97 protein-coding genes, 1 pseudogene and 1 riboswitch (1 of these 99 running past the window's edge) are annotated in these 115,055 nt (G+C 71.4%); of the genes and pseudogenes, 45 read left to right on the top strand and 53 right to left on the bottom strand.

Features of this window, described 5'->3' with window-relative positions:
* Both ACGFIQ_RS31530 and ACGFIQ_RS31525 read right to left on the bottom strand, forming a co-directional pair.
* Positions 1–75 (bottom strand): annotated as a pseudogene (locus tag ACGFIQ_RS31530) (DNA gyrase subunit A) (its annotated part extends 180 nt beyond the left edge of the window); the annotation flags it as partial.
* A 62-nt stretch (positions 76–137) separates the two neighbouring features.
* Complete coding sequence (locus ACGFIQ_RS31525; protein WP_393249177.1) at positions 138–2,195, bottom strand: type IIA DNA topoisomerase subunit B; 2,058 nt, start codon at positions 2,193–2,195, stop codon at positions 138–140.
* Between the two features lie 351 nt (positions 2,196–2,546).
* Here ACGFIQ_RS31525 and ACGFIQ_RS31520 point away from each other — a divergent pair, with 351 nt between their 5' ends.
* On the top strand, positions 2,547–3,803 hold the full coding sequence (locus ACGFIQ_RS31520) for a hypothetical protein (RefSeq protein WP_393249175.1): 1,257 nt from the start codon (positions 2,547–2,549) through the stop codon (positions 3,801–3,803).
* Between the two features lie 100 nt (positions 3,804–3,903).
* Positions 3,904–4,767 (top strand): alpha/beta fold hydrolase, encoded by an 864-nt coding sequence (locus ACGFIQ_RS31515; protein ID WP_393249173.1) that lies wholly within the window; start codon positions 3,904–3,906, stop codon positions 4,765–4,767.
* A 15-nt stretch (positions 4,768–4,782) separates the two neighbouring features.
* On the opposite strand, the gene ACGFIQ_RS31510 is transcribed toward ACGFIQ_RS31515, so the two are convergent.
* Positions 4,783–4,953, bottom strand: a complete 171-nt coding sequence (locus tag ACGFIQ_RS31510) for a hypothetical protein (protein ID WP_393249171.1) — start codon at positions 4,951–4,953, stop codon at positions 4,783–4,785.
* Positions 4,954–5,149: 196 nt separating this feature from the next.
* On the opposite strand from ACGFIQ_RS31510, the gene ACGFIQ_RS31505 reads away from it, so the two are divergent.
* Both ACGFIQ_RS31505 and ACGFIQ_RS31500 read left to right on the top strand, forming a co-directional pair.
* On the top strand, positions 5,150–5,779 hold the full coding sequence (locus ACGFIQ_RS31505; protein ID WP_357554046.1) for a hypothetical protein: 630 nt from the start codon (positions 5,150–5,152) through the stop codon (positions 5,777–5,779).
* A gap of 170 nt (positions 5,780–5,949) precedes the next feature.
* Positions 5,950–6,321 carry a hypothetical protein gene (locus tag ACGFIQ_RS31500; RefSeq protein WP_393249169.1) on the top strand — a complete coding sequence of 124 codons (372 nt, stop codon included), beginning with the start codon at positions 5,950–5,952 and terminating at the stop codon, positions 6,319–6,321.
* 15 nt (positions 6,322–6,336) lie between these two features.
* On the opposite strand, the gene ACGFIQ_RS31495 is transcribed toward ACGFIQ_RS31500, so the two are convergent.
* A complete protein-coding gene (locus ACGFIQ_RS31495; protein WP_393249167.1) occupies positions 6,337–7,248 on the bottom strand; it encodes a DUF72 domain-containing protein in 912 nt (303 codons plus the stop codon).
* Between the two features lie 126 nt (positions 7,249–7,374).
* Between ACGFIQ_RS31495 and ACGFIQ_RS31490 the strand changes: the two genes are divergently transcribed.
* A complete protein-coding gene (locus ACGFIQ_RS31490; protein ID WP_393249165.1) occupies positions 7,375–7,878 on the top strand; it encodes a DinB family protein in 504 nt (167 codons plus the stop codon).
* A 10-nt stretch (positions 7,879–7,888) separates the two neighbouring features.
* Here ACGFIQ_RS31490 and ACGFIQ_RS31485 read toward each other — a convergent pair whose 3' ends face one another.
* Positions 7,889–8,419: a DUF664 domain-containing protein gene (locus ACGFIQ_RS31485; protein ID WP_393249163.1), complete on the bottom strand. Its 531-nt coding sequence runs from the start codon at positions 8,417–8,419 to the stop codon at positions 7,889–7,891.
* A gap of 78 nt (positions 8,420–8,497) precedes the next feature.
* Between ACGFIQ_RS31485 and ACGFIQ_RS31480 the strand changes: the two genes are divergently transcribed.
* Positions 8,498–9,013 carry a 2'-5' RNA ligase family protein gene (locus tag ACGFIQ_RS31480; RefSeq protein ID WP_393249161.1) on the top strand — a complete coding sequence of 172 codons (516 nt, stop codon included), beginning with the start codon at positions 8,498–8,500 and terminating at the stop codon, positions 9,011–9,013.
* A gap of 251 nt (positions 9,014–9,264) precedes the next feature.
* Here the strand turns inward: ACGFIQ_RS31480 and ACGFIQ_RS31475 are convergent, their stop codons facing one another.
* Positions 9,265–9,471: a hypothetical protein gene (locus ACGFIQ_RS31475; protein WP_393249159.1), complete on the bottom strand. Its 207-nt coding sequence runs from the start codon at positions 9,469–9,471 to the stop codon at positions 9,265–9,267.
* Here ACGFIQ_RS31475 and ACGFIQ_RS31470 point away from each other — a divergent pair.
* Positions 9,470–9,655, top strand: a complete 186-nt coding sequence (locus ACGFIQ_RS31470; RefSeq protein ID WP_393249157.1) for a hypothetical protein — start codon at positions 9,470–9,472, stop codon at positions 9,653–9,655. The genes ACGFIQ_RS31475 and ACGFIQ_RS31470 overlap by 2 nt on opposite strands.
* A 16-nt stretch (positions 9,656–9,671) precedes the next feature.
* On the opposite strand, the gene corA is transcribed toward ACGFIQ_RS31470, so the two are convergent.
* Positions 9,672–10,802: a magnesium/cobalt transporter CorA gene (gene corA / locus ACGFIQ_RS31465; RefSeq protein WP_393249155.1), complete on the bottom strand. Its 1,131-nt coding sequence runs from the start codon at positions 10,800–10,802 to the stop codon at positions 9,672–9,674.
* A 168-nt stretch (positions 10,803–10,970) separates the two neighbouring features.
* Between corA and ACGFIQ_RS31460 the strand changes: the two genes are divergently transcribed.
* The 5 genes from ACGFIQ_RS31460 to ACGFIQ_RS31440 all read left to right on the top strand — a co-directional run bounded on the left by ACGFIQ_RS31460 (position 10,971) and on the right by ACGFIQ_RS31440 (position 15,854).
* Positions 10,971–12,929, top strand: a complete 1,959-nt coding sequence (locus ACGFIQ_RS31460; protein WP_393249153.1) for an amino acid transporter — start codon at positions 10,971–10,973, stop codon at positions 12,927–12,929.
* Between the two features lie 86 nt (positions 12,930–13,015).
* Positions 13,016–13,127, top strand: a riboswitch (SAM riboswitch).
* A gap of 33 nt (positions 13,128–13,160) precedes the next feature.
* The gene (locus tag ACGFIQ_RS31455; RefSeq protein ID WP_393249151.1) at positions 13,161–13,298 is read left to right on the top strand and encodes a hypothetical protein; all 138 of its coding nucleotides are present in this window, start codon (positions 13,161–13,163) and stop codon (positions 13,296–13,298) included.
* 100 nt (positions 13,299–13,398) lie between these two features.
* Positions 13,399–14,292: an ABC transporter substrate-binding protein gene (locus tag ACGFIQ_RS31450; protein ID WP_393249149.1), complete on the top strand. Its 894-nt coding sequence runs from the start codon at positions 13,399–13,401 to the stop codon at positions 14,290–14,292.
* A 39-nt stretch (positions 14,293–14,331) separates the two neighbouring features.
* A complete protein-coding gene (locus tag ACGFIQ_RS31445) occupies positions 14,332–15,114 on the top strand; it encodes an amino acid ABC transporter permease (RefSeq protein WP_393249147.1) in 783 nt (260 codons plus the stop codon).
* On the top strand, positions 15,111–15,854 hold the full coding sequence (locus ACGFIQ_RS31440) for an amino acid ABC transporter ATP-binding protein (protein WP_393249145.1): 744 nt from the start codon (positions 15,111–15,113) through the stop codon (positions 15,852–15,854). Before ACGFIQ_RS31445 ends, ACGFIQ_RS31440 begins: the two co-directional genes overlap by 4 nt.
* A gap of 8 nt (positions 15,855–15,862) precedes the next feature.
* On the opposite strand, the gene ACGFIQ_RS31435 is transcribed toward ACGFIQ_RS31440, so the two are convergent.
* The 3 genes from ACGFIQ_RS31435 to ACGFIQ_RS31425 all read right to left on the bottom strand — a co-directional run bounded on the left by ACGFIQ_RS31435 (position 15,863) and on the right by ACGFIQ_RS31425 (position 21,546).
* Positions 15,863–17,437, bottom strand: a complete 1,575-nt coding sequence (locus ACGFIQ_RS31435; protein ID WP_393249143.1) for a Na+/H+ antiporter — start codon at positions 17,435–17,437, stop codon at positions 15,863–15,865.
* Between the two features lie 386 nt (positions 17,438–17,823).
* The gene (locus tag ACGFIQ_RS31430; protein WP_393249141.1) at positions 17,824–18,006 is read right to left on the bottom strand and encodes a hypothetical protein; all 183 of its coding nucleotides are present in this window, start codon (positions 18,004–18,006) and stop codon (positions 17,824–17,826) included.
* Between the two features lie 66 nt (positions 18,007–18,072).
* Positions 18,073–21,546, bottom strand: a complete 3,474-nt coding sequence (locus ACGFIQ_RS31425; protein ID WP_393249139.1) for a BTAD domain-containing putative transcriptional regulator — start codon at positions 21,544–21,546, stop codon at positions 18,073–18,075.
* A gap of 140 nt (positions 21,547–21,686) precedes the next feature.
* Here ACGFIQ_RS31425 and ACGFIQ_RS31420 point away from each other — a divergent pair, with 140 nt between their 5' ends.
* The 3 genes from ACGFIQ_RS31420 to ACGFIQ_RS31410 all read left to right on the top strand — a co-directional run bounded on the left by ACGFIQ_RS31420 (position 21,687) and on the right by ACGFIQ_RS31410 (position 23,170).
* Positions 21,687–21,944, top strand: a complete 258-nt coding sequence (locus tag ACGFIQ_RS31420; protein ID WP_393249137.1) for an alpha/beta fold hydrolase — start codon at positions 21,687–21,689, stop codon at positions 21,942–21,944.
* A 384-nt stretch (positions 21,945–22,328) separates the two neighbouring features.
* The gene (locus ACGFIQ_RS31415; protein ID WP_393249135.1) at positions 22,329–22,778 is read left to right on the top strand and encodes a hypothetical protein; all 450 of its coding nucleotides are present in this window, start codon (positions 22,329–22,331) and stop codon (positions 22,776–22,778) included.
* Positions 22,775–23,170 (top strand): hypothetical protein, encoded by a 396-nt coding sequence (locus ACGFIQ_RS31410; protein WP_393249133.1) that lies wholly within the window; start codon positions 22,775–22,777, stop codon positions 23,168–23,170. The genes ACGFIQ_RS31415 and ACGFIQ_RS31410 overlap by 4 nt, the downstream gene beginning before the upstream one ends.
* A 9-nt stretch (positions 23,171–23,179) precedes the next feature.
* Here the strand turns inward: ACGFIQ_RS31410 and ACGFIQ_RS31405 are convergent, their stop codons facing one another.
* The 5 genes from ACGFIQ_RS31405 to ACGFIQ_RS31385 form a co-directional block, all read right to left on the bottom strand.
* Positions 23,180–25,432 carry a hypothetical protein gene (locus tag ACGFIQ_RS31405; RefSeq protein ID WP_393249131.1) on the bottom strand — a complete coding sequence of 751 codons (2,253 nt, stop codon included), beginning with the start codon at positions 25,430–25,432 and terminating at the stop codon, positions 23,180–23,182.
* Between the two features lie 8 nt (positions 25,433–25,440).
* A complete protein-coding gene (locus ACGFIQ_RS31400) occupies positions 25,441–26,643 on the bottom strand; it encodes a low temperature requirement protein A (RefSeq protein WP_393249129.1) in 1,203 nt (400 codons plus the stop codon).
* A gap of 105 nt (positions 26,644–26,748) precedes the next feature.
* Positions 26,749–27,525: a TetR/AcrR family transcriptional regulator gene (locus ACGFIQ_RS31395; RefSeq protein WP_393249127.1), complete on the bottom strand. Its 777-nt coding sequence runs from the start codon at positions 27,523–27,525 to the stop codon at positions 26,749–26,751.
* A gap of 58 nt (positions 27,526–27,583) precedes the next feature.
* The gene (locus ACGFIQ_RS31390; RefSeq protein ID WP_393249125.1) at positions 27,584–29,218 is read right to left on the bottom strand and encodes an MFS transporter; all 1,635 of its coding nucleotides are present in this window, start codon (positions 29,216–29,218) and stop codon (positions 27,584–27,586) included.
* The gene (locus tag ACGFIQ_RS31385) at positions 29,212–29,907 is read right to left on the bottom strand and encodes an SDR family NAD(P)-dependent oxidoreductase (protein WP_393249123.1); all 696 of its coding nucleotides are present in this window, start codon (positions 29,905–29,907) and stop codon (positions 29,212–29,214) included. The genes ACGFIQ_RS31390 and ACGFIQ_RS31385 overlap by 7 nt, the downstream gene beginning before the upstream one ends.
* A gap of 153 nt (positions 29,908–30,060) precedes the next feature.
* Between ACGFIQ_RS31385 and ACGFIQ_RS31380 the strand changes: the two genes are divergently transcribed.
* The 3 genes from ACGFIQ_RS31380 (at position 30,061) to ACGFIQ_RS31370 (ending at position 33,152) form a co-directional block, all read left to right on the top strand.
* Positions 30,061–31,350: a histidine kinase gene (locus ACGFIQ_RS31380; protein ID WP_393249121.1), complete on the top strand. Its 1,290-nt coding sequence runs from the start codon at positions 30,061–30,063 to the stop codon at positions 31,348–31,350.
* Positions 31,338–32,003 (top strand): response regulator, encoded by a 666-nt coding sequence (locus tag ACGFIQ_RS31375; protein ID WP_393249119.1) that lies wholly within the window; start codon positions 31,338–31,340, stop codon positions 32,001–32,003. Before ACGFIQ_RS31380 ends, ACGFIQ_RS31375 begins: the two co-directional genes overlap by 13 nt.
* A gap of 87 nt (positions 32,004–32,090) precedes the next feature.
* Complete coding sequence (locus tag ACGFIQ_RS31370) at positions 32,091–33,152, top strand: Gfo/Idh/MocA family oxidoreductase (RefSeq protein ID WP_393249117.1); 1,062 nt, start codon at positions 32,091–32,093, stop codon at positions 33,150–33,152.
* Between the two features lie 159 nt (positions 33,153–33,311).
* Here ACGFIQ_RS31370 and ACGFIQ_RS31365 read toward each other — a convergent pair whose 3' ends face one another.
* Entirely contained in the window at positions 33,312–34,586 is a 1,275-nt protein-coding gene (locus ACGFIQ_RS31365) for an MFS transporter (protein WP_393249115.1), read from the bottom strand.
* A 298-nt stretch (positions 34,587–34,884) separates the two neighbouring features.
* Here ACGFIQ_RS31365 and ACGFIQ_RS31360 point away from each other — a divergent pair, with 298 nt between their 5' ends.
* Complete coding sequence (locus ACGFIQ_RS31360) at positions 34,885–35,433, top strand: DUF1062 domain-containing protein (RefSeq protein WP_393249113.1); 549 nt, start codon at positions 34,885–34,887, stop codon at positions 35,431–35,433.
* A 149-nt stretch (positions 35,434–35,582) separates the two neighbouring features.
* Here ACGFIQ_RS31360 and ACGFIQ_RS31355 read toward each other — a convergent pair whose 3' ends face one another.
* The 3 genes from ACGFIQ_RS31355 to ACGFIQ_RS31345 form a co-directional block, all read right to left on the bottom strand.
* Positions 35,583–35,741 (bottom strand): hypothetical protein, encoded by a 159-nt coding sequence (locus ACGFIQ_RS31355; RefSeq protein WP_393249111.1) that lies wholly within the window; start codon positions 35,739–35,741, stop codon positions 35,583–35,585.
* A gap of 246 nt (positions 35,742–35,987) precedes the next feature.
* On the bottom strand, positions 35,988–36,209 hold the full coding sequence (locus ACGFIQ_RS31350; RefSeq protein WP_030335934.1) for a hypothetical protein: 222 nt from the start codon (positions 36,207–36,209) through the stop codon (positions 35,988–35,990).
* A gap of 163 nt (positions 36,210–36,372) precedes the next feature.
* Positions 36,373–37,476 carry an NYN domain-containing protein gene (locus tag ACGFIQ_RS31345; RefSeq protein ID WP_393249109.1) on the bottom strand — a complete coding sequence of 368 codons (1,104 nt, stop codon included), beginning with the start codon at positions 37,474–37,476 and terminating at the stop codon, positions 36,373–36,375.
* Positions 37,477–37,697: 221 nt separating this feature from the next.
* Here ACGFIQ_RS31345 and ACGFIQ_RS31340 point away from each other — a divergent pair, with 221 nt between their 5' ends.
* On the top strand, positions 37,698–39,734 hold the full coding sequence (locus ACGFIQ_RS31340) for a glycosyl hydrolase family 28-related protein (protein ID WP_393249107.1): 2,037 nt from the start codon (positions 37,698–37,700) through the stop codon (positions 39,732–39,734).
* A 42-nt stretch (positions 39,735–39,776) separates the two neighbouring features.
* Here the strand turns inward: ACGFIQ_RS31340 and ACGFIQ_RS31335 are convergent, their stop codons facing one another.
* The 4 genes from ACGFIQ_RS31335 to ACGFIQ_RS31320 are packed head-to-tail and all read right to left on the bottom strand — an operon-like array spanning position 39,777 to position 43,762.
* A complete protein-coding gene (locus ACGFIQ_RS31335) occupies positions 39,777–40,406 on the bottom strand; it encodes a hypothetical protein (RefSeq protein WP_393249105.1) in 630 nt (209 codons plus the stop codon).
* 13 nt (positions 40,407–40,419) lie between these two features.
* Positions 40,420–41,520 (bottom strand): SRPBCC family protein, encoded by a 1,101-nt coding sequence (locus tag ACGFIQ_RS31330; RefSeq protein ID WP_393249103.1) that lies wholly within the window; start codon positions 41,518–41,520, stop codon positions 40,420–40,422.
* A 54-nt stretch (positions 41,521–41,574) separates the two neighbouring features.
* Positions 41,575–42,624, bottom strand: coding sequence for an NAD(P)H-dependent flavin oxidoreductase (locus ACGFIQ_RS31325; RefSeq protein WP_393249101.1), 1,050 nt, complete (start codon positions 42,622–42,624; stop codon positions 41,575–41,577).
* Between the two features lie 31 nt (positions 42,625–42,655).
* A complete protein-coding gene (locus ACGFIQ_RS31320) occupies positions 42,656–43,762 on the bottom strand; it encodes a hypothetical protein (protein WP_393249099.1) in 1,107 nt (368 codons plus the stop codon).
* 345 nt (positions 43,763–44,107) lie between these two features.
* On the opposite strand from ACGFIQ_RS31320, the gene ACGFIQ_RS31315 reads away from it, so the two are divergent.
* From ACGFIQ_RS31315 to ACGFIQ_RS31270, 10 genes are all read left to right on the top strand, one after another.
* Positions 44,108–44,575 carry a hypothetical protein gene (locus tag ACGFIQ_RS31315; protein ID WP_393249209.1) on the top strand — a complete coding sequence of 156 codons (468 nt, stop codon included), beginning with the start codon at positions 44,108–44,110 and terminating at the stop codon, positions 44,573–44,575.
* Positions 44,575–45,966, top strand: coding sequence for a hypothetical protein (locus tag ACGFIQ_RS31310; RefSeq protein ID WP_393249097.1), 1,392 nt, complete (start codon positions 44,575–44,577; stop codon positions 45,964–45,966). The genes ACGFIQ_RS31315 and ACGFIQ_RS31310 overlap by 1 nt, the downstream gene beginning before the upstream one ends.
* Positions 45,963–47,312, top strand: coding sequence for a VWA domain-containing protein (locus ACGFIQ_RS31305; protein ID WP_393249095.1), 1,350 nt, complete (start codon positions 45,963–45,965; stop codon positions 47,310–47,312). The genes ACGFIQ_RS31310 and ACGFIQ_RS31305 overlap by 4 nt, the downstream gene beginning before the upstream one ends.
* Before the next feature lie 14 nt (positions 47,313–47,326).
* Complete coding sequence (locus tag ACGFIQ_RS31300; RefSeq protein WP_393249093.1) at positions 47,327–48,439, top strand: AAA family ATPase; 1,113 nt, start codon at positions 47,327–47,329, stop codon at positions 48,437–48,439.
* Positions 48,436–51,309 (top strand): hypothetical protein, encoded by a 2,874-nt coding sequence (locus tag ACGFIQ_RS31295; protein WP_393249091.1) that lies wholly within the window; start codon positions 48,436–48,438, stop codon positions 51,307–51,309. The genes ACGFIQ_RS31300 and ACGFIQ_RS31295 overlap by 4 nt, the downstream gene beginning before the upstream one ends.
* 46 nt (positions 51,310–51,355) lie before the next feature.
* On the top strand, positions 51,356–51,574 hold the full coding sequence (locus ACGFIQ_RS31290) for a hypothetical protein (RefSeq protein ID WP_393249089.1): 219 nt from the start codon (positions 51,356–51,358) through the stop codon (positions 51,572–51,574).
* Between the two features lie 387 nt (positions 51,575–51,961).
* On the top strand, positions 51,962–52,369 hold the full coding sequence (locus ACGFIQ_RS31285; RefSeq protein ID WP_393249088.1) for a GntR family transcriptional regulator: 408 nt from the start codon (positions 51,962–51,964) through the stop codon (positions 52,367–52,369).
* An 88-nt stretch (positions 52,370–52,457) separates the two neighbouring features.
* The gene (locus ACGFIQ_RS31280; protein ID WP_393249087.1) at positions 52,458–53,348 is read left to right on the top strand and encodes an ABC transporter ATP-binding protein; all 891 of its coding nucleotides are present in this window, start codon (positions 52,458–52,460) and stop codon (positions 53,346–53,348) included.
* Positions 53,345–54,334, top strand: a complete 990-nt coding sequence (locus ACGFIQ_RS31275; protein WP_393249086.1) for an ABC transporter permease — start codon at positions 53,345–53,347, stop codon at positions 54,332–54,334. Before ACGFIQ_RS31280 ends, ACGFIQ_RS31275 begins: the two co-directional genes overlap by 4 nt.
* A gap of 186 nt (positions 54,335–54,520) precedes the next feature.
* Positions 54,521–56,131, top strand: a complete 1,611-nt coding sequence (locus ACGFIQ_RS31270; RefSeq protein WP_393249085.1) for a hypothetical protein — start codon at positions 54,521–54,523, stop codon at positions 56,129–56,131.
* A gap of 51 nt (positions 56,132–56,182) precedes the next feature.
* Here ACGFIQ_RS31270 and ACGFIQ_RS31265 read toward each other — a convergent pair whose 3' ends face one another.
* The 9 genes from ACGFIQ_RS31265 to ACGFIQ_RS31225 form a co-directional block, all read right to left on the bottom strand.
* Positions 56,183–57,013, bottom strand: coding sequence for an ABC transporter permease (locus tag ACGFIQ_RS31265; RefSeq protein ID WP_393249084.1), 831 nt, complete (start codon positions 57,011–57,013; stop codon positions 56,183–56,185).
* Positions 57,010–57,981: an ATP-binding cassette domain-containing protein gene (locus tag ACGFIQ_RS31260; protein WP_393249083.1), complete on the bottom strand. Its 972-nt coding sequence runs from the start codon at positions 57,979–57,981 to the stop codon at positions 57,010–57,012. The genes ACGFIQ_RS31265 and ACGFIQ_RS31260 overlap by 4 nt, the downstream gene beginning before the upstream one ends.
* Before the next feature lie 204 nt (positions 57,982–58,185).
* Positions 58,186–59,442, bottom strand: a complete 1,257-nt coding sequence (locus tag ACGFIQ_RS31255) for an ROK family protein (protein WP_393249082.1) — start codon at positions 59,440–59,442, stop codon at positions 58,186–58,188.
* A gap of 112 nt (positions 59,443–59,554) precedes the next feature.
* Complete coding sequence (locus tag ACGFIQ_RS31250; RefSeq protein WP_393249081.1) at positions 59,555–60,658, bottom strand: substrate-binding domain-containing protein; 1,104 nt, start codon at positions 60,656–60,658, stop codon at positions 59,555–59,557.
* Between the two features lie 52 nt (positions 60,659–60,710).
* The gene (gene mmsB / locus ACGFIQ_RS31245) at positions 60,711–62,000 is read right to left on the bottom strand and encodes a multiple monosaccharide ABC transporter permease (RefSeq protein ID WP_393249080.1); all 1,290 of its coding nucleotides are present in this window, start codon (positions 61,998–62,000) and stop codon (positions 60,711–60,713) included.
* On the bottom strand, positions 61,997–63,544 hold the full coding sequence (mmsA, locus tag ACGFIQ_RS31240) for a multiple monosaccharide ABC transporter ATP-binding protein (RefSeq protein ID WP_393249079.1): 1,548 nt from the start codon (positions 63,542–63,544) through the stop codon (positions 61,997–61,999). Before mmsA (ACGFIQ_RS31240) ends, mmsB (ACGFIQ_RS31245) begins: the two co-directional genes overlap by 4 nt.
* A gap of 607 nt (positions 63,545–64,151) precedes the next feature.
* Positions 64,152–64,376: a hypothetical protein gene (locus tag ACGFIQ_RS31235; protein ID WP_393249078.1), complete on the bottom strand. Its 225-nt coding sequence runs from the start codon at positions 64,374–64,376 to the stop codon at positions 64,152–64,154.
* Between the two features lie 73 nt (positions 64,377–64,449).
* A complete protein-coding gene (locus ACGFIQ_RS31230) occupies positions 64,450–64,680 on the bottom strand; it encodes a 4-oxalocrotonate tautomerase family protein (protein WP_393249077.1) in 231 nt (76 codons plus the stop codon).
* 30 nt (positions 64,681–64,710) lie between these two features.
* A complete protein-coding gene (locus ACGFIQ_RS31225; protein ID WP_393249076.1) occupies positions 64,711–65,427 on the bottom strand; it encodes an SDR family NAD(P)-dependent oxidoreductase in 717 nt (238 codons plus the stop codon).
* Positions 65,428–65,495: 68 nt separating this feature from the next.
* Here ACGFIQ_RS31225 and ACGFIQ_RS31220 point away from each other — a divergent pair, with 68 nt between their 5' ends.
* The 3 genes from ACGFIQ_RS31220 to ACGFIQ_RS31210 all read left to right on the top strand — a co-directional run bounded on the left by ACGFIQ_RS31220 (position 65,496) and on the right by ACGFIQ_RS31210 (position 69,366).
* Positions 65,496–66,116, top strand: coding sequence for a TetR family transcriptional regulator C-terminal domain-containing protein (locus ACGFIQ_RS31220; RefSeq protein ID WP_393249075.1), 621 nt, complete (start codon positions 65,496–65,498; stop codon positions 66,114–66,116).
* A 111-nt stretch (positions 66,117–66,227) separates the two neighbouring features.
* A complete protein-coding gene (locus ACGFIQ_RS31215) occupies positions 66,228–67,913 on the top strand; it encodes an ATP-binding cassette domain-containing protein (RefSeq protein WP_393249074.1) in 1,686 nt (561 codons plus the stop codon).
* The gene (locus tag ACGFIQ_RS31210) at positions 67,903–69,366 is read left to right on the top strand and encodes an aminotransferase class V-fold PLP-dependent enzyme (RefSeq protein WP_393249073.1); all 1,464 of its coding nucleotides are present in this window, start codon (positions 67,903–67,905) and stop codon (positions 69,364–69,366) included. Before ACGFIQ_RS31215 ends, ACGFIQ_RS31210 begins: the two co-directional genes overlap by 11 nt.
* A gap of 18 nt (positions 69,367–69,384) precedes the next feature.
* Here the strand turns inward: ACGFIQ_RS31210 and ACGFIQ_RS31205 are convergent, their stop codons facing one another.
* A complete protein-coding gene (locus tag ACGFIQ_RS31205; protein ID WP_357523341.1) occupies positions 69,385–69,783 on the bottom strand; it encodes a hypothetical protein in 399 nt (132 codons plus the stop codon).
* 346 nt (positions 69,784–70,129) lie between these two features.
* Between ACGFIQ_RS31205 and ACGFIQ_RS31200 the strand changes: the two genes are divergently transcribed.
* The 4 genes from ACGFIQ_RS31200 to ACGFIQ_RS31185 all read left to right on the top strand — a co-directional run bounded on the left by ACGFIQ_RS31200 (position 70,130) and on the right by ACGFIQ_RS31185 (position 74,245).
* Positions 70,130–71,383: a family 16 glycosylhydrolase gene (locus tag ACGFIQ_RS31200; protein WP_393249072.1), complete on the top strand. Its 1,254-nt coding sequence runs from the start codon at positions 70,130–70,132 to the stop codon at positions 71,381–71,383.
* A 151-nt stretch (positions 71,384–71,534) separates the two neighbouring features.
* Positions 71,535–72,557 (top strand): DUF4331 family protein, encoded by a 1,023-nt coding sequence (locus ACGFIQ_RS31195; protein ID WP_393249071.1) that lies wholly within the window; start codon positions 71,535–71,537, stop codon positions 72,555–72,557.
* A 133-nt stretch (positions 72,558–72,690) separates the two neighbouring features.
* Entirely contained in the window at positions 72,691–73,236 is a 546-nt protein-coding gene (locus ACGFIQ_RS31190) for a hypothetical protein (RefSeq protein ID WP_393249070.1), read from the top strand.
* A 40-nt stretch (positions 73,237–73,276) separates the two neighbouring features.
* Positions 73,277–74,245, top strand: coding sequence for a hypothetical protein (locus tag ACGFIQ_RS31185; RefSeq protein WP_393249069.1), 969 nt, complete (start codon positions 73,277–73,279; stop codon positions 74,243–74,245).
* Between the two features lie 98 nt (positions 74,246–74,343).
* Here the strand turns inward: ACGFIQ_RS31185 and ACGFIQ_RS31180 are convergent, their stop codons facing one another.
* From ACGFIQ_RS31180 to ACGFIQ_RS31170, 3 genes are all read right to left on the bottom strand, one after another.
* Positions 74,344–77,349 carry a fibronectin type III domain-containing protein gene (locus tag ACGFIQ_RS31180; RefSeq protein ID WP_393249068.1) on the bottom strand — a complete coding sequence of 1,002 codons (3,006 nt, stop codon included), beginning with the start codon at positions 77,347–77,349 and terminating at the stop codon, positions 74,344–74,346.
* Between the two features lie 155 nt (positions 77,350–77,504).
* Positions 77,505–77,735 (bottom strand): DUF2188 domain-containing protein, encoded by a 231-nt coding sequence (locus tag ACGFIQ_RS31175; RefSeq protein ID WP_393249067.1) that lies wholly within the window; start codon positions 77,733–77,735, stop codon positions 77,505–77,507.
* Between the two features lie 74 nt (positions 77,736–77,809).
* Positions 77,810–78,514, bottom strand: a complete 705-nt coding sequence (locus ACGFIQ_RS31170; RefSeq protein ID WP_393249066.1) for a M23 family metallopeptidase — start codon at positions 78,512–78,514, stop codon at positions 77,810–77,812.
* 68 nt (positions 78,515–78,582) lie between these two features.
* Between ACGFIQ_RS31170 and ACGFIQ_RS31165 the strand changes: the two genes are divergently transcribed.
* The 7 genes from ACGFIQ_RS31165 to ACGFIQ_RS31135 all read left to right on the top strand — a co-directional run bounded on the left by ACGFIQ_RS31165 (position 78,583) and on the right by ACGFIQ_RS31135 (position 88,355).
* The gene (locus ACGFIQ_RS31165; protein ID WP_393249065.1) at positions 78,583–80,985 is read left to right on the top strand and encodes a PEP/pyruvate-binding domain-containing protein; all 2,403 of its coding nucleotides are present in this window, start codon (positions 78,583–78,585) and stop codon (positions 80,983–80,985) included.
* Positions 80,986–81,014: 29 nt separating this feature from the next.
* Positions 81,015–81,680: a hypothetical protein gene (locus tag ACGFIQ_RS31160; RefSeq protein WP_393249064.1), complete on the top strand. Its 666-nt coding sequence runs from the start codon at positions 81,015–81,017 to the stop codon at positions 81,678–81,680.
* A gap of 52 nt (positions 81,681–81,732) precedes the next feature.
* Entirely contained in the window at positions 81,733–82,299 is a 567-nt protein-coding gene (locus ACGFIQ_RS31155) for a TetR/AcrR family transcriptional regulator (protein WP_393249063.1), read from the top strand.
* Between the two features lie 58 nt (positions 82,300–82,357).
* Positions 82,358–83,548 carry a low temperature requirement protein A gene (locus ACGFIQ_RS31150; protein ID WP_393249062.1) on the top strand — a complete coding sequence of 397 codons (1,191 nt, stop codon included), beginning with the start codon at positions 82,358–82,360 and terminating at the stop codon, positions 83,546–83,548.
* 95 nt (positions 83,549–83,643) lie between these two features.
* Positions 83,644–84,291, top strand: a complete 648-nt coding sequence (locus tag ACGFIQ_RS31145) for an ABC transporter ATP-binding protein (RefSeq protein WP_393249061.1) — start codon at positions 83,644–83,646, stop codon at positions 84,289–84,291.
* A gap of 78 nt (positions 84,292–84,369) precedes the next feature.
* Positions 84,370–87,399 (top strand): FtsX-like permease family protein, encoded by a 3,030-nt coding sequence (locus ACGFIQ_RS31140; protein WP_393249060.1) that lies wholly within the window; start codon positions 84,370–84,372, stop codon positions 87,397–87,399.
* Positions 87,396–88,355 carry an ABC transporter ATP-binding protein gene (locus ACGFIQ_RS31135; RefSeq protein ID WP_393249059.1) on the top strand — a complete coding sequence of 320 codons (960 nt, stop codon included), beginning with the start codon at positions 87,396–87,398 and terminating at the stop codon, positions 88,353–88,355. The genes ACGFIQ_RS31140 and ACGFIQ_RS31135 overlap by 4 nt, the downstream gene beginning before the upstream one ends.
* Before the next feature lie 95 nt (positions 88,356–88,450).
* On the opposite strand, the gene ACGFIQ_RS31130 is transcribed toward ACGFIQ_RS31135, so the two are convergent.
* The 4 genes from ACGFIQ_RS31130 to ACGFIQ_RS31115 form a co-directional block, all read right to left on the bottom strand.
* Complete coding sequence (locus ACGFIQ_RS31130) at positions 88,451–89,764, bottom strand: hypothetical protein (protein WP_393249058.1); 1,314 nt, start codon at positions 89,762–89,764, stop codon at positions 88,451–88,453.
* Between the two features lie 12 nt (positions 89,765–89,776).
* Positions 89,777–91,303: an alkaline phosphatase D family protein gene (locus ACGFIQ_RS31125; RefSeq protein ID WP_393249057.1), complete on the bottom strand. Its 1,527-nt coding sequence runs from the start codon at positions 91,301–91,303 to the stop codon at positions 89,777–89,779.
* A gap of 115 nt (positions 91,304–91,418) precedes the next feature.
* Positions 91,419–92,402 (bottom strand): TolB family protein, encoded by a 984-nt coding sequence (locus ACGFIQ_RS31120; RefSeq protein ID WP_393249056.1) that lies wholly within the window; start codon positions 92,400–92,402, stop codon positions 91,419–91,421.
* Positions 92,399–93,685 carry an MFS transporter gene (locus ACGFIQ_RS31115; RefSeq protein ID WP_393249055.1) on the bottom strand — a complete coding sequence of 429 codons (1,287 nt, stop codon included), beginning with the start codon at positions 93,683–93,685 and terminating at the stop codon, positions 92,399–92,401. The genes ACGFIQ_RS31120 and ACGFIQ_RS31115 overlap by 4 nt, the downstream gene beginning before the upstream one ends.
* Before the next feature lie 221 nt (positions 93,686–93,906).
* Between ACGFIQ_RS31115 and ACGFIQ_RS31110 the strand changes: the two genes are divergently transcribed.
* A complete protein-coding gene (locus ACGFIQ_RS31110; RefSeq protein WP_393249054.1) occupies positions 93,907–95,283 on the top strand; it encodes a DNRLRE domain-containing protein in 1,377 nt (458 codons plus the stop codon).
* A gap of 58 nt (positions 95,284–95,341) precedes the next feature.
* Here the strand turns inward: ACGFIQ_RS31110 and mmsB (ACGFIQ_RS31105) are convergent, their stop codons facing one another.
* From mmsB (ACGFIQ_RS31105) to araB, 13 genes are all read right to left on the bottom strand, one after another.
* On the bottom strand, positions 95,342–96,592 hold the full coding sequence (gene mmsB, locus ACGFIQ_RS31105) for a multiple monosaccharide ABC transporter permease (RefSeq protein ID WP_357553978.1): 1,251 nt from the start codon (positions 96,590–96,592) through the stop codon (positions 95,342–95,344).
* Entirely contained in the window at positions 96,589–98,127 is a 1,539-nt protein-coding gene (gene mmsA / locus ACGFIQ_RS31100; protein ID WP_393249053.1) for a multiple monosaccharide ABC transporter ATP-binding protein, read from the bottom strand. Before mmsA (ACGFIQ_RS31100) ends, mmsB (ACGFIQ_RS31105) begins: the two co-directional genes overlap by 4 nt.
* Before the next feature lie 79 nt (positions 98,128–98,206).
* Positions 98,207–99,349: a multiple monosaccharide ABC transporter substrate-binding protein gene (chvE, locus tag ACGFIQ_RS31095; protein WP_393249052.1), complete on the bottom strand. Its 1,143-nt coding sequence runs from the start codon at positions 99,347–99,349 to the stop codon at positions 98,207–98,209.
* Between the two features lie 365 nt (positions 99,350–99,714).
* The gene (locus tag ACGFIQ_RS31090) at positions 99,715–101,376 is read right to left on the bottom strand and encodes a glycoside hydrolase family 27 protein (protein WP_393249051.1); all 1,662 of its coding nucleotides are present in this window, start codon (positions 101,374–101,376) and stop codon (positions 99,715–99,717) included.
* Between the two features lie 261 nt (positions 101,377–101,637).
* Positions 101,638–102,624: a LacI family DNA-binding transcriptional regulator gene (locus tag ACGFIQ_RS31085; RefSeq protein ID WP_393249050.1), complete on the bottom strand. Its 987-nt coding sequence runs from the start codon at positions 102,622–102,624 to the stop codon at positions 101,638–101,640.
* Between the two features lie 415 nt (positions 102,625–103,039).
* Positions 103,040–105,160, bottom strand: a complete 2,121-nt coding sequence (locus ACGFIQ_RS31080; RefSeq protein WP_393249049.1) for a family 43 glycosylhydrolase — start codon at positions 105,158–105,160, stop codon at positions 103,040–103,042.
* A gap of 329 nt (positions 105,161–105,489) precedes the next feature.
* Positions 105,490–106,992: an L-arabinose isomerase gene (gene araA, locus ACGFIQ_RS31075; protein WP_393249048.1), complete on the bottom strand. Its 1,503-nt coding sequence runs from the start codon at positions 106,990–106,992 to the stop codon at positions 105,490–105,492.
* Positions 106,993–107,018: 26 nt separating this feature from the next.
* Positions 107,019–108,008 (bottom strand): galactofuranose ABC transporter, permease protein YjfF, encoded by a 990-nt coding sequence (gene yjfF, locus ACGFIQ_RS31070; RefSeq protein WP_357065297.1) that lies wholly within the window; start codon positions 108,006–108,008, stop codon positions 107,019–107,021.
* Positions 108,005–109,075, bottom strand: coding sequence for an ABC transporter permease (locus tag ACGFIQ_RS31065; RefSeq protein WP_393249047.1), 1,071 nt, complete (start codon positions 109,073–109,075; stop codon positions 108,005–108,007). The genes yjfF and ACGFIQ_RS31065 overlap by 4 nt, the downstream gene beginning before the upstream one ends.
* Positions 109,072–110,613 (bottom strand): sugar ABC transporter ATP-binding protein, encoded by a 1,542-nt coding sequence (locus tag ACGFIQ_RS31060; protein ID WP_393249046.1) that lies wholly within the window; start codon positions 110,611–110,613, stop codon positions 109,072–109,074. Before ACGFIQ_RS31060 ends, ACGFIQ_RS31065 begins: the two co-directional genes overlap by 4 nt.
* Positions 110,614–110,801: 188 nt before the next feature.
* Positions 110,802–111,800 carry an ABC transporter substrate-binding protein gene (locus tag ACGFIQ_RS31055; protein ID WP_393249207.1) on the bottom strand — a complete coding sequence of 333 codons (999 nt, stop codon included), beginning with the start codon at positions 111,798–111,800 and terminating at the stop codon, positions 110,802–110,804.
* A 137-nt stretch (positions 111,801–111,937) separates the two neighbouring features.
* A complete protein-coding gene (locus ACGFIQ_RS31050; RefSeq protein ID WP_393249045.1) occupies positions 111,938–112,615 on the bottom strand; it encodes an L-ribulose-5-phosphate 4-epimerase in 678 nt (225 codons plus the stop codon).
* Positions 112,612–114,294, bottom strand: a complete 1,683-nt coding sequence (gene araB, locus ACGFIQ_RS31045) for a ribulokinase (RefSeq protein ID WP_393249044.1) — start codon at positions 114,292–114,294, stop codon at positions 112,612–112,614. Before araB ends, ACGFIQ_RS31050 begins: the two co-directional genes overlap by 4 nt.
* Positions 114,295–115,055: the final 761 nt, after the last annotated feature.

Raw genomic sequence — 115,055 nt, 5'->3', positions numbered from 1 at the left:
CGGGTTGTCGAAGACCCGCGCGCCGGCCTGGTCGAACGAGGAGAGGTCGACCTTGTTTTCCTTACGGCGTGCCATGACTCAGCTCTCCATCGGAACGGAACGGGCGCGGCATCGGAAACTCGCTCGCTGTCGCTCGCTCATGCGTCGATCGCATCCCGGTCGACGCGGTCGGCGGAGTCGATGAGCCAGTTGCGGCGCGGCTCGACCTTCTCGCCCATCAGCAGTTCGAGGATGCGTTCGGCGGCGTCGACGTCGTCGAGGGTGATCCGGCGGACGGCGCGGGTGGCCGGGTTCATCGTGGTGTCCCACAACTCGTCGGCGTCCATCTCACCGAGACCCTTGAAGCGTGGGATGGGTGTGACGATCTGCTTGCCGGCCTTCTCCAGCTTGCGGACCGTCGTCTCCATCTCGGCCTGGGTGTAGGTGTAGGTGGTCTGCGGGTTCCGCCCTCTGGTGGTGATCTTGTGCAGGGGTGGCATCGCGGCGTAGAGCCGGCCGGCCTCGATCAGCGGGCGCATGTACCGGGCGAAGAGGGTGATCAGCAGCGTCCGGATGTGGGCGCCGTCCACGTCGGCGTCGGCCATGATCAGCACACGGCCGTAGCGCAGCGCGGACAGGTCGAAGGTGCGCCCCGAGCCGGCACCGAGGACCTGCACGATCGCGGCGCACTCGGCATTGTCCAGAACCTGCTGGAGGTTGGCCTTCTGCACGTTGAGGATCTTGCCGCGGATCGGCAGCAGCGCCTGGTATTCCGAGGAACGGGCCATGCGGCTCGTGCCGAGGGCGCTGTCGCCCTCCACGATGAACAGCTCGCTGCGGTCGATGCCGGTGGCCCGGCAGTCGACGAGCTTCGGCGGCATGGACGCGCCCTCCAGGGCGGTCTTGCGCCGGGCGGCGTCCTTCTGTTGCTTCTGGGTGAGCCGCACCCGGGCCGCGTCGACGATCTTCTGCAGGACCGTGCGGGCCTCGGCCTTGGTGCGCCGGTCCTCCAGCCAGGCCTTCACGTGCGCGTCGACCAGGCCCTGGAGCACCTTGGTGATCCCCGGGGTGGACAGCTCGTCCTTGGTCTGCGAGGTGAACTGGGGCTCGGGGATGCGCACGTGCACCACTGCGGTCATCCCCTCCAGGACGTCGTCCAGGGTGGGCGGCTCCTCCTTGGCCTTGAGCAGGCCGCGGGTGTTGCGGACCGCGTCGGCGAGGGCGCGGACGAGGGCCCGCTCGAAGCCCTTGCGGTGGGTGCCGCCGTGTGCGTTGCGGATGGTGTTGGTGAAGCACTCGACTGTGCGTTCGTAGCCGGTGCCCCACCGGAACGCCACCTCGACCTCGGCGCGCCGCTGCACGTTGGACTGCATGACGCCGTTGGCGTCGGCGGCGTTCTCCCGGTAGGTCCCCTCGCCGTTGACCAGCAGGGTGCCGGAGACGGGCCGGTCGCCGGCCGGTGCGAGAAACTCCACCATGTCGCTGAGCCCGTTGGGGTAGTGGAACCGCTCCTCGGCGGGCGCCTCGCCGGTCAGGTCACGCAGCAGGTAGGTCACGCCGGGGACCAGGAAGGCGGTGTTGCGCAGCTTGGTGCGGACGGCGTCCACGTCGAGGGCGGCGCCGGTCTCGAAGTAGCGGGCGTCGTGCCACCAGCGGATCGAGGTGCCGGTGCGTTGGCCGCGCTTCATCGCGCCGGTGACCTGGAGCCCGGGGCCGGCGGTGAAGGGCGCGTCCGGCCCGGCCCCGTCGAAGATGCCCGGGACGCCGTGCCGGAACGACATCGTGTGGATCTTGCCGGCCCGGCGGACTGTCACGTCGAAGCGGCGGGACAGCGCGTTGACCGCCGAGGCGCCGACACCGTGCAGGCCGCCGGAGGTCTTGTAGCCGGAGCCGCCGAACTTGCCGCCCGCGTGCAGCCGGGTCAGCACCAGCTCGACGCCGGAGATGCCGGATTTGGCGTGCACGTCGGTGGGGATGCCCCGGCCGTCGTCGTCGACCTGCACCGAGCCGTCGGCGTGCAGGATCACCTCGACGTGACCGGCGTGACCGGCGACACCCTCGTCGGTGGAGTTGTCGAGGATCTCGTTGACGAGGTGACCCACGCCACGGCTGTCGGTGGAGCCGATATACATGCCGGGCCGCTTGCGGACAGCGTCCAGCCCCTCAAGGTGGGTGAGGTCGTCGGCCCCGTACAGGGTGTCAGGCTCTGCGGTCAACTGGTCGTACTCCCCGGTCTCGGCGGTGTGCTGCCGGTCACCGGCGACATCAGCCGGCGTGGCGCGCCGCAGCGAGCCTAGCCCGAGGCTAGGACAACTCCCGGAGGACCTACGCGACCCGCCGCGCGGCAGCCACCGGACGTGAGCCAGCGAACAGTCGGCCAGTGAGCACCGGAGCACGCTGCGAAAGCGCGATCACGGTCGGTTGGGCGCACGCCTCCGGAAAGCGACCGGAGTGTGCCAGATGTCTTTCATCGAACGAATCTGTTACGGGCCATTGACGCCCGTCGCACAGGGGTGATCTGATCGCGCTCTCAGAGAATCTTTCATCTTTCGATGGATGGGGGCCCCATGCCCAGGTTCCGGCGTACCGCGCTCGCCGCGGGACTAACGATCGCCATGGCCGCGCTGTCGACCGCCGTCGCGCTGCCCGCACCCGCGTCCGCCGCGCTGCCCACCGCCGCGGTGGCCCTCGGCGACAGCTTCATCAGCGGTGAGGGCGCCGGGGCGTACACCCCGGTGGTCGACGTCAACGGCGTCGCCCAGGGCTTCCCCGGTTGGACCGCGGCGAACAACAACGCGTTCTTCTGCCACCGTTCGGCGAACGCCTCGCTGCACCAGGCCAACCTGCCGGGCATCCAGAACCGGTTCAACCTGGCCTGCTCCGGCGGCCAGCCGCACGACATCGCCAACGCCTCGCAGGCGCGGGCCAACGGCCGGACCGTGGCCGCGCAGCTGGACCAGCTCCGCGCCGTCGCGCAGACCCAGGACATCGACCTGGTGCTGGTCGGCCTGGGCTCCAACAACAGCTCGTTCACCTTCGGCAGCGTCGCCGAGAAGTGCGCCAACCGGTTCATCGCCGACGCCTGGACCGGCTGGTGGGAGTTCTGGGCGTACCTCGGCGGGCCGGTGGAGCAGAAGCCGTGCAGCGACGCCGACCTGGCCACCGCGGCACAGCTCAGCGCCGCGACCGCGGAGACCACCGCCGCCGTACGCCAGGTCCTGACCACCCTGGACCAGATCGACGCGGACGGACAGCACCGGGTGGTGTTCCAGGACTACACGAACCCGCTGCCGCTGGACCTGAACCCGCAGTTCCACGAGGAGGACAGTCGCGACGACACCCGGGACAAGTTCCGTGACCTGGGTGCCGAGCGGTACGCGGCGGGTTGCCCGATCCACCGGGCCAGCCTGGCGCCCGGACACCGGTTCTCGCAGGGCCTGGGCACCATCGTGAAGTCCGCCAGGGACACCCTCGCGGCCGAGTTCCCCGCCGACGAACTGGTCTACCTGAACGTGCAGCAGGCCTTCAACGGCGCCCGGCTGTGCGAGCAGACCAGCAGCCCGACGGGCTCGCTGGCCACGCCGATCCGGCTGCAGGACGGCGCGAGCGGCACCTTCGTCACCAGCCTGTCCGGCAAGGACAAGCTCGACATCCAGCGGATCGCCAACACCTGCGTCAGCTACTTCCAGACCTGCCAGGAGTCCTGGCACCCGAACGCCACGGGTCACCAGGTGCTCGGTCAGTGCCTGAGTGGAGCCGCCACCACCAGCGCCCGCTCGGTCGCCTGCGTCCGCGCCGGCAACGGGACGATCTCGGTCTCCTGACCGCGTCGCCAACCGGAGGGCCCCGCCGCGGCGGGGCCCTCCGTCGCGTCCGCCCACCGTCGGCTACCCGCCGGTAACACTGGGGCCGTAGGCTGGGCCGGTGGATCAAGATCCGGAGTACGCGCAGGAGTTCGTCGACGTCGACGGCGGCCGGTTGGGTGTGCAGGTCTACCCCGAACCGCCCGACACCACAGGTGCGCCGGTGGTCGTGATCTGGCCCGCGATGGGTGTGCGGGCCCGCTACTACCGCCCCTTCGCGGCCACGCTACGCGCCGCCGGGCTGGCCGTGGCCGTCGCCGACCTGCGCGGAAACGGGGCGAGCACTCCGACGCCGAGCCGGGCCGACCGCTACGGTTACGCCGAGTTGGCCGACGACGTCGGCGCCGTTCTGGCCGCCCTCAAGCCACGGCTGGACGGGCGTAACCGGCTGTTGCTGGGGCACTCGCTCGGCGGTCAGGCCGCGCTGCTGCACCTCGCCCTGCACGGCGACGACGAGGTGGACGCGTTGGCACTGATCGCGGTCGGCATCCCGTACTGGCGAAGCTACCCGGGCCTGCGCGGCCTCGGCGTCCTGCCGTACACCCAGGCGATCGCCGCCACCGCGGCCCTGCTGCGGGTCTGGCCGGGCTGGGGTTTCGGCGGCCGGCAGGCGCGCGGCGTGATCCGCGACTGGGCCCACACCGCGCGCACCGGCCGTTTTCCCCGGCTGAACGGCACGGACACCGAGGCTGCGGTACGCGCGGTGCGCACACCGACGCTGGCGGTCAGCGTGGACGACGACCAGTACACCCCGCACGAGACGATGGACGCCCTCTGCGGAAAGCTCGTCGCGGCCCCACTCACCCGGGAGCGCTACACGGTGGCGCAGGCCGGCGCGGCTCTGGACCACTTCACCTGGGTCCGCGCGAGCACCCCGTTGGCGCGGCGGATCGCCCGTTTCGCCGGCGAGCTGCCGCCCCGCTGAGCCGGGTCGGGCCGCTCACTCGTCCTGGTCCAACGGCACCAGCTCGCCGTCGCGCTCCACCTGGATCTTCGCGTGGTCCTTGCGCGGCGCGACCTCCGCGGTGTTCCTGTGTGGGTCGTTGTCCGGGTGCATGAGCACCGCGTCGGTTTTCGGGGTCTTCTCCCGACTCTCGTCCGGCTGCGACATCCCGTTCCCCTCTCCGTCAGCGTCGCTCGGCATCTACCCGCCACGGCGCGAACGACTCCTGCCGGCGGTGGTGCGGCACCTCGACAGCCGTATGTCGCGGTCCTGCCGGTGCGGTGCCGATCGGCCGCCGGGTGACGGGGTTAGCCGCCCGGGCGGCGGGTAAGCCGCAGCGCCCAACACGGCGGAAGGGGATCACATGTCCGAACGGCACACCGCACTGCGCTCGATGCACGATCTGGGTCTCGCGGCCTGGTTCGGCGGCTCCCTCATGGGTGCCTTCGGTGTCAACGGCGCGGCAGGGAAGATCAGCGACTCGACCCAGCGACTCTCGGTCGCGTCGGCCGGATGGTCCAGATGGACCCCGGTCAACGCCGCCGCCATCGGCGCGCATCTGGCCGGGGCGGTCGGCGAGCTGGTGACGGAGAGCCCACGCGTGGCGGCTCAGGCCGGGGTGGGCCGCACCAGCGCCATCAAGACGGCGTTGACGATCGGCGCGCTGGCCGTGACCGGCTACAGCCGGTTGGTCGGCATGCGCCTGGAGAAGGCCGGTGCCTCGCCGGTGAGCGGGACCACCGAGCCGAACCACCAGACCCCGGCGAGCGTGGCCTCCTCGCAGCGGCAGATGAAGTTGCTCCAGTGGGCCATCCCGGCGTTGACCGGGGCCCTGGTGGTGGTCACCGCGTACATGGGTGAGCAGCAGAAGCCCGGCCAGGTGTTCAAGGGGATCCTCGGCCGGGGCAGCAGCATGAAGGGCGCCTCGAAGGGCATGATCAAGATGGCTGGCATGAGCAACGGCAAACGCCCGATGGCGATGGCCGGACGCTGAACGCCGGGCCGGCCCGCGTCCCGCCGCCCTCTCGACGGCGGGGCGCCGGCCGGTCCCGTGCGCTCCCCGACGCGGCGACGACGCTCCTGCGACGGCACCGGCGTGGGCGGGCGCGACCCGGGAACGGCACACCGTCCGCCGGCAGCGGCGGACCGACGAGCGGGGTGGCCATGACGGTGCACAAGGGACGCAGCGGTGACAACGACCGGCAGGAGCCGGAGGCGACCCAGCCGTGGGGCGGCGGCGACGGCTTCGACGCCGACGCGCCCTGGGGCGCCGACACGGACTCGCCGATGGACGAGGGCAGCGAGGAGACCGCGGTGCCCGAGGGACGACGCGGGGAACGGCGTGCGGGTGCCCCGTCGGGCCGGACCGACCCGGCGGGACGGCACGGCTTCGGCCCGGTGGAGCCGACCCGTACGACGATGGCCGGCCCCGGCGCCCCACCGGACCCGGCACCCAGCGGCCGGACCTTCCCGGACGACGCCGACATCGGCGATTCGACACAGGACGCGCTGCGCAGCCGGGGCCGACGCTCCTGACCCCGGCGTGGACGGTCAGCCGGTCGAGCCGGCCGCGACGGTCCGGTCGGCGATCATGGTCTCGGTCAGCAGTTGCGCCAGCCGGGTCGCGTCGCGTTGCGCCTGACCGGCGCAGCAGTTGTTGAACAACACGTGCAGGTCGTCGGTCGGACCGGCGAGTTCGGCCAACCGCCCGGCCCAGTGCGCGAGCTCGGCCTCGTCGTACGCGTACCGGAACTTCTCCTGCTTGTCGCCGTCGCCCCAGGCCCGGCTGTGGCCGTGGAACCGGACGATCGCCGGCTCCGCGGTCGCGGTCAGGATCGGCGGCACCGACGACGGGTGCCCCTGCGGCATGTCGACGCAGACCAGGGACAGGTCGTGCGCGCGCAGCAGGTCCAGAGTGTCCGACGCGGCCGGGCCGTCGAACCACGAGCCGTGCCGCAGCTCCACACCCACCCGCCACGGCCGGCAGCGCTGCGCCAGCTCGACGATCCGGCGTTCGGCCGCCGCGCCGCGCACCAGCCACGGTGGGAACTGCAACAGCACCGCACCCAGCTTGCCGGCCGCCGCGATCGGGTCGAGGGCCGCGCGAAACCGGGCCCACAGCTCGTCGTACGCCCGCTCCGGCAGGTCCCGGCGGCGGATCCGGCTCGGGCCGGCGGTCGGACGCAGGTCCCGGGGCAGCGCGGCGACCGGCGTCGGATGGCCGGTGAAGAGACTGAACGCCTTGACGTCGAAGGTGAAGTCGTCAGGTGTGGCGTCGACCCAGCCCTGCGTGGTCTCCGGTACGGGTACGGCGTAGTAGGACGTGTCCACCTCGACCAGCGGGAACCGGCCGGCGTAGAACCCGAGGCGACGGGCCGGCGTGTTGGCCGAGCGCGGGTACCACCCGGAGCGCAGCAGCGACTGGTCGGCCCAGGACGACGTACCCACCTTAATCACACCCATGTCGTTCAGTGGACCGCCACGGACGCGGATCGGCAACCGCTGGCGTCGCACCTGGTGTCCGACACCAGAATTGTCGGTGCCTCGCCCTAGGGTGACCCCGGGTGAACATCGACGAGGGGTGGCGGCATGACCAGCACCGAGCAACTCACCGGCGAGCGGGCCGACCTCCTGCAATCGCTGCGCCGACACCGGGGTTTCCTGCTGCACACGGTGGACGGTCTCACCGACGAGCAGGCGGTCGCCCGCCCCACCGTCAGCGGCCTCTGCCTCGGGGGCCTGGTCAAGCACGTGGCCGGCGTCGAGCACCGGTGGATGCTGTTCGCCGTGGGCGGCGCGGAGGCGATGCAGCGCGAGGAGATCGACTGGGTCGGTCAGTTCCAGATGGCGCCGGGCGAGACCCTCGCCGGTCTGGTCGAGCGGTTCCGGGCCGTGGCCGACCAGACCGACGCGCTGGTCGCCACCCTCGACCTGGACGCGGCGCACCCGCTGCCGCAGGCGCCCTGGTTCGAGCCGGGGGCGACCTGGACGGTCCGCCGGGTGCTGCTGCACCTGATCGCCGAGACGTCCCAGCACGCCGGGCACGCCGACATCCTGCGGGAGTCGATCGACGGCGCGAAGACGATGGGCTGACCGGCGCGTCCTATCGGCCGCTGTTGGCGGGCGCCTCGGCCTCGATCAGGCCGCGCACGTAGGCGGCCTGGCCGACGTGTTGCAGGTCGTCGTCGGCGATGCTGACCAGGCGGACACCGAGGGTGACCGGCGGGTCCCACGACTCGTCGACCACCCGGTCCAGGTCCGCCGGGTGCAGGCCGGCCAGGAACGCGCCGGTCCGCGACGCCACCGCCTCGTAGTAGTCGACGAGTGCCTGCGCGCTCTCCGGGCGCACCGCCTCGACCTGGGCGGCCGAGTGACCGTAGCCGGTGTCGTCCGGGTCGGCTTTGAGCCCGAACCGGCCCGCCCAGTCGCCGCTGACCCAGATCTGCTCGGTGTCGAGCAGGTCGGCGACGTGGTGGTCCTGCACACGGGTCAGGTGCCAGACCAGCCACCCGATGGTGTTGGCGCCCTCGCCGGGTGCCCGGTGCAGTTGCTCCGGGCTGAGGCCGTCGACCGCCGCGCGGACGAGGTCGGGCAGCCGGTCGTACGTCTCGGTCAGCAGGTCACTCACGTCCACCGGGCACGCCTCCTGGTAGGTTTCCGATCAGGTACCGCCGAGAGCGGGCGCGCAAACCTCGGTCGCTACGGTGATCGAATGGTCGCCGCGGTGGAGCTGTATCTGGACCCGGACGCCACCCGCAGAATCCGGGTTCTCTGGGACGCGCTGGAGGCCGAGGGCGTGCAGAGCATGCGCTCGCTGCTGATGCAGCGCCACCGGCCGCACGTCTCGCTCGCGGTGGCGCCCCGGCTCGACCCCGAGCGGGTCGCCGAGGCGCTGCGCGGGACGGTCGTGGCGGCCCCGCTGCGACTGGACTTCCAGCACGCCGGGCAGTTCGTCGGCCGGGTGCTCTGGCTCGGCCCGGCGCCCACCCCGGAGTTGCTGGCTCACCAACGGATGGTGTCCGACCGGCTCACCGCCGCCGGCGTCGCCCTGGCCGAGCACTACCGGCCGGGCCGCTGGGTGCCGCACTGCACGCTGTCCATGCGGGTGCCGAACACGCTGATGGCCGCGGCGGTGCGGCGGTGTCTCGAGGTGTTGCCGCTGGCCGCGAGCGTGGTCGGTGCGGCTCTCACCGACCACGCCCGCGGCATCGCGCACCCGTTGCCCTGAGGCCCCTGCCACCGGGACGAAAATGGCAAACCGGGCGCAGCGCCGCCCATGGGCCTGCCGAGACTCAGGCGACCGGTGGTGATCCACTCGGGTTCGGTGAAGACGCGGTATCCGGGACGCCGGGATGCCCCGATATTCGTGAAACCGAGTGGATCACTTACCGCGGCGGGCACCAGGAAGATCGCGTTCGATCCAGGAACGAGTGCCCCTCGATGCGCGCACGAGGCCACTACAACCAGGATCGAGCACGATCAGGCGAAGGCGAAGGCGAAGGCGAAGGCGAAGGCGAAGGCGAAGGCGAAGGCCAGAATGTCCGGTTTGGCGGGTCGCAGTCGGAAACCCGAAAACAAGCGGTGCGGATGCGGCCAGGCGTGGGAAGGTTCGAGGTGGCTGTCGTACCGGTGGCGCGCTGACGCCGCGCCACCGACGGCGGCTTCGACGAGGAGAGGCGGGCCCATGGAGGCTCAGCGCAGGCCAGCGCGTGCGGAGCGAAGCCAGACCCGGGACGACCGGACCGGCGGCGGCATGACCGGGGCGGCGACACCACTGACGATCTGGGCGGCCGCCGTCCTGCTCGGCCGGATCGCCGCCGGCGACGACGACACCGAGGACGAACGGCACATCCTGCGCGGCATCGAGTGATCCCCGGCCGCGTGGTTCACAGCCAGCCGCGCCGCTTGAAGATCAGGTAGAGGGTGCCGCACACCAGCAGCATGAGCAGCAACGCGAACAGGTAGCCGAAGCGCCAGTTCAACTCCGGCATGTGGACGAAGTTCATCCCGTACACGGTGCCGATGAGCGTGGGGGCGAACAGGATCGCCGCCCAGGACGAGACCTTCTTCAGCTCCTCGTTCTGGGCGTAGCTGGCCGCGGTGAGGCTGCGCATCTCCTCGTTCTGCTGCTGCGAGACGAGTGTGGCGTTGACGGTCAGGATGTTCTGCAACAGGTGCCGGAACCCGTCCACCCGCTCCACCACCTGGGTCAGGTGGTCGGTCACGTCGCGCAGGTAGCGGCGCAGTTCCTCGTCCGTGTTGGCACTGCCGGCGCCGTCGGCGAGCGCGTCGAGCACGGTGAGCAGTGGGCGGGCGGCGCGTTGGAACTGGATGACCTCGCGGCTGAGGCCGTAGATGCGCCGGCTCGCGTTCGGGTCGCCGCCGAACACCTGGGTCTCGATTTCGTCGATGTCGTTCTCCAGCCCGGCCACCACCGGCGCGTACCCGTCGACGACCTCGTCGAGGATCGCGTACAGGACCGCCTGCGGGCCCCGCGCCAACATCTGCGCCTCGGTCTCCATCCGCCGTCGTACCGCGGCCAGATCGGGGGCCTCGCCGTGCCGGACGGTGACCACGAAGCCCGGCCCGATGAACAGGTGCAGCTCGGAGAACTCGACCTCCTCCCGCTGGTCGTCGTAGCGGGCGGCGCGCAGCACCACGAACAGGGTGTGCCCGTACCGTTCCAGCTTGGGTCGCTGGTGGGCGTTGATCGCGTCCTCGACCGCCAGGTCGTGTAGCCGGAACTCCCGGGCCAGCGAGGTGATCTGGTCGATGTCGGGCCGATACAACCCGATCCAGGCCATCGCGGCGTCCTGCTCCTGCAGGCAGCGGTACGTCTCGGCGAGGCCGGACGGCGAGGCGAAGCGGTGCCCGCGGACGTAGACCGCACTGTCCACCAGACCACCGGTGGGCGGCTCGGTCGACTCCGTGGGCGGGGGCACACCCTCCGTCGTCTCGTACTCGTCCAGTTGGCGACCGAAGCCACCACCGGGGCGGAAGCGGCGGCCACCGACCATGCCCTGTCCCCTCCCCCGGTGCCGTCCGGCCCCGCGCACCTCCGCCAACCCGGGGGCGCTGCATCCCCCGTGTCCCGGACCCGAAACCCGCCCCGCGGCCGGGTGGGTTCCGCGCACCGGCGGACGCACGCGCCCCAACTGGCGGATACTCACGGTGACCGTGGGCGGATGACGGGGGACGCGCCGATGGAGGTCGACAGGCGCGCCGGACGGCTGCGGGGGTGGTTGCTCGACGCCGGCTCGGACCGGGCCGCGCGGCACCCGGGGCCGCACGGACGTCCGCCGGAGGACCGGCACCACCCGTGGTGGAAGGTGATGTGCCTGACCGGCGTCGACTACTTCTCCACGCTGGGCTACCAGCCGGGCATCGCGGCGCTGGCCGCCGGGGCGCTGTCGCCGGTGGCGACCCTGGTGCTGGTGCTGGTGACGCTGCTGGGCGCGCTGCCGGTCTACCGGCGGGTGGCGGTGGAGAGCCCGCACGGGGAGGGCTCGATCGCGATGCTGGTACGCCTGCTGAGCTACTGGCCCGGCAAGCTGCTGGTGCTGGTGCTGCTGGGTTTCGCGGCCACCGACTTCATCATCACCATCACCCTCTCGGCCGCCGACGCGACAGCGCACATCGACGAGAACCCGTTCTGGCCGGACGGGCTCAAGGGGCACGAGGTGCTGGTCACGCTGCTGCTGGTTGCGCTGCTGGGCGCGGTGTTCCTCAAGGGATTCACCGAGGCCATCGGGATCGCCGTCGTGCTGGTCGCGGTCTACCTGACGTTGAACGCGGTGGTGGTGGTCGACGCGCTGTGGCGGGTGGTGACGCACCCGGGCGCGGTCGAGGACTGGACCACCGCGCTGACCACCGCGCATGGTGATCCCTGGCTGGTGGTCGGGTTGTCGCTGCTGGTCTTCCCGAAACTGGCGCTGGGCCTGTCCGGTTTCGAGACCGGGGTGGCCGTGATGCCGAGCATCCGGGGCGACCCGCAGGACTCGGAGGCGCGCCCGCTGGGCCGGATCCGCGGCGCGCGCCGCCTGCTCACCACCGCTGCGGTGATCATGAGCGTCTTCCTGATCACCAGCAGCGTGACGACCACCGTACTGATCCCGGCGGAGGATTTCCGGCCGGGCGGGCCGGCGAACGGCCGGGCGCTGGCCTACCTGGCGCACGAGCACCTCGGGGAGGTGTTCGGCACCGTCTACGACCTGTCCACCATCGGGATCCTCTGGTTCGCGGGGGCGTCGGCGATGGCCGGCCTGCTCAACCTCGTCCCCCGCTACCTGCCCCGCTACGGCATGGCGCCGGCCTGGGCGCGGGCCGTCCGGCCGCTGGTGCTGGTCTTCACCGCGGTGGCCTTCCTGATCACTGTCGTCTTCGAGGCCAGCGTGGACGCGCAGGGCGGCGCGTACGCCACCGGGGTGTTGGTGTTGATCACTTCGGCGGCGACGGCCGTGACGCTCGCGGCGGTCCGGCGGCGGCAGCGCGGTCGCGGCATCGCGTTCGGAGTCATCGCGGTGGCCTTCGTCTACACCACCCTGGCGAACGTGGTGGAGCGCCCCGACGGCGTCAAGATCGCGGCCTGCTTCATCGGCGGGATCATCGTGGTGTCACTGCTCTCCCGGCTGTCGCGGGCCTACGAGCTGCGCGTCGACCGGATCGAGGTGGACCCGGTCGCGGCCCGGATGATCGACGAGCGGGCCGGACGGCGGATCCGGCTCATCGCCCACGAGCCCGACCGGCGCGACGAGGCCGAGTACCGCGCCAAGTTAAACCAGACCATGGCGGACAACGACTTTCCCGACGACAGCGACGTGATCTTCGTCGAGGTGCACGTCACCGACCCGTCGGACTTCGAGACCGAGTTGCTGGTGCGCGGCAGCATGGTGGACGACCGCTTCGCGGTGCTCAGCCTGGCCGCCTCCTCGGTGCCCACCGCGCTCGCCGCCCTGCTGTTGGAGATCCGCGACCGGAGCCGGCGACGCCCACACATCTACTTCGAGTGGAGCGAGGGCGGTCCGGCCCGCAACATCCTGCGGTACCTGGCCTTCGGGCAGGGGGCGATCGCCTCGGTCACCCGGGAGATCCTGCGCCGCCAGGAGCCCGACCCGTGCCGCCGGCCGCACGTGCACGCCGGCTGACCTGCGGCCGGGCACCCGGTCCGGCACGGTGAGCGTGGTCATAACGACTGGACGGTCCCCCCGGACGTGCTGCTAACCTCGCCGCAGGTCATGAGTGCCAGCGCGAAGCCCCGGCTCGCTGGCCGGCAACCCTCCTCCGCGGTGGGGTGCCCCGGGTGAAGACCAGGCACCGGCACGACGTCGGTGCAAGCGTGGCCTGGCACCCAGGTCAGCACAGACCCTGGGAGACCCATGCGCATCCTCGGCACCGCCCCACCGACCGACCTCGCGCACCTGCGCGCCGGTTGGCCCGCGCCGGCACTGACCCGGCGACGGCACGTGGACATGATGCGAATGTGCAGCGCCGCCTGTCGCGGCACCACGCACTAGCGCTACCCCTTCCGAACCCTTCCAGCGGTACGCCCATCGGGCGCACCGTCGGCGGCGCACGTCCGTGCCCGCCGAGACGCGACCTCTTTCGGAGACACCCGTGCGACTTCTTCCTGCCCTGACCCGTGCCGCCGCCCTGGGCGCGGCCACCATCCTGGCCGCCACCACCCTGACCGCCTGCGGCGACGACAGCTCGTCCGACGCCGCCGCCAACCCGTACGGCCTGGCCCGGCCGGGCGTGCTGCGGGCCGGCACCCTGACCGACGCCCCGCCGAACGTCTTCCTCAGGGACGGCAAGTTCACCGGCTTCGACAACGACCTGCTGACCGCCGTGGCCGGCAGGCTCGGCCTCACCGTGGAGTTCGTCGGCACCGACTTCTCCGCGCTGCTCTCCCAGGTCAACAACCACAAGTTCGACGTCGGCAGCTCCTCGATCACCATCACCGAGGCGCGGAAGAAGACAGTCGACTTCGGCAACGGCTACGACTTCGGCTACTTCGGCCTGGACGTCCCGGCCGGCTCGCCGATCACCGGCTTCGACCAGCTCACCGGCAAGCGGGTCGTGGTGGTGCAGGGCACCGTGCAGGACGACTACGCCACCGGAAAGCAGCTCGACCCGGTGCGGGTGCCGGACTACAACGGCGCGATCAACCAGCTCAAGGCCGGCACCGCCGACGCGTGGATCGCCCCGGCCGAGATCGGCGAGAAGTCGGCCGCCGACAGCAACGGCAAGATCACCGTGGCGGCCAAGCAGCTCAGCCCGGCCCCGACCGCGTACGCCGTGGCCAAGGGCAGCGACAAGCTGCGCGAGGCGCTGAACAAGAGCCTCGACGAGGTCATCGCCGATGGCACCTGGAGCCGGTTGCAGGCGCAGTACTACCCGGGCCGGCCGATCCCGGCGGACTTCACGCCGGGCAGCGGCACGGTGAAGGCCCCGTCCGCGTCGGCCACTCCGTCGGTTGCGCCGTCGGCGTCCGCGTCGACAGCGTCCTGAGCCGGTGACGAGCGAGCAGGGCGGTAGGAGGAGCGAACGATGGATCCGTTGAGCACCCTGTGGGAGACCTTCTTCGACTGGGACTCGATGCGCGAGGCGCTGCCCGAGATGCTGACCGTCGGGCTGCCCAACACGCTGATCCTGGCGGTCTCCGCCGCCCTGCTCGGCTCGGTCCTGGGCCTGCTGTTGGCCGTCGCCGGCCTCTCCCGCAGTCGGTGGCTGCGCTGGCCGGCGCGGGTCTACACCGACGTGTTCCGGGGGCTGCCGGCGGCGGCGACGATCCTGCTGATCGGCGTAGGGCTCGCCCCGCTGGGCATGGAGGTCTGGGGACCGGACCCCTATCCGCTGGGAATCCTGGCGCTGTCGCTCATCGCGGCCGCGTACATCGGGGAGATCTTCCGCTCCGGCATCCAGTCGGTGGAGGCCGCCCAGTTGGAGGGCGCCCGCGCCCTCGGCTTCTCCTGGGCCGACGCGATGCGGCTGGTGATCATCCCGCAGGGCATCCGGCGGGTGCTGCCCGCCTGGGTGAACCAGCTCATCGCCCTGATCAAGGACTCCAGCCTGGTCTACTTCCTCGGCCTGGTGGCCAGTCAGCGGGAGCTGTTCCGGATCGGGCAGGACTACGCGGCCACCACCGGCAACGAGTCGGCGCTGCTGCTGGCGGGGCTGTGCTACCTGGCACTGACCGTCCCGCTGACGCACGTCGTCAACTGGATCGACCGGCGGCTGCGCAACGGCCGCCCGGCAACCGCACCGTCCGACGAGGACGAGGACGACGACACCCCATCGGCGTACGCCACGACGGAAGGACACCGGCGATGACCACCGTGACGAGCACCTCGGTCAGCCTCGACGTCCGCGATGTGCACCTCGCCTTCGGACCGAACCGGGTGCTGCGCGGCGTCGACCTCACGGTGGCGCGCGGCGCGACGGCCTGCGTGATCGGCCCGTCCGGGTCGGGCAAGTCCACCCTGCTGCGCACCATCAACCGGCTGATCGAGCCGGACCGCGGCGACGTGCTGCTGGACGGGCGCAGCGTGCTGGGCGACGACCCGGACGCGCTGCGACAGCGGGTGGGCATGGTCTTCCAGCACTTCAACCTCTTTCCGCACCTGAGCGTGCTACGCAACGTCACCCTCGCGTTGCGCCGGCTCCGCAAGCTCGGCGCGGACGAGGCGGAGACCATCGGGCGGGCCCAACTGGAGCTGGTGGGGCTGGCCGGCAAGGCCGACGCGCGGCCGGCGCAACTCTCCGGTGGTCAGCAGCAGCGGGTGGCGATCGCCCGGGCGCTGGCGTTGCGGCCCGAGGTGATGCTCTTCGACGAGGCCACCTCGGCGCTCGACCCGGAGTTGGTCAAGGGTGTCCTCGCGGTGATGGCCGACCTGTCCGCCGCCGGCATGACCATGGTGGTGGTCACCCACGAGATGGGCTTCGCCCGGCAGGTCGCCGACACCGTCGCCTTCATGGACCGGGGCGTGGTGTTGGAGGCCGGACCACCCGAGGCGATCTTCGAGCGGGCCGAGCATCCTCGGTTGCGCCGGTTCCTCGCGCAGGTGCTCTGACCCGGAGATCACTCGTTGGGTCCGCGCCCCAGCAGCCGGATCTCCTCGTTGTCCAGCGCGGCCTGGAGCTCCTGGAGCACCAGGTCGTCGATCTCCCGGTTGTCGCGCAGTCGGGTGACCTCGCGCCTCTTGTGGGCGAGGACCCCGAGGCGCAGCCTGCGTTCCAGCCGGCGCTCCTCGGCGGTGTTCCCGCCGCTCTCGCTGAGGTCCGTCAGGTGCCGCTGATACTCGGCCTGCAACCGGCGTACCGAATCCTCCTGGGCGCCGACCTCGGCGGCGACCTGCGGCAGGGCGGCCAGGCCCACCTCGGTGGCCCGCCGCCGGGCGTTGCGGGCCTCGTCGACGCGTTCCGGGTCGCCGGCCAGCCCGGCCCAGCGCACGACCAACGGCAGGGTGGTGCCCTGAAGCAGCATGATCAGCACGATCACCAACGCGGTGACGAAGATGATCAGGTCTCGTTCGACCACCGGTCGACCGGCGACAGTCATCGTCGGGACGGCCAAGGCGGCGGCGAGCGACACCGCGCCCCGGAAACCGGACCAGCCGGCGACGGTCCCCACCCGCCAACTGGGCGGACCTTGGCCGTCGTCCGTCATCCGGCGACGCCGCAGCCGCGCCGACTGGGCGGTGAGGTAGATGAAGACCAGCCGGGTGGCCACGACGACCACCGTGACCACCAGCACGATCACCAGAGCCCGCTCGGGCGAAGTGCTGGTGATGCCGCGCACCGCCCGGGGTATCTGCGTGCCGAGCAGGACGAACAGCCCACCGTTGATCAGGAACGTGGTCAGGTCCCAGAACGCCAACGCGAGCACCCGGGACCGGGCGCGGATCACCCGCGGGCCGGCATAGGACAGCACGAGCCCGGCGACCACCACCGCCAGCACCCCGCTGGCGTGCACCGCGTCGGCGAGCAGGAAGGCGCCGAACGGCGTCAGCACGCTCAGCGCGCCCTCGCGCAACGGATCGTCGAGCCGCTTGCGGATCAGCACCACGGCGGCCCCCACCAGCAGGCCGGCGACCACGCCGCCGACGCTGGCGCCGACGAACTCCTCGCTGACACCCAGCACGCCCGGCTTGGCGCTCTGGCTGAGCAGACCCACGGCCACCGCGAAGACCACGAGCGCCGTGCCGTCGTTGATCAGGCTCTCCGCGTGCAGGGTGGTGAGCAGCTTGCGGGGCAACCGTTTGGCCAGGCCGGTGACCGCGGCGGCGTCGGTCGGCGCGAGAACCGCGCCGAGCACCCAGGCGGCGGCGGGGTTCACCCCGAGCGCCTGCGCCGCGAACGACACCGTGACCATGGTGAGCACCACGAGCACCACGGCGAGCAGACCGATCACCGGCAGGTTGGCCCGGATCTCCCGCAGGCTGATGGTGAGGCTCTCCCGGTACAGGATCGCCGGCAGGAAGATCAGCAACACCAGGTCCGGTTTCAGGGTCACCTCGGACAGCGGCGGCGTGAGCCCCAGCAGCACCCCGAACGCGATGAGCAACACCGGCGGGGCGACCCGGTACCGACCGCCGAGAGTGGTGCCGATCAGGACGGTGGCGCCCAGCACCACGATCAGGATGAGCGCCTCCACGCGTACCCCCCTCGATCGTCACCGCGACGGCGCACGCGCCGCTTGTCTACATCTGACCGCACCCCGATCGCCGGTTCCCCACGTTCCGACAAGTCGCCGGCGCCGAGCGCGGGGCCCCCGCTCCGCGATCTTGCACTTTCTGCCCCGACGTAAGGGGCATAACCATCCGTCTCGACGACAGAAACTGCAAGATCGGCGCGATTTCTCGCCCGCCGCGCGGAACTGTCGTCGCACGCCTTTGTAGCGACGCGCCTTGAGCAGTAATTCGTAGATCTTGGACAGTTACCGTTCGCGCAGGACGGTAACTGTCCGAGATCTCGCAGCAGGTGGAGCAGTGGCGGACGGCTGTTCGTCGACCAGCGCCGCCCCGGCGGTCAAGGAGTTGGTCACCGAGCTGGCTGCTCCAGCTCGGCGCGGATCTGACCGAACACACCGTGCGGGTCGTCCGTCTTCGCGAAGCCGACGAAGGTCACCATGTCGGCCTGCCCCGCACACCCGGTCGTGGCCACCAGGATCGCCGCCGTCAGCGCGCCGATGACTGCTGTGGCAGACGGCTTCGCGCGGGTCATGAGTTCCATCCCGTGGCGTGTTTCGCGCGTAAGGTATCGCACCCGGGGCAGGGGTACACGCGGCGCTCAGGTGGGGTCGTCGGCGGCGAGCGCGCGGGCGGTACGGCGGTGCGCGGCGGCCTCGCCGTCGCGGCCCAGAGCGGCGGCCAGGTCGGCGAGGTGCCCGGCCACCGGGCCGGCGGTGACCAGCCCGCTGCCGGCGGCCAGTTCGTCGGCGGCCGGGCGGAGCGCGGCGAAGACGCGTTCCATGGTGGGCCGGTCGTCGACGGCGAGCGCCGCCCGAGCGGTGAGGCAGAGCCGCACCTCCCGCAGCAGGTCGTGCGGCCCGTCCGGGAGGGCCCGCAGCGCCACCAGGGTGGCAGCCCGGTCGCCGGCGGCGGCGAGCAGCAGTGGCCGGACCCAGGGCTCGTGCGGGCCCCAGTCCAGCCGCGCCCAGTCCTCGTCGTCCGGCCCGAGAATCGGGCGCTGACGCCCGAGGGCCGGCGGGGCGTCACTGGCGGCGTCGGCCAGTCGCAGGCCGAGCAGGGCGAGCGGCAGCAGCCCCGGGGCCAGGCCCGCCATGGCGTCGGCGGGCAGGCGTTGCGCGGCGGCCCGGTACGCGGCCACCGCGGCGGCCCGCTCGCCGCCCAGCGCCCGGCGCAGCGCGGCGTACCAGCCGGTGAAGACCCCGACCAGCGGCAGCTCGTAGCGCTGCGCGAGACGGTCGGCGGCGCGGGCGTGCACGTCCGCGCCGGCCCGGTCGGCTCGCGCGCAGCATGCCTGGACCAGGACGAGGTGACCCAGCACCTCGAAGGTCACCAACTGCCGCGGGGCGGCCAGGTCGACAAGCTCCGCGCCGAGCCGGGCCCGCTCGTCGGCCAGCCCGACGCGGTGGAAGGTGTGCATGAAACGCGCGTTGAGCGCGAACGCCAGCAGCCCGGGGTCCGCGACGGTCCGGGCGATCCGCTCGGCCTCGGCGGCGGCCCGGCGGCCACGGTCGCCGGTGCTGCCCCGCAGCTCCAGCGCGAGCGTGCTCAGCAGCCGGCTGCGTTGCGCCGAGCCGGTCGGGCCGAGACCGGTCAGGGCCTGCTCGGCAAGGTGCACGATCCGCTCGGAGAGTGCGTCGTCGTCGTTGCGCGTCCAGATGGCGGGCACGTCGAAACCGGCAAGCACCTCCGCGGTCAGCCGGGGGTCACCGACCGCCTCGGCGTCGGTGATCGCGGCAGCGCGGTACCGCCGTGCCTCGGCCAGCCGGCCCGTCACCGCCAGCCCGCGCCCGAGGCCGAGCACCGCGCCGAGCCGCGCGCGCCGCTCGTTCTGCCCGGCCCGGTCGTACGCGTCGATGACCTGCGCCCACAGCCGGGCCGCCTCGTGCGGGTTGCCGTCCCGTTCGGCCTGTTCGGCGGCGGTACGGGCGTAGCCGGCGGCGCGGTGGGCGGCCTCCTGTCCTCCGCCGTGCAGCAGGTGGTGGGCGAGCGCGGCCGGGTCGACGGGCTGCTGCCGTTGCATTGCCTCGGCCACGGCACCGTGCCAGGCCGCGCGACGCGACGCGGACAGGTCGGCGTAGAGCGTGTCGCGGACCAGGATGTGGGTGAACCGTAGTCGCCCCTCGGGCTCCTGCTCGGTCAGGAACCCGGCCTGCAATCCACGGTCCACGGCGTCGAGCAGTGCCGCCGGGTCGCCGGCCAGCGCGCCGAGCACCTCGGGGTCGAGGTCCCGGCCGAGCACCGCCGCCTGCCGCAGGACGGTACGGGTCGGGGCGGGCAACTGTGCGAGGCGGTGCCGGATCACGTCGCGCACCCCCGGTGGCACCGCCGCCAGCGCCGCCTGCCCCGCACTCGCGGACAACTGGGCCAGCTCCCGGACGAAGAACGGGTTGCCGCCGCTGCGGTGGTGGATCAGTCGGACGGTGGGCGGGTCGAGCTCCGACCCCGCGACGGCACGGGCCAACTCGCCGGTCGCCTCGGCGGACAGTCCGCCGAGGTATTCCCGCACCGGTTCGAGGCCGGCCACGCGGGCCAACGTGGCGGTCAACTCGGGGCTGATCTCGGTGGTCCGGTAGGTGCCGAGGACCAGCACCGGGCCGGTGGTCGGCTGCGGGCCGGTGAGCAGGCCGGTGAGCAGGTCCAACGTGTCGCCGTCGGCGCGGTGCAGGTCGTCCAGGACCAGCAGCAGGGGTCCCCGGTCGGCGACGGCGGAGACCAGCGCCGCCACCGCGCGGTGCCGACGGAACCGGGCCACGGCGGGATCACTCGGGGCGTCGGTCACCGCCGGCTCGCCCGGACCACCGCCCGCCGACCCGGCGGACCCACCGCCCACCGAATGAGCCGACCCGCCGCGCACCGAATGAGCCGGCCCACCGCCCACCGACCCGGCCGACCCGCCGCCCACCGAATGAGCCGGCCCACCGCCCACCGACCCGGCCGGCCCACCGCCCACCGAGCCGCCGCCCACCGACCCGCCCGGCTCGGTGAGCGCGTCGGTGATCTGCGTCCAGGGCCAGGCGGCCGGGGCGCCGTCGTACTCGGGGCTGCGACCCCAGGCCGTGCCCCAGCCCTCGGCGACGAGCTGCCGGCTCAGCTCCTCGGCCAGGGCGGACTTGCCGGCGCCCGGGTCCCCGCTGAGCAGGGCGAGCGTTGGCCGACCCGCCCGGGTGGCGGCCTCGGCGGCGTCCCGCAGGCGCGCCACCTCCCCGTCCCGCCCGACGAACGGCCGCACCGGCGGCGATTCCGACCCGCCACCTCGTACCGGCCCGGCCGCGACGGGGGTGGGGGTGAGGTGTGCCGCCTGGGCCAGGATGTCGGCCTCCAGCCGGCGCAGCTCGGGCCCGGGGTCCACCCCCAGCGCGGACACCACGGCGTCACGGGCTTCCCGCAGCGCGGCCAGCGCGTCGCCCTGCCGGCCGGCGCGGTAACGGGCCAACGCGAGCAGCCGCCAGGCGTCCTCCCGCAGCGGATGGGCGGCGAGGTGGGCGGGCAGGTCGGCGGCGGCCTCGTCCGGCCGACCCAGGGCGAGCAGCGCCTCGGCCCGCCGTTCGACGGCGAGCATCCGCAGCTCGTCCAGCCGGTTGATCTCCGCGACGGCCCAGAGGTCGCCCGCGCAGTCCGCGTACGCGGGTCCACGCCAGAGCCCGAGCGCCGTGTCCAGCGCGGTCAGGGCTGGTGCGGACAGGCCGGCGGTCAGCAGTCGTCCCGCCTCGCCGACGGCCGCCTCGAAGCGTCCGGCGTCCACCGCGTCCGGGGCGGCCCGCAGCGCGTACCCCGGGGGTTCGGTGACCAGGAGGCGGGGTGGCTGCCGCGGCGGCCGGTCGGGCTCCAACGCCCGACGCAGGTCGGCGACGAAGGTCCGGATCGCGCCCACCGCGCCGTCCGAGGGGGCCTCCCACAGGTCGTCGACGAGGCGGTCCACCGGCACCACCCGGCCGTGGGCGATCAACAGCCGGGCCAGCACCAGGCGCTGCCGGTGCCCCCGCAGCGGGACCGGGCCGCCCTCGGTGGCGGCGGTCACCGGCCCGAGGACGCCGAACGTCACCCCCACCGGTGGCGTTTGTTGCCTGGTCATGACACCAATCTAGGCGGCGGTGCCGGCCGGCACTGATGCGGTGCTGACCGTCTGCTGGCGGCACGTCGCCGCCGACCTGGCCGCCGACCACACGGTCATCTGCCCCGACCTGCGGGGCCCACGGCGACAGCGACAAGCCGGTGGACGTGGACGGCACCGGGTACGCCAAGCGGACCATGGCCGCCGACGTGGTGGCACTGGCCGGTGCGCTCGGTCACGAGCGCTTCGCCCTGGCCGGGCACGACCGGGGCGCCCTTGTCGCGTTCCGCGCCGGCCTCGACCACCCGGCGGCGATCAGCCACCTCGCCCTGCTCGACGTGACTGGGGCGCGGCGCTCGGCTACGACGCGGCCCGGGTGTGGCGGGCCTGGGCCCCGGACCTCGACCACCAGACGGTGACCTGCGGGCACTTCCTGGCGGAGGAGGCTCCCGCGACCGTGGTCGGGGCGCTGCGCGCCCTGCTGCGGCGGTGATCGGCCGTTTGCGGTAATGGATCCGACACTGTGCGCCGCCGAGGGCGCGCGACCGCGCCCCGGCGTCCACCGAGCGTCGAAGCTTGCTCTGACCTGCGGAAATGCGACACAGTGCAGGTGGACGCGAACCGATTGGCGGTGCTAAACAGGCAGTTGTCGGCAGCCAACGGCGGCGAGTCGCCCATCGATCGTCTCCCCGCACCGCCGCCCTCGGGCCTCGCGCACGCACCGCCCCGCGGTCGCGACCCACCCCCACGGCACCGACTCCGGTGGCGGACCGGTGAGCACGGTCATCGACCAAGGAGTCGCCGTGGGGCATCTACGCAACCGCGCCAAGCACCAACCGTTCGAGGTGGCCGCTCTGGTCACGACGCCCGTCTGTGGGGTCCTGCTGCTCGCGCTGGACGTCCGACCACCGTCGGTGCAGCTGTCCATGCCGGAACCCATCCAGGTCGGCTGGGAGGTCGCCCTGATCGCCGTCGGCGTGGGCGGGCTCCTGGGCATCCTGTGGCCCGGTCGGCTCTCCACCGGCCTCGGCATCGAGTTCGCGGCCGTGCTGGTGCTCGGCACCATCACCGGCATGTACGCGGTGGCGTTGATGGCGGTGGCCGGCCAGCAGGGCATCGTCGCGGCGTCGTTGATCAGCGCGGTGCCGGTGGGGTCCTTCTGGCGGGTCGCCCAGATCGGCGTCGACCTACGCTGCCTGGCCCACGGCCACCAGTGCGCGACTCACCGACGGGGCGTGGGAGGTGCCGCGTGATCTCGGTATCCACACCCGAGGCGCCGCACTGGGTTCAGGTGCTGCTCAGTCTGCTCGGCGTCCTCGGCGGAACGACTGGCCTGGCCGCCATCGCCACAGTCGTGGCGCAGCGGGGCAAGTTCAAGGCCGACGCCGCGGACACGCTCACGGAGGCCGCCCTGACCCTCGTGCAACCCCTCCAGGCGCGGATCACCGAGTTGGAGAGCGAGGCGATGAGCGCGCGGTCGGAGCTGGGGCTGCTGCGCGAGCAGGTCAACCAGTTGCAGTTCGTCGTCCGGGTGCTGACCCGCACCCTCGACCGGTGGCGGACCGCCGTGCACGCCCCCGACGCCACCCTGCGCAAGATCCGTACGGTGGTCGCGGAATCGGAGCGACTGACCGAGGACCGGTGACGGGTCACCTCACCCGCCGTCCGGGGGGCGCAGCCGTCCGGCGAGTTCCCGCAGCGCCGCCCGGAACTCGGGCTCCTGCTCGTCCGGGTGGTGCCCGCGTACCGGGGGCGGTCGACGCTCCCCCGGTGCCGGCAGCAGGCTGCGCGGGTCCCGCAACCGCCGGTCGACGCCGCTGGCCGGGTCGGCGGCGTCCGGCGGCGGATCACCGGGCCGGTGCGCGGCGAAGATCCAACCACCGACCGGGTCCGTGTCCCGCCACAGGTTGAGCCACCGCCAGCCGACCCGCTCCCCCACCTCGCGCAGCACCTCCCGATTGAGGTACGCCGGAAAGAGCCGGGCGTAGAGGCGGTCCAGCGGTGAGCCGTAGGTGAGCAGCGCGACCCGTCGACGGGTGTGCGGAGGCAGCCGCAGCACCGCGAGGGCCAGCAACGCCGAGCCGTGGCTGTGCCCGCACAGCACCACCCCGGCGTGCCGCTCGGCCAGCTGGGTGATCCGGTCGGCCAGCTCCGGCACCGCGCGGTCGGCGTAGCTCGGCGGTGCGAACGGGTGCGCGGCGCGGGGCCAGAAGGTGCCGAGGTCCCACAGGATGCCGACGTGCCGGCGGAACCACGCCGTCCGGTACGCGAACACACCACCCGAGAGCAGGACCAGGACCGTGGCGGCGACGATGTAGGTGCCCCCCGCGAGCGCCATCGCGACGAACCCGGCCGGCAGCCCGAGGAACCGCCACGTCAGGTCCTCCGGTCCGCGCCCGGTCCCCCCGAGCAGACTCGTGGCCAGCCCGATCACCGCGAGCGCCGCGTACGCGGTGGCCAGCACGCCCAGCCACTCGGTGAACCGGGCACGGGCGACGGCCTTCGTGGCGAGCCGCAGCCGGCCGGTCGCCTCCGGCGGCACGGCGGGAAAGTCGCGGGCGGTGATGTCCGCCGCCGCACGCCACCGGCGACGCCGCGACCGGAGGGTGATCGCGGCGCACACCAGCGCCGCCGCGGCAACGTGTAGGAACACCGCCAGGATCGTCCAGCGGTACGGCAGCGGCGGCCCGCCGTCACCGCGGAAGCCGCCGAGCAGATCCCCCGCCTGGTAGACGAGCCCGGCGGAGAACGCCCCGGACAGGCCGACCGCGATGGCCGCGATGACCGTCGCGCCCGCTCCCCGCGGCAGCGCCGACCGGGCCGCACCCCACGGCAGCGCCGACCGGGCCGCACCCCACGGCAGCGCGGACTGGGCCGCTCCCCGTGGCGGCGCGGACTGGGCCCTGGCGCGACCGTGGCGCCACAGCACCAGCCCGCAGAGCAGCACCAGTAGTGCCATCTGGCCGAACAACGCCCCGCCCGCGATCGCGCCGTAGCCGGGGAGCCCGGCCGACGACGGCCAGCCCCGCCCGTCGCCCGCGACGGCGACGAGGGTCGCCACGCTCAGACCGACCGCCGCCACGCCCACCGCGCGGGCGAACCAGGTGGACATCCCCGCGGTCGACGCACGGTCGATCAGGCCGGGCGCGGCGAGCAGACCGACGCAGACCAGCAGGACCGCCGCACTGAGCGTCCACAGCAGCGTCGTCGCGGGCGTCGCGCCGCCGGCGCGACGGGCGGTGAGCAACAGGAGATCGAGTACGGCGAAAGCGGCGGCGACGTGGATCGCCCGTAGCCGCGCCACCAACGGCTCCACCGCCCACACTGGGTTGCCGGCCGGGCCGGACCGGCGGGTCCCGAGCAGCCGCAGGAGCACGATCGCGGCGATCGGCAGCAGCGTCAGCACGGCCAACCGCTGCCCCACGGGCCGATCGTCGAGCCCGGCAAGCGTGTCGAAGGGCGCACGACAACGGGCCGCACCGAGACACCGCCAGGCGAGCAGGTCGAGGGCGACCCCGGCGATGGACACCACGTACACCACTGTGAGGTTGAGCGCGAGGAGCCGGCACAGGATGGTGACCCCGGCGGCGCGGCGGCCGGCGGGCCGCATCCACACCGCCAGGTTGCTGAGCATGAACGGCAGCAGGAAGACCATGGACAGGGTCCGGGCCACGGTGCCCGAGGGCAGGTCGGCCCAGCGGTACGCCTCGAGCGTCAGCCCGTCCGGGTCGGTGTCGTCCGACCCGGCGCGGCGGTGGAATCCGCCGCTGTCGTCGCCCGCGACCTGCCGCACCCTCGCCTCGTGCAGGACGGCCGAGGGTTGTGCCCCCGACACGCCGTGCACCCGCAACTCGACCACGTCGCCGCCGCGCGGGTGGTCGCCGTGCTGCGCTGGGCCGCGCGGCATCGGGGCGGCTACCCGTGCCGTCGCTGGTCGGGCGCGTCGCTCGCGTCGCCCGGTGAGGCCGGCCGCCACATTCCGGGCATCGCGTCGACCACGACGATCAACAGCAACACCCCGGCGACGACGGCGCTGCCGGCCAGTTGCGGAAGCCGCATGGTCGCCCACCCGAACAGGATGATGGCCGGCACACCGATCAGGCGGGCCCAGGGCAGGCTGGTGTCGACCACCGCCGAGAGCAGGATCCGGGCGGTCAGGAACAGCGCCGGACCGATGACGCCCACGGCCAGCTGTCCCGCGTCGCGGTAGCCCGGATCCTCGATCGTCAGCTCCATCGCGACGCTCGTGGCCAGGACCCCGGCGATCATGACGACGTGCAGGTAGCCGGCCAGGAGCGCCAGTTTGCTGCCGGGTGGGCCGGCCGCCACGATGGTGGCGCCCAGTCGCGTGCCCGCCGGCACCAGGTAGAGCCGGGCGAGGGACACCGCCGTCACGAACGCCAGGGCGAAGGCCACGGTGCTCTCCCGGTTCATCCCGGAGCCGCTGTAGGCGATGCCGGAGAACAGGATCAGCTCGCCCAGCGCGATGATGAAAATCTGTTGGTAGCGCTCGGAGAGGTGCTCACCGTTCACCTGAAGGTCCGGCCAGGAGCTGCGCCCGAGCCTCGGGAACGGCCAGCGCAACCGGGCGAGGGAGTATTCCAGCACCAGGGCGAGCGCCCAGAGCGCCTCCCGGGCCGGGGCGACGAACGCCCCGACCACCCACAGCACGCCGGAGATCGCGAACCAGATCGCCACCCGCAGGCTCCGCAGTTGCAGCGGGTGTCCCTTCAGCGCGGGGATCAGCAGCGCGCCCCGACCAAGGTGGATGGCCACGTAGGCGCCGGCGAACAACCCGGCGTGCGAGTCGAACGCGGTGGGCACGGCGGCGGCCATCAGCAGGCCGCCGAACATCACCCAGAGCAGGAGTACGACGATCAGCGGGGCACGCGGGTCGAACCAGTCCGCCGACCAGGCGGTCACGAACCACACCCACCACAGTGCCGCCAGCAGCACCAGCACCTGGAAACCGCCGTTGAGGCTGTGGTCGTCCAGCAGTGCCCGGGACAGCCGGGTCAGCGCGAAGATGAAGGCCAGGTCGAAGAAGAGCTCCAGGAACGACGTCCGACGGGGGTTCTCCCGCTTCTGGAGCAGCCGCTCGGGGAGCCAGCTCGCCATCGCCCCCCTCTCTCGACACCACCTGCCGCCACAGTCGTACCACCCCGGGGGCCGGGCTCGGGCCGGTTCCGCCAGGCCCGGCGGCTTGGACAGGCGGGCGCCAGCTCAACCAGGCCGGCTAGCGGTCGCACGTTCGGCGACCACCACCGAGATCCCGTCGAGCACGCGTTGCAGGCCGAACTCGAAGGCGTACTCCGGGCCGTAGGCGGCACCGTGCTGCTGGCCGGCCGCGGTGCCGACCCGGGAGGCGGTCGGGTAGGCCCCGGGCGTCAGGAACGTCTCCAGCCAGGGCGCGTGCGACTGCCACCACTGGCCCTCGGTCATGCCGGTCTCCCGTTCCAGGTCGACCACCTCGGACGCGGCGCGGGCGGAACTCTTCACGTGCCCGAGGACGAGCGTGCGCACCGCGTCCATCTCGACGTCGGTGAGCCCGAGGTCGGCGACGGCGCCCAGCTCGTGGTCGTACTTGGCCAGCAGGTGCGGGCCGAGCACGGGCCGGGTCGTCTCGGCCCGGAGCATCCACGGGTGCCGCTGGTAGAGCGCGAGGTTGTCGCGGGCGATCCGCTCCAGCCGGGCCCGCCAGTCGCCCTCGACGGCGGGGCGCGGCATCTCGCCGTACGCGGTGTCGATCATGACGGCGACGAGTTCGGCCTTGCCGGGCACGTAGGTGTAGACCGACATCGTGCCGACACCCAACGCCTCGCCGACCCGGCGCATGGTCAGCGCGTCGAGGCCCTCGGCGTCGGCGACGTCGATCGCGGCCCGCACGATCCGGTCGACGCTGAGCCCCGGCCCGGCGCTGCGGCTGGTCGGCTCCCGGGTGCGCCACAGGATGGCCAGGCTGCGGGCCGGGTCCGCGGAGGCCTTGCGCTCACTCGCCATGGTGCGGCCATCCTAACAACCCGGGCGTACGGCGTACGTCGCCCGGCGGCCCGCGCGGTCACAGCTCCTCGCGGTCGTCGGAGAGCGTCGGGCCGGCGGCGGCGGGCACCAGGTGGCGTACCTCCGGTTCCGCGTCGGTCAGCTCCCGGGCCCGCTGCTCGGCCGCACGGTCCTCGCCGGTCAACCGGCCGCCGTGCTGGCGCAGGTGCTCACCCCACGACGGCACCAGGTACACCTCGACGAACCGGTCCGTCGTCTCCGCCGGCCGGAACAGCCCCCACCGCATCGCGCCGGTCCGCTGCCGCGCGCCACGCACCAGGTCCATCGCCGCCAGGAACCGTTGGGTCCGCTCCGGCCGGACGGTGTACTGCACCGTCACCAGCACCGGCCCCACCCCCGGGTCCGGCTCGTGCGCCAGGTGCAGCTGCGGCCAGTAGGCCGCCGGTTCCCGGTCCACCGACCGCAGGTCCGGCAACGGCCAGATCCGACTCGTCGCGGTGCCGACAAGCATCAGCGCCGCCGCCGCGAGATAGGCGAGGACCAGCCCGGCCATCTCGGCCACCAACCCCCAGACCAGCGCGCCGGCCGCCTGCCCGCCGGCGAAACACACCTGGTAGACGGCCAGGCCCCGGGCCCGTACCCAACTGGGCAGGAAGAGCTGCATCTCGGCGTTGACGTTGGCCAGGACGGTCACCCAGGCCATCCCGGCGGGCAACAGGGCGACAAGCACCAGGGGTACGACCCGCACGGTGCCGACCACCGTCAACGCCACGGTGAACAGCGCCCCGGCGATCAGCAGGAGCTGGTTGGCCGACAGCCGGGTGCGGAGCACGGCCAGCAACACACCGCCGGTGATGGCACCCACGCCGAGGGCGGCCAGCAGCAGCCCGTACCCGCCGGAGCCCAGCCCCAGCCGCCGGGCGGCCACCAGCGGCAGCAACGCCCACAGCGCGCTGGCCGGGACCACGAAGACAAGCGCCCGGCGCAACAGCCGACGGACGGTCGGCGAGTGGCGAACGTAGCGGCTGCCCGCGCGCAACGCGGCGGCGAACCGCTCGGGCACCTCGACCGCACGGGCGTTGCCGGGCCGCCAGCGCCACAGCGCGTACGCGAAGATCCCGAAGGCCACCGCGTTGAAGCCGAAGACCGGGGCGACGCCGGTGCGGGCGATCAGTACGCCGGCCACCGCCGGCCCGACCGCCCGGGCCACGTTGACGCTTATCGAGCCGAGCGCGGACGCCGACCGCAGCTGGTCGGACGGCACCAGCTCCGGGATCACCGCCGCCCAGGCCGGCAGGGTGAGCGCCTGCCCGACCCCGAACGCGAAGGTGAGGGTGAGCAGCAACGCCGGTGGCATCCGGTTGGTCTGGGTGAGCAGCGTCAACGCCACCGCCACCGCGACCAGGAACAACTGCACGGCGATCAGCAGGTGCCGGCGGTCGAAGTTGTCGGCCAACACTCCGGCGGGCAACGCCAGCAGCAGCACCGGCAGCAGGCTCGCGGTCTGGACCAGCGCGACGAGGGTGGAGGCGTGGGAGTGGTGGAGCAGCAGCCACTGCGCACCGACCGTCTGCATCCAGGTGCCGATGTTGGCGACGAGCAGGGCCAGCCACAGGTTGCGGTAGACCGCGGTCCGCAGTGGCGCCCACGCCGGGGCCGGACGGTCGTCGGGTCCGGCTGCGGCCGTCACCACCGCCCGTCCGCGCGCAGCACGCGCTCACCGGAGACGAAGAGGTCGTCGGGTTCGAGCAGCAGCAGCCGGACGACCTCGGTGGCGACCTGTTCCGGCATGGCGTACACCTCGTCCAGGAACTCGGCACCCACCCGTTCCTGCAACCGCGTCGGCATCGGCCCGGGATGCAGCTGCATCACCTTGATCCGGTTGCTGTGCTGCGCCTCGGCCAACGAGTCGACAAGGCTGCTGCCGTAGCTCTTGGTCGCCCGGTAGACCGGGATGCCCGGTCGGGGGGCCGCCAGTGCCAGCGCGCCGACGTACACCACGTTCCCGTGACCCTGCCGGTGCAGGTGCCCCACCACCTCCCGCAGCAGGTACGTGATGCCCAGAACGTTGACCTCCACGGCCCGGCGGATGTGCTCCACCGACAGGTCCGCCAGCTCACCGCCCGCCCACATCGAGGCGCAGGCCGCCACCCCGTCGATCGTGCCGTGACGCCGCACCACCTCGGCGAAGCCCGCCCGGACCTGCTCGTAGGAGGAGACGTCGCAGACCGCCCCGTCGCACCCCAGTTCGTCGGCCGTGGCCGCGACCTCGGCCGGTACGTCGCCGAACACCACGACCTGGTGCTCGTCGACCAACTGCCGCGCCACCGCGAGGCCGAGCCCGCTGGTACCGCCGACCACCACGAAGGTTCTGGCACCCATGTCACTCCAGCCGCCGCCCGGACAGGTCACGCGCGCCGCGTTCTTCCCGTTTCCGGACCCCGCACACCCGTTCGGCCGGTAGTGCTGGACCTACCCCGGAAAGTGGATCTGGACGGCTGGGGTGCCCGGTCGTCCCCGATTAGCGTCTGCGGCATGACCCCGGAATCCCCAACTCGGCTGGCCGAGGCGCTGCGTCGCCGCAACTGGCTGATCTCCGCCTGGCCCTGGCGGGCACTTGCCTACGTGATCAGCACCGTGCCGATCGCGGGCCTGCTCGCCATCGGGCTGCTCATCATCGGCGCACCGCTGCTGGCCGCCGCCAACGGGTTGCTGCTGGACGGTCGGCCGCCCGGCGTCGCGCTCCTGCTGTTCCTGGCGGTCGGCAGCCTCAGCCTGCTGGCGCTGGCGCCGATCGTGAGCTTCCCGGTGGCCGTCATCGAGCGGTGGCGGCTCCGACTCGTGGACACACGTCCGCTGCCCGCGCCGTCGTGGCCGGGTCTGGTCGCCCGCTACCGCAGCGCCGGGGCCTGGCGGGAGGTGGCCTACCTGTTCTTCCTGGGCGGGTTCGTGCCGGTCGCGTACTGGGTGCTCCTGCTGCTGGTGCTGCTCGACCTCGGGATGATCACCAGCCCCTGGCTGGCCGGCGAGGCCGAGCCGGTCGTGGTCTGGCAGCCGATCGAGTCCACCGGCGAAGCCATCCCGTACGCCATCGTGGCGGTGCTGCTCCTTCCGGTCCTCTGCTACGCGGCCGGTCTGATCGCCGCCGCCCAGGCGGAGGTGACCCGGTGGGCACTGGCCTGGCCGGTCGACGCGGTGGCACTGCGCGAGGTCGCCCGTTCGCGCACCCGGCTGGTCGGCGCGTACGAGGCGGAACGGCGCCGGATCGAACGGGACCTGCACGACGGCGCACAACCACGACTGACCAGCCTCACCCTGCAGCTGGGCCTAGCCCAGTTGGACGTACCCGAGGACTCCCCCGCCGCCCGGCCCCTCGCCGTGGCACACGACCAGGCTCGGGGCCTGATGGTGATGTTGCGGCAGTTGGTGCACGGCATCCGCCCGCAGAGCCTCACCGACCTCGGTCTGGCCGGTGCCGCCAACGAGCTGGCCGACGTCGCCACCATCCCGGTCACCGTGCACGCCGACCTGCGTGGCGAGCTGCCCGAGATCGTGGAGACGACCGCCTACTTCGTGGTGTCCGAGGCCCTGAGCAACGTCGCCCGCCACGCCCGGGCGACCCACGCCGAGGTACGCCTCACCCGGGCCGACGGGGACCTCGTCGTCGAGGTGTCCGACAACGGGCGGGGCGGTGCCGACCCCACCCGGGGGACCGGCCTGACCGGTCTCGCCGACCGGGTCGCCGCCGTGGACGGCCGGCTGCTGCTGTCCAGCCCGCCCGGCGGGCCTACCCTGGTCCGGGTGGAGCTGCCGTGCCGTCGATGACCCGGGTGGTGCTCGCCGAGGACGAGGTGCTGCTGCGGGAGGGCCTGGTCGCGCTGCTGACCCGCTTCGAGTTCACGGTGTGCGCCGCCGTCGGCTCCGCCCCCGAGCTGCTGGCCGCCGCCCGCGAGCACACACCGGACCTGGTGCTGACCGACATCCGGATGCCGCCGGGCCGCCACGACGACGGGCTCCGCGCGGCCGTCGCGTTACGCGCCGAGCGGGCCCACCTGCCGGTGGTGGTGCTCAGCCAGTACGTGCAGACCGGGTACGCGGCGGCGCTGCTGGACAGCGGCGACGGTCAGCGGGTCGGCTACCTGCTCAAGGACCGGGTGGCCGAGGTCACCGAGTTCGTCGACACCCTGCGCCGGGTCACGGCGGGCGGCACCGCCATCGACCCGGATGTGGTGCGGCAACTGCTGCACCGCCCGCGCGATCCGCTGGCCTCGCTCTCCGCCCGCGAACGCGAGGTGCTGGCGCTGCTGGCCGAGGGCCGGTCGAACGCCTCGATCGCCGGCCGACTGCACGTCACCGAGGCGGCGGTCGGCAAGCACGTCGGCAACATCCTGTTGAAGCTCGACCTGCCGCCGAGCGACGACACCAACCGCCGGGTGCTCGCGGTGCTCACCTACCTGCGCAGCGACCCGGTGGGCTGACCAGCACCGGGCTGGGATCGGGGCGTAGATTCGGCAGGCGGTGCCGCCGCCGGCGAAGGGCGCGGACCGGCGAGACGGGGGTACGGCATGGCGGAGGCGTTGCGGGTTGGTCTGCTGGGATACGGGCTGGCGGGTCGGGTGTTCCACGCCCCGCTGATCGCCGCGACCCCGGGGCTGCGGCTCGACGCGATCGTGACCCGCGATCCGCAGCGGCGCGAGCAGGCCCGGCAGCACTTCCCGGCCGCCCGCCTGGTCGACGACGCCGACGAGCTGTGGCGTACACCGGATGCTCTGGACCTGGTCGTGGTGGCGACGCCGAACCGGCAGCACGTGCCGATGGCCCGCGCGGCCCTCGCCGCCGGGCTGCCGGTCGTCGTCGACAAGCCCCTCTCCCCGACCGGCGCCGAGGGCCGCGCGCTGATCCGCGAGGCGACCGAGCGTGGGGTGCCGCTGACGGTCTTCCAGAACCGGCGCTGGGATGGCGACTTCCTGACCGCCCGCCGGCTGGTGGAGCAGGGCGAGTTGGGGCGGGTGCTGCGCTTCGAGTCCCGGTTCGAGCGGTTCCGTCCGTCCATCAAGCCGGGCTGGCGGGAGCTTGCCGGTCCCGAGGAGGCCGGCGGTGCCCTCTTCGACCTCGGCGCCCACCTCGTCGACCAGGCGGTGCAACTGTTCGGCCGGGTCGACCGCGTCTACGCGGAGGTGGACCGCCGCCGCGCGGGCGCGGCTGTCGACGACGACGCCTTCGTGGCGTTGACCCACGCCAACGGGGTGCACTCGCACCTGTGGATGGGCGCGGTGACCGCCCAGCTCGGGCCCCGACTGCGGGTGCTGGGCGACCGGGCCGGCTACACGACGTACGGCCTCGACGTGCAGGAGGCGGCGCTGCACGAAGGCGGCCGACCGGACCAGCCGGGTTGGGGGGAGGTCCCGCCGGAGCGCTACGGCATGCTCGGCGTCGACGGTGATCTGCGGCCGGTGCCGACCGAACCCGGCGCGTACCAGAGCTTCTACGCGCAGGTGGCGGCGGCGCTGCGCGACGGCACTCCGATGCCGGTGGACCCGCGGGACTCGGTCGCCACGGTCGAGCTGATCGAGCTGGCGCACCGGTCGGCGGCCGACGGAGCGGTGCTGCCGGTCCCGACCGCCTGACCGGCGCCGGCTGTGCCGCGACCAGCAGGCTCGCTGGTCCGGCGCTGCCTGCGGCCGGGCAACGCGCGTTGCTCCGGCCGTGCCGTGGGAGGGCAGGCTCGTTGCTCCGGCCGTGCCGTGGCTGGGCAGGCTCGTTGCTCCGGCCGTGCCGTGGGCGGGCTACGCCCGTTGCTCCGGCTCGACGGTGCCGGCGGGGCGGGTCGTCCGGCGCAGGCTCCGCCGCAGTGCCCAGGCGGTGACGACGGTGGCCAGCGTGCCGCCCGCGCCGGCGATCAGCAGCGTGGTCGGGGCCGAGGTGGCGTCGAGCAGCACGGCACCGCCCAGGTAGGAGAGCGCGGCGGCGATTCCGATCGCGCCGTACAGGTTGCCGAAGACCCGGCCGAGCATCGCCTCGGGGACGACCCGTTGCAGCAACGTGCTGGAGGCGACGTCCATGGCCGCGATCCCCAGTCCGCGGACCGCCTGCATGACGATGGCGGCGCCGACCGCCCAGGCCAGCCCCGTCAGCAGGTTGCCGACACTGCTGATGGCGAACCCCGCGATCAGCAGACCGGCGGTGGACGCCCGCACCCCGTACCGGCCCAGCAGCAGGTAGCCGACGAACAACCCGAGCCCGACCGCGGCCAGCAGCAACCCGACGGTCGAGCCGCCGGCGTCGAACGTCTCGGTGGCCAGCAGGACCAGGGCCACGTCGTCGACGCCGTTGAACGCCACCACGGCACAGAACCCCAGCGCGACCACCCGGACCACCGGGGTCGACCAGAGGTAGCCCAGGCCCACCCGCGCGTCGCGCAGCAGGGAACCCCGGCCGGCATCCCCGTCGGCGGGCACCGACATCCTCGGCAGCGACGCCAGCAGGACCGCCGAGAGCAGGAACGACACGGCGTCGACAAGCAGCACCCCGCGTACGCCCACCAGCGGGAACAGCGCCGCCGCGAGCAGCGGACCGAGCACCTCGCCGCCGTTGGTGCCGAACCCGACAGTGGAGTTCGCGGACTCCAGGTCCCGGTCGCGCACCAGGGCCGGCACCGCCGCCCGGGAGGCGGGCTGGAACACCTGCCCGGCGATCGCCCGGACCGCCACCAGGGCCAGCAGCACCGGCAACGACGGCAGCAGTACGGCGATCAGCAGCAGCACGCCGCCCTGGACCAACTCCGCACCGATCATGACCCGGCGCAGGTCGAAACGGTCGCTGAGCGCCCCGGTGAGCGGGCCGAGCAGCGCCGGCGCGAAGTCACCGACGAGCAGCAGCATCGCGATCGCGAGCGCACGACCGGTGCTGTCCTCCACGTGCAACATCAACGCGACCAGGCTCAGCGAGTCGCCCGCGTACGAGATGACCCGAGCCGACCACAGCGCCCGGAAGCCCGGGTTGTGTCGCAGCAGACGCATCCCGCCACGGGTGGGCTCGTCGGCGCCGGTGGGACCTGTCACGTCAGCTCCGCTCCTCGCGCCTGCGCCCGGACGTACGCACCGTAGTGAGCCGACAACTTCGGATCAACGCGATTTCCATCGAGGGGATGAGTAGGCGGCCCCGGCGTTCTCGACGCGCCCGAAAATCGGTGGAGGGGCAGCGCTTCGCGCGCCTACCGTGCTGCGGAACCAGGTCGTCTAGGCAAGGACGTGCCGTTGTACACCCTGTGAGTCTTCCCGAGCGCTGCTGTGTCGCGCGTCGCGTCTGTGCGCCGCGCCCCTTTTTGCTGCGGACTTCTCACGGAACCGGTGTACCTCTGTGCTCACCCACTGGGCCGTCGTGCCCACCTGCCTGCCACTCGTTCGCCGCCGCTGCCCCGCGTGCGCGTCCGAGCGCTTCCGGCCAAGCGGTAAATTCCGCGTCAACGCCAACCACAAGCTCCTCGACGTCTGGCTCCTCGTGCTCTGTACCGGCTGCGGGGTGACGGCGAAGCTCACGCTCCTGGAGCGGGTGACCGTGCGTGCCGTACGGCCCGGGCTGCTGGAGCGGCTGCACCACAACAACCCTGGGCTGACCGCCAGTCTGCTCCAGAACCCGTTCGTGCAGCACCGCAACCGCATCACCCTCGACTGGGACGACGCCTGGCGTCTCGACACCGGCGGATCGGAGCACCCGGACGGCGAGACTGTCGACGTCTCGGTCCGCTTCGCGGCGCGGATCCCGGTCCGGCCGGCGCGACTGATCGCCGAGGGCTTCGGGCTGTCGCGAGCCGAGGTCGACAGACTGATCGTGGAGGGGAATGTCGTTTCGGCGGTCCGGTTGACCGGCAAGGTCTCCGGCGACTTCACCTTCACGCTGAAACGCTGAGCTCTTCTGCACCGACCGTGGGCCTGGCCCGGGCGGCGATGATCCACTCGCCTTCATGAATATGGCGGCATCCCGGCGTCCGGGATACCGCGTTATCACCAAACCCGAGTGGATCAAGGGTGCAAGGTCGGTGGGCGGTGACGGGCTGGCTAGTCGGCGTCCTGCTCGGACGGGGTGTCATCGGGCACCCGGGCGTCGTCGTCGGTCAGCGCGTCGTCCGACGAGGTGGCGAGGTCGGCCAGCCGGCGCTCGGCTTCCCGGACCTCCTCGTCGAGCCGGGGGTTCTCCTCGTCCGGGCTCTGCGACATGGGGCGACCTCCATCGGGCACGACCGGCCGATCTCCGTGTACCCGGCCTGACGGCGAGGACACGGGCCGCATGCGCTGTTCCTCGATCACTCGATGAGCAGTAGTCACATCCGACGCCCGCGGACAACTACTGAACAAAGAGGCCATGACCTGAACATCGTTGGTGAGATGAGCCGAGCGCCGGGCCGGCCGGGGAGCGCACCGGGCTGGAGCCCAGGAGCGTTGCCGGCCCGGCCCGGTGCCGGATCAGCGCTGCTTCAGCTCGCGCCAGGATGGGTGGGTGCCGCGCCACGCGTCGGCGAGGATGGCCGCCGAGGCCCGGCTTGGGCACTGCTGCACCCGCTCACGACCCGACGCCCCACCGATCTGGGCGCGGACCTCCCAACCCTGCCCGTCAGTACGGATATACACGTCCCGGCGTCCGCGCGGGGTCGTGTCTCCGTTCCACCAATGCTCCTCGACCTTCATTCGCCGACCGTATAGCAATTTTTGCGCCGAGGGTACGGCGCAGGTAGGCATATACCAGGGCGATAGCCGTAATTCCGGCGCATTTCGGCCCATGCGTCGACGGGGAGGACCCGCAACGGCGGGTCCTCCCCGTCCTGACCGACGAATCAGGAGGGCCCGCCGCTCAGCCCTGGGTGGTCAGCAGGTAGTCGTCAGCTTCGGGGCTCCACCGCAGGTCGACAGCTCCGCCGGTGGCCGCGGCCTTGCAGAACTGCAGGAAGCTGCGGTAACCGAGCTTCTTCTCACTGAAGTCGGGCCGGGCCCGTCGCAGTTGGTTCTTCAACCCGGACAGCGCCACCGGGTTGCCGCTGCTGCCGAGCTCCGCCACCACACCACGGAGCAGACCGAACGCCACCTCCCGGTCGCCGTGCTCGGGCAGCGAGACCTCGGGGTCACCCTTCGCCGGCCCCTCGGCCAGCTCGATCACGTTGTGCTCGGCGAGGTGCCGCAGCAGTTCCCCGAAGGTGCGGAACCCGTAGTCGGACTCGCTGAACGTCGGGTCCTTGCGCAGCAGGGTGCGCTTGAGCCGGGAGGCGGTGACCTCGCCGTTGGCGCTGCCCTGCAACCCGGCCACCGTCTGGGCGACCTGGACGGCGAGTGCGTCCACGTCCCGGCCGGGCTCCTCGCCGGCGGGTCGACGGCCCACCTCCGGCTCTGGCTCCGGCTCCCGCTCCAACTCCGTCTCGGGCGGGCGCTGGTCGGAGCTGGGCTGCCGGGTCGGACGACCACGCCGGCTGCGGGTCGGCGGGATGTCCACACCCTCCAGCCGGTCGTAGTAGAGGAACTCGTCGCACGCCGGTGGAAGCAGCGCCGACGTCGACCCCTCGACCCCGACGCCGATGACCCGCTTGTTCAACTCGCGAAGCTTGTGCACCAGCGGGGTGAAGTCACTGTCGCCGCTACAGATCACGAAGGTGGAGATGTAGTCGCGCTCGAACGCCAGCTCGATCGCGTCGACGGCCATCTTGATGTCCGCGGCGTTCTTGCGGGAGGCACCCATCCGCTGCGGGATCTCGATCAGCTCGACGTGGGACCGGGTGAGCATTCGGCGGTCCTCGTCGAAGTAGGACCAGTCGGCGTACGCCCGACGGACCACCACCCGCCCCCGTTCGGCGAGCGCGTCGGCGATCGGCCGGAAGTCGAAGTCCGCGCCGCCACGGTGGTCGCGCGCCCCCAACGCGAGGTTCTCGTAGTCGAGGAACAGGGCGATCCGGTCTTCTTGATCCACGCGGCCCAGCGTACGCCGGCCGTGGCCGGTCCGGGCGCAGGCGAGGCGCGACACCTCAACTCGCCAATCGTCCATTTCTTGCGGCTCAATAGTCGCCAATTTTCGTGCTTCGATTGTGGTCTTGCAGCACGCTGTTCGGTGCTGCATCATGGCGATCAATGTCGGGCGTCGGGGGAGGCGCCGGGCGGACCTCCACCACCATCCACCCAGGAGGGTCACCGATGATTCGCAGCATCCTGTCGGCACGGGGACGACCCGGCCGGCCGACCGGCACCGCCGTCGCGCTCGCGGCCGGCCTCGCCGTGCTTGTCGCCGGACCCGCCGTGGCCGTCGCCGGTCCATCCGCGCCCGCCGCCGCGCGGCCGGCGGTCACCCGCGCCGCGCTCGACCCGGCGCTTGTCGCCGGGCGCGGCGCCGACGTCGACTTCGTCGAGCAGGAGGCGGAGAACGCGCGCACCAACGGCGAGGTCATCGGCCCCGACCGGTCCGCCTACACGCTGCCCGCGGAGGCCTCCGGCCGCCGGGCGGTCCGGCTCACCCCCGGCGAGTACGTGGAGTTCGTCCTGCCCAGCGCGGCCAACGGCATCACCGTGCGGTACAGCATCCCGGACGCGCCACAGGGCGGTGGGATCACCGCGCCGCTGCGGGTCGCGGTCAACGGCAAGCACCTGCGCACCATGACGCTCACCTCGCAGTACTCATGGCTCTACAACCAGTACCCGTTCACCAACGACCCGTCGGCCGGGCTGCTGCACCCGGACTGGTGGATCACCGAGTGCCAGTGCGTGCCGGCGGCCACCACGCCGGCCCCGGTCATCAGCACGCCGTTTCGGCCCACCCACTTCTACGACGAGCAGCGGCTGCTGCTCGGGCGCACCTACCGGGCCGGCGACACGATCCGCCTGACCGCGCCGACCGGCAGCGCCGCGGCCTGGACCGTCATCGACCTGCTCGACTCCGAGTTGGTCGCGCCGCCGCACGTCCGGCTGCTCGCGGCGAACGTACTCGCCTTCGGCGCGGACCCCACCGGCCGGCGGGACTCCGCCGACGCGCTGGACCGGGCCATCGCCTTCGCTCGGCGCGCCCACCTCACGGTGTACGTCCCGCCGGGCACCTACCAGGTCAACCGGCACATCATCGTCGACGACGTGACAATCGAGGGCGCCGGCAACTGGCACACCGTGATCAGGGGCCGCGAGGTCGCCCTGCCGACGCCCGCGCCGGACGGCTCGGTGCACACCGGCGTCGGGTTCTACGGCCGCGACGCCGCCGACGGCGGCAGCCGTAACGTGCACCTCTCCGGCTTCGCCATCGAGGGGGACGTCCGGGAGCGCATCGACACCGACCAGGTCAACGCGATCGGTGGGGCGATGAGCGACTCCACCATCGACGGCCTCTACCTGCACCACACCAAGGCCGGCCTGTGGTTCGACGGGCCGATGCGCAACGTCCGCGTCACCAACAACATCGTCGTCGACCAGATCGCCGACGCGCTCAACTTCCACACCGGCGTCACCGACTCGCTGGTGGCGCACAACTTCGTCCGCAACACCGGCGACGACGGTCTGGCGATGTGGTCGGAGAAGACGGCCAACGCGCGCAACACGTTCGACCACAACACCGTGCAGTCACCGACGCTGGCCAACGGCATCGCCATCTACGGCGGCACCGACACCACAGTCTCGCACAACCTCGTCGCCGACCCGGTCCGCGAGGGCAGCGGTCTGCACGCGGGCTCCCGCTTCGGCGCGGAACCGTTCACCGGGCACCTGCGGTTCACCAACAACACCACCGCCCGCGCCGGCACGTACGAGCTGAACTGGAACATCGGGCTCGGCGCGATCTGGGTCTTCGCCCTGGACCGCAGCATCGAGGCGGCCGTCGAGGTGACCGGCGACGCGTACCTCGACAGCACCTACAACGCGATCATGCTGGTCAGCGACTGGCCGGTGAAGGACCTCTACTCGATCTCCGACGTGCGGTTGCGGGACGTCCGGGTCGACGGCACCGGCACGTCGGTGGTCAGTGCCCGCTCGGCCGGGTCGGCATCGTTCGCCAACGTGGACGCCCGCAACGTGGGTGCGGTGGCTGTCAACAACTGCGGTTCGTTCCACTTCACCCCGGCCGGTTCGGAGTTCACCCTGACCGACCTCGGCGGCAACGACGGCGGATGGCTCGCGCCGTGGCTGCTGCCCAACACCATCACCTGCGACGACCGGCCGCCCGTGTCGCCGCCCCCGCCTCCGGCGCAGTGGTGAACGCGGTGGGCGGCTCGACGAGTCGGGCCGCCCACCGCACCGTCAGCGTGTCCGGACGTACGCCAGCGGCACGCTCGTCGACTGCCCTTCCCAGCTGCCGAACAGGGCAGCCCCGGCGGTGTCGACAGCGCCGGGGCGACGGACGACGACCATCTCGACGGAGTCGGTGACGATGAGCGTGCTGTCCTCGTCGACCACCCGGCGCACGGCGCCGACCGGTGCCGCGTCGGCGTTCCCGGCGCCGCTGACGGTGACCGTCACACTCGGCTCGCGCACCTCACGCCGACCGTCCACCTCGAAGTACTGCTCCGCCTGGCCGGAGCCGGTGCGGATGGCATGGGCGAGCGCGGCGGCGTACACCTCGTCGACACAACCGTCGTACACCCAGCGCCGGCCCAGCACCGAGTGCTCGGTGGTGCCGACCAACCAGGTGTCCGCACCGTCGAGGGGTGCGGCTCGGTAGGTGAGCGGAACGTGGTGGACCGGCCCGTCGGGGGCCCCGACCAGTATCGTCTCGATGCCGACCTCGCCGGCCGGGTCGTCGAAGCGGTAGGCCCCTCGGCTCACCACCTCGACGCCGGAGGGTCCGACGTACCAGGGTCGGCCGGGAAGCCAGGTCGCCAGCAGTTCGAGCTTCGTGGGGCGCAGGGTCGCCTTGTGCAGCAGTGCCATGACGGCAGCCTAGTCAGAGGCCCGCGCAGGGTTGCCCGCCGATCACGCAGCTCTCCGGGCCCCGGGCCTTCGGCCGGCTGTCGCGGACGTCGAAGCTGATCGTCTGGGATCCCCCGGCCGCCACGGCGGCTCCGGTGAAGGTGATCGTCCGCCCGTCCTGTCGCCAGTTCGCGCCGTCGACGTCGTCGAGCGTGGTGCCCTCGCCGAGGGTGACCACCACGGCCCAGTCCGCCACCGGTGCGCCACCCGGGTTGTCGACCACGATCTCACCCGTGTAGCCGAACAGGCGGCTGGAGTCGGTCGCGTACCGGGCCACCATGGCCGCCGGCGGCGGGGGTGGCGGGGGCGGCGCGGCGGACTCGGGCGTGGGCGAGGGCGTCGCCGACGGGGTTTGGCTCGGGCGGGTGGTGGCCGACGCGGTGCTCCGCGCCGGTCGTGCCGAGGGGGTGGCCGTCGGCGCGACGGCGGTCTTGCCGGCCGGCACGGACGGCGACGGTGAGGTAGTCGGCGCCGGTGCGGCGGCGGGCTTCGACTCCGGCGGCAACGTCAGCCAGGCCGCCGTCCCCGCCACCAGCACGGCCCCGGCGACCGCGGCGACGAGTGTGCGACGTCGGCGGCGGGTGCGGCCGGACGCGCCGCGCGTGCCGACCAGCGGCAGCTCGGCGGTCAGCGCGCCGTCGCCGCGGCGCAGGTCGACCTGCTGGAACGCGAGCCAGTCGAGGATGGCCGGCAGACGCACGGTGAGCGCCTGGCGCAACTGCTGCTCGCGGGGGTCGTGCTGCTCGGCGGACCACGCGCCGTGCGTCGTGACCTCCCGAACCTCCAACCGGCAGCCCTGCTTGGTGGCCGTGACCGCGCAGGTCAACTCGCTGAGCCGGCCGGCCTCGTCGCAGGCCAGCACGAGCAGTGTCGGCTCCTGCCGCTCGGTCACCTCGACCTCGACGTCGACCTCGAAGCCGGGCAACTCGGCCGTGTGCAGCAGCAGGCGGTCCGCGACGCCCTCGACCGTGTCGGCCTCGGCGAACCACCGTCCGAGCAGCGACCGGTCGGTCAGTGCGCGCCAGACCCGGTCCGGCGGGTGGGACAGGTCGACCTGCGCACCGATCTCGATCACGGCGAGACTCTACGGGTTTCCCGGCCGGCGGCCCCGACCGCCCGAGGCTGTCGGTCAGCCCCAGCGCGTCGACCGCTGCACCGCCGCCGCCAGCGCGGCTCGGGCACCGGCACTCACCCCGGTGACCACCTCTGCCGCCGGCAGGTCCCGCGCGAGGGGGTGCGCCTGCCCCGCCCACAGGTTCGCGACCGACGCGTCCCCGTCGCGCCGGGCGGCGGCCAGCAGCGGACGCGTCAGGTGCAGCACCTGGGGATAACCGGTCGGCGCCGACGCGTCGTGTTCGCGAAGGAAGTCGTTAACCATTCCCCGGGCCCGTTTGCCGGTGTACGACCGGGTCAGCGCCGTCGGCGTGGTCCCGGCCACCGCCGCACGGTGCAGCGGCGAGCTGCCCGCCTCCGGGCAGCGCAGGAAGGCCGTGCCGAGCTGCGCCGCGGCGGCGCCGGCGGCCAGCACGGCGGCCAGTGCGGGGCCGTCGACGATGCCGCCGGCCGCCACCAGCGGCCGGTCGCAGCGGGCGGCGGCCAGCCGCAGCAGGGGCAGCAGCGCGTAGTCGTCGTCGTCCGGCAGACCCCCGCGATGCCCGCCGGCCTCGGTGCCCTGCACCACCACCGCGTCCACGCCCAGGTCGGCGGCGGCCGCCGCGGCGGCCGGGCGGGTGACGGTGGCCCACACCTCGGTGCCCCGCTCGTGCAGCGCGTCCACCACCGCCCGCTCCGGCAGCCCGAACACGAAGGACACGACTCCGACCGGGTCCGCGAGCAGCGCGGCCACCTTCTCCGGGTACGCGTCGTCCCCGCCGACCGGCTCACCCAGGCGCACCCCGCGCGCGGCGGCCTGCGGGGCGAGCCGTTCGGCGTACGCCCGGATGGCGGCCTCGTCGACGCCGCCGGGGTCGGGTAGGAAGACGTTGACGCCGAACGGCCGGTCGGTGCGCGCGCGAACCTGCGCGACGTCGGCGGTCAACCGCTCGGTGTCGATCATCCCGGCGGCCAGGAAACCCAATCCGCCGGCGGCGGAGACGGCTGCCACCAGCGCTGGCGTGGACGGGCCGCCCGCCATCGGGGCCGCGACGATCGGGTGACGCAACGTCGACAGTACGGACATCCCACCATCCTGCCGCACGGGCGGCGTGCGCTCACCGGCGCGCCGTGTGCCTCCACCGCAGCACGCCGGCCAGCCCGAGCAGCGCCACGAGTGTTCCGACGCCGGCCGCCACCAGCCAGGTGCGGTTGCCCGGGCCGGTGGTGTCCTCGGCGATCGGTCGGGCGAGGGTGGGCAACGCCGAAGCGGCGGAATCCGTCGGGCGCGCGGCGGTGGCCGGTCCGTCGGTGGCCGGGTAGCGCAGGATCGTCGGACGGGTGCCGGGTGGTTGGTCGGCGGACTCGGAGACGGTGAGCAACGATCGGCCGTCGCGACTGTAGGTGATCGACTCACCCTGCGGCTCGTCCGGCAACGGGGTGATCCGCGGGGTGCCGGCGGTCAGCGCGCGGACCACGTCGCCATCGGGCACGTCGTACTCGAACGCGTCGGCGTAACTGCGCAGCACCACCCGACGCCCGTCCGGTGCGCTCGCCGCGCCGGTGATCACACCGCGCCCGAGGAACGAGAACGGGTTGCTGGTGCTGGTCGTCGGCAGGGTCACCTGGCCGACCGAGGCCAGCGGCGTCGTCGCCCCCGGTGTCGGCGCGGCGGTCGGGGCGTACAGGAAGACGGTGCCACTGCCGCCCTTCGTGACGACCACCGGCCGGTCGGACGCGTCGAGCAGCAACGCCTCCGCGTCGTGCGGGCGGTCCGGGTACGTCATCCGGTGCAGCACCGGCTCGTCCGCCCCGGGGGCGAGCCGCCAGAGGGCGATCGTGGCCCGGGAGTGGTCGTTGTCGCCGATGTCGGCGACCCAGACGGTGCCGTCGCGGCCGATGGCCAGGTCCTCGGTGTCGCGGGGGCGGGACGGGTAGGCCACCGCCCGGAGCACCGCGCAGCGCTCGTCGAGGAAGAAGATCCGGCGGCGGGCCTCGTCGTCGGCACCGTCGTTGATCACCACGTACCCGTCGTCGGTGGCGACCATGCCGGAGAGTTCCCGGAGCCGGTTGTCGCGCACCTGGCACACCGGCGTCCCCGCCGCCGCCGCACCCGCGGCCGGCGTCAGCACGACGGCCGGCGCCACCACCCCGGCGAGCAGCGCCGCCAGCGCGGCAGCCGCACGGGCGCGCCGCCCCCAGGTCAACCGCCCGCGTACCCGCATCGCCCACCCTCCTCGTCGCGGCCGGGACCGGCCACCTGCCCATCCTGGCCGATCCCGGCCACCGCCGTGGCCGACGCGGGGAGGTAGCCGCGCGCGTCGTCGACGTGACGTCACCCACGCGTACCCGCGCTTCCAGGTTCGGCTCGGACTCCGGTCGTGCTGGTTGCGCCGAACGGTCCCGAAATCACGCCGCACCGCCGCTGGATCTGTCGTACCCGTAGTCCATGATCGTGTCGTCGCAGCGCCGCCGGCTCCCGGCGGGCGTGCGCAGCACCCTGATTTCTGTCGATGGTGGGAGGGCATGACGTGACGGACGCCGACGGCGCCGAATGGCGGCGGCGCAGCGTGCTGGCGGTGGTGCCGCCAGCACGGCCCCGCAAACTGGCCAAGGTGCCCTTCGTCGAGCTGGCCGACGGTCGGCTGCAGGGCGTCGTCTCAAGCGGGTCGGACGTCGAGCGGGTGTACGTCTCGTCGGTCTCCGCCGGCACGCACGCCTACCACTGCAGCACCAACAACAACCGGCCCTGCGGTGGCTTGCGCGGCGCTCCGTGCAAACACCTGCACGCGCTGGCCGACGAGGCGCTGCTCCAGTACGGCTCGGCGCGGGTGGCCCGCTACCTGCGGATCGATATCGGCGACGGAGTGGACGGCGGCGCAGAGCTGCTGGCCCGACTGGACGGGCAGCAGGAGGCCACCTCGGCGGCGATGGTGTTCAGTCGCTTCCTCCGCCACCTGTCCTACCTGGAACTGCCCGACAGCACTGTCGCTCTCCCCGAGTTGCACTGGTTCCCGGCGACCGGAGCGACCCGCTGATGCGCGGCACCCAGGTCGCCCACCTGCGCGAGGTGCCGGTCGGGTTGGCCGATGCGCTCGACGTGGTCGCAGGCTTCGACGATGCGCTCACCAACGGTTTGGGCCGGATCGGCGAGCGGGACAAGGCGGCGCTGACCGCGGTCGCCGACGCGGTGGTTGGCACGCCGTTGGCCGACGCGGTCGCCGCCGCGGTCGGCGCGGTCACCGCCGGGTCGGTGACTCCGGAGCACCTCACCGCGCTCGCCGGGGCACGCTCGGCGCTGCTCGGCGCGGCACACGACGCCCTACTCGGGCAGTGCGACGCGGCCCTGGGCCGGGCTCGTTCACCCTGGACCGCCCCGGGCACCGCGCCCAGCGACACGCCGCCGGCCCTCGCTGGCGCCCGAGCGTGGTGGCACGAGGTGGCGGTCACCGGCTGGCGGGGCGTCGACCACGAGCTGCTCACCGCCGCCGCCACGGTGGTCGAGGCCGCGCTGACCGCGCCGGCGTCACGACGGATCGCGGTGCTGCTCGATGGTCTCGCCGCGGAGCTACGGGCCTGCGTGCCGGTTGCCACCATGGCGGAGGTGCCGGCCCGCCGCTGGGGCGACCTCTGGGCCCGGGGCGTGCTGCTCACCGAGGGCACGCAGCAGAGCGACGAGGCACCACGGGTCTCCGGGCGACTGCTGCCCCTCGGCGTGGACGTGCACACCCACGACACGGCCGTGCAGGTTCAGCTGCACGCCGTCCTGGAGCCGACCGGCGGCGGACAGCCGCGGCTGATCCGCACGGCAGTCGCCGCCGCCAAGGTGGACACCATCGTCGGGCCAGCCGTCTGGCGGCTGTTGTCCGCGCACCCGCTCCTGCTCACCGCGCTGGCCGAGCACCGGGCACTGACCGTCACCGACCTGCCGCTGCGCGGCGGCGACCTGGGCTGGGCCGACGATCGGGTCCGGCTCGACGAGCCCGCCGATCCGTTCGCGACGGCCCGGGTGTTGTTGCCCGCCGCCAGCGCTGCCGCGACCGCCCCACTGGACCGGCATCCGACGGCCATCGCCGAGCCCGTGCTCGTCGAGGGCAGCCCGGTCCGCGACGAGGACGGGACACTCGCCGTCGACGTGGACGGCGAACGGGTCGTGCTGGCTGTCGACCGGTTGCCGGCCACCGGCCCCCTCACCACCGACCTGGTCGCCACCGCGTCGGCCTGCCTGGGCCTGCTGCGCTGGGACGACGGCCGGTGGCAGCTTCAACCGTTGGCGGTGCGCGCCACGGTGAAGCGGCGGGTGGTGCAGGCGCACAACGGAGATTGGGCGTGCGGCGTGACCGATCCGAAGATCGCCAAGGAGGAGGCCCGAGCGGGTGACGCCGTGGCCGTGCTGCGCGAGCGCGCGGGACGGTTGCTGCGCCGATGACCGAGCCGACCGCTGATGGGGCGTCCACCGACGCCAACCGCCGACAGGTTCTCTACTGGCGGCTACTGTCCCGCCTGTTCGACCGCGACGAGCAACCCAGCCTGGAGTCGGCAAGCGTGGCCGTGGTGGACGACCTCGGGTTGCCCGCCACCCTGTTGGACCCGGCGGTCTCGGTGGACACCGTCGTGCAGCGCTTCCCGGCACTCGCGGCGGAGCTGCGGGGGCTGCTCACCTCCGACGACGTGCCGGACGACAGCGACCCTGGTGACGCCGCGACCTTCCGACCCGGCGAGGCCGAGGTGCGCCGGGCGGCGCTGGTGTCGAAGGTGCTGCTCAACGTGTTCGCCACCGGCTCCGGCCCGGTCAGTGCCACCCAGTTGGCCCGGTGGCAGTCCGACGCCAGCTGGTTCGAGCAGGCGCTCGGGTGCGAACCCGGCGATCTGCGCCGTCAGGGCAGCGGGCTGGGTGCCACCCTCGCGGGCCTGGAGGGTGACCTGGTCCGGCGGATGCACCTGCGGGAGGTGCTGGCCGACCCCGCGCTGGCCAGTCAGCTGACTCCGAGCATGTCGCTGATCGAGCAGTTGCTGCGCGACAAGGCCAACCTGTCCGGCGTGGCGCTGGCCAACGCGAAGGCGCTGATCCGACGCTTCGTCGACGAGGTCGCCGAGGTGCTTCGGACGCAGGTGCAACAGACCAGCGTCGGCACGCTGGACCGGTCGGTGCCGCCCAAGCGGGTGTTCCGCAACCTGGACCTCGACCGGACCATCTGGCAGAACCTGACCAACTGGAGCCCGGACGACGAACGGCTCTACGTCGACCGGCTCTACTACCGGCACACCGCGCGGCGTACGACGCCGTCCCGGCTCATCGTCGTTGTCGACCAGTCCGGCTCCATGGTCGACTCGATGGTCAACTGCACGATCCTCGCTTCGATCTTCGCCGGGCTGCCGAAGGTCGACGTGCACCTCGTCGCGTACGACACCCGGGCACTGGATCTCACCCCGTGGGTGCACGACCCGTTCGAGGTGCTGCTGCGTACCCAGTTGGGTGGCGGCACCGACGGCACGGCGGCGCTGACGCTGGCCCGGCCCAAGATCGCCGAGCCGAAGAACACGGTGCTGGTATGGATCTCCGACTTCTACGAGGTCAACCACCAGGCGGTCTTCGACGGGCTCCAGGCCATGCACCGTTCCGGCGTCAAGGTCATCCCGGTCGGCTCGGTCAGCAGCTCCGGGCAGCAGAGCGTCAACCCCTGGTTCCGGCAACGCTTGAAGGACCAGGGCACCCCGGTCATCTCCGGCCACATCCGCAGGCTCGTCGTCGAGCTGAAGAACTTCCTCACCTAGGAGAGCAACCCCTCATGTCCGAGATGCTGCGCGCCCCCGCCGAGGTCACGTACGCCGACGAGCTGGACTACCTCGAGTCGGTCGACACCGGCCCGAAGCCGTTCTCGTGGCGGCTGAGCCCGCGCATGGTCCGGCTGTTCGTCCTCGGTTCCGAGCGGGCCGACGGCCTCGACCGGGAGATCCCCCAGAAGTGGTTCGGTGACCGCAGTTTCGTCGAGCGCAGCATCGTCACCCTGGCCTCGGATCGTGGCCTGCTGCTCATCGGCGACCCCGGCACCGGCAAGAGTTGGCTGGCCGAGTTGCTGGCCGCCGCGATCTGCCGCAATTCGACACTCGTCGTGCAGGGCACCGCCGGCACCACCGAGGACCACATCAAGTACTCGTGGAACGTGTCCATGGTGATCGCCAAGGGGCAGTCCCGGGATTCGATGATTCCGTCGCCGATCATGACGGCGATGGAGCGCGGAGTGATCGGCCGCGTCGAGGAGCTGACCCGCTCCACAAGCGACGTGCAGGATGCGCTGATCTCGATCCTCTCCGAAAAGTACGTCGCCATCCCCGAGTTGGAGCAGGACAACATCGTCTTCGCCCAGCCCGGCTTCTCGATCATCGCCACCGCCAACAGCCGCGACCGGGGCGTCAACGACCTCTCCTCGGCGCTCAAACGGCGCTTCAACTTCGTCCGGATCCCGGTGGTCACCAACAAGCGCAGCGAGGCCGAGATCGTCCGCTTCCGCACGGAGGAGCTGCTGCGCCGGCACCAGATCGAGCTGGACGTGCCACCCACCCTGCTGGACATCCTGCTACAGAGCTTTGCCGACCTGCGGGCCGGTGCCGCCGCGGCGACCAGCGACGACGAGAAGTTGGAGTCGGCGTTGTCCACCGCCGAACAGATCGGCGTGCTGGAGGACGCCATCCTGCACAGCCAGTTCTTCGGCGACCGCACGCTGCGGGCGGCCACGATCGCCGGGTCGCTGGTCGGGTCGCTGGCCCGGCGCAGCCCGGAAGACCTGGCGATCCTCAACAAGTACCTGCACGGCGTGGTGGAGCCGCGGGCACGCAAGGACGACGACGGGTGGGCGGGCTTTCTCGACGGTGGGCGTCAGGCGATTGCGTCCCTGTCGTGACCGCACCGACCGTCGCCGGCACGTTCGGCGCGTTGCGCGAGCAGCTCAGCGATGCGGTCTCCGCGTTCGCGGGCTCCCCCGACGCGCTCGGTGAGATCCTGGCCGGCATGGTCGACGACGTCGACCGCGCGCTCGGCGAGCGGCTGGAGATCTTCCCGGTCTGTCACCATTCACCAGCCTCCGCTCTGGCGATGGTGCGGCGGCTCCGGGCCAAGCAACCTCGGGTGATCTATCTGGAGCTGTGCGAGGATCTCCAGCCGCTGCTCGGGGAGCTGCGCAACTGCCGTCTGCCGGTCGCGGTGCAGGCGTTCGCGTCGGAGCTGTCCGGTTTCCCCGCCGACTGGGGTCCGCTCAGCGTTGTCGCCCCGATCACCGAGGCGTCGGCGGAATACCAGGCCATCGCGTACGCGCTGGAGACCCCGGGCGTGGAGCTGGTGTTGGTGGACCGCTCCACCGACCACGTCTTCCAGTGGTCCCCGCGCACAAACCCGGCGGCCGGTGACGGCGACACCGGGGCCGCCACCGACGCGGGCGACGAGTCCGGGCTGCACGGCGACGCCGTCGGGGTGGAGATCGGTGACCTGCGGCCCCGGTTCGCCGAGTTGGAGGCGTACCTGCTGCACCACGGCAAGGTGCGGCACTGGTCGGAGTGGTGGGACCAGTACGTCGAACGCCCGCTCGCCGGCGCCGACTACGACACCTACCGGCAGGTGATGGTGCTGATCGGCAGCCTTTTCCGGCGATTGCGCCCAGCCGGGTCGGACCGACTGGACCGCGACGAGGACCGCGAACGGTACATGTGGACGCGGATGCGTCAGCACCTGACCGCTTCCGACGTCGATGCCGCCGACTGCCTCTACGTCTGCGGCGCCTTCCACGCCGCCAGTCGGGTCGAGCAGTTCGGGTTGGGCTCGACCGCGGCCGATTTCGAGATCACGCCACGCACCGACACCCGCTGGCGGTACGGGCTGATTCCGTCGAGCCACTCGGCGATCGAGGCGCAGTTCAGCCTGGCACCCGGCTCGGTGTCGATCGCGGCGGCGACCTGGACGAAGGCGGTGAGTCGGCACCGGCTGTCCCCGTACCGGCTGGATGGACAACGCGTCGCGCCGCCCCGCGGCCGGCGGGGCCTCAGCACGACGCTGCCCTCGCCCACGGTGGGTTCGGTCAGCGACTCCCTCACCAGCTTCCTCGCCGCCCCACCGGACCTGGACGGCTTGGACGAGGCGGAGCTGCGCGGCTGGTGCGTCGACATCGTCCGGCTGGCCCGCCGCAACGGATACCTGGCCAGCACGGCCGACGCGATCGCCGTCTTCGAGACCTCAGTCCTCCTGGCCGGCTTGCGCAATCGGGCTCGGCCCACCCCGTACGACTTCGCCGACGCGGCGGTCACCTGCATCGAGAAGGATGTGGTGCCCGGCCGGAGGGACGTGCGGCGGCTCTGCGAGATCCTGCTGGGCGGCGACCGGGTCGGTCAGGTCGGTTACGACGCCCTGCCCCCACTGGCCCGCGACGTCCTCGACCGACTCCAGCCACTCGGCCTCGCCCTCGAGAAGCGGACCGTACAGCGGGCGCTGCTGGATCTGACCGGCCAAGCGGAGCTGGCCCGTTGCTCAGACCTGCTGTGGATCCTGCGGCACCTGCTGCCACCGGACGCGGTGCGTCCGATCATGGGTGAGCGTCGGCTCGGACACCGCTCGATCCAGGAGAGCTGGGATCTGGCGCTCGGCCGCAACCAACGCGCGCTGATCGAGCTGGGCTACGAAGGGGTCACCGTCGAGCAGGTGCTGGAGCAGCGACTGCGCCGGGCGGTACGCGGCCCTGACGCCACCGCCTCCGATGCGCTCGCCGCCGTCGAGGACGCCATCCGGCTGCTCGACAGCCCGCGGCTGGTCGACGAACTGGGCGCGCGTGCGGTGGACCTGCTCCGCGCCGAGCGCACCGCCGACGGCGCCCCGGACGTGCTGCGCCGCATCCGTCGCCTGCTGGCCCACTACCGGGCCACCAGGCCGATCCTGCCGGCCTGGTGCGAGGCGTTCGTGACCACCGGTTACGCGCACTACTGCACCCTGCTGCCGACCTCCATCGCCGCGGAGGAGACGGAGGTCCGACAGGTTGCCGCGATGCTCGGCTTCTTGTTCTCCATGGAGGGCTTGGCGCTGTCCCTGGGCTGCGACCGGTCCCAGTTGGAGTTGGCCGTCGCGCAGTCGCACCCGACGGCACCGGCGAAGGTCGCCCTGCTCTGGGCGGGCCAACACCAGCTCGGCCTGCTGCCGCTGGCCGAGTTGCGGGCCCGGTGCGCCGAACTGCTGACCAACCCGCTGGTGGTGCCCGCCTTCCCGCAGTATCTTGCCGGGCTCGTGCACGCGCTGGAGCCGGTGCCCGGGTTGGCGCCGTTCGTCGTCGAGACGATGTCCACCGCCTTCGCCCGACTGCCCGACCCGGTGCTGTTGCCCTGGCTACCGACCCTGATCACGACACTGCGCGACCAGGGTCCGGAGCTGGTGCCGTTGCTGGTCCGCGAGGCGGGACGCACCTTCCCAGGGGCGCTGACCGAGCTGGATGCCTGGGTTCCGCCGTGGCTGACACCCCCACCCCCGACACGGGAGGCGGTCACGCTCGCCGCACCGCAGCGGCAGGCGGGCCTGCTGCTCGTCGCCCACCCGGAGACGGTCGACGCGGTCGCCGGCCTGCTCGGTCACGAGGGCGGGTGGCTGCCAGCGGCCGATCCACCCGCCGGCCTGAGCGGAGCGGCCGCACTGCTGGCCACCCATCCGGAGACCATGGAAGCCGTAGCCGCGCTCCGGGCCGGTTCGGCCACTGGTCGACGCGATACGGCCGCCAGGCGTGAGATCGACCGCGACGGGTAGGCAGTGGCCCGGTGGCATGTCGACAACCGCCGGGCAGGAGGCTCCGATGAGCACGTACTCAGACGATCAGGGCGACACGTTCCCTCCCCCGGAGGCGGACGCCCACGAGCAACGGCAGGACGCCGTCGACTACGGGCCGCCGGACCGGGTGTCGGGTGACGTCGACCCGGAAGCGTCCGAGGCGGACCTGGCCGAGCAGGGCGCCCCCCCCGGCGGGCACGCTCGAAGAGGTGACGTCGCTGCCGGCCGACGCCAACCCGGCTGACGCCCTCGAACAGCGCCAGGAGATCCCCAGCCGCGACGAGGGCCGTCGCACCTGACCGCGTACACCGCCGGCCCGGCCGCCCGACGCCGGGGGCAGGTTCGCCAACACGTGTGATGCCGGTGAGTCATCAGATGACTCACCGGCATCACGCTTGTGCGTACCTGGACGGGTGGCCAACGAAGCTCAACCGGCGACGACCCGCAGAGCCGCCGCGGTGCCGCTGCTCTGGCCGAGCCCGGCGTGCACCCTCTCCAGGCTGTCCGCACCACCCGGGCCGCCACCACGGAAGCTGGCCGCCGCGCCGCGCCGTGCTTGACAGCGGCGAGGGCACCGATAAAGCTGTCTATTAGTCCTACTGTCGTAGGACAACAGGAAGGATCATCGCGAGTGATCGAGTTCGTGTTGGACAGCCGGTCGAAGGTGAACACCTACATGCAGCTCGTGCAGCAGGTGAAACAGGCGCTGCGCGTCGGTCTGCTGACGCCGGGCGACCAGTTGCCGAAGGTCCGGGACGTCGCGCAGTCACTGGCGATCAACCCGAACACGGTGCTGAAGGCGTACCGGGAGTTGGAGATCGAGGGTCTGGTCGGTGGCCGACCCGGGGTGGGCACCTTCGTGCAGCGCACCCTGGCCGGCGCGTCCCTGCCCAACCAGGCCGAACTGCGCGAGGACCTGGTCGCCTGGTTGCAGCGCGCGCAGGCCGCGGGCCTCTCGGCCGAGGACGTCATCGCCCTGGTGGAGACCACGCTGCGCGCCACCCTCGCCGACGACGCCCCGCAGAAGGAGCCCGCCTGATCGAGCGCGGCGAGGCAACCACCGGGCACCGAAGCAAACGCTGCGCCGCCACGAGACGGCGGGCGCAGGCGGATCGAGAGGACAGAGGATGGACATGGTCTTGGAGACCGACCGGCTGGGCAAGCGGTACGGCAGCACCTGGGCGTTGCGGGACTGCTCGCTGCACCTGCCGGCCGGCCGGATCGCCGCACTGGTCGGGCCGAACGGTGCGGGCAAGAGCACGCTCCTGCACCTGGCCGTCGGGTTGCTCAAGCCCGACGCGGGCGAGGTGCGCGTGTTCGGCAGATCCCCGTACGGCGACACGCAGGGCCTGGCCGACATCGGGTTCGTCGCCCAGGACACCCCGCTGTACCGGGACCTCACCGCCGCCGAGTTGGTCATCGCCGGCGGCAAGCTGAACAAGCGGTGGGACGCGATGCTGGCCCGCCAGCGACTGGCGCAGCTCGGCATCCCCCCGGACCGTCCGGTCGGCAAGCTCTCCGGCGGCCAACGGGCGCAGGTCGCGCTCGCCCTCGCGTTGGCCAAGCAGCCCCGGCTGCTGCTGCTCGACGAGCCGGTCGCCAGCCTCGACCCCCTGGCCCGACGGGAGTTCCTCCAGTCGCTGATGGGCAGCGTCGCGGAGTCCGGCACCACAGTCCTGCTGTCCTCGCACCTGCTGGCCGACCTGGAACGGGTCTGCGACTACCTGATCGTGCTCAACTCCGCCCAGGTGCAGCTCACCGGCGCGGTCGACGACCTGGTCGCCGAGCACCGTCAACTGATCGGGCCCCGGCACGACGGCGGCGTCATCGGGGGCGTCGCCGCCGTGGTCCGGGCCAGTCACACCGACCGGCAGTCCACGCTGCTGGTCCGCACCGACGGCCCGGTCACCGACCCGGCCTGGACGGTCCGCGAGGTCAGCCTGGAGGACGTCGTGCTGGCCTACCTGGCCGACGGCACCACGCAGACCAGGCACAGCGAGTGGGGAGTGGCAGCATGATCTGGTTGACCTGGCGGCAACACCGCAAGCAGGCGTTCTACACATTGCTGGGGCTCGCGGCGCTGGCCGCTCTGCTGGTGCCCATCGGCCTGGCGATGCGGAACAGCTACGCCGACCTCGGGCTGACCGACTGCGCCAGCCAACTCGCCCGCGCCGACGTGGCGCAGACGACCCGGGAGACCTGCGATGCGGGCTTCCGACGCTTCGGCGACCAGTACTCCAGTCTCAGTCTGGTGGCTGTACTGCTGATCACCCTTCCGGCGCTTGTCGGCCTCTTCTGGGGTGCGCCGCTTGTCGCCCGCGAGGTGGAGCACGGCACGCACCGGTTCGTCTGGACCCAGGGTGTCGGCCGGACCCGCTGGGCCCTGGTGAAGTTCGGGTTGGTGAGCGCGGCCGTCCTGGCCCTCGCGACGGTCTACGGGCTGGGCATGTCCTGGTGGGTCGACCCGCTCACCACGGCCGCGCACGAGGGCCGGTTCGGCATGATCGTTTTCGACCTGCAGGGCATCGTCCCGATCGGTTACACCCTGTTCGCCGTGGCGCTGGGCGTCTTCGCCGGCACGGTCTGGAAGCGGATGCTGCCCGCCATGGGCATCACCCTGGCCGGCTACATCGGCGTACGGGCGGCGGTGGAGTTGCTGGCCCGACGGCACTACCAGCCGGCCCGCACCCAGACGTTCCCGATCGAGGGGGAAGGCCCACCGGAGATCAGCCGGGGGGACTGGGTCCTCGCCCAGGGCGTGCGGAACCCCGACGGGACGATGATCGCGGAGGGCGGCCGGATCCAGTGTCCGCCGGGCGGTAAGGGGCCGGACGGTCGGGTCTGCGGAGCCGAGCTGGGGCTTGAGCCGGGCGCGTACAACTGGCAGCTGTACCAGCCGGCGGACCGGTTCTGGCTCTTCCAGGGGATCGAGACCGGCATCTTCGTCGCCCTGGCCGTGCTCCTGCTCTACCTCGCCATCCGCCGGGTGCGTCGGATCGCGTAGCCGCTCGACGGGTGATCGCCGGGGCCACGGGGCTCGGCGATCACCCGTCCGGCAGGCCGTCGACGGTCCGCGCAGTCGGATTCCGGCCCGTCGCCTACGCGACTCAACGTGCCGATCCACTCGCCCTCGGTGCTCCGATGTGGACTCCGGGCCCGGGTTGGCCGGGCCACCGGGATGGGAGCGCGCGTGAAGTCCAGAATCCTCCGTCGGGTCGCCGCGTCGGCCGTGGCGCTCGGCTGCGCCGTGTCGGGCGCGGTGGCGTTGTCGCCCTCGCCGGCGACGGCCAGCCCGATCCGCAACGCCACCGCCTGGTCGGTGCTGCTGTGCAAGTTCAGCGACAAGCCGGCGGAGCCACAACCGCCGTCGCACTTCGCCAACTTCCTCACCGCGGCCGGGGTCGGCACCGGCGGCGTGGCGGACTACCTCGCCGACCAGTCCGGCGGGCGGGTGTCGCTGGCCGGCTCGGTGGTGCGGGGCTGGTACCCGATGCCGTACACGTTGGCGCAGTTCCAGTCGATCGACAGGTGGACCCGGATCCAGCGCTGCGTGGACACCGCGGCCACCGCCGGCTACGCGGTCCCCGCCGGCAACCGGATCGCGGTCATGCTCAACGACTGGGTGGATTCCGGCGCGGCCGGCGGCCGGGTGCTGCTCGACCCGGGTGCCTGGAACGTCGGCTTCGCCGCGCACGAGATGCTGCACGGCTACAACCTGGGCCACTCGTTCTCCAACGACACGACGTACCAGAACGCGCCCTGGTCCCAACCGGGCGAGTACGACGACCCGTGGGACGAGATGAGCGCGATGAACATCCACGCGTTCACCACCGCGAACTACGGCACGAGCGCGGTCGGGCTCAACGGGCCGCACCGCGACGAGTTGGGCTGGCTGCCGAAGAACCGGATCCTCACCATGGCCGCCGACGGGGTCGGCTCGCGCACCGTCACGCTGGCCCCGCTGGAGGTGCCCGCCGCGAGCGGCACGCAGCTGATCCGGATCCCGTTCGACCCGGCCGACCTGTTCCGCTACTACACAGTCGAGTTCCGCCGCAAGACCGGCTGGAGCGCCGGCATCCCCGCCGACACCGTGCTGTTGCACGAGGTCCGCAACGGCACCCCCACCCTGCTGCGTACCGGGCCCGGCGGCGGCCCGGCCCAGTCGCTCAACGCCAACGGTGTGCAGATCGGCGTGAACTGGCTCTCCGGCAACAACGCGTCGGTGACGGTGACCACCGACGTCGTCAACCGCTGCCTGCAGGGGTACGTCTGGCGCGAGGCCCGTGCCGGCGACCTCGTCTGTGTCACAGGTGCCACCCGCAGCCAGGTGTGGGCGGACAACGCCGCCGCCGCGAGCCGCTGGGTGAGCGGCCCGTACGGCCCGCACACCTGCGTCGCCGGGTACGTGTGGCGGGAGGCGTACGCCGGGGACGACGTCTGCGTCACCGGGGCGCAGCGCAGCCAGGCCGCCGCGGACAACGCCGCCGCCCCGTCCCGGCGTAATCCGGCCCGCCTGGTGTCCGGCCCGAACACCTGCGTCAGCGGCTACGTCTGGCGCGACGCCGACCAGTCCGACTACGTCTGCGTCAGCGGCACGACCCGCTCCCAGGTGCTGGCGGACAACGCGGTCGCCACGAGCCGCTGGGTCAGTGGCCCGTACGGCCCGCACACCTGCGTCGCCGGGTACGTGTGGCGGGAGGCGTTCCTCGGCGACGACGTCTGCGTCACCGGCACACAGCGCAGCCAGGCCGTCGCCGACAACGCCGCCGGCCCCGGCCGGGTGTTGCGGCCGGCCGGTTGACCGACCGCGCCCCCGGGGGGTCGACCACCGGGGGCGCGTCCGTCGGGCGGGTCAGCCGGCCAGTCGCCGGTAGCGGGCGACCGAGAGCGGCAGGAAGACCGCGACCAGGACGACCGGCCAGAGCACCGCCAGCCACGGGTAGTGCTGCGCCGCCCAGGAGTCACCACCCCAGCCGGGGTTGCCGAACAACTCGCGGGTGGCGCCGACGGTCGCCGAGAGCGGGTTCCAGGCGGCCACCGCGCCGAGCCACGCGGGCATGGTGGACGGTGCGACGAACGCGTTGGACAGGAAGCCGAGCGGGAACTCCAGGGTCTGCACGGCCACCACGGCCGTCTGCCCGCGGGTGACCAGCCCGAGGAAGATGCCGACCCAGATCAGGGCGAATCGCAGCAGCAGGATCAGCCCCACCGCCGCCAGCGTGGCACCGCCCCCGCCGTGCGCCCGCCACCCGACGGCGAGACCGGTCAGCAGCAGGACCGCGAGGGTGACCAGCGCGAACAGCATGTCGGCCACGGCCCGGGCCGCCAACGGGGCCAGCGGTGCGACGGGCATCGACCGGAGCCGGTCGGTCACCCCACGCTCCAGGTCCTCGGCGACGGCGATCGTGGTGAGGCTGATGCCGAAGACCATTGTCATCACGTACATGCCGGGCATCAGGAACTCCCGGTAGCTGCCGCCGCCGGGCACCTGCAACGCGCCACCGAACAGGTAGGCGAACATCAGCACGATCAGGATGTCGAAGCCGAGTGCGGCGATCAGCGGACCGGGATCGCGTCGCCACCGGGCCAGACCACGCCAGATCAGCGTGGCGCTGTCGGCCAGGAGGGTGGGCCGGCCGGGCGTCAGGTCCACCGCCGCGACGGGCGTGCTGGCCACGCTCATGCGGCCACCTCCTCGGCGGTGCCGGTCCGCTGCCCGGTGAGGTGCAGGAAGACGTCGTCCAGGGTGGGGCGACGCAGCGCGACGTCCGCCACCGGGACGTGCACGGCGTCCAGCGCCCGCAACACGTCGACGAGCGCGCCGGCCCGGTGGCCGACCCGGACGCTCACCGTCCGCCGGTCCGCGTCGACGGTCGGTTCGTCGCCGGCGACCCGGCGTACCTGGGCGACGGCGACGGCGAGGTCGGTCGGGGCGGCGACGACCACCTCGATCCGGTCGCCACCGAGCCGGGTCTTGAGGTCGTCGGGGGTGCCCTCGGCGATCACCCGGCCGGCCTCGACCACCGAGATCCGGTCGGCGAGTTGGTCGGCCTCGTCCAGGTGCTGGGTGGTGAGTAGCACGGTGGTGCCGGTGCGCACCAACTCCCGGACCGCCTGCCACACCTCGTTGCGCCCACGCGGATCCAGACCGGTGGTGGGCTCGTCGAGGAAGAGGACGGCGGGTGCCAGGATCATGCCGGCCGCCAGGTCGAGCCGGCGGCGCATGCCGCCCGAGTACGTGCGGACCGGCTGCTCGGCCGCGTCGGCGAGACCGAAGCGGTCCAGCAGCTCGACCGCTCGCTGCCGGGCGCGGTGGCGACCCAGATGGAACAGCCGGCCGAAGAGCACCAGGTTCTGCCGGCCGCTCAGCGCCTCGTCGAGTGCGGGATGCTGACCCACCAGCCCGATGCGGTAGCGCACCTGGTCGGGCTGGCGCGTCACGTCGAACCCGGCGACCTCGGCACGCCCCTCGTCCAGGCGCAGCAGGGTGGACAGGATGCGTACCGAGGTGGTCTTGCCGGCCCCGTTCGGGCCGAGCAGGCCGCACACCGTCCCCGGCGCCACCCGCAGGTCGAAGCCGTCCAGCGCGTGGCGGTCCCGATACCGCTTACGCAGCCCGTCGGCCACTATCGCGTCACCTCTTGTCGGCACAGTGCTCCCTCCCGAATCGTCCTCGGTCAGTTCTACCGTACAACATACGGTAGACAGTACGGGAAGCTCGCGGTCAGCACGGGGACGGCGGAAAACAGGAAGGTCATGGCAGACACCACCCGTTCCGGAGCCAGCTGCCCGGCGGGTGGTTGCGGCGGCACAGCTCGTTCGCGGCCTGGTTGGCGCGGCGTGGCCGAGTGGTGACTACTCGGTGGGCCCGACCTGGCCAGCCACGCCGACGTTCAGCGGGTCGGCAAGGAGTTTGTCGAAGGCCAACTCGGCGGCGCCGATCAGGACGGCGTCGCGGCCGAGTGCCGCGGCCCGCAGCCGCAGGTGCTCGCGGGAGGCGGGCAGCGGCATGGTGTCCAACCGCCCGCGGACGACGTCCGCCCCGGCGGTGAAGATGTCGCGCAGCGACCCGCCGAACACCACCGCGTCCGGGTTGACCACGTTGACCAGGTTGGCCACCCCGAAGCCGAGCCACTCGGCGACCTGCTCGACCGCGGCGCGGGCGGTTCGGTCGCCGTCCGCCGCCGCGCGCAGGACCTCGGCCACCGCCGCGCGGTCGCTCGGGTCACGGCCGGCGTGCCGCAACAGCGCGGCCTCGGAGATCTCGGTCTCCCAGCAGCCTCGTGAGCCGCAGCCGCAGGGCAGACCGTTCGGGTTGACGACCATGTGGCCGACCTTGCCGCTGTGACCACGGTGGCCGATCACCAGTCGGCCACCGACGATGATGCCGGCGCTGATGCCGAGGTCGCCGTGCAGGTAGATGACGTCGTCGATGCCCACCGCCACGCCCCGGACATGCTCGGCCAGCCCGGCGATGTCGGCCAGGTCACCGGCCACGAAGCCGGGTGCTCCCGTGAACTCCGCATCGAGCGTGACGGCGAGTGTCTCGTCGAGGCTGGCGACCCGGATCCGGCCGTCCGGGTCGCGGGTGGTGTCGGTGACCGCGGCGGCGCCGCCGACCAGCAGCGCGTCGGTGGCCACGGACCGTTCCATGTCCCGGACCAGGCCGGTGAGGGGTCCGACGGCGTCGATGGCCGACATGCCACTGGGTCGCGGGATCTCCCGCCGGTCGAGGATCTGCCCACCGAGGCCGACCCGGGCGGCACGTAGCCGGTCCGCGTCGATGCTCAACGCGTGGGCGTAGACCCGGTCGGAGCGGGGACTGACCACCAGTGACGGGCGGCCGGCGCGGCGGGCGGTGGTCGGCGCCTCCTCGCTGACCAGGCCGCTGGCGACCAGGTCGGCCGCGAGGGCGCCGATGGTGCTTCGGTTGAGGCCGAGCCGGCTGGTCAACTCGGCGCGGGACGTCGGCCCGTGCAGGTGGACGTAGCGCAGCACGGCGCCGAGATTCTGCCGCCGGATCTCCTCCTGGCTGGCGCCGGGGACCGACGGCAGCGGGGATTCGGTGGTGCGGCCGACGCCGGCTGGCCTGGCCCGGACGGGTGTCGCCACGGTCAGACCTCCTTCCGGGTCGAAGCCGGTTGGCACGGGGGCGCGAGGACGACGATGGGTCCCGGTAGAGGAGACCCGGGACCCATCGGCGTTGCTGCCTACCGTGCGGTGATTACTTGGTGAGCGGCGCGAGCTTCGGGTCGGTGGCGTACGCCTCGGCCGCGTTCGCCTTGGTGACGGCGACCGGCGGGAGCAGGTACGTGTCGACGACCTTGCTGCCGTTGTTGTAGGACTTGGTGTCGTTCACCTGCGGCTTGTCACCGGCCTGGAGAGCCTTGACCATGTTGATGGTCTCCTTCACCAGGTTGCGGGTGTCCTTGTTGATCGTCATGTACTGCTCGCCCTTGACGATCGACTTGACCGACTCGACCTCGGAGTCCTGGCCGGTGACGACCGGGATCGGCTTGCCGGCGCCCTTGACCGAGGTCAGGATCGCGCGGGCCAGCGTGTCGTTCGGGGAGAGGACGCCGTCCAGCTCCTTGCTGCCGTAGGTCGAGGTCAGCAGCTGGTCCATGCGGGCCTGCGCACCCTCGGCCTTCCAGCCCTGGATGGCGGTCTGCTTGACGTCCTTCTGACCGGAGGCGACGACAACGTTGCCCTTGTCGATCTCCGGCTTGAGCACGCTCATCGCGCCGTTGAAGAAGACACCGGCGTTGTTGTCGTCCGGCGAGCCGGAGAACAGCTCGATGTTGTACGGGCCGTTCGGCTTCTTGGCCTTCATGCCGTCCAGCAGGGCCTGGCCCTGGAGCTGGCCGACCTTGAAGTTGTCGAACGCGACGTAGTAGTCGAGGTCCGGGGTGTTGGTGATCAGCCGGTCGTAGGCGATGACCTTCACGCCGGCCGTGTGGGCCGCCGCGACCTGGGTCGACAGCTGCGCGGCGTCGGTCGCGCCGATGACGATGACCTTGGCGCCCTTGGTGACCATGGCGGTGATCTGCGCCTGCTGGTCGGCGACAGTGGTCGACGCGCCGGCGTACTGCACGTCACCCTGGAAGCCGGCCTCCTTGAGGCCGTTGGTGAACAGGTCACCGGCGAGGACCCAGTTCTCCGAGGTCTTGGCCGGGAGGGCCACGCCGATCAGCGAGTTGGCCGGGAAGCCCTTGGCCGCATCGCCCTTGGAGCCGGAGTCGCCGTCACGGCCGGAGCCGCAGCCAGCGAGGGCCAGCATCGCGGCGGCGCTGATGGCGACCACCGACGTGCCGAAGAATTTACGCATGGTGAGGACTTGCCTTTCTGGATGTGTAACAGGGTGGTGAGGTCGGTGACCGTCAGCCGGACACCGCTGCCTTGGCGGGCTGACGCTCCGCGTCCGGCGGTGAGGCGGAGTCGTCGCGGCGGAACGGCCGCATCAGGCTCCCGATGATGGAGAAGCGCCCCTGGCTCTTGTTGTAGACGTCGATCGCGACGGCCAGCAGCAGGACCAGGCCCTTGATGATCTGGACGCGGTCGGTGCCGACGCCCATCAACTGCAGGCCGTTGTTGAGCACGGCCATCACGAGACCACCGACGATGGATCCGCTGATGGTGCCGATACCGCCGGCGACGGCCGCGCCACCGATGAAGACCGCGGCGATGGCGTCCAGCTCCCAGCCGTTGCCGTCCTGCGGTCCGGAGGCCGCCGAACGGGCCACGAAGATCATGCCGGCCAGCGCGGCCAGGACGGACATGTTCATCATGACGAAGAAGTTGACCCGCTTGAGCTTCACACCGGACAGCTCGGCCGCCCGGGAGTTGCCGCCCACCGCGTAGATGTGCCGGCCACCGGCCGTGTTGCGGGTGTAGAAGGAGTACGCGATGACCAGGACCAGCAGGATGATGCCGGAGATCGGGAAGCTGGTGCCGACGCGACCGCTGGCGAAGCGCAGCGCCGCGAAGGCGATCACGCCGACCATGATGGCCATCCGCAGGATGGAGATCCACATGGGCGCCGGGTCGGCGTCCATCGCCCGACGGGTGTTGCGGGCCCGAATCTCGCGCCACACCACTGCCAACGCGGCGGCGAGGCCGAGCAGCAGCGTGGCGTTGTTGTAGCCGGTGTTCGGACCGAACTCGGGCAGGAAGCCGGAGCCGATCTCCCGGAAGCCCTCCGGCACCGGGACGGTGCTCGCGTTACCGATGAACTGGTTGCCGCCCCGGAAGAGCAGCATGCCCGCCAGGGTGACGATGAACGCCGGCACCCCGATGTAGGCCACCCAGAAGCCCTGCCAGGCGCCGATCACCGCGCCGATGGCGAGGCCGAAGACGATGGCGGCGGGCCAGGGCAGATCCCACTCGGTCATCGACTTGGCCACCAGGATGCCGGCGAAGGCGGCGACCGAGCCGACCGAGAGGTCGATGTGCCCGGCCACGATCACCATGAGCATGCCGATGGCCAGGATCAGAATGTACGAGTTCTGCTGGAACAGCGCGATCAGGTTGTCCGACCGAAGGGTGAGGCCATCGGTCAGGATCTGGAACAGAACGACGATCGCCACCAGAGTGAAGATCATTCCGAACTGGCGAGCGTTGGAGGTGGTTCCTCCGAACAGGTTCTTCTGAAGGTCCTTCAATCGGCTCATCGTGTGGCCATCTTCTTCGTCGAGGTCATCTGCTTCATGAGGTTTTCCGGGGTGGCGTCGGCCCGGGCGATCTCGCCCGTGATGGCGCCTTCGAACACGGTGTAGATGCGGTCGCAGAGCCCGATCAGCTCAGGAAGCTCCGAGGAGATGACGATGACGCCCTTCCCCTGGTCGGCGAGCCGCTGGATGATGCCGTAGATCTCGTACTTGGCGCCCACGTCGATGCCGCGGGTCGGCTCGTCGAGGATCAGCAGGTCCGGGTCGGTGAACATCCACTTCGCCAGGACGACCTTCTGCTGGTTGCCGCCGGAGAGCTTGGAGACGCTCTCGTCGACAGTCGGGGCCTTGGTCCGCAACTCCTTGCGGTACGCCTCGGCCGCCTGGTACTCCTCGACCTCGTCCAGGACGCCGTGGTGCGAGATCTTGGACAGCTTGGCGGCCACCGTCGACGTCTTGATGTCGTCGAGCAGGTTGAGGCCGATCGCCTTGCGGTCCTCGCTGACGTACGCGAGCCCGTTGTCGATGGCATCCGCCACCGACTTCAGGACGATCTCCTTGCCGTCCTTGATGATCGTGCCCGACTCGTACACCCCGTAGGAGCGGCCGAAGATGCTCATCGCGAGTTCCGTGCGGCCCGCGCCCATGAGACCGGCGAAGCCGACGATCTCGCCGCGGCGCACCACGAAGCTCTCGTTCTTGCAGACCTGGCGCTCGGCGGAGATCGGGTGCCGGACGTTCCAGTTGCGGACCTCGAAGAAGACGTCACCGATCTTCGGGGTGTGGTCCGGGAACCGGCTGCTCAGCTCGCGGCCGACCATGCCCCGCACGATCCGGTCCTCGTCGACCCCGTCGGCCTTGACGTCGAGGGTCTCCACGGTCCGGCCGTCGCGCAGGATGGTGATCTGGTCGGCGATCGCCTCGATCTCGTTCAGCTTGTGCGAGATCATGATCGAGGTGATGCCACGGGAGCGGAACCCGCGCAGCAGGTCCAGCAGGTGCCGTGAGTCCGCCTCGTTCAGGGCGGCCGTCGGCTCGTCCAGAATGAGCAGCTTCACGTCCTTGGCGAACGCCTTGGCGATCTCCACGAGCTGCTGCTTGCCGACCCCGATGTCCTTGATCAGGGTGTCCGGGTCCTCCTGGAGACCGACCCGGGCCATCAGGTCCAGTGCCATCCGGTTCGCGGCCTTCCAGTCGATCGCGCCCCGCTTGCGCGGCTCGTTGCCGAGGAAGATGTTCTCGGCGATCGACATGCCCGGGATGAGCGCCAACTCCTGGTGGATGATCACGATTCCGGCGCTCTCGCTGGCCCGGATGTCGGAGAACTTGCTCTCCGACCCCTGGTAGACGATCTGGCCGTCATAGCTGCCGTACGGATAGACCCCGCTGAGAACCTTCATCAGCGTGGACTTGCCCGCACCGTTCTCGCCGCAGATGGCATGGATCTCGCCGGCGCGAACCACCAGGTTGACGTCGGAGAGGGCCTTGACTCCGGGGAACTCCTTGGTGATGGAGCGCATCTCAAGGAGGATCGGCACGCTGCTCATCGCTCGTACCACCTCGCCAACGTCATCGGTTGCCTCCGGAAGGTTGAACCTTCACTCGGTTTTGTTGTTGACGGCAACGTATTGCGGCCGGAGGGCCATCCGCAAGGCGAGGGACTGTTGAAAATGTAACAATCCGGCAATATCGACGTTACCCAGTCTTCGCCTGTCACAGCCGCCCCCGCAGCCCCTCCCGGCACCTTCGCCTGCTTGTGGCAACGTTGTCAAATGGGCGGCGCCGCCGTGATCGGCACCGGAGCCGTCGGCAGGCCCCGCCACCAGGCACGATCCGCGACGGGCTCGACGAGTGGCGCACGACCACGGGATCGGCGTAATCGAGTGATCTTGATGGGACCGCGACGCGGGCACCGCCTTCGGGACACCGGAACGGCCCTCGGTCGACGGTGTGACCCACACCTCCATCAGCGGACCGGATCGACGATGATCATCTCGTCACGCCCGCCACCAGGAGAGAGGTCTGATCCTTAACGCCCCTTAAGGGCGGATCGGGCCCGTCAGCTCGGGTGCAACACCGCCTTGATCACCCCGTGCTCCCGGCGGTCGAAGCTGCGGTACAGCTCCGGCGCGTCGGCCAGGGTGCCGTGGTGCGTCACGACGACGCTGGGCCGGGCGCGACCGGCGCGACGACCAGGTCACGCAGCAGCACGGTGTAGCGGCGGTCGTGGGTGCGGCCGAACCGGACGGCGATGCCCTTGCTGAACAACGTCCCCCACGGTGCCACGAGATCCTCGCGGGCGTCCGCGCCAGGTCCGGGACGCAGATCCTTCTCCGGGTAGACGACCGCGACCGCGCCGGCCGGATTGACCAGCCGCACCCGCTGATGCCTCCGGGCAGGATCCTCACCACCGGTACGGATCCTGCCCGTCACATCGGCGGGCGCCTTCGGCCTACTCGGTCGCCTGCTGCTGGCGGAACTGTTCGACCGGGAGGCCGCCGCGACCCCAGTTCTCGGTGTCGACCTCGTCGATCACCACGAAGGTCGACGTCAGCGGCTTGTTCAGGACGTCGCGCAGCAACTCGCTCACGCCCCTGATGAGGGCGGCCTTCTCCTCGGCGGTCGCCGCGGACGCGCTCGCGGCGCTGCCCTCGCGGGTGATCTGGATGGTCACGATCGGCATCGTGTGCTCCCTTCTCCGGTGTGGGTGGCGTCAGTGACCGGCGTTCTGGCCGCCGTCGACGTGCAGGATCTCGCCGGTGACGAAAGGAGCGGACTCCAGGTAGAGAACGGCGTCGACCACATCGCTGGTCTCGCCCATCCGGCCGACCGGGTGCAGGCCCGCGAGCGTCTGGTGCGTCTCCACCGGGTGCATCGGGGTCTTGATGATGCCGGGCGCGACGGCGTTGACCCGTACGCCCCGAGCCGCGTACTCGATGGCCAGGGACTTGGTGGCCGAGCTGAGGCCGCCCTTGGTCAGGGACGCGAGCGCCGACGGAACGTGCGAACTGGGCTGGTCGACGAAGCTGGTCGTGATGCTGACAATGTGCCCCGAGCCCTCGGCCAGCAGGTGCGGCAGGACGCGTCGGGTCAGGTGGAAGAACCCAGCGAGGTTGATCCCGGTGACCAGGTCGAACTCCTCGTCGGTGTAGTCGGTGAACGGCTTGGCAACGAAGACGCCGGCGTTGTTCACCAGGGTGTCGATTCGCCCGAACCGCTCCAGAGCAGCACGTACCACCCGCTCTGCGGTGTCGGCCTCGGCGATGTCACCCCGAACCGTGACGACCTCCGGGTCGTCAGACGCGCCAATCGAGCGTGACGTCGCCACGACGCCGTACCCGAGCTTGCGGTAGGCGCCCACGAGGTCGGCGCCGATGCCCTGGGAGGCACCGGTGATCACAACGACCTTCTGTCCCTGACTGCTGCTCATGAGGAAATCACCTTCACTAGACGACTGGTCGACTAAAAGCTAGCCGACCGGTCGTGTATCGTCAAAGCATGGGACGGACCAGTGACGCGAGGAACAAGATCCTCGACGCGGCTGCCGCGCTGATCGAGCAGCGCGGCTACACGGCGCTCGGGGTGGCCGAGATCTGCGCGACGGCGGGCGTGCCGAAGGGCAGCTTCTACTACTTCTTCGAGTCCAAGCAGGCGCTCGCCCGCACCGTCATCGACGAGCACTGGGTCACCCAGCGCCGGCAGTGGGAGCAGTTGCTCGGCGGCGAGCGCGACCCGCTACAGCGGCTTCGGGACCTGTTCGAGGCCACCGAGGAAATCCAGAGCGTCGGTCAGCAGAAGGCCGGCGTGGTTGCCGGTTGCCTGTTTGGCAACCTCGCCCTCGAACTCAGCAACCAGGCCGAGGAGATCCGCGGTCGGCTCCAGGAGATCTTCGAGGAACAGATCAGCCTCATCGAGCAGGTCGTCGTCGAGGCGAAGGAACGCGGCCTGGCCGGCCCCGCGGTCGACAGCCGGGAAGCCGCCCGCTCGATCGTCGCGCAGATCGAGGGGCGGGTCCTGCTCGCGAAGTTGCTCAACGATCCGACCCAGCTGGACATGCTGTGGCGCAACTGCCTTGATCTTCTCCAGGTGCCGGCGCAGGCGCGGACCACCGCCGGCTGAACGGACGACGGTCGATGACCGTCCGCTTCGGGCGCACCGCGCGCCCGCTCAGTAGCATCGGCAGGGCACGATGTTCAGGCGGACCCTCACCGACCGGATCGGGCACCCGACATGACGACCGAGCAGACCAGCTCTCCTCCGCGTACCGGCGTCGGCATCGCCGCCAGTGGCCTGGGCCAGCGTGTCCGGGGTGGTCGCCAGATCCTGGACGACATCGCGCTGGCCATCGCACCGGGCCAACTGGTCGCGATCATCGGCGCCAGCGGTGCCGGTAAGACCACCCTGTTGGAGTTGCTGGCCGGGGTACGACGGCCGACGGCGGGCACCGTGACGTTCGACGGCACGACCGCGGCGGGCGCGATCGGTTTCGTCCCGCAGGACGACATCATCCACCGGGAGTTACCCCTGGCCCGCACCCTGCGCCACGCCGCCCGGCTGCGCCTGGCACCCGGCACCGCGCCGGCCGAGGCGACCCGCCGAGTCGCGCAGGTGCTCGCCGAACTGCGCCTCACCGAACGGGCCGCCGTCCCGGTGGGCCTGCTCAGCGGTGGCGAACGCAAACGCGCCAGCATCGCCGTCGAGTTGCTCGCCCGGCCCGGCGTGTTCTTCCTCGACGAGCCCACCTCCGGGTTGGACCCGGCGATCGCGGTGGAGACGCTCCGGGTCCTGCGCACGCTCGCCGACACGGGGACCACGGTCGTGCTCACCACCCACCAGATCACCGACGTGGACCACTGCGACCAGGTCGTCGTACTGACCCGACACGGCCGTCTGGCGTTCGCCGGCACGCCCGCCGCCGCCCGGGAGTTCTTCGACCTGCGGTCCCTCGTCGAGGTGCACCCGCGGCTCGACGAGGCGGCGCACCCGGCCGAGTGGCCCGACCGCTTCGCCGCGTACCGCGCGGCCGGCCCGCCCGCCCCGGCGACCGGTGGCGGTGACCGCGCGGCGCCACCGCCTCGGCGGGTCGGTCGGCTGCGCCAGTGGGCCGTCCTCACCGCCCGCAACGCGGAGATCGTCGTCCGCAACCGGCTGACCCTGGCGATCCTGCTCGGCTCGCCGTTGCTGGTGCTCGGCATGTTCGCGCTGCTGTTCCGGCCCGGGGCGTTCGAGCCGACCCGGCCGAGCCCGACCGTGACCGTGATGATCCTGTTCTGGATCGCGTTCGGCGGCTTCTTCTTCGGGCTGACCTACGGGTTGCTCCAGATCTGCACCGAGCTGCCGATCCTGCGCCGGGAGCGGCTGGCCGGTGTCCGGCTGCTGCCGTACCTGCTGGGGAAGGTCGCGGTGCTGCTGCCGCTGCTGGCCCTGGTGGACCTGGCCCTGCTCGGGGTGTTGCGGGGGATCGACCGGCTGCCGCCGGTCGACGGCAGCGCCTTCGCCGCCCTGTACGCGACCCTGCTGCTCTCCTCGGCGGCAGCGCTCACCCTCGGCCTGCTGTGCTCCGCGGCGGTCTCCGACGCGGCCCAGGCGACGCTCCTGCTGCCGATGCTCTGCTTTCCGCAGGTGCTCTTCGTCGGCGCGATCCTGCCGGTGCCGGCCATGGCGGTCGGCGGTCAGTGGCTCAGCTTCGCGATGTCGAACCGCTGGGCGTTCGAGGGGTTGGGGCACACCGCCGGGGTGGAACGACTCTGGCGCGACGGTGGCTCACCGCTCGGCCCGCCGCTGCTGGCCACGTACGGCGACAGCTTCTCCCGGCCGGTGTGGGTGAACTGGCTGGTGCTCGGCGGCTTCACGGTGCTGTTCCTCGCTGCCGCCTGGGCGGTGCTCCTCCGACGGGACACCCGTGGTGCGAGCTGAGCCGCCACCGCACACCTCCCCCACGACGCTGCCCGGATACGCCGCCACCGGCCGGCTCGACGAACTGCGCGCCACCGAATACCGGCACCTGGACACCGCCGGGCAGGTGTACCTCGACTACGCCGGTGCCGGGGTCGCGGCACGCGCCCAGGTACGCGAACACCACGATCGGCTGCTCGCCGGCCTGTACGGCAACCCGCACTCGGAGAGTCCCACGAGCGCGGCGGCCGGCTCCCTGGTGGAGTCGGCACGACGCGCCGTGCTCGACTTCTTCCGCGCGGACCCGTCCGAGTACGCGGTCGTCTTCACCCCGAACGCGACTGGCGCGTGTCGGCTGGTCGGCGAGGCGTACGACTTCGGCCGCTCCGCTCCGCTCGTGCTGACCTGGGACAACCACAACTCGGTGAACGGCATCCGCGAGTACGCTCGCGCGGCCGGCGCGGCCGTGCGCTACGTACCGCTGAGTGGGCCGGAGTTGCGGGTCGCCGAGTCGGACCTGGCCACCGTGCTCGATGCCAGCCGTGGTGGGCTGGGCGGGCGGTGGGGTCGGCGTCGGCGAGGGCTGTTCGCCTACCCGGCGCAGAGCAACTTCTCCGGTGTGCAGCACCCGCTGGGGTGGGTGGAGTCGGCCCACCAGCGCGGGTACGACGTGTTGGTCGACGCTGCCGCCTTCGCGCCGACGAATCGGCTGGACCTCAGCGTCGTCCGGCCGGAGTTCGTGTGTCTGAGCTGGTACAAGCTCTTCGGCTACCCGACCGGGGTCGGTGCGTTGCTGGCCCGCCGCGACGCGCTGGCCCGGCTGCGCCGGCCGTGGTTCGCCGGCGGCACGATCCGCGCGGTCAGCGTGCAGGGCGACTGGCACCGGTCGATGGACGACGAGTCGGCGTTCGAGGACGGCACCCTCAACTTCCTGAGCATCCCGGACGTGGAGTTCGGGCTGCGATGGCTGGGCTCGATCGGCGTGGACCTCGTGCACGCCCGGGTCGGCCTGCTCACCGAGTGGCTGCTGGAGCGGCTGACCACGCTGCGGCACGCCAGCGGCCAACCCCTGGTCCAGGTGTACGGGCCGACGACGGGCGCGGGCCGCGGCGGCACCGTGACGTTCAACCTCCGCGACCCGGACGGCACCCTGGTCGACGAACGGCTCGTCGCGCGGGAGTCGGCGCAAGCCGGGTTTTCCCTGCGTACCGGTTGTTTCTGCAATCCGGGCGCGGGCGAGGGCGCGTTCGGCATCAGCCGGGAGTCGGTGCGGCGGCGGTTGTTGGCGCGGGTCGACACGATCGACGACTACCTCGCCGCGCTACGCCTGCCGACCGGCGGCGCGGTCCGTGTCTCGTTCGGACTGGCATCCACCGCGACCGACGCGGAACGCTTCGCCGCCTTCGTCCAGTCGACCTACCTCAACCGCGGTGTCGGCGCCGAGACGCCGCTGCCACCCCGCCTGCGCTGCTGACGCCGACGTGGCCAGGCCCTAGCTGACCTGGGCCACGGGCGCCGGGCGGTGCGTGATCTCCTCCATGAACGGGAACTGGGCGGTGAGCTCGGCGACGGTCAGCCCGGCCCGCCAGGCCGCGGCCACCCTGGCGACCTGCAACAGGTCCATCACGTCGCCACGTGCCAGCACCTCGCCCGAGACCCGCAGGTCGATCATGAAGTAGCGGGCCTGCGAGCCCAGCGTCACGCAGACCACGCCCTGGTCGGAGTGCAGCTCGGCGCAGGTGAACCGGCCGCGCCCCTGCTCCGGGGCGGTGACCCGGCCCAGGTCGAGCCCGTGTCGGGTGCCGGTTTCGACGAGGGCGGGGGCCAGACCACCCCGCTCGACCAGGTCCGGGTAGAGGCGCACACCCAGCGCCGTCGACGCGTCACTCATGACTGACTCCCACTTCCTTGTGACAGAGACCAGCAGCGTGCGGGTTACGAGGAGGTTTCCGGCACGCCTCGTCATCCTGTCCCGGGTGGACGCCCCACGGCAATAGGAAGTGTCGATTCGACAGCTGTCGAGTACCACTCGTCCGCGGTGCGGGCCAGCCAGACGGGCCACCCGACGCTCGTCGGTCCATCTGGGAGCCCCGCGACGACTGCCGTACGAGGAGCGTGCGGGCTTATTGGAAACACTCTTGACAGAAAGTCTCCATATCGACATGCTTCTCTTTGGAGAGCGCTCTCCGTCCTCTCGCCGTGCAGCCTCCCGTCACTTTCCCGCCGAGGAGCCTCCCGTGTTCACAGCCCGCCCCAGCCTCCGCTCTCGCCCCCTCGTACTCCTGGCGGCCGCCCTGGTCGCGACGGTCGGCGCGCTCGTCCCGGCGAACCCCGACCGCGCCGAGGCCGCCATCGGCCCGATCAGCTGGCAGGACGAGTTCAACTCGCCGGCCGGCACACCCGTCGACCAGAAGAAGTGGCGCTTCGACATCGGCGGCAGCGGTTGGGGCAACAACGAGCGGCAGTACTACACCAACAGCACCAGCAACGCCGTGCACGACGGCCAGGGCAACCTGGTCATCACGGCCCGCCGGGACAATCCCGCCAACTACCAGTGCCACTACGGGCGCTGCGAGTACACGTCGGCGCGGCTGCTCTCGGCGGCCACCTTCACCCAGACCTACGGCCGGTTCGAGGCCCGGATCAAGATTCCGCGTGGCCAGGGCATCTGGCCGGCGTTCTGGATGCTCGGCACCGGCGGCGGGTGGCCCGACGCCGGCGAGATCGACATCATGGAGAACATCGGCCGGGAGCCCAACACCGTGTACGGCACCGTGCACGGGCCCGGCTACTCCGGCGGTGGCGGCATCACCGGCAGCCGCACCATCGGGGCACCGCTCGCCGATGGCTTCCACACCTACCGGGTGGACTGGGAGCCGAACGTGATCACCTGGTACCTGGACGGGGTCCAGTACCACCGGGTCGATCCCGCGCGACTCGGCGGCAGCCGCTGGGTGTTCGACCACCCCTTCTTCATGATCCTCAACGTGGCGGTGGGCGGTAACTGGCCCGGCTACCCGGACGGCTCCACGCAGTTCCCGCAGCAGATGCTCGTCGACTACGTCCGGGTCTCCAGCTACACCCCCGGTGGTGGCGACCCGGCACCGGGCACCAGCCGGATCAGGGGTGCGCAGAGCGGGCGCTGCATCGACATCCCCAGCGCCAACCCGGTCGAGGGCGCCAAGTTGCAGATCTGGGACTGCAACACGACCGCCGCCCAGGCCTGGACCTTCGCCTCCGACGGGACGGTCCGCGCGATGGGCAAGTGCATGGACCCCGCCTGGGCCGGCACCGCGAACGGCACCGAGGTCAACCTGGTCAGCTGCAACGGCAACACCGCGCAGCGCTTCACCCTCAACGCCGCTGGCGACCTGGTCAACCTCAATGCCAACAGGTGCGTGGACGTGCGCGAGGCCAACCCCAACAACGGCGGCAAGCTGCACCTGTGGGACTGCCTTGGCGCCGCCAACCAGAAGTGGTCCCGCGTCTGACGACGCCGGCACGAGCGGGTGGGCCGTCCGACAGCGACTCCGGGCGGCCCACCCCCGTCCCCGACCCGGGTTTACCCCGATAGGACGAAGACCGCCTGACGCCCCGCTATGTTCGGATACGTCCAGAATCCGGCATTTCGGGAGCCAGCTCATGTCGCACCATCTCGACACCCCCCTCGCCGCCCAGGGCGGTCAGCTCTACATCGACGACCTGTACGTCTTCGACGGCGACCGCGCCACGGTGTTCGTCATGGACGTCAACAGCTCGGTGACCAGGGCCGACATCAGGCGCGGCTTCCACGCCGAGGCGCGCTACGAGATCAAGATTCACTTCAATGGCGCGGAGGTGGAGGGGCTGGCCTACCGCTTCGCCTTCGGCGAGCCGGACGGCGACGGCAGGCAGGCCCTCCAGTTGTACGAGCTTGCCGGAGCCGATGCCCGCGACGACGCCGCGATGGGCACACCCATCGCCGAGGGCCACACCGGCGAGGTGTCGACCGGCGGCAACGTCCGGGTCTGGGCGGGGCGGATCACCGACCCGTTCTATGTCGACCTCGACGAACTCGCCACCATCAACGGCGCGGTGCGCAACGGCGCACCTGTCGACCGCTCGGCGTGGCGGGTGGACCAGGCCAAGAACAGCTTCGCCGGTACGACAGTCGAGTCGATAGTCCTCGAGGTCTCCCACGACGAGCCGCTGCTGCGCGACGGCACCGAGATCGGCGTGTGGTGCCGCACGATGCTGGCCACCGACGCCGGTGGATGGCGGCAGGTCAACCGCGCCGGCCACCCCATGATGTGGCCGATCTTCTGGCCGCACGACACCGACTTCTCCGACCCGGCCAACTTCCGGCACCCGAGCAGGGACCTCAGCGAGGACGGCGAGGAGATCGCCACCGCCGTCGCCGGCGTTGTCAAGGCGAACGGCACCGCCCCCGACCCACAGGCGTACGGCTGGAGCGTCGCCCGGCAGCTGTACCCCGACCTGCTGTCCTACCAGGTCGGCACGGCGGCCAACTACGGCTTCGCGGTCCGCAACGGCCGCGGCATGGCCGACAACGCACCCGAGGTGATGTTCTCCCTGGTGCTCAACACGGGCACCACGTCCGGCCTCACTCCCGACGTCACCAGGGCTGCCCGCGCCGCCAGCTTCCCGTACGTGGTGCCGGCCTGACCGGTCACCTCCGGCTCGGCGGTCGGCCGGGTCGGGCGGCCACAACGATCGCGCCGATCGTCCGATATGAGGCTTTCATCCTAGATATGCTCTGACCTGCCGCTGAAGGGCGATTCCAGGACAGAGGAGACTCATGCGTAGAAAGATTCTCGCGGGCTTGGCCGGCGTTGCCGCCGTCGTGGCGCTCGCCGGACCGGCCGCCGCGGACACCACCGGCAGCACGATCGTGACCCTGACCGTCGACGCCGCCGGCGGCCTCTCGATCACCGTGCCGGCCACGGCGAACATCGGGCACGGCGTCGAGGGCTCCACCGTCACCGGTCAACTCGGCCCGGTCACCGTGCTGGACCAGCGTGGGTCGCTGACCCCCAACTGGACCGCCTCCGTCGTCTCCACCGACTTCGTCACCGGCGGCGGCTCCTCCGGGGAGACGATTCCGGTCATCAACGTCCTCTACTGGTCCGGCCCCGCGACGGGAACCGCCGGTGGCGGCACCTTCACGCCGGGCCAGCCCACCTCGGCCCAGCAGGTGATCATCAACGTTCCCCAGACGGCGATGAGCCACACCGGGGGGACGGGCAACAACTTCGCGAGCTGGAACCCCACCCTGTCGGTCGTCATCCCGGACGGCACCGTCCAGGGTGTCTACACCGGGACGGTGACACATTCGGTGTTCTGAGCCGCTCGGCCGGCTGGCGCTGCTGGCCTCGGTCGCCCTCGTGGCGCTCGGGGTTTCGGCGGCGCCAGCCGTTGCCGTGCGGGAGCAGCGACAGGAGCCCGCCGACGAGGCCACGATCAGCATCCGGATGCTGGACATCCCGGCCAGCCGGATGCAGGATCCCCGGGCCCGGGTCTACATCGTGGACCACCTCACGCCCGGGACGACGATCAACCGCCGGGTCGAGGTGCGGAACACCTCCGGTGAGTCGCAGAAGATCGAGTTCTACTCCGGCGCGGCGTCGGTCGAGGACAACGCCTTCACCGTGCCCGACGGGCGCACCGGCAACGAACTCAGCGGGTGGATCCGGTTGAAGACCGCCACGATGGACCTGGAACCGGGCGAGCGGCGGCCGGTCGAGGTCGAGATCGCCGTGCCGAGAAAGGCGTCCAGGGGCGAGCGGTACGCCGCGATCTGGGCGCAGGTCACCAGCGCGAAGGAGCGCACCGGCAACGTCACCCAGATCCATCGGGTGGGCATCCGGGTCTACCTCGACGTCGGTCCCGGCGGCGAGCCGCCGACGGACTTCCGCATCGACGGGCTGGCGGCAGAACCCGGCTCCGGTGAGTTTCCCGTCGTCACCGCGAAGGTCACCAACACCGGCCAACGCGCGCTGGACATGACCGGCACCGTGACGCTGCAGAAGGAGGCAGTGCGGGCCGGCCCGTTCAAGGTGACGAACGGTGTGACGATCCTGCCCGGCCAGAGCGGCCAGAGCGGCCAGGTCCGGGTCGAGGTCGACCAGGCCCTGCCCGCGGGGGTCTGGGACGTGCACGCGAAGCTCGTCAGCGGCACCGTGGAACGCACCGCGACCGGGACGATCAGCCTGCCCGTCGCGGCGCCGATGGCTGTCGCGACGCCCACCGGGCCGCGGTGGTTGGTCTACGCGTCCGGCGGGATCGCCCTGCTGGCGCTGCTCGCCCTTGCCGGCTGGTATCTCGTCCGCCGGCAACGCACCCGGCTGGCCTGACTCGCACAGCCCGCACGTCGCTGCCCGGTCATGTCCCCCCGAGGGACGGCCGGGCAGCGACGTGTGCGCCGGTCTCGGTGCGACAGCGGTAGCGGTAGCTAGATGACCGAGTGCGTCACGACTGCCACGTAGTCGCCGACCACCACCGCGGACGGGATCGCCAGCCACAGCGTGGGGTCCCAGGTGACGGAGTTCGGGTCACCGGCCGGACCGGACCAGCCGGCGGCCGTCCGCGGCATGTCCAACACCACGCCCGGCTGGGGGAGGAACGTCCCGACGCCGGTCGTGGCGAGGGCCGGCCCGGAGGCGTACGTGATGTTGCTGTTGGGGATCGTCTCCTCACCCGTGCCGGAGCCCGTGGTGAAGTTCGTGCTGGAGACGACGGTGACCCAGTTTCCGGAGAACGGGCCGCGGTCGTCGGTCACGGTCACCGGGCCGAGGTGACCCGAGACGCCTGTCGAATCCGAGGTGACGGTCCCGAGTGGGGAGAGCGCCGGAACGCTGATGGAGAGCCCGCCGAGTGGGCTGATGACCAGCTCGACCGGGCGGGTCGCGGCCTGGTCGAACGAGTCGGTCACCCGGACGGTGAACGCGAACGTCCCGGCCACGGTGGGCGTGCCGGAGAGCAGGCCGGTGACCGGGTCGAGGGTCAGCCCGGCGGGCAGGCTCCCGGCACTGATCGACCAGGCGAACGGGCTCGTGCCACCGGCCACCGTCAACTGGTACTGGTACGGGTCGTACGCCCGGCCGGGCGGGGGTGGCGCGAACGTCAGCGTCGGCGACGGGTTGACCGGCACGGACGCGGAGGGCGGCGACTGTGGGCCGGTCCCGGCGGCGTTGGTCGCGGCCACCCGGAAGGTGTAGGTGGCGCCGCCGGTCAAGCCGGTGACGATCTGGGTGGTCGCGGCCCCGGTGAAGGTCTGCGGTGTCTGCGCCACACCGTCGAGGTACGGCGTCACGGTGTAACCGGTGATCGCCGAGCTGCCGTTGGCCGGGGCGGTCCAACTCAGCGTGGCGGCATTGGTGCCGGCGGTGGCCGAGGTGATCGTCGGTGGGCCCGGCAGGGTGTACGGGACCACCGCCGCCGAGGCCGGGCTCGCCGTCCCGGTGCCGTACGCGTTGACCGCCGCCACCCGGAAGGCGTACGACGAGCCGGCGGTCAGCCCGGTCACCGTGCGGCTGGTGGTGGAGGCGTCGAAGGAGAGCGTGGGTTGGGTGACCCCGTCCCGGATCGGCGTGATCAGGTACCCGGTGATCGGGCTGCCGTTGCTCGCGGGCGCGGTCCAGCTCACGGTGGCGCTGGTGACGCCCGCGACAGCGGTGGGCGTGGCCGGCATGCCCGGCGCGGCGGCGTAGACGTAGCTCGCCGATCCGGCGGCGCCTCGGGTGACGACGCTGACGGTGACCGTCGCCGGGCTGGACCGCGCGGGCATGGCGGAAATGCCGAGTGTGCCGTCGGGATTCACGGTGAAGCAGCCGGCGGCCGGGCCGGACGTGCACGGCACCAGCAGCACCGAGGTACCGGCCTGCTGCTCGGCTGTCGTACCGATGGTGATCGCTGTCGCGCCGGTGAGGTTGCTCCCGCCGACGGTGACCGCGATGCCCCCGGAGATCGCGCTCTGCGCCGGGGTGACGGTGACGCCGCTCGGTGCGGTGGCCGGCACCACGGGTGTGGTGCCGGCGGAGTAACCCGGGTTCGCGTCGATCGAGGACGAGGTCGCCACCGTGGCCGTCTGGATCAGTGCGGGCGTCACCTGGGTTCCGGTCACCGTCGCGACGACGGTGATCGGCGGCAGCGAGCTTCCGCCGGCGAACGGGCCGTTGCTGTTGGTGCAGGTGATGCTCTGTCCGGAGGGTGCGGCACAGACCCAGCCGGTGCCGTAGGCGGCCCGCGGCACGACTCCGGCCGGCACGGTCTGGGTGACCGAGATCGGCGCTGTCTCGGTCGCGCCGGGATCGACCCCGGCGGTGATCGAGTAGGTGACGGGGTCACCGGGCTGGGGACTGGCCGCGACCGAGCTGGTCTGTGCCACGTTCAGGTCCGGCACCTGGTCGAAGGTGACCGCGCGGGCGTTGTCGACCTCGTGGAAGTCGGTGACCGAGCCGGTGGAGCCCACCCAGCCGAAGGCGAGTTGGCGGGGGTAGCCGTTGGCGTTCAGCCAGGTCGGCGACGGGTACAGGCTCGGCGAGACGACCGGGAGGCTACCGGCCAGGGTCCGGGCCGCGCCGCCCACCGGAGTGAACCGGACCCGGTACTCCCCGGCCGGTACGGCGATACCGGTGTCGGTGGTGAACGGGGACGAGGTGGTGTTGGCGACCACCTCGACCGGCACCACCGAGGCGGCCCGGGTGGTGGCTCGCAACGCCACGGGCGGGGACGAGGTGGTGGTGGCGGTGCTGTTGATGGCGCAGTAGCCGACCCCGTTGCGGCCCGGTCCGCGGATCACGACCTGGCCGGGCACCCGGGTGTTCGTGGTCGAGATGTAGGGCGGGTTCGTGCAACCGGTGCCCTGGTAGAGGCTGTTGCTGAAGTTGCCGAAGACGTCCAGCCCGATGCCCAGGTAGCCGTTGGACAGACCCACCGAGGCGCCGTTGAACGCCGCGGAGTAGCCAAGTGATCCACCCGACTGGCCGATCACCGTCGGGGACCGCGGGTTGGCGGGGTCGACCGCGGCCAGAGCGAACGCCAGACCGTCCGCTCCGGTGCTGACGCCGCCGTACTGGTAGGTGTTGAAGGTGACGTGCAGTCCCTGGGAGGTGGGCACGCTCACCGCACCGAACACCCCGCCCTGCCGGTTCGCGACGGCCGGGGTGAGGCGCAGCTTGCCCGCGCCCTGCGGATCGGTGGACGTGGTGCAACTCAGCAACGGGCCGGTGGTCGAGTTGCCGGCCGCGCTGAGGCAGGCGGCGTTGCTGGCGTTCGCGGCCGGCACGCCGGGCACCGCCACCGCGCCGATGCCGTTCGCGGTGTTGTTGTGGAACGGCTGGTCGAACAGGACCGACCCGACGGCCGCCGCCGGCCGGGGCGCGACCACCACGGCACCCACGGTCAGGGCGAGCACCAGCACGACAAGCGATGATCCGCGCCGGCTCGGTACCACCATGCCCACCTCATTCCCACACCCACTTCAGTCCCAATTCGGACTTTATCGGACAATCGGCGTGGATGGCCGGGTATCCCGCGGCAACGGGGAGCCGAACGCGCTGGCCCCGTCGACGCGGAGTCGACGGGGCCAGCGCGGCTGCGGGTGGGAGGGTGTCAGCCCTCGATGTCGCGGGGATCCCGGCTGCGGGGGTAGGTGTTCTTCTCCCCGATCGTGCCGTCCTGCTTCTTGACCACGTGTTCGACGCCACGGTCGGCCGCCATGTCCCGGCCCTGGGCCTGCGCGTCGGCCTTCACGTCATGCGTGCTGCTGGCCCGCTCGTTGCCCTCGGCCTTGTTCTTCCACTGCCCGTTCTCGTGGTACGTGTCGACGTCACCCTTGACCATGGCCGGCTCCTCCCTGCGTCCGAAATCTTCCTCGGATATCAGTGCCCCGAACCGGGCCGGGCAAACCGCAGTCCTCAGGAGACCCCGGGGGGACAGTTGCCGCTGGTGCGCTGGACCGTGTACTCGCGCTCGTCGGTGGTGATGCCCGACGGCTCCCCGTCGAAGTGGGTCTCGACCTTCTCCCAGCCGCGCCGCTGCTCGTAGTGCAGGTGCGGTGCGCCGGAGTTGCCGGTGCTGCCGACCAGCCCGAGCTGATCGCCCTGGGCGACCTGCTGCCCGACCTCGACCAGCGGCGCTTCGAGCAGGTGCAGGTACTGCGTCTCCCACTTGCCGCCGTGGTCGATCTTCACCCAGTAGCCGCCGCCGCGCCCGCGGGGACCCTCCGGGTTCTCCGGGTTACGGCCGCCCAGCGACCCGTTGATGCCCGCCTCGGTGACCGTGCCGCCGTAGGACGCGAGCACCGGCCGCCCCCACGCCTCCCCCTCGACGGGGAACAGGTCGACGTCGTAGTCGTCGTGGCCGGGGTAGGTGCCGAGTTGCCACGTCTCGCCGCAGGTGACCGGCAACTGGAAGAGCGGGCGCGGCCCGGCCGGTCGCAGCATCGGCACGACGACGAGCGCGACACCGAGAACGGCCGCCGCCGCGACGACCCCGATGAGGACGCGAAGAGCGCGGCGGTGGGAGCGGGCTGTGGTCGGGCTGCCGGTCGTCACCGTCCCGAGGATGACAGACGCCGACAACGCCTCGCCACCGCCGGTCACACCATGACCGGGTGACATTGCAGTTGCATCGTAAAGGCGTTACGGTGGGAAGCAATACGAGTGAATTGCAACGAGAGAAGGCTCCGATGCGGGTGATCGCGTTGTCCGAGGCGACCGCCGACCTGGTCGACCTGGTCGGTGGCAAGGCGGCCGGGCTGGGCGAGCTGATCCGGTGCGGCGAACGGGTGCCCGACGGCTTCTGCGTCACCGCCGAGGCGCACCGACTCGGCGTCCTCCCCACGGCCGAGGTCGTCGCCGCGTACGAGCGACTCGGGGCGGGCCCGGTCGCGGTGCGCTCCAGCGCCACCGCGGAGGACCTGCCGGACGCGAGCTTCGCCGGGCAGCAGGACACCGTCCTCAACGTCACGGGCACCGCCGAGCTGATCGCCGCCATCGAGAAGTGCTGGGAGTCGCTGCACAGCGAGCGCGCGAGGGCGTACCGCGACGCTCGCGACATCGAGCACCAGACGGTGCACATGGCCGTCGTCGTGCAACGCATGATCACGCCCACGGTGGCGGGGGTGCTGTTCACCGCGAACCCGCTGACCGGCCGCCGCGACGAGATGGCCGTCGACGCCGCCGCGGGCCTCGGCACGACGGTGGTGGACGGGGCGGCGAGCGTGGACCACTACGTCCTCGACGGCGTCGCGCGCGACGACACGGGCTGCCTGACGTCCGCGCAGCTGGCCGACCTGCACGCCACGGGCGAACGGTTGCAGGCCCACTTCGGCTGCCCACAGGACGTGGAGTGGGCGATCGACGCCGACGGCGTCCGGTGGCTTCTGCAGTCCCGGCCGATCACCAGCCTGTTCCCCCTCCCACCGGAGACGCAGAAGCCCCTCCCCCGCGTCTACCTGGAGTTCGGTCACGTCCAGGGCATGCTGCAACCGGTCACGCCGATGGGCATGTCGACCCTGCGGACGCAGATCGCCGGGATGCTCGCCGCGCTCGGCATCCGCGTCGAGATCGTCGACATCGGTGGCCGGCTCTACGGCGACCTGACCGACCTGGCGCGGGACTCCTCGGCCCGCAGGCGACTGGTGAAGCTCCTGGCTGTCGACTTCGGCCCGCGCGCCCAGGCGGTGATGCGGCACGTGCTTGCGGATCCCCGGTTCGCCCCGACCGGTGGCCGCACCACGCGGGGCCGGGCACAGGGCGCCGCGTCGCTGCGGACGGCCGGCCGCGCGGTGGTGGGGATCCTGCGGGCTCTGGCCCGCCCCGAGGCCGCGCGGATGCGGATGTTCGAGGCGATCGAGCAGCTCCGAGTACGCTCGGCCGCCCCCGCCGACCTGCGGACCGCCGCCGACCGGCTGCGCTTCGTGCAGGCCAACGACGCCGACGACAGCGCCGACGCGATCATGTGGCCGATCGTCGCGGGGATGCTCGCCGCCGCGCTGCCGACCACGCTGCTCAAGGGGATCGCCGGCCCGGACGAGATCCACGCCGTGCTGGGCGGGATGCCGCACAACGTCACCATCGAGATGGACCTGGCCCTGTGGCGGCTCGCCCAGGCCTCCGGCGAGCACCGCCAACTCCTCCTCGACACCCCGCCGGCCGAGCTGGCCGCGCGCCACCTGCGCGGCACGCTGCCCGACATCGGCATGACCGCCTTCCTGGACGTCTACGGCCACCGGGGCATCGCCGAGGTCGACCTCGGCGTGCCGCGCTGGGCGGAGGATCCGACACCGGTCTTCGCCGCGGTCGCCAACTACCTGCGGGTCGCCGATCCACGGCAGGGCCCCGACCAACGCTTCCAGCGGGCCAGCGCGGCAGCCGAGGCGGCGTTGGAGAAGCTGGTCGGGCGAGCCCGCCGTCGGCGGCCGGTGCGGGGCGGTATCGCCGGGTTCCTGCTGCGCCGGGCGCGGTCCCTTGCCGGCCTGCGCGAGGCCGGCAAGTTCGCCGGGCTGTACCCGCTGCGCGAGACGCGCCGCCAACTGCTGCTCATCGGCGCCGACCTGCACGGCTCCGGGTTGCTGGACCAGCCCGACGACATCATGTTCCTGACCCTCGACGAGGTGCACACCCTCGTACACCAGGGTGTTGATCTGCGCGGCACCGTCACCGCCCGACGTGCCGTGCACCGCCGGGAGCTGCGCCGCCGAAGCGTGCCGGTGGCGCTGCTCTCCGACGGCACCGACGTCGAGACCGTCCTGCCGGCGGCACCCACCGGCGACGGGACGCTCGTTGGCGTGGGCGCGTCGGCGGGCCGGGTGACCGGCCCCGCCCGGGTCGTCCACGACCCGGCCACCGCCCACGTCGAGCCCGGGGACGTGCTGGTCGCCGCGACCACCGACCCGGGCTGGACCCCGCTGTTCCTCACCGCCGCGGCGGTGGTCACCGAGACCGGCGCGATCATGGCGCACGGCCCGACGGTGGCCCGGGAGTACGGCATTCCCGCGGTCATCTGCGTGCCGGACGCCACCCGGACGATCGCCACGGGGCAGCTCGTCACCGTGGACGGTGGCGCCGGAACCGTCACGCCGCACTGACCGTCGGCACCCTACCGAGAAGGACGACCATGACCGACACGAAGGCACCGACCCCGGCTCGCGTGGGCTCGCTGCTGCGCCGGGCGGCCCAGGCCGAGGCCGCGACCTGGCGCAGCCTGTACGTCTGGGCCCGGCGCCGCCCCCTGCCGCTGGGACCCGGCGACGAGCCGTTCGGCTACCTCGGTGTGGTCAAGCCGATCCTGGGCATCTTCATCGGCCTGTCGGTCGTGGAGATCCCCATCTTCGATGTCGTCGTCACCCACGTGGTGCCGTGGCGACCGGCCCGCTGGATCGTCCTCGGCCTCGGCGTCTGGGGTCTGCTCTGGATGATCGGGCTCTTCGCCAGCATGACCATCCATCCGCACGTGGTGGGCGACCGTGGTCTGCGCGTACGCCTCAGCTCGGGCATCGACATCCAGATCCCCTGGACCGACATCGAGGCCCTGCGCAAGCGTTACCGGTCGCTGCCGTCGAGCAGGTCGGTGCAGGTCGAGCAGGAGGGCGACCGCCGGGTGGTGTCCATCGCGGTCGGCAGCCAGACCAGCATCGACGTCCTGCTGCGCCGGCCGCTGACCGTCGACCTGTCGAAGACCGGCTCCCTGCCGGTGAACGAGCTGCGGCTGTACGCCGACGACCCGGACGGCCTCCTGCGCAGCGCGCGGGGCACCCCCGCGAGCACCACCGCCAGCCGGTAACCACCGCCGCTGGCGGGACGTCCGGGTCACCCACTGTGAAACGATCGAGGCCATGCCCAAGAAGGTCGATCACCAGGAGCGACGCACCCTCATCGCGGACGCGCTGATGCGGGTCGCCGCGGATCAGGGCCTGGAGGCGGTCAGCCTCCGCCACGTGGCTGCCCAGGCCGGTGTGTCCGCCGGCATGGTCCAGCACTACTTCCGCACCAAGGACGAGATGATGGCGTTCGCGTTGAGTGTGGTGCGGGAACGCAGCCAGGTCAGGATCACCGAGGCGCTGGCACCACTGGGCGACGCCCCGCCGCCTCGGCTGCTGCTACGGACGATGCTCGCCGCCCTGTTGCCCCTGGACGAGAAGACCCGCGACGACGGCCGGGTGGCCCTCGCGTTCCTCGCCTACACGGCGGTGCGACCGTCGGCCGAGCCCCGCCTGCGCGAGGACACCGCGCAGTTCACCGCCTTCATCGCCGGTGTCCTGCCCGAGGGTCACGGTGCCGCCGCCGCGGCCGGCCTGCTGGCGTTGATGGAAGGTCTCGGTCTGTACCTGCTGGGTGGGCAGTACACCGCCGAGCAGGCGCTCGGCGCGCTGGACGCCCACCTCGACCTGCTCTTCGACTGATTCCGCCGGAGCCGGGCGTTGGCCTCCGACGAGCCGCGAAACAGACCAGGATGAGCGGATGAGCCGCGTCCACCGGTCCCGGCCGGTGCTGGTCGAGGAGGCACACCGGGCCACCACCTTCGAGATCTTCTTCGACCTGGTTCTGGTGTTCGCGCTGACGCGGCTCATCGATTTCATGGCGGAGTCGCTGGGGCCGCTCACCCTCTACCAGGGGCTACTGCTCCTGCTCTGGTTCTGGTACGCGTGGAGCTGCTACGCCTGGCTCGGCAATCAGGTCCGTGCGGACAACGGCCCGGTGCTGGCCGGGATGCTCGCGGCGATGGCCGCCATCTTCGTGGCCGCGCTGGTGATCCCGCAGGCGTGGCAGCGCCACGACGGCGCGCTGAGCCCGCCGCTCACCCTGGCCATCGCCTACGTCGTGGTGCGCGGGCTGCACCTCGGCCTGATGACCTACTCCTCGTCCGGCAACCCGCAGTACCGCCGGCAGACCCTGCGCTTCGCCGTGTCCACCACGCTCGCCTGGGTCCCACTGCTGGTGGGCGCCGTCCTCGGCGGGACCACGCAGACGGTGCTGTGGACTGTGGCGTTCCTCGTCGACTACGGCGGCGGCCGGATCGCCACCGCCGCCAGCTTCGGGGAGGTCCGCAGCGGGGCGCACTTCGCCGAACGCCACGGTCTGGTACTGATCATCGTGCTCGGTGAGTCTCTGCTGTCGGCCGGGGCCGGCGCGGGTCTGTCGATGCTCGCCTGGCCGGTGCTGCTGGCGGCGGTGTTCGGCTTCGCCGCGACCGTCTGCCTGTGGTGGCTCTACTTCGTGGGCGTCGCACCGGCCGCGGCGAAGGTGCTGACCTCGGCCTCGCCGCGCTCCCGCCGCCGCCAGCAACTGGCGTCGGACGCCTACACGCTGGCGCACCTACCGCTGGTCGCCGGGGCCGTCTACTTCGCCCTGGGCATCCACCTGATCCTCGCGAACCCGACGGAGCAGACACGACCCCGGCACTTCGGCGGGGAGCCGATGAGCTGGTCGGCCATCCTCGTGCTCTACGGCGGCGCCGCGCTCTATCTCACCGGCCGACTGCTGTTCCTCCGGCTGACCGTACACAGCTCGCCGGGCCACCTCGTGGCGATCGGCCTCGTCCTCCTCCTGATGCCCCTCGCCCGGACCCTGCCCGTGCTGGCCGCTCTCGGGTTGCTCACGGCCTTCCTCGTCGCCCTGGTCGGCCACGAGCGGCGACCCCGGGTCGACTGACCACGTCGGATCGCTGGCGGATCGACGGGATTGTGCGGGTCCGCCCGCCGTGGCAGTCTGCGGATCCTTGGGTGCCGGAAAAGGGGCGGTGGCACATGCTGAGCACGCACGGGGTGTCCGTCGGCTACGGCGCCGCGCCGGCCGTCCTCCGGGAGATCACGCTGACGGTCCGGCCGGGGCGGGTCCTGGCGTTGACCGGGTCGTCGGGCGCGGGCAAGACGACCCTGCTCCACGCCCTGGCCGGGCTGCTGCGGCCACGGGACGGGTCGGTGACTGTCGACGGGCAGCCACTGCGCGACCGCGATCACGCGGTCGCGCACCGGATCGTGCTCATCCCACAGGACAACGGCCTGGCCCCGATCCTCACCGCCGCCGAGAACCTTCAGGTGGCGCTCGTGGCCGACGGCGTCACACCACCCGAGGCCCGGCGGCAGACCGCCGCGATGCTGGACCTGCTGGGCCTTGCGAGTCAGGCCGACCAACTCGTCGAGGAGCTGTCCGGTGGCCAACAGCAGCGTACGGCCGTCGCCCGCGGCCTGGCCCTGCGCGGCGGCGTGCTGCTGGCCGACGAGGTGACGAGCGAGTTGGACGCGGGTAACCGGCGGCGGGTTCTGGACCTGTTGCACGACGAGGCGCGGCGGGGCGCGGCCGTCGTGTTCGCCACCCACGACCCGGAGGTGGCCGCCGCCTGCGAAGCGGAGGTGCACCTCGTCGAGGGGCGGGTGGAGATCCTCCGCGACTGAGGCCCGCGATAACCGGCAGGTCTCGGTCCACCCGCGCGGGGCGGCGGGCCGGCGGCCGGGTCGATAGCCTCGGCGTCAATGCTGACCGTCATCTGGGGTGCGCTCGCGGCCCGCCGGGCACACGCGTTGGCGGTGCTCCTGCTCGCGGTGCTCGCCAGTGCCGCCGCGGCGGCCGCACCGAGCTACGTCGCCGCGGCCGGGCAGGCACTGGCCCGGTATGAGATGTCCACCGCGGAGCCCAACGAGCTGCGCATCCGGCTCGCCGAGGGCGTCGAATATCCGGGCTTGCCCGCTGACCCCACCAACACCGTTTTCACCACCACGGTCAAGCGGCTGGCGCCGGCCGGGTTCGACGTCGTCCTGGGCGCGCAGAGCGGTGGCGTCGCCGCCGGTCGAGCCGGCGAGGTGACCACCAGCCTGATCTTCCGAGCGGGGGTGTGTGAGCGGGTCGCGGTGACCGGCGCCTGCCCCCGGGCCAATTCGAGGGGTCAGCTCCCCGAGGTCATGGTCAGCACGCACACCGCCGCGCGGCTCGGTGTCGCCGTCGGCGATCGCTTCACCTTCGCCGAGGTGCCGGTACGGGTGACAGGCATCTACCGACCGCTGGACGTGACAGATCCGTTCTGGCTCGGCGGGGAACTCATTCGGCAGGCCTCCGGAGGCTCCCCCGGCACGTCGATCCCGGGCAGCGCCGAGGATGCCATCTTCACCGCCGAGGCCGCCCCCCTGCGCGATGACGATGTCATCCTGCACCGGTCCACGGCCGACCTCTACGTCACCGAGAAGCTGCTGGACAGCCGGTCCATGCCGGAGCTGCGGGCCGCGGTCATGAAGCTGCAGCGGGACGGAAACCACGAGGGTTTCGGGGCCGGCACCACCACGACCAGCCTGTTCGACCGCATCGAGCGGCAACGCGGGCAACTGGCCGACGGCGTCACGCTGGGCGCCGGGCTGCTCGTGCTGCTCTGCTGGCTGGTGCTCTTCGTCGCGGTCGGGTCGGCGGCGGACCAGCGGCGACCGGAGCAGGGCCTGCTCCTGCTCCGCGGGGTGCAACGCCGACGCCTGTGGGCACTGGCGATCGGCGAACACGCCGTACCCGCGCTGGTCGCGATCCCCCTCGGCTGCCTGGGTGGCGTCGCCGCCGCCACACTGCTCGCCGCGCACACCCTCCCGGCCCACGCCGACGTCACGCTGGACGCCACAGTGGTGGTCGCCTTCGCCGCCATCGGCGCCGCCGGTGCGCTCGCCGCGGTGCTGCTGGCCCAGGCTCGGATGCTGTCCGCACCGGTCGTCGACCTGCTCCGTCGGGTGCCGGCGCGGGTACGGGGATGGCGGGCCACAGTCGGCGACGTCGTCGCGGTGTCCATCGCGGTCGCCGCCGTGGTGCAGTTGCGCTCCGGCGGGTCGCCCAGCGGGCTGGCACTCGTGGCACCTGTCGCCGGGGCGCTCGCCGCGGCCGTGTTGCTGGCACGGGTCGCGATGCTGGCCGGTGCCGCGGTGGGTGCGGCACTGCTGGGGCGGGGCCGCACCGCCGTCGGCCTCGCCCTGGTGCAGGTGGCCCGGCAACCGCGGTTCCGGCCCCTGATCGCGCTGCTCACCGTCGCTGTCGCCATGCTCGCCTTCACGGCGGCGATGAACGAGCTCGCCTCGGCCGCCTACGACGATCGGGCGGTCGTGGAGGTCGGCGCGCCGCGCGTGGTCGAGGTCGACGCGACGTCCCGTTCGCACCTGTTGACGGCCGTGCGGAAGGCTGATCCCGAGGGTCGCTTCGCGATGGCCGCGGTCGTGACGAGAACACTCCCCGACGGCGGCGCACCGGTGCTCGCCGTGGACTCCGCCCGGCTGGCGACGGTGGCCGTGCCGCATCCGTCGTACGGAGTGTCCCTCGCGGACGTCGCGCGCACCATCCGCCCCGCTCCACCCGGGGAGCCGGTGCTGCTGCGGGGGCGACTGCTCACCGTTGTTCTGTCGACGAGCTTCGACCCGGATCTCTTCGGGGGGAACCAGCCGCGCCTCGCGGTGACCGTCTCCAGCGCCAACGGCACCCGGGTGGTCGGCACCGGCGCAGGCATCGCGCCTGGCCGCGACGGGTACGTCCTTCAGGTGCCCGAGTGCGTGGCGCAGTGCCGCCTGGTGAAGATAGAGGTCGTCGCCCAGGTGCTGTGGCAGGACCTGACGGTCCACTTCGAGGAGCTGCGCAGCGGCGATGACGGCACCGACACGGTGGTGCTGACCGGTACGCAGTTCGCCGATCTGAGGCGGTGGCGAGGCTCGACGAGGGACTCGGAGTTCAGCGCCACCGGCGGTGCGTCCCCGGCGCTGGCCCTGCAGATGTGGGAGAGGCGTCCGGGGACGGCCGGCATCAGTGTTGCCGACTCGCCGTTCCCGCTGCCCGTCCATCTGACCCGGTCGGAGGGGACGCCACTCGGCCAGGCTCATCCGTACGAAGGCGTCGACGGGGCGCCGACCACGGCCCGGGTCGACGGCGTGGCCGACGGTCTGCCGCAGCTCGGTGGCGCGGGTCTGATCGCCGACCTGGAATACGCTGATCGACTCGCGGTCTCCGGCCAGAGCGGCACCACGGAGGTGTGGCTGGCCGCGACCGCACCCGCCGACGTCCTCGACCGGCTTCGCGCCCAGGGTCTGGCGATCGTCGATGAGCGGACGATCACCGGGGTTCGCCAGGACTTCGATCGACAGGCTCCGGCGTTGGCGCTGCGCTTCAACCTGTTCGCCGCGCTGGCCGGGGTGCTGATCGGAGCGGCCGGCCTGATCGCGATGGCGGCGGCCGAGCAGCGTACCCGGGTGGCCATGTTGGTGGCGCTGCGACGGCAGGGGTTGTCGTCACGCGCCGTCCGTGGCGGCTACGGGTTACCGGTCGCGGTCGCCGCCGTGTCGGGTGGTCTCGTCACCGTGGTGATCTGGCTGCTCACCCGGAGCGGGCAGCGGTTGTTCGGTGACGGCCGCTCCCCGGTCCCGATCCCCGATTCGCCGGACATCGGCCGTCTGCTGGTGTTCGTGGTGCCCACGGTCACGCTGTTCGCCCTCACCGCGGTCGTCCTCGGTCGGGTCGTCGCCGCCTCGGTGCGCCGCCGGAGCGGCCAATGACCGCCGAGCCGCCGGAGCGGCCGGTGACCGCCGAGCCGCACGACGAGCCGACGACCGCCACCCGCTCGGGTGTGGCCGTCACCTGCCACCGGCTCATCCACATCTACCCCACCGCCAGCGGCGATGTCGTGGCCCTCTCCGGGGTGGACCTGCGTATCTCTCCCGGCGAGATGTTGGCGATGGTGGGCCCGTCCGGCTCGGGAAAGTCCACTCTGGTGGCGATCCTCGGCGGGCTCATGCAGCCGTCCGCCGGGCGCGTGTACGTGGGCGACCACGAGCTGTCCCGACTCTCCGCCAAGGGCCTGGCCGCCCTTCGCGGGGCCACGGTCGGCACGGTGTTGCAGGGCGCCGAGCGCAACCTGCTGCCGTACGTGTCGCTGTCCCGCAACGTCTGGTTGGCGCAGCGACCCGCGGCACGCCTCGCCGGGCGCCGGCTCGATCCGCCGGAGGCGATCCTGGAACTGGTCGGCCTCGCCGGTGCCGGCGCGCGGCGGGTGGGCGACCTGACCCCGGGGCAGCGTCAACGGGCCGCGCTGGCGCAGGGGCTCGCGGCCGGGCCCGGGCTGCTCCTGGTCGACGAGCCGACCATCCAGCTCGACGCGTCCGGTCGGGACGAGGTGCTCGCGGCGCTGGCCACCGTCAACGCCCAGCGGGGCACCACTGTGGTCGTGGTGACCCACGACGGCGAGGTGGGTGCCCGGCTGGGCCGAGCGGTCACCATCCGGGACGGCCGGGTCGGGGCCGAGGGGCGCGACGGCCGGGACTTCGCCGTGGTGGCCGGCGACGGCACCATCCAGTTGCCGCCCGAGACGTTGGCGGCCTTCCCGGCCGGGACGCTGTTCGAGGTCGACCACGCCGACCAGTCGATCACTCTGCGCGCCGTCACGTCCTCGTCGTCCTCCCGGGACGAGGCGGCCCGCGTCAGCGGCGAGCCCGACCGCGCCGCCGGAACGTGATCGACTCGGTTGTGCCGAGGTCGCGGTGTCCCCGGTAGCGGGACACCGCGACGTCACCGAACCCGAGTGGATCACGCCGGCCGTGGTTGCCCGCCTCAGCCCACCGCCGGACTTCCCCGCGCCTTCAGCCGGCGCAGCTCGTCGGCGGACATCAACCAGGTCGAGTTCGTCGCCCCCAACCCGAGGAGCACCTGGTCGAAGGCGTTGCCGTCGTTGTCGTCGGTGTAGCAGACGCTCACCTCTCCCCACGGCGACGCGGCGATGGCCAACTGCTCCTGCCGGCCGGTCGTGGTCTGGCTCAGTGCCTGGGCCGCCAGGCGACCGGTGGACGTGCCGTCCGGGTTGAGGCCCCGCGCCCAGACGTCCGGGTTGGTGCCCGACACCGTCCAGCCCACCACCACGTTGTCCTGGTCGTCGATGCCGACACCAGGAGTGCCGGCCCCGGCACCGGTGGAGACCTGGACCTCGTCGTGCCGGGCGGTGCCGGCGGAGGTGAACGACCGCGCCCAGACACCTCGGGTGCCGGTGTGGTCGGATTCCCACCCGACGGTGAAGTCCCCGGCGACGTTCGCCGCGACCGAGGCGCGCTGCTGCTGCCCGCCACTCTGCGCGTTGGCGGTCCGCCGCGACAGCACCACGGCGCCGTTGGACCGGGCCAGGCGGGTCAACCCGATGTTGTACGACCCGTTCGCGTCGGCGTCCTCGTCCCAGACCACGAGTGCCTCACCGGCGGCGGACACCGCCACGTCGGGGCGGTGGTGCGCGCCCGTCGTCTGCGAGGCGGTCACCTCGTACCCCTTGGTGGTGGCCGCGGTGTAGCCGGCGGCGTTCACGGTGGCCGGGGCGGTCCCCTGGACGTCCTCCCAGACCACGGTGAAGCCGACCCCGGCGGTGGTCGGCGCGCCGTCCGGGTCGACCGCCACCTTCGGCCAGATCTGCTGCCCGGCGTCACTGGCGTTGGCCTGCCCCGAGCCGAGCACCGCGCCGCTGGGCGACACCACCCGGTACTGGATGTTGTAGACGCCGTTGCCGTCGCCGTCGGCGGCCCAGACCACCACGGCGTTGCCCCGGTCGTCGAGCCCCACGTCGGGGCTGATGTGCCGCCAGGCGGCCCCGCTGGTGCCCCCGCCGGAGAGCTTCAGCTCGTACGCGGGCGTGCCGTCGCGGAACAGGCGCAGGTAGATCTCGCTGTGGGTGTCGTCCTCGGGCGCGGTGCTGTCCCGGTCGTCCTCCCAGACCACGGCGACCTGGCCGTTGCGGTTCATGGCGATGCCGGGCAGGTCCTGGTCGCCGGTGGCCACGCTGTTCGCGGTGGTCCAGGTGACCGCCTCGGCGGTGACGGCGATCGGGGCCGCTGCCAGGTTTCCGACCAGCAGGGACGCGGCGAGCAGTGACGTGATTGCGGTCATGGTGGTTCTCCTTTACCCGGCCTGCAGGCCGGGCTGGCCGTCGAGGATGACGAACGAGCGCACCGTGGACGCCGCGGCGCCGTGCTCGGTCACCGTGTTCACCGCGCGGAAGTCCGCGCGGACCTGACTGCGACTGATCGTGGTACGCACGTAGCCGCGCCGGTCCGAGTAGAACTTCAGGTGCGGGTTCGTCGCCGCGTTCGGGATGGTGGTGCTGCCGGTGCCGTTTCCGGTCGAGCTGATCGAGGTGCAGACCAGTTCGGTGCCGATGGTGGCCGACGACGGGTTCGCGTAGTCGGCCTTGAGGTCGTTGGCCCACGACCGGTGCACGTCCCCGGTGAGCACCAACGGGTTGCGCACCCCGCGCTGCTGCCAGCCGGTCTGGATCCGGCCGCGCGACGCCCGGTAGCCGTCCCAGGCGTCCATGCTCGCCGCGCCGCTCGCGTCGAACTGGCGGGCGAAGAAGACCTGTTGGCCGAGGATGTCCCAGGTGCCGTAGCGCTGGGCCAGCCCGTCGAGCAGCCACGCCTCCTGGTTCGCGCCGGTCAGGGACCGGGAGGCCAGGTCGGCGTCCGCGCAGACTTTCCAGCCGTCACCGCAGGCCTGGTCGTCGCGGAACTGCCGGGTGTCGAGCATGTGGAAGGTGGCGAGCTGTCCCCAGCGCACCCGCCGGTACAGCGGGATGCTGTTGCCGCTGGCGGCGGAGGCGGGCCGCAGCGGCATGTTCTCGTAGTACGCCCGGTACGCGGCCGTGCGCCGAGCCGTCCACTGCGCGGCGGTCAGCGTCGGGCTGCTGTCGGCGCGGACCATGGTGGCGTAGTTGTTCTCCACCTCGTGGTCGTCCGGCACCACCAGCCAGGGTGCCGCCGCGTGCGCCGCCTGGAGGTCCGGGTCGGACTTGTAGAGCGCGTACCGGCGACGGTAGTCGGCGAGCGACACGATCTCGGCACCCACGTGCTGCCGGACCGCGGAGGTGTTGACGCCACCCTCGTAGATGTAGTCGCCGAGGTGCAGGATCAGTCCGGGGTTCTCCTCGGCCATCCGCCGGTACGCCGTGTAGTAGCCGGCCTCGTAGTGGGCGCAGGAGGCGAAGGCCATCACCAGGTCACGGCCGAAGGTGCCGGGCGCCGGGGCGGTCCGGGTCCGCCCGACCGGGGAGATCTGACCCTGGGCCCGGAATCGGTAGTAGTAGTCGGAGTCGGCGGCGAGCCCACCGGCGATCGCGTGCACGGAGTGCGCGTCGGCGTAGCGGGCGGTCACCGAGCCGGAGGCGACCAGCGAGGTGAACCGGTCGGTGGTGGACACCTGCCACTCCACTGTCACGTCCGCGTTGGCCATGCCGCCCTGTCCGTCGGCGTTGAGTGGCGACGGTGCCAGCCTGGTCCACAGGACCACGCTGTCGGGCGCCGGGTCACCGGACGCCACACCGAGTTTGAAGGGGTACGGCACCGCGGCGCGGGCACCCTGGCGGGGTGTCACCGCGACGCCGGCGGCCACGAGTCCACCGAGGACGAAGATGCGACGGCTCAGCCTTGTCATGGTCAACAGCCTTGAGAACGTCGATGAACGGCGATGGGTGCGACGCGTAATCCCACATGACGGAAGGCTGTCCGCACCAAGGCGGTCAGGTGTCCCGGCCGCCCGGCAGTCGCCGTCAGCCCAGTGGTGCCGGGGACTCCGCGCCGGGAATGGTCAGCTTCGGCGCACCGGACCCGTCGGCCGGGACACTCCACACGTCGGGCTGGCCGTCGTCCTGGCGCAGTGTGTAGGCGAGCGTCCCGCCGTCCAACCAGGCGGCCTGGTCGTCGACGCTGCGGGTCTCGGCCGTCGGTGTCACCCGCATGGTCGCCAACTCCAGGACCGACAGGCGCCAGCCCTTCGCCGGGTCGGCGTCGATCGCCTCCTTGAAGGCGATCCGGGTGCCGTCGGGTGACAGCGACGGGCACTCGACGTTCTCCGTCAGTGTCTCGACCGTCCGGGCGGCGACGTCACCCCGGACCAGGTAGCGCCTGCCCGCGGTCGACATGGTCGCGTAGAAGCGGTTGTCGTCGGCGGTGAAGGTGACGCCCCAGTAGTTGACGTCCGGGCTGCGGTAGCTCCGCCCGTCCCGGGTGATCGCGAACTCCTCAAGCGAGGCCACCGTGGCGCCGGTGGTGGTGTCGAGGATCCCGGTGCGGGTGGAGAAGCCGCTGGCCGTGTAGGAGTCGCCGCCGACGAACGTCGTCCAGGAGACCATCCGGCCGGAGGCCGAGACGCGGGCCCGGTTCGGCAGCCCCGGTACGCCGACCGCCCGGGTCTGCCGCAGCGCCGCGTCGAGCACGACGACCTGGTACGACCAGGCGGTCTCCGGTCTCAGGCAGACACCGGTGCCCGCGGCGGCGTACACCCGCAGGCATTCCAGGGCGGAGACGGTGCGCGGCCCGGTGGGGTCGGCCGTGGCGACGGTGGACAGGTGCCGGTCGGTGATGGCCAGCAGGCGTGGGCCGGGTGCCAGGGTGACCGCCTGGTCGCCGCCGGCGGCTGGCGGTGTCCGGGCGGGTTCCGCGGCCACGGCCACGTAGCCGGCCGCCACACTGCCCAGCAGCACGGCCGAGGCGACCACCACGCCGAGTTTCGCTCGGGTCGACAACACGGTCATCGGGACACCCTCCGGGTGACGAGACGGGACGGGGCGCCCAGCAGGAGCAGGGTGAGGACCAGCACACCGGCGACGGCCACGGCCGCCGCCCGGATCGCGGCCTGCGGCCCCCACGCCTGCCAGGCCAGACCGAACAGGACCGAGGAGACGAGGTACGCCAGCGCCTGCCCGGTCTGCACCAGCGCGATCCCGGTGGTCCGCAGCCGCGCCGGCAGTATCGGGCCGGCGAGCGCGATGAGCACCCCGTCGGTGGCGGCGTAGAACCCGCCGTACAGCAGAAGCGTCAGCGCGATCAGCGGCCAGCCGTCGACCGGCCCGGCCAGCAGCAGGTACGTCGCACCGAGGGCGGTGTAGCCGCCGAGCACCACCGGTAGCCGGCCGATCCGGTCGGCGAGTACGCCGAGCGGGGCGGCGAGCAGCAGGTAGGCCAGGCTGGTGCCCACCGCGAGCAGGGGAAACCAGCGCAGTCCGAGGTCCTCGCGGCGTTGCAGGAGCAGGTAGACGAAACCGTCGCCGATGGTGGCCAGCCCGAGCAGCGCCGCGGCCAGCACGAGCCGACGGGCAGGCCCGCCGCGCAGCAGACCGAAGGCCTCGCGTACGGAGACGTGCGGGCCGTCCGTCGTCTGGTCGGTGGGACGTTCCCGGACGAAGAGCACCAGGACGACGACGGCCAGGGCGGCGACGCAGAAGCTGGTGACGAAGACCGCGTCGTACGACTGCCCGACGACGAGCAGGACGGCGAACGCGGCGAGCGGCCCGAGGAACGCGCCGACGCTGTCCATCGCCCGGTGCACCCCGAACGCCCGGCCCAGCGCCTCGGGCGGCGTGGAGAGCGTGATCAGCGCGTCGCGCGGAGCGCTGCGCACGCCCTTGCCGAGCCGGTCGACCGCGATCACCGCACCGATCGCCGGTATGGACCGGCCGGCGAGCAGCAGGCCGAGTTTCGCGACCGCCGAGAGGGTGTAGCCGATGCCGGCGATCAGCTTGCGCCGGCGGAACCGGTCGGCGGCGAACCCACCGACGACCCGCAGCAGCGCGGTGGCACCGGTGTGGACACCGTCGAGCACACCGAAGGCCACCGGGCTGAGCTGGAGGCCCAGCACCAGGTAGAGCGGCAGGACGGCGGCCACCATCTCGGCGGAGACGTCGGTGATCAGGCTGACCGTGCCGAGCGCGACGACGTTGCCGCTGACCAGGGCGAACCGTCGACGCCGTGGCCCCGGCTCGGGCGGGTCGGAGTCGGGCGGGTCGGCGAGCGGTCGGGAGACGGTCGACAGGTACACGAGCAGCTCCTCGGGTCGACGACTGCCGGTCAGCCATCGTCCGTACTCATCGGAGCCGGCACAACGGACCGTGCGCGGCAGCGAGGCGAGGTGCGGGTGAACGCGTCGCGAACATCGAGGTGTTCGCCTGCCGGGACGCGGTGTTCATCCGCCCGTCGCCCACCGGCCGATCGACGCTCCTACATTCCTTGCGCTTCACACCCGTAACAGAGGAGTCCTGGATGGACATGCGATTCCCCCGTCCGTCGATCACGTCGGGAGCGGTGCTGGTGCTCGTCGCCGCGACCGCCGCCGTCGTCGTGACCGGTGCCGACGCGGCGTCGGCGGCGAGCGTGACGTTCACGCCGGTCGCCGACACCTACGTCCAGAGCGACGCGGCGTCCACCAACTACGGCACGTCCACGCAGGTCGTTGTCGACAACTCGCCCGTGCGGCGCTCGTTCCTGCGCTTCACGGTGAGCGGTGTCAGCGGCACGGTGACCGGTGCCAAGCTGCGACTGCGCACGATCAGCGGAAACAGCGGCAGCGACGCCGGTGGCACGTTCCGCCGGATGTCCAACACGACGTGGTCGGAGACCGGCACCACCTGGAACAACCAGCCGGCCATCGACGGGGCCACGCTCGGCACCATCGGCGCGGTCAGCGGCAACACCTGGTACGAGGTCGACGTCTCGGCCGCCGTCACCGGCAACGGGACGTACAGCTTCGGTGCGACCTCCGCCAGCGGCGACGGCGCCTACTACGACACGCGCGAGAGTGGTGCCGACGCCCCGCAGTTGGTGGTCACCACCGGCACCACCACGCCGCCGTCCGGGGACCCGGTGTTCGTCGGTGCCGGCGACATCGCCACCTCCGGCTCCGGCGACAGCGCCACCGCGACGCTGCTCGACAGCATCCCGGGGACGGTCTTCACCACCGGCGACAACGTCTACAACAACGGCACCGCGTCCGAGTTCAACAGCTACTACGAGCCCACCTGGGGTCGGCACAAGAGCCGCACCCGCCCGTCACCGGGCAACCACGACTACAACACGTCGGGCGCGACCGGCTACTACAACTACTTCGGTACGTCCGCCGGCCCGAGCGGCCGCGGCTACTACTCGTTCGACCTCGGCAACTGGCACATCGTGTCGCTGAACTCGAACATCAGCATGTCGGCGGGCTCGACGCAGGAGCAGTGGCTGCGCGCGGACCTGGCCGCCAGCGGCAAGCCGTGCACGCTCGCCTACTGGCACCACCCGCTGTTCACGTCCAGCTCCAACCACGCGCCGTCGACGTCGACGCGTCCGCTGTACCAGGCGCTCTACGACTACAACGCCGACGTCGTGGTGTGGGGGCACAACCACGTGTACGAGCGCTTCGCGCCGATGAACCCGTCCGGTGGCGCCGACTCCAGCCGGGGCCTGCGCAGCTTCGTCGCCGGTATGGGCGGTGCGAGTCACTACGGCTTCGGCACCATCCAGCCCAACAGCGAGGCGCGCAACAGCTCGGCCTGGGGAGTCCTGAAGTTCACCCTGCACTCCAACAGCTACGACTGGCAGTTCGTACCGGTAGCCGGCCAAACCTACACCGACAGCGGCACCACCACCTGCCACTGACAAACGCGTGCCCCCTGTCCGCGAGGCGGGCAGGGGGCACGTGCGTACCGGTCGAGCGTCAGCGAGCCGTGCCGGCCCGGCGCTTGTTGTAGACGTCGAAGGCGACGGCGACGAGCAGGACGAGGCCCTTCACCACCGACTGGGTGGACTGGTCGATGCCCATCAGCTGCATGCCGTTGCTCATCACCGCCATGATCAGACCGCCGACCATGGCGCCGACCACGGTGCCCACCCCACCGGTGACCGCCGCGCCGCCGATGAAGGCCGCGGCGATCGCGTCCAGCTCGAACATGTTGCCGGCGGCGGGCTGGGCGCCGTTCGACCGCGAGGAGTAGATGACACCGGCCACCGCCGCCAGGAAGCCCATGTTGACGAACATCCAGAAGTTGACGGTGCGGACCTTCACCCCGGACAGCGCCGCCGCCGACAGGTTGCCGCCGATCGCGTAGACCTGGCGACCGAAGACGGTACGCCGGGTGAGCAGGCCGTAGACCAGCACGAGCACCGCCAGGATGATCAGCACAATCGGCAGGCCGCGGGCGTGCGCCAGCTGCCAGGCGAAGTACATGATGACCGCGCCGACCAACACGACCCGCGCGACGAACAGCGGGAACGACTCGACGGGCTGCTGGTAGCGGATGCGCGCCACGCGGGTGCGGAAGCCACTCACCGCGTACCCGGCCACGGCGACCGCGCCGATCAGCAGCGTGAAGGCGTCGAAACCCTGCCCGCCGAGCAGGCCGTTGAGGAAGCCCGCCGCGACCTTCTGGTATTCGGCCGGGAACGGCGACAGCGAGATGTTGTCGAGCACCCGGAGGGTCAGACCCCGGAACAGCAGCATGCCGGCCAGGGTGACGATGAAGGCCGGAATGCCGGCGTACGCCACCCAGAAGCCGTGCCACGCACCAACCGCGATGCCGACGGCGATCGCGGCGACGACGCCGACCCACCAGGGATAGCCCTGCTGGATCACCAGAACGGCGGAGACCGCTCCGGTGAGCGCGACGACCGATCCGACCGACAGGTCGATGTGCCCGCCGATGATCAGGATGACCATCCCGATCGCGAGCACCAGGATGTACGAGTACTGCAGGACGATGTTGGTGATGTTGCCGGGGCTGAGCAGCACCCCGTCGGTCAGGATCGCGAAGAACGCGACGATGACGACCAGGGCGACGTAGATCCCGCTCTGCCGCAGGTTGTTCAACACCAGCGCCCGCAGGTCGTTCGTCCCGCTGTGCAGAGCGGCGGCGGGTGTGCCGTCCGGAGTCGCCGGGCTCTCCGTCGGAGGGGTCTTGATGCTGGTCACGCGACGAGCTCCTTGTCCTTGGTCATCAGCTCCATGAGGCTCTCCTGGGTTGCCTCGGCCACCGGCATCTCACCGGTGATCCGGCCGGCGGAGAGGGTGTAGATGCGGTCGCACATCCCGAGCAACTCCGGCAGCTCGGAGGAGATGACGATCACCGCCTTGCCGGCGGCCACCAGCCGGTTGATGATCGTGTAGATCTCGAACTTGGCGCCGACGTCGATCCCCCGGGTGGGTTCGTCCAGGATCAGCACATCCGGGTCGGTGAACAGCCACTTCGACAGGACGACCTTCTGCTGGTTGCCGCCGGAGAGCTTGCCGACGACCGCCATGACGCTCGGCGTCCGGATGTTCATCTCCCGCCGGCTCGCCTCGGCAACCTTGATCTCCTCGTTGCCGTTCACCCAGCCCATGCGGGACAGCCGGTCCAGCGCGGCGGCGGACACGTTGCGGCGGACGTCGTCGATGAGGTTGAGGCCGTACCTCTTGCGGTCTTCGGTGACGTAGGCGATGCCGTTGTCGATCGCCTCGGCGACGGTACGCGCCTGCACCTCCCGACCGCGCACGAAGAGCCGGCCCCGGATGTCGCGCCCGTACGACCGACCGAACACGCTCATCGCCAGTTCGGTGCGCCCCGCGCCCATCAGGCCCGCGATGCCGACGACCTCGCCGGCGCGGACGGACAGGGCCACGTCCTCGACGACCATCCGGTCCTGCACCGGGTGCCGCACCGTCCAGTCCTCGATCCGGAGGACCTCCTCGCCGGGGGACGACTCGCGGTCGGGGTAGAAGCTTTCCAGGTCGCGCCCGACCATGCCCCGGATGATCCGCTGCTGGGTCACCTCGTCGGAGCGCATGTCGAGAGTCTCCACCGCGCGCCCGTCCCGGATGACCGTGGTCGAGTCGGCGATGGCGGTGATCTCGTTGAGCTTGTGCGAGATCATGATGCAGGTGATGCCCTGGTCCTTCAGGGCCCGCAACAGGTCGAGCAGGTGAGCCGAGTCGATGTCGTTGAGAGCGGCGGTCGGCTCGTCCAGGATCAGCAGGCGCACCTTCTTCGACAGCGCCTTGGCGATCTCCACCAACTGCTGCTTGCCGACGCCGAGCTGGATGACCGGGGTGACCGGGTTCTCGTGCAGCCCGACCGACGCCAGCAGCTTGGCGGCGTCGGCGTTGGCCAGGTTCCAGTCGATGAGCCCGAGGCGGTTGCGCCGCTCGCTGCCGAGGAAGATGTTCTCCGCGATCGACAGGTACGGCACCAGGGCAAGCTCCTGGTGGATGATGACGATGCCGTTGGCCTCGCTGTCGCGGATGCCACGGAACTGCATCGGCTTGCCGTCGAAGAGGATCTCGCCGTCGTACGAGCCGGACGGGTAGACGCCGGACAGCACCTTCATCAGGGTGGACTTGCCGGCGCCGTTCTCACCGCAGATGGCGTGGATCTCACCACGGCGTACTGCGAGGGTGACGTCCTCCAGCGCGGTCACGCCGGGGAAGGTCTTCGTGATGCGACGCATCTCGAGGATGGTGTCGTCCATGGTCACTGTCCTCCGTCAGGTCTGGACGGGTACGCCCAGACGTCGGGCCCGGCGGCGACCGCCGGGCCCGACGATTGGCTTACTTCTTGGCCTGACCGGCGGCGACCTCTTCCGCCGTCCAGTAGCCGGAGTCGATCAGCGCGGTCTTGATGTCGTCCTTGTAGACCGTGACGATCGGGAGCAGGTACGACGGGACGACCTTGACACCGTTGTTGTACGTCTTGGTGTCGTTGGCCTGCGGCTCCTTCTTCTGCAGGAACGCCTCGGCGGCGTTCACGGCCTGGTCGGCCAGCAGGCGGGTGTCCTTGAAGACCGTGGAGCTCTGCACGCCGTCGTTGATCAGCTTGATCGAGGCGATCTCGGCGTCCTGGCCGGTCACCACCGGGAGCTTCTTCGCGCCGGTGCCGTAGCCGGCGTTCTGCAGGGCGGTGATGATGCCCCGGGAGATGCCGTCGTACGGCGACAGCACACCGTCGACCTTCGAGCCGTCGTTGTAGCTGGAGGTGAGCAGGTTCTCCATGCGCTTCTGCGCGGTCTCCTGCTGCCACCGCAGGGTGGCGACCTGCTCGGGCGTGGTCTGCTTGGACTTGACGACCAGGGTGCCGTCGTCGACGAACGGCTTCAGCGTGTCCATCGCGCCGCTGAAGAAGAACTGCGTGTTGTTGTCGTCCAGCGACCCCGCGAAGAGCTCGACGTTCAGCGGCCCCTTGGCGGTGCCCTTCGAGCCGTCCTTGTTGAGCAGGCCGAGACCGACGAGCAGCGCGGTGCCCTGGGCGACGCCGACCTTGTAGTTGTCGAAGCTGACGTAGAAGTCGACGTCCTTGCTGCCGCGGATCAGCCGGTCGTAGGAGATGACCGGGATCTTCGCGGACGCGGCGGCCTGCAACTGGCTGCTGAGCGCCGTGCCGTCGATCGCCGCGATGACCAGGACGTCGGCACCCTGGGTGATCATCTGGTCGACCTGCTGCGACTGGGTGGGGATGTCGTCGCCGGCGTACTGGAGGTCGACCTTGTAGCCCTTCGCCTCAAGCTTGGACTTCACCGCGTTGCCGTCGGCGATCCACCGCTCCGAGGTCTGGGTCGGCATCGACACACCGATGGTCAGGTCGCCAGGCTTGGCACTGCTCTTGTCGTCACCGCTGCCGGCACCCCCGCCACTGCACGCCGCCATACTCAGCGTCAGCATCGCGCCGCCGAGAGCAACCAGGAATCTCCTGCCCACGGGCCTCTCCTCTCTGGACTCCCCCGTCGAGTGCCGGGGCCAAAACTGTCACCTTTCGGGGTAGTGTTAGCGCTCACATACGGCACGTCAACACTAGATCCGAAATACCGGTGTCACGGTCTCGTAACGGAGGCGTCCCAAGCGGCGAGGCCAGCACCCGGAGGGGCCCGGACCTGGGAGCACGGCGGTGACCGGCACCGGAGCGGACGGCCGCCAGGCGGGGCCCGTCGACCGCGCCGAACCACCGTCCAGACGGCCGGCGGACGCGACGGTGCCCGCGGACGACGGGCGTCGTCCGCGGGCACCGGGAGTGCGGTCGGATCAGGTGGGCTGCCGCGACCTGGTCGGTCGACGAACCCGGTCGGCTATCGCTGCGTCCACCGCTGGTTGGCCGCCCCGGTGCAGTTCCAGAGGATCACCGTGGTGCCGTTGGCGGTGCCGTTGCCGTTGACGTCGAGGCAGAGCCCGGACTGGGCGCCGCTGATCGTGCCGTTGGCGTTGATGGTCCACCGCTGGTTGGCCCCACCGTTGCAGTCCCAGATCTGCACCTTGGTGCCGGCCGCCGCGTTCGTGGGCGCGTCCAGGCACTTGCCGAGCGACTGCAGGGTCTGACCGTTGACGGTCCAGCGCTGGTTGGCGGCGCCGTTGCAGTCCCAGATCACCGGCTGGGTGCCGTTGGTGGTGTTGCTGTTCGGAACGTCCAGGCAGCGACCGGAGGCGGCGCTGGCGAGCGCGCTCGACGTGCTCGGCGGCGGGGTCGTCGTCGGAGGAGGAGTCGTCCCCCCACCACTGACCCGGTAGACCACCGTGCCGTGCGCCGGAACGCTGGCGCTGATGGCCCCGGTGGAGGAGGTGGTGGCGCCGGACCACGCCTCGACCAGGGTGAACGAGCTGCCGGACTTGCCGATGGCGGCGGCCGTGGTCGAGATCGTCGTCGTCGAGCCACCCTGGTTGAACAGGGCGACGGCGACGTCACCGTTGGCGAGCCGCTTGGCCAGCACCCGGCGGGTGCCGTCGAACGACACCTGCGTCCCCTGCAACCCGAGCGAGTCCTGGTTGATCGCGATCAGGTTGGCGTTCTTGAGGATGGTCTGCGTCGCGGAGTTCATGTTCCGGATGTCGTTGCCGGCGATCAGCGGAGACGCCATGATCGCCCACATGGCGAAGTGGCTGCGCATCTCCGTGTCGTTCATGCCGCCGCGACCGATCTCCATCATGTCCGGGTCGTTGAACCCACCCGGCCGCGCGTAGGACGCCAACGGAACCGTCACGTTGATGATGTTCTGGATGCCCATCGGGTAGCCGTTGGTCTGGCCGGTGTCCCACGCGTTGGTGATGTCCTCGGTGGTACGCCACATGTTGGCCACGTCGCCCCAGTTGCGCTGCGGGCCGGTCTTGGCGTGGATGCTGTTCGGGTTGATGCTGTAGACGATCGGCCGGCCGGTGGCGGCCAGCGCGTCACGCATCTTGGCGAAGGTGGCCACCTGGTCGTTGATGCTGCCCTCCGGCGAGCACCAGTCGTACTTGAGGAAGTCGACGCCCCAGGCGGCGAACTGGCGGGCGTCCTGCACCTCGTGGCCCCGGCTGCCGGTGGCTCCGGGGTAGGCGCCGAAGTACTGCGCGCAGGTCTTGTCGACAGGCACCTGGTAGATGCCGAACTTCAGGTCCCGGGCGTGCAGGTAGTCGCCGAGCGCCTTCATCCCGCTGGGGAACCGGGTGGGGTCGCCCTGGATGTTGCCGGAGCTGTCCCGGTTGGGGTTGAACCAGCAGTCGTCGACCACGACGTAGTTGTAGCCCAGGTCCCGCATGCCGCTGCTGACGATCGCGTCCGCCGTCTGCCGGATCAGCGCCTCGTTGATGTTGCAGCCGAACTGGTTCCACGAATTCCAACCCATGGGGGGAGTACGCGCCACCCCGTTGTCCAGTGCCTGCGCCGCTGGGGCGCGGAGGCCGACCAGAGCACCGGCGACGAGCACTCCGGCCGCCAGCACGCTCCCCCAGCGTCGACCTCGGGTGATGCGGTTCATCGAGCCTCCTTGTCGGTGGCGCCCGCCGGTGACTACGATCAGAGGTGGGACGATAGCTGGACGCCGATTCTTGTTAGCGTTAACAGAGACGTCCATCATGTTACGGCCACATTTCACGAGGTTCAATACCTCCCGGGCAGTTGCATTGTCCCCGGTCGATGAAAAAAGCCCGGCTTCGATTGACCGGCGTCTTACCGAGGGTGACGAGCCAGCAGGCGGCGAGGTGCAGGCGACGCCGAGGCCCTCCGGCTGGGGCCGACGTCAGCGCCGCGGTGGGGCGACGCTCTCGCGGGCGACCAGGGCCGGGGCGACCGTCTGCCGCATCGCCCCGCCGGTGCCCGTCTCGATCTGGGCCAGCAGCATCTGCAGGCTCGCCCGCGCCACCGCGTCGAAGTCCGGGCGGACGGTGGTCAGCGGTGGAATGAAGTACGCCGCCTCCGGCACGTCGTCGAAACCCACCACGCTGATGTCGTCCGGCACCCGACGGCCGAACTCGTGCAACGCCCGCAGCACACCCAGGGCGAGATGGTCGTTGGCGGTGAAGACGGCGGTGACCTCCGGCATCCTCGCCAGCATCTGCCCGCACCGGTAACCCGACGCGGCCGACCAGTCCCCCGGCATCAGCGGCGGCGGGTCCACACCGGCCGCCAGCAGGGCCTCCCGCCAGCCGTCGATCCGGCCGACGCTGTCGAACCAGTCGAACGGCCCGGAGACGTGCCAGACCGTGCGGTGCCCCGCGTCGAGCAGATGCCGGGTCGCCGCCCGGGCACCCGCCACCTGGTCGACTGTCACCAACGGCACCGGCCGACTCGGGTCGCCGTCGACGGTGACCAGCGGGACGTCCTGGGGAAGGCGCTCCAGCGCCTCACCGGCAGACTCCACCGGCGCGATCACCACGATGCCGGCGACCCGGTGCGACAGGTGCCGCTCGACGGCTGCCGAAATGGAGCGGTGGTCCAGGTTTCGCACGCTGCCGACGCTGACCGCGAAACCCTCCTCGGCGGCGGTCTGCTCCAGGGCGGCCAACAGCGACGCCGGACCGTAGAGGGTCGTGTTCTGTGCGACCACACCGATGACCTGGGATCTGCCGGTCACCAGGGCACGAGCCGCGCCGTTCGGGCGGTAGCCGAGTTCGGCGATCGCCGCCCGCACCCGGAGCCGGGTCTGCTCACGAACATTGGGGTGCCCGTTGAGCACCCGCGACACCGTCTGATGGGAGACACCGGCCAGACGAGCGACATCTGTCATCGCGGGACCGTGGACGGCCATTTCACTCTCCCCGCTAAGTCTCGGGCCCGCGGCCCGGTCGACGTCGACTGGAGCGGCCCGGCCCGATCCCCCTCGCTCAGCCACCACGCCGGTGCTGAATCCCAGGTGACCAGCGCTGGATCGCCGTCAGTCTACGCCAGCATCCGCTTCGATTACGGGACGGCTGTGCCCGGATGTGCTACGCATCGAAGCCGCACAAGGCTTTTCCCACCCGGCGTACGCGGGCGACCGGCTCGCGGTTGCGGGCCGCCGGTGGCACGACAACCTGCTCCACGCTCCTTCGGAGAGCGCGGAGCAGGCCGACCGGGCACCGGGTGGTGGCGCCGACCGCACGTGCCAGGCAGGCAAACGCTCGTCGGCGCCACCGGTCAAACCGATAGTCGTGTGACTGGCGTCACGGTGTCGTCAGGTCGAACCTGCGGACCGTGACAGCGCCGCCGAGTGCCGACGTCGCGTGGTTGAAGATGGCGAACCGGTAGCCCATGAAGAACTGCCAGTTGTTCGCCAGCGTCAGGGCGTTGCCGAACGAGGTGAAGTTGACCCCGTCCGTGCTGTACGAGAAGCGGGCCTGCCGACCGGACCCCGGTCTGATGTCGGCGTTGGCGCGCAACCAGATCCGGCCACCGGAGACGGCGGTGCTCGCCACCTCGCTGCCGGTGCTCGTCGTGTTCCAGCTGCCGTCCATCGTGAGCCCGTTCTGCATGACCAGACGGGTCGACCCGTTGTCCCGCCGGACTCCGATCCAGGCCGACGAGTTGCGCAGCACCGCCAGGCCGGTGCGGTCACCGTCGCGCATCGTGGAGTAGTCCAACTCGATGGTGGCCGTCGAGGTGGGGCCCTGGATGCGGTGGGTCAGCGTGTTACGCGCCTTGTACAGGTCGCCGGTGACGGTCGCGGTCTGCAGGTTCAGCCCGTTGTTGACCGACCACTTGCTGTTGTCGGGGTTGTGGTTCCACTCCCACTGCGGGCCGAGGGTGGTGCCGGCGAACGTGTCGGTGCCGGTGAGCGGCTTGACGGCTCGTGGCGGCGCGGGCAGGTTCGGCTTCGGGTACGAGGAGCCCCACGTGCCGTTGACCGTCTGCAACACGGGCCAACCGTCGCCGGTCCAGGTGATCGGCGCCATGGCCGGCATCCGACCACCGGGGTACGCGTCGACGAACGACATGTAGTACCAGTCGCCGTTCTGGGTCTGCACCAGACCACCCTGGTGCGGCACGCCGCCACCGGAGATCGGGCCGGGCAGGTTGAGCAGCACCTGACGCTGCTCGTACGGGCCGAACGGGCCGTTCGTCGACTTCAGCACGTACTGGCCGTTGGCCGGGCGGGTGAGCCAGATGTAGTAGGCGCCGTTGCGCTTGTAGAACCGGGCGCCCTCCAGCGTGCCGATGCTCGACGGCGTCTGGTACACCTGCTGGGCACGGACCTGGGACTTCCCGTCCGCGGACAGCTGCGCCACGCTGATCGTGCCGTTGCCGTACGCGATGTACGGGGTGTCGTTGTCGTCGAACAGCAGGCCGGCGTCGTAGTAGCAGTTGGGGATGGTGGTGTGCTTGGTCCACGTGCTGTCGACGGCGGACGCGGTGTAGATGTGCGTCTGCGCGAAGTCGATGCACCCGGCCCAGTAGTACGTCTTGTTGCTCGGCCGGTAGTTCAACGTCGACGCCCAGATCCCGTCGACGTACGCGTTGCTGCCGCCGCTCATGTCGTACTTCGAGCCGAAGTCGAGCTTGGGCACCGAGTGACCGGCGAACTCCCAGTTGACCAGGTCGTACGAGCGCAACACCGGGGCGCCCGGGGAGTAGTGCATGGTGGACGCCGACATGTAGTAGGCGTTGTCCACCCGGATGATGTCGACGTCGGCGAAGTCCTGCCAGACCACCGGGTTCGCGTACGTGCCGTTCGACGGGGGTGGCGAGGTGGGCGGTGGCGTGGTGGGGTTGCTCCCGTCGACCCGGACGAGCTGCCACTGCTGGTTGGTGCCGTTCCAGTCGGCGTACTGCACGATGTTGCCGCCGTCGGCGGTCGAGGCGCCCTGCACCTCCATCACCTTGTTGCTGTTGCGGTTGATCAGCCGGACGTAGCCGCCGTCCGAGTCGGCCAACCGAAACTGCTGGTTGGTGCCGTTGTTGTCGGACCACTGCACGATCGGCCCGCCGTCTGCGGTGGAGCGCCCGGAGACGTCCAGCACCTTGCCCGACAACCTCGACTTGAGCCGGTAGTAACCACCGCCGGAGTCGACGAACTGCCACTGCTGCTGATTGCCGTTGTTGCGCGTCCACTGGGTGATCCGCGCGCCGTCGTTCGTGGCCATGTTGTACACGTCCACTGCCTTGCCGCTGTTGCGGTTCACCAACACGTACCAGGCGCTGGTGTCGACAGTTGCCGCCGACGCGGGCGACGAGGCGACGGCCGCAGCCGCGCCACCGACCACCAGCACCATCGCGGCGACGGCGAGTCTCGACAGCCACCCGCGCCGCCGTGGCGCACCCCGGGGAACCCGACCGATGGAAAGCATGATCCTCCTCTGCTGACGCGAACCGTGCGGTCTGGGTCGGCGTCCGCGGCACCGGGCGGGGCGCCGAGCTGACCAGGCCCGGCCATGTGATCGCTAACACCGATCGCCCGACCGTCACGGTGACGAGGTGCCGAAACCGCGGGGTAGGACGCGCGCGCGGCCGGACCAGCCAACGACATCGACCATCTTGGCTATAGACTGTGAGCGATAACATGCTCTTAGTCAAGGCGTAACACAACGGCCTCGTGGACCTGCTGGCACACACGCGAACGGGTGGCCCACCCCCGCCCGTAGGCAGGGATGGACCACCCGTTCTCCGACCGCAGGGGTCAGAAGCCGCGGGCCAGCCGGTAGTAGGCCTGGTTCCACCGCAGCTCGTCGGCGAAGCGACGGGGCTCCGTGTCGGCGTCGATGACGACCAGCTCGGTGCGGCTCATCTCCGCCAGGTCGTGCAGCTCCTCCACGCCCACCGCCTGCGACAGCACGGTGTGGTGCGGGGCACCCGCGGTGATCCACGCCTCGGCCGAGACCGGCAGGTCGGGGCGCGGACGCCAGACGGCACGGGCGACCGGCAACCGGCGCAGCGGCTGCGGCGGGGCCACCACGTCGATCTCGTTGGCCACCAGCCGGAAGCGCTCCCCCATGTCGGACAGCCCGAGCACCACGGCCGGACCGGGTGCGGCGTCGAACACCAACCGGACCGGGTCCTCCCGGCCACCGATGCTCAACGGGTGGATCTCCACGTTGGGCACGTCGGAGGCGATGGTCGGGCAGACCTCCAGCATGTGGGCACCGAGCACCAGCTCGTTACCCGGGGTGAGGTCGTAGGTGTAGTCCTCCATGAACGACGTGCCGCCACTCACGCCCACCGACATCGCCTTGAGGGTGCGGACCAGGATCGAGGTCTTCCAGTCGCCCTCACCGCCGAAGCCGTAACCGTCGGCCATCAGCCGCTGCACGGCGATGCCCGGCAGCTGACGCAGCCCCCCGAGGTCCTCGAAGTTCGTCGTGAAGGCCCGGAACCCGCCCGCGTCCAGGAAGGCGCGCATGCCCAACTCCACACGCGCGGCGTACCGCAGCGAGTCGTGCTGCTCCCCGCCGGGCAGCAGTGCGCCGACGATGCGGTAGGTGTCCTCGTACTCCTTGACCAGGTCGTCCACCTGCGCGTCGGTGACCTCGCCGACCACCTCGACCAGGTCGTTGACGCCGTAGGTGTTGACCGAGACCCCGAACCGCAGCTCGGCCTCGACCTTGTCGCCCTCGGTCACCGCGACGTCGCGCATGTTGTCACCGAAGCGGGCCAGACGCAGCGACCGCATCGCCGACCAGCCCAGCGCGGCGCGGGCCCACGCCCCGATCCGATTGGCCACCCGCGGGTCGCTGACGTGCCCGGCCACCGTCTTACGGGCCACACCGAGACGCGTCTGGATGTACCCGAACTCCCGGTCGCCGTGGGCGGCCTGGTTCAGGTTCATGAAGTCCATGTCGATGTCGTTCCACGGCAGCAGAACGTTGGCCTGGGTGTGCAGGTGCAGCAACGGCGTCTGCAACGCGTCCAGACCGGAGATCCACATCTTGGCCGGCGAGAACGTGTGCATCCAGGCGATGACCCCGACGGCACCCTGGGCGGCGGCGTCCCGGCAGACCTGCAGGATCTCACCGCTGTTGGTCAGGACGGGCTTCCAGACCACGCGGGCGGGAATCTGCGGCGAGTCGTCGAGCGCGTCCGCGATCTGGCGGGACTGCTCGGCCACCTGGCGGAGCGTCTCCTCGCCGTACATGCCTTGGCTGCCGGTGAGGAACCAGATCTCGGGCTGGGTTTGTGGTGCCATGGGGTTGCCTTCCGCGAGAGGAACTGTCACTTGTAACGGATTCCGATGAGGCGCTGGAGGAGGATGAACGCGAAGAGCAGGCCGCCGATCACGATCTTGGTCCACCAGGAGTTGAGGCTCCCATCGAAGGTGATGAGGGTCTGGATCACGCCCAGGACCAGCACGCCCAGCACCGTTCCGAAGACGTAACCCGCGCCCCCGGTGAGCACCGTGCCGCCGATGACGACGGCGGCGATGACGTCCAGCTCCATGCCGACGGCGATCAGTGGCGCACCGGAGAGGGTGTAGAAGGACAGCAGGATCCCACCGATCGCGGAGCACAGGCCGCTGATCGTGTACACGGCGATTCGGGTCCGCCCCACCGGCAGACCCATCAGCAGGGCCGACTGGGGGTTGCCGCCGATGGCGTACACGTTGCGTCCCAACCGGGTGTAGGCCAGCGTGTACGCGGCGACGGCGACCACGACGAAGGCGATCAGCACGCTGATCGACACGAAGTTGCCCTGCGGGTTGCCGATCCGCTCCTGCGACATCGAGGTCCAGAAGCCGTCGGTGATCGGGATCGACGCACCGGAGATGAACGTGCACATGCCCCGGGCGAAGAACATCCCGGCGAGCGTGACGATGAACGGCTGGATCTCGAAGAAGTGGATGGCGCAACCCATCAGCAGACCGAGCGTCGGGCCGATGAGCAGGGCGATGACGAGCACCAGTGCCGCCGGCATGCCGTCCTGTAGCAGCGCGGCCGACACCATCGCCGTCATGGCGACGACCGACCCGACCGACAGGTCGATGCCACCGGTGAGGATCACGAAGGTCATGCCCACCGCGACGACGAGCAGGAAGCCGTTGTCGATGAAGACGTTGAAGATGACCTGCACGTTGGAGAACGCCGTGTACTGCGACACCCCGATGGCGTACATGACCAGCAGCAGGGCGAGCGTCGCCAGGACCGGTATCTGCTTCCTCGGCAGCCGGAACCGGTTACGACCGGCGGTAAGCGTTCCAGTGGTCATGCCGGCACCTGCTCCTTCGGCTTGTCGGCGATGGGGGCGGACGGCGGAACACTGCGCCTGCGGCGGGCGAACCGGGCCCGGAAGGCCGGTGCCTGGATGAGGCAGACGGCGATGACGACTACCGCTTTGAACAGCAGCGACGTCTGCGGCGAGATGTCCATGGCGTACACCGTGGTGGTCAGGGTCTGGATGATCAGTGCCCCGATGATCGTGCCGCTGAGGAAGAACCGGCCGCCGGCGAGGGACGTACCGCCGATGACGACCGCGAGGATCGCGTCCAGCTCCACCCAGAGACCGGCGGCGTTGCCGTCGGCGCTGGAGACGTTGGCCGTCATCATGAAGCCGGCGACGGCGGCGCACGCGGCGCTGATCACGTACACGAGGAAGATGACCCGGCCGGACCGGATGCCGGACAACCGGCTGGCCACGGCGTTGCCGCCCACCGACTCGATGATCATGCCGAGCGCGGTGCGCCTGGTGAACGCGGCGACGAGCAGGGCCGCGGCGAGAGCGATGAAGATGGCAAGCGGCAGGGTCAGCGCGTGGCCCAGGCCGATCGCCCGGTACGGCTCGGAGTTGATGGTGATGATCTGACCCTCGGTGATCAGCTGGGCCAGACCCCGGCCGGCCACCATCAGGATCAGGGTGGCGATGATCGGTTGGATGCCGATCACGGCCACCAGCACCCCGTTCCAGGCGCCGAGCACGAGCGCGACCCCGAACGCCATCGCGAGGGCGGTCAGCACCACGCCGAGGTTGTTCTGGTCGGGCTGCTTGCTGATGTACATGCAGGCGATCGCGCCGCTGATCGCGCAGAGCGAGCCGACCGACAGGTCGATGCCGCCGGTCGAGATCACCAGGGTCATGCCCAACGCGACGAGGATCAACGGTGCGCTCAGCCGCAGGATGTCGATCGGCGTGCCGTACAGGTGCCCGTCCTTGAGCTCGATGGACAGGAACCCGGGCCGGTAGATCGTGTTCGCGGCCAGCATGACGACCAGCACGGCGGCGGGCCAGAACAGCCGGTGACCGGTGATCGTCCGGTAGCGGCTCACGGTGTCGCTCATCGGTCTGCCTCCTCGCGGTGGGATCCACTCGCGATGGTCTGCATGATGCGGTCGGCGTTGAGACTGTCGTCGTTGGGGAGCTGCGCGACCATCTGACGGTCCCGCATGACTGCCACCTTGTGGCTGAGGCGCAGCACCTCCTCCAACTCGGCGGAGATGAACAGCACCGCCATGCCTCCGTCGGACAGCTGCGTCACCAGTTTCTGGATCTCGGTCTTCGCGCCGATGTCGATGCCCCGGGTCGGCTCGTCGAGGATCAACAGCCGTGGCTCGGTGATCAGCCACCGGGCCAGGAGCACCTTCTGCTGGTTGCCGCCGGAGAGGTTGCGAACCGGCACCTCCGGGTCAGCGGGCCGGATGTTGAGTGCCTTGATGTACTTGTCGACGAGCTCGTCCTGACGACGGCGCGGAATGGGCCGCAGCCAGCCGCGGGCCGCCTGCATGGCGAGGATGATGTTCTCCCGGACCGACAGGTCGGCGACGATGCCCTCCGCGCGGCGGTTCTCCGAACAGAAGCCGACGCCGTGGTCGATGGCCTGCGCGGGGGTGCGCAGGCTGCTCGACGCGCCGTCGACAGTGACCTGACCGCCGTCGGTCCGGTCCGCACCGAACAACAACCGCGCGACCTCGGTACGCCCCGAGCCCAGCAGGCCGGCCAGGCCCACCACCTCGCCGGCGTGGATGGTGAGGCTGAACGGCTGGACCGCCCCCGCCCGGCCGAAGTCCGACACCGCCACCAGCGGGGTGCCCTCCTCCAGCTTGGCCAGGTCGCGACGGGAGTGTTCCTCGATGCCATCGAGGATGTCGAGTTCCTTGCCGATCATCTTCTCCACGAGGGAGAGCTGGGGCAGCTCGGGGGTCAGGTACTCGCCGACGAGCCCACCGTTGCGCAGCACGGTGATGCGGTCCGCGATCTCGTAGACCTGGTCGAGGAAGTGGGTCACGAACAGGATCGCGATGCCCTCGTCGCGCAGTTGCCGCATGATGCGGAACAGCTGCGCGACCTCGCCGGCGTCGAGGCTGGACGTCGGCTCGTCCAGGATCAGCACCCGGGCCTTGATGTCGATGGCGCGGGCGATGGCGACCATCTGCTGGATCGCCAGGGAGTACGAGCCGAGCGGCGCGCTGACGTCGAGGTCGAGGTCGAGGCGGGTGAGCAGGGCGCGGGCCCGGCGGCGAACCTCACCCCAGCGGACGGCGCCGAGGAGCCGGGGCTCGCGGCCGATGAAGATGTTCTCCGCCACCGAGAGGTTGGTGCAGAGGTTGACCTCCTGGAACACGGTGCTGACCCCGGCGGCGTTCGCCTGCATCGGGCCGGTGAAGGACACCGGCTCCCCGTCCAGGGTGATCGTGCCCTCGTCGGTGTCGTAGACACCGGTCAGCACCTTGATGAGGGTCGACTTGCCGGCGCCGTTCTCGCCCATCAGGGCGTGCACCTCGCCGGGAAGGAGCTGGAAGTTGACGTTGTGGAGTGCGCGCACCCCGGGGAAGGACTTGCTGATCCCGGTCATCGTCAGGACCGGACGGCTATCCGTCATCCCATCAGACCTCTTCTGGGTTGTCGACACGGAAGGGCCGCTACGCGCCCGCAGCGCCCGCCCGGTCGCCCCTGGGGGTCGCTCGGGCGGGCGTGGTACGGGGGTGTTCGCGGGCCGAGCCCGGTCCGTTGCGGGTATGAGAGCGACGCGGCGGGGCCGCCACGCGAGCGCGGCGACCCCGTCGTCGATCAGTACTTACGGTTGGGCAGAGCTTCCTTGGCCTGCGCCTGGGTGAAGGTGGTCTCCTCGGTCTCGATCCGAGCAGGCACCTCCTCGCCGGCCTTGACCTTCTTGGCCAGGTCCATCAGCTGTGGGCCGAGCAGCGGGCTGCACTCCGCGATGAAGTTGAACTTCCCGTCGGCGAGGGCCTGCATGCCATCCTTGACGGCGTCGATCGTGATGATGGTGATGTCCTTGCCCGGCACCTTGCCAGCGGCGTTGATCGCCTCGAGCGCACCCAGGCCCATGTCGTCGTTGTGCGCGAACAGCACGTCGATCTGCTTGTTGGCCTTGAGGAACTGCTCCATGACCTGCTTGCCACCGGCCCGGGTGAAGTCACCCGACTGGGAGGCGATGACCTTCAGGTTCGGGTTGGCGGCGATGGCCTCACCGAAGCCCTTCTTGCGGTCGTTCGCCGGCGCGGCGCCCGTGCTGCCCTGCAGCTCGACGATGTTCACCGGACCCGAGGCGGTCTTCTTCTGCTCGACCAGCCACTCACCCGCGAGCCGGCCCTCCTTGACGAAGTCCGAGCCGAGGAAGGTCTTGTAGAGCGACTTGTCGGCCGAGTCGACCGAGCGGTCGGTCAGGATGACCGGGATCTTGGCGTCCTTGGCCTCCTTGAGCACGGTGTCCCAACCGGACTCGACGACCGGCGAGAAGGCGATCACGTCGACCTTCTGCTGGATGTAGTTGCGGATCGCCTTGATCTGGTTTTCCTGCTTCTGCTGCGCGTCGTCGAACTTCAGCTCGATCCCGGCCGCGGCGGCGGCCTCCTTGATCGAGACGGTGTTCGCGGTACGCCAACCACTCTCCGCGCCGACCTGCGAGAAGCCCATCGTGATCTTGCCGTCGTCCTTGGTGCCGCCGCCGCTGCCGGTGTCGCTGTTGCCGCAGGCCGCCATGCTGCCGACGAGCAGCACACTGGCGAGGACCGTGGCAGCGCGCCACGGAGCGGAGTGCATTCGCATCTTTCGCATCGAATCTCCTTGGCTCGGTGTGGTGGGGAACCGCGCCAACCGCCGATGTGCAAGGAGCGGCGTACGCGGGGTGTTGCGTGCTGCTACTTCGGGGTGGTGCAGACCGGCGGGTCGGGTGTGGCCAGAGGTCAGGAACCCGCCGGTGGGACTGGTTGTTGACCGTAGACGTTCTGGTAACGGTCGTGGAGGGCGTCGATGTCCGCCTGCGCGATCGGCACCGGTTGCCCGAGTGCGCGGGCCAGGTGCGCCGTGCGAGCCACGTCCTCACACATGACCGCGGCCTTGACCGCCGCGCGGGCGTCGGGGCCGATGGTGAAGACGCCGTGGTTGCGCATCAGCACCGCGGGTGAGCGGTGCCCGGCGAGCGTGCCGACGATGCCCTTGCCGATGTCGTCGCCGCCGATCAGGGCGAACGGACCCACCGGGATCTCCCCGCCGAACTCGTCGGCCTGCGCGGTGAGGTAGCAGGGGATCGACTCCCCCCGCGCGGCCCAGGCGGTGGCGTACGAGCTGTGCGTGTGCACGACCCCACCGACCTCGGGCATGGACCGGTAGACGTACGCGTGGGCGGCGGTGTCGCTGGACGGGGCGAGATCTCCCTCGACGAGGACGCCGTCGAGGTCGCACACCACCATCGTGGCCGCCGACAGGTCGTCGTAGCCCACGCCGCTCGGCTTGATCACCATGAGGTCGCGGCCGGGCACCCGCGCGGAGACGTTGCCGGCCGTCCAGGCCACCAGGCGGTACCGGGCGAGTTCGGCGTGCAGGCGGGCGACCGTCTCGCGCAGCTCGCTGATGGCGGTCATGCCACCACTTCCAGCGCGGGCTCGGGTGTGGCCGCGGCGGTCTCGACCGCCGCGTTGCGGATCGACCGCAGGCGGAGCATGACGTCGTTGCCGCCGCGACCGAAGTGGTCGTGCAGCGTCCGGTACTCCGCGTAGAGGGCGTCGTAGGCGCGCGCCCGCTCCGGGTCGGGGCGGTAGACGGCCTCGTGCACCCGGCCCATCGCCTGCGAGGCCTCGTGGATCGAGGGGAACTCACCGGCGGCGACGGCGGCGTGGATCGCCGACCCGAGCGCCGGCCCCTGTGCCGAGGCGATGATGTTCAGCGGTCGCCTGGTCACGTCGGCGTAGATCTGCATCAGCAGGGCGTTGTTGGTGAGGCCACCGGCGATCACCAGGTCGTTGACGGCGACGCCGGCCTCGACGAACGCCTCGATGATCATCCGCGTGCCGAAGGCGGTGGACTCCAGCAGCGCCCGGTAGATGTCCTGCGGCCGGGTGGCCAGGGTCATGCCGACGATCATCCCGCTGAGGTCGTGGTTGACAAGCAGGGAACGGTTGCCGTTCCACCAGTCCAGGGCGATCAGGCCGTGCGCGCCGACGGGCTGGCTCGCGGCCAGCTCGGTGAGTTGTTCGTGCGAGTCGATGCCGGCGGGGGCTGCGTGCTTGACGAACCAGCCGAAGATGTCGCCGACGCCGCTCTGCCCGGCCTCGTAACCCCATGCGCCGGGGCTGATGCCGCCGTCCACGACCCCGCACATGCCGGCCACCTCGGCGACCGCCGCGCCGTTGACGACGTGGCAGGTCGAGGTGCCCATGATGGCGACGAGCCGACCGGGCTCCACGGCCTGCGCGGACGCCGCGGTGACGTGCGCGTCGACGTTGCCGACGGCCACCGCGATGCCCTCGGGCAGGCCGGTCCAGGCGGCCGCCTCGGCGGTGAGCGCGCCGGCCCGGGCACCGAGCGGCAGCAACGGACCGTCCAGCTTGGCCACGAAGTCGCCGAAGTCGGGGTTGAGCGCGGTCAGGAATTCCTCGGACGGATAGTGGCCGTCCTGCAGGATGCCCTTGTATCCGGCGGTGCACACGTTGCGGGTCTCGGTGCCGCAGAGCTGCCAGACGATCCAGTCGGCCGCCTCGACGAAGCGCTCGGCCCGGTCGTAGACCTCCGGGTCCTCCTCCAGGATCTGCAGGCCCTTGGCGAACTGCCACTCGGCGGAGATCTTGCCGCCGTACCGGCCGATCCACGGCTCCGCCCGCTCGTGGGCCAACGCGTTGATCCGGTCGGCGTGCGGCTGCGCGGCGTGGTGCTTCCACAGCTTGACCCAGGCGTGCGGTCGGTCGCGCAGCTCGGGCGTCTCACACAGTGGGGTGCCGTCGGCGAGCGTCGGCAGCACGGTGCAGGCGGTGAAGTCGATGCCGATGCCGACCACCCTGGTGGGGTCCACCCCCGCGGCGGACACCGCCGCCGGGACGGCGTTCCGCAGCACGTCGCGGTAGTCGTCCGGGTTCTGCAGAGCCCAGTCCGGGGGCAGCGCTCGGCCTCCCGGAAGCGTCGTGCTGATGACGCCGTCGCCGTACTCGTGCACCGCGGTCCCCAACTCGGCACCATCACCGACACGGACCACCAGAGCTCGCCCGGACAGGGTGCCGAAGTCGACACCGACGACGTAGCGGTCGTCAGCTCCATCCACACGGTTCATGTTCACCTCCACCGTTAACGGGGATAGTGTTAACGCTCACATCCAGCCTCGTCAAGACATCTAGGCGCAACAGCTCCGTAACGGAACGCGGAAGCCGGGCGGACTCGGGCGCGTCAATGGCGGACCGCCACAAAGCACGTGAATCCGGTGTCGTGCACCGATCGGGCACTCGGGGCGAGGACTGCCGCACGGACCGGGCGCCGACCGATCGTCCCGCGACGGGCCGGGCGACGGGTGCCGCACCTCCCCCGCCACGGGACGCCCGCCTGCCGGCGGCCAGTCGCCGGGCCGGGATGATGTTGGCGATAACATCACCGAACCGTCGGGCTCCCGTGGTCGGGCCTCTGGCACGGCCGCCGGTCGCCGCGATGGCTCATGAGCGAGCGCCCCCGAGGGCCGCCGGCCCACCGCACGGCCCCGAGACGGGCCGGTGTTATCGATAACATTCGACGTCTGAGTGATCCACTCGCGTTCCTGAAAATCGGGGGGTCCCCGGGGCGAAGACAGGCCGACTTCACGAAAGCCGAGTCGAACAAGCCCTCCCGGCCCGCACCGCGCGACCGGGACAGCCGGGGGGGGGGGGGGCCGGGGGGGGGGGGCGGCGCGGGGCGGGGGGGGGGGGGGGGGGGGGGGGGGGGGGGGGGGGGGGGGGGGGGGGGGGGGGGGGGGGGGGGGGGGGGGGGGGGGGGGGGGGGGGGGGGGGGGGGGGGGGGGGGGGGGGGGGGGTGGTTTGGGGGGGGGGGTGGGGGGTTGGTTCTTTT

Source organism: Micromonospora sp. NPDC048898 (genome assembly GCF_043198035.1).
Taxonomy (GTDB): domain Bacteria; phylum Actinomycetota; class Actinomycetes; order Mycobacteriales; family Micromonosporaceae; genus Micromonospora.
This window is presented reverse-complemented; position numbering and strand designations above follow the sequence as displayed.

Bases quoted from the DNA above. Each gene is read 5' to 3' on its own strand.
- ACGFIQ_RS31520 (WP_393249175.1), top strand. From the start codon at position 2,547: ATGCCCAGGTTCCGGCGTACCGCGCTCGCCGCGGGACTAACGATCGCC.
- ACGFIQ_RS31510 (WP_393249171.1), bottom strand. From the start codon at position 4,953: ATGTCGCAGCCGGACGAGAGTCGGGAGAAGACCCCGAAAACCGACGCG.
- ACGFIQ_RS31505 (WP_357554046.1), top strand. From the start codon at position 5,150: ATGTCCGAACGGCACACCGCACTGCGCTCGATGCACGATCTGGGTCTC.
- ACGFIQ_RS31500 (WP_393249169.1), top strand. From the start codon at position 5,950: ATGACGGTGCACAAGGGACGCAGCGGTGACAACGACCGGCAGGAGCCG.
- ACGFIQ_RS31495 (WP_393249167.1), bottom strand. From the start codon at position 7,248: ATGGGTGTGATTAAGGTGGGTACGTCGTCCTGGGCCGACCAGTCGCTG.
- ACGFIQ_RS31490 (WP_393249165.1), top strand. From the start codon at position 7,375: ATGACCAGCACCGAGCAACTCACCGGCGAGCGGGCCGACCTCCTGCAA.
- ACGFIQ_RS31480 (WP_393249161.1), top strand. From the start codon at position 8,498: ATGGTCGCCGCGGTGGAGCTGTATCTGGACCCGGACGCCACCCGCAGA.
- ACGFIQ_RS31470 (WP_393249157.1), top strand. From the start codon at position 9,470: ATGGAGGCTCAGCGCAGGCCAGCGCGTGCGGAGCGAAGCCAGACCCGG.
- ACGFIQ_RS31475 (WP_393249159.1), bottom strand. From the start codon at position 9,471: ATGGGCCCGCCTCTCCTCGTCGAAGCCGCCGTCGGTGGCGCGGCGTCA.
- corA (WP_393249155.1), bottom strand. From the start codon at position 10,802: ATGGTCGGTGGCCGCCGCTTCCGCCCCGGTGGTGGCTTCGGTCGCCAA.
- ACGFIQ_RS31460 (WP_393249153.1), top strand. From the start codon at position 10,971: ATGACGGGGGACGCGCCGATGGAGGTCGACAGGCGCGCCGGACGGCTG.
- ACGFIQ_RS31455 (WP_393249151.1), top strand. From the start codon at position 13,161: ATGCGCATCCTCGGCACCGCCCCACCGACCGACCTCGCGCACCTGCGC.
- ACGFIQ_RS31445 (WP_393249147.1), top strand. From the start codon at position 14,332: ATGGATCCGTTGAGCACCCTGTGGGAGACCTTCTTCGACTGGGACTCG.
- ACGFIQ_RS31440 (WP_393249145.1), top strand. From the start codon at position 15,111: ATGACCACCGTGACGAGCACCTCGGTCAGCCTCGACGTCCGCGATGTG.
- ACGFIQ_RS31430 (WP_393249141.1), bottom strand. From the start codon at position 18,006: ATGACCCGCGCGAAGCCGTCTGCCACAGCAGTCATCGGCGCGCTGACG.
- ACGFIQ_RS31425 (WP_393249139.1), bottom strand. From the start codon at position 21,546: ATGACCAGGCAACAAACGCCACCGGTGGGGGTGACGTTCGGCGTCCTC.
- ACGFIQ_RS31405 (WP_393249131.1), bottom strand. From the start codon at position 25,432: ATGCCGCGCGGCCCAGCGCAGCACGGCGACCACCCGCGCGGCGGCGAC.
- ACGFIQ_RS31400 (WP_393249129.1), bottom strand. From the start codon at position 26,643: ATGGCGAGCTGGCTCCCCGAGCGGCTGCTCCAGAAGCGGGAGAACCCC.
- ACGFIQ_RS31395 (WP_393249127.1), bottom strand. From the start codon at position 27,525: ATGGCGAGTGAGCGCAAGGCCTCCGCGGACCCGGCCCGCAGCCTGGCC.
- ACGFIQ_RS31385 (WP_393249123.1), bottom strand. From the start codon at position 29,907: ATGGGTGCCAGAACCTTCGTGGTGGTCGGCGGTACCAGCGGGCTCGGC.
- ACGFIQ_RS31380 (WP_393249121.1), top strand. From the start codon at position 30,061: ATGACCCCGGAATCCCCAACTCGGCTGGCCGAGGCGCTGCGTCGCCGC.
- ACGFIQ_RS31370 (WP_393249117.1), top strand. From the start codon at position 32,091: ATGGCGGAGGCGTTGCGGGTTGGTCTGCTGGGATACGGGCTGGCGGGT.
- ACGFIQ_RS31355 (WP_393249111.1), bottom strand. From the start codon at position 35,741: ATGTCGCAGAGCCCGGACGAGGAGAACCCCCGGCTCGACGAGGAGGTC.
- ACGFIQ_RS31350 (WP_030335934.1), bottom strand. From the start codon at position 36,209: ATGAAGGTCGAGGAGCATTGGTGGAACGGAGACACGACCCCGCGCGGA.
- ACGFIQ_RS31340 (WP_393249107.1), top strand. From the start codon at position 37,698: ATGATTCGCAGCATCCTGTCGGCACGGGGACGACCCGGCCGGCCGACC.
- ACGFIQ_RS31335 (WP_393249105.1), bottom strand. From the start codon at position 40,406: ATGGCACTGCTGCACAAGGCGACCCTGCGCCCCACGAAGCTCGAACTG.
- ACGFIQ_RS31325 (WP_393249101.1), bottom strand. From the start codon at position 42,624: ATGTCCGTACTGTCGACGTTGCGTCACCCGATCGTCGCGGCCCCGATG.
- ACGFIQ_RS31320 (WP_393249099.1), bottom strand. From the start codon at position 43,762: ATGCGGGTACGCGGGCGGTTGACCTGGGGGCGGCGCGCCCGTGCGGCT.
- ACGFIQ_RS31310 (WP_393249097.1), top strand. From the start codon at position 44,575: ATGCGCGGCACCCAGGTCGCCCACCTGCGCGAGGTGCCGGTCGGGTTG.
- ACGFIQ_RS31305 (WP_393249095.1), top strand. From the start codon at position 45,963: ATGACCGAGCCGACCGCTGATGGGGCGTCCACCGACGCCAACCGCCGA.
- ACGFIQ_RS31300 (WP_393249093.1), top strand. From the start codon at position 47,327: ATGTCCGAGATGCTGCGCGCCCCCGCCGAGGTCACGTACGCCGACGAG.
- ACGFIQ_RS31290 (WP_393249089.1), top strand. From the start codon at position 51,356: ATGAGCACGTACTCAGACGATCAGGGCGACACGTTCCCTCCCCCGGAG.
- ACGFIQ_RS31280 (WP_393249087.1), top strand. From the start codon at position 52,458: ATGGACATGGTCTTGGAGACCGACCGGCTGGGCAAGCGGTACGGCAGC.
- ACGFIQ_RS31275 (WP_393249086.1), top strand. From the start codon at position 53,345: ATGATCTGGTTGACCTGGCGGCAACACCGCAAGCAGGCGTTCTACACA.
- ACGFIQ_RS31265 (WP_393249084.1), bottom strand. From the start codon at position 57,013: ATGAGCGTGGCCAGCACGCCCGTCGCGGCGGTGGACCTGACGCCCGGC.
- ACGFIQ_RS31250 (WP_393249081.1), bottom strand. From the start codon at position 60,658: ATGCGTAAATTCTTCGGCACGTCGGTGGTCGCCATCAGCGCCGCCGCG.
- mmsB (WP_393249080.1), bottom strand. From the start codon at position 62,000: ATGAGCCGATTGAAGGACCTTCAGAAGAACCTGTTCGGAGGAACCACC.
- mmsA (WP_393249079.1), bottom strand. From the start codon at position 63,544: ATGAGCAGCGTGCCGATCCTCCTTGAGATGCGCTCCATCACCAAGGAG.
- ACGFIQ_RS31230 (WP_393249077.1), bottom strand. From the start codon at position 64,680: ATGCCGATCGTGACCATCCAGATCACCCGCGAGGGCAGCGCCGCGAGC.
- ACGFIQ_RS31225 (WP_393249076.1), bottom strand. From the start codon at position 65,427: ATGAGCAGCAGTCAGGGACAGAAGGTCGTTGTGATCACCGGTGCCTCC.
- ACGFIQ_RS31220 (WP_393249075.1), top strand. From the start codon at position 65,496: ATGGGACGGACCAGTGACGCGAGGAACAAGATCCTCGACGCGGCTGCC.
- ACGFIQ_RS31215 (WP_393249074.1), top strand. From the start codon at position 66,228: ATGACGACCGAGCAGACCAGCTCTCCTCCGCGTACCGGCGTCGGCATC.
- ACGFIQ_RS31205 (WP_357523341.1), bottom strand. From the start codon at position 69,783: ATGAGTGACGCGTCGACGGCGCTGGGTGTGCGCCTCTACCCGGACCTG.
- ACGFIQ_RS31195 (WP_393249071.1), top strand. From the start codon at position 71,535: ATGTCGCACCATCTCGACACCCCCCTCGCCGCCCAGGGCGGTCAGCTC.
- ACGFIQ_RS31190 (WP_393249070.1), top strand. From the start codon at position 72,691: ATGCGTAGAAAGATTCTCGCGGGCTTGGCCGGCGTTGCCGCCGTCGTG.
- ACGFIQ_RS31180 (WP_393249068.1), bottom strand. From the start codon at position 77,349: ATGGTGGTACCGAGCCGGCGCGGATCATCGCTTGTCGTGCTGGTGCTC.
- ACGFIQ_RS31175 (WP_393249067.1), bottom strand. From the start codon at position 77,735: ATGGTCAAGGGTGACGTCGACACGTACCACGAGAACGGGCAGTGGAAG.
- ACGFIQ_RS31170 (WP_393249066.1), bottom strand. From the start codon at position 78,514: ATGTCACCCGGTCATGGTGTGACCGGCGGTGGCGAGGCGTTGTCGGCG.
- ACGFIQ_RS31165 (WP_393249065.1), top strand. From the start codon at position 78,583: ATGCGGGTGATCGCGTTGTCCGAGGCGACCGCCGACCTGGTCGACCTG.
- ACGFIQ_RS31160 (WP_393249064.1), top strand. From the start codon at position 81,015: ATGACCGACACGAAGGCACCGACCCCGGCTCGCGTGGGCTCGCTGCTG.
- ACGFIQ_RS31155 (WP_393249063.1), top strand. From the start codon at position 81,733: ATGCCCAAGAAGGTCGATCACCAGGAGCGACGCACCCTCATCGCGGAC.
- ACGFIQ_RS31150 (WP_393249062.1), top strand. From the start codon at position 82,358: ATGAGCCGCGTCCACCGGTCCCGGCCGGTGCTGGTCGAGGAGGCACAC.
- ACGFIQ_RS31145 (WP_393249061.1), top strand. From the start codon at position 83,644: ATGCTGAGCACGCACGGGGTGTCCGTCGGCTACGGCGCCGCGCCGGCC.
- ACGFIQ_RS31140 (WP_393249060.1), top strand. From the start codon at position 84,370: ATGCTGACCGTCATCTGGGGTGCGCTCGCGGCCCGCCGGGCACACGCG.
- ACGFIQ_RS31135 (WP_393249059.1), top strand. From the start codon at position 87,396: ATGACCGCCGAGCCGCCGGAGCGGCCGGTGACCGCCGAGCCGCACGAC.
- ACGFIQ_RS31130 (WP_393249058.1), bottom strand. From the start codon at position 89,764: ATGACCGCAATCACGTCACTGCTCGCCGCGTCCCTGCTGGTCGGAAAC.
- ACGFIQ_RS31125 (WP_393249057.1), bottom strand. From the start codon at position 91,303: ATGACAAGGCTGAGCCGTCGCATCTTCGTCCTCGGTGGACTCGTGGCC.
- ACGFIQ_RS31120 (WP_393249056.1), bottom strand. From the start codon at position 92,402: ATGACCGTGTTGTCGACCCGAGCGAAACTCGGCGTGGTGGTCGCCTCG.
- ACGFIQ_RS31110 (WP_393249054.1), top strand. From the start codon at position 93,907: ATGGACATGCGATTCCCCCGTCCGTCGATCACGTCGGGAGCGGTGCTG.
- mmsA (WP_393249053.1), bottom strand. From the start codon at position 98,127: ATGGACGACACCATCCTCGAGATGCGTCGCATCACGAAGACCTTCCCC.
- ACGFIQ_RS31090 (WP_393249051.1), bottom strand. From the start codon at position 101,376: ATGAACCGCATCACCCGAGGTCGACGCTGGGGGAGCGTGCTGGCGGCC.
- ACGFIQ_RS31085 (WP_393249050.1), bottom strand. From the start codon at position 102,624: ATGACAGATGTCGCTCGTCTGGCCGGTGTCTCCCATCAGACGGTGTCG.
- ACGFIQ_RS31080 (WP_393249049.1), bottom strand. From the start codon at position 105,160: ATGCTTTCCATCGGTCGGGTTCCCCGGGGTGCGCCACGGCGGCGCGGG.
- araA (WP_393249048.1), bottom strand. From the start codon at position 106,992: ATGGCACCACAAACCCAGCCCGAGATCTGGTTCCTCACCGGCAGCCAA.
- yjfF (WP_357065297.1), bottom strand. From the start codon at position 108,008: ATGACCACTGGAACGCTTACCGCCGGTCGTAACCGGTTCCGGCTGCCG.
- ACGFIQ_RS31065 (WP_393249047.1), bottom strand. From the start codon at position 109,075: ATGAGCGACACCGTGAGCCGCTACCGGACGATCACCGGTCACCGGCTG.
- ACGFIQ_RS31060 (WP_393249046.1), bottom strand. From the start codon at position 110,613: ATGACGGATAGCCGTCCGGTCCTGACGATGACCGGGATCAGCAAGTCC.
- ACGFIQ_RS31055 (WP_393249207.1), bottom strand. From the start codon at position 111,800: ATGCGAATGCACTCCGCTCCGTGGCGCGCTGCCACGGTCCTCGCCAGT.
- ACGFIQ_RS31050 (WP_393249045.1), bottom strand. From the start codon at position 112,615: ATGACCGCCATCAGCGAGCTGCGCGAGACGGTCGCCCGCCTGCACGCC.
- araB (WP_393249044.1), bottom strand. From the start codon at position 114,294: ATGAACCGTGTGGATGGAGCTGACGACCGCTACGTCGTCGGTGTCGAC.